Raw genomic sequence first — 113,434 nt, 5'->3', positions numbered from 1 at the left:
TGGAACGCCAGTTTTGAAATTCCGCGCGGGACCGTAACGGCACTTGTCGGTGTGAACGGAGCCGGCAAATCGACGCTCTTCAAGGCGATTATGGGGTTTGTCCCCGCGTCCCAAGGCGAGATCAGCATCCTGGGTATGAGTGTGCGCGATGCGCTGAGCCGCAATCTCGTGGCGTATGTGCCTCAATCCGAAGAGGTCGACTGGGCGTTCCCCGTCCTCGTTGAAGATGTGGTGATGATGGGGCGCTACGGCCATATGGGGTTTCTGCGGCGCCCGCGGTCCGCAGATCGCGCGGCGGTTGACGAGGCACTGGTCCGCGTCAATATGCAGGACTTTCGACATCGCCAAATCGGGGAACTCTCGGGCGGTCAGCGCAAAAGGGTGTTTCTCGCCCGCGCTCTTGCGCAGGATGGGCAGGTCATACTCCTCGATGAACCCTTCACCGGCGTCGACGTCAAGACGGAAGAGCAGATCGTGGCCCTGCTGCGTGATCTGCGTGCAGAAGGACGGGTCATGCTGGTCTCGACACATAACCTCGGGTCCGTGCCGGAGTTTTGTGATCGCACCGTGCTGGTCAAGGGAACCGTGCTGGCCTACGGGCTCACGGAAACGACCTTCACCCGTGAAAACCTCGAACAGGCCTTCGGTGGCGTGCTGCGGCACTTCACACTGGGCGGTACCACCTTGCATGACGACGAAGACGCGCGCGAAGTGACGATCTTCACCGATGATGAACGACCTTTCGTCCAATACGGAGAAAAGACGCAACGTACGGATCAGGGCGAAGGCTCATGATGGACGTGCTGCTCGAGCCCTTCGGTTACACCTACATGACCAACGCGATGTGGGTATCCGCGCTGGTCGGCGGCGTCTGTGCGTTCCTGTCGGCTTACCTGATGCTCAAAGGCTGGTCCCTGATTGGGGACGCACTGTCTCACTCCGTCGTTCCGGGCGTGGCTGGTGCGTATATTCTCGGCCTGCCTTTCGCCCTGGGTGCATTTCTGGCCGGCGGATTGGCCGCAGCGGCAATGCTGTTTCTGTCAGAGCGATCAGGATTGAAGGTGGACGTCATTATCGGTCTGATCTTCACATCCTTTTTTGGCTTGGGCCTTTTCATCGTGTCGATCAACCCGATTTCCGTGTCGATCCAGACGATCACGATGGGCAATATTCTTGCGATCACACCCGAAGATACATTGCAGTTGGCGCTGATCGGCGTGATCTCCCTGACGGTTTTGCTGCTGAAGTGGAAAGACCTCATGGTGACGTTTTTCGATGAAAACCACGCCCGCGCTGTCGGTCTGCGCCCGGGACTGCTGAAAGCAGTTTTCTTTATTCTGCTGTCAGCCTGTGTCGTGGCGGCAATGCAGACAGTCGGCGCCTTTCTGGTGATCGCCATGGTGGTGACGCCTGGCGCGACCGCCTATCTGCTTTGTGACCGCTTCCCGCGATTGATCGCCACCTCGGTCGCCATCGGTGCGCTCAGCAGCTTTACCGGCGCGTACATCAGCTACTATCTGGATGGCGCAACAGGGGGCATCATCGTCACGCTGCAAACGATGATTTTCCTGCTGGCCTTCGTCTTCGCACCCAAGCATGGCCTCCTCGCAGCGCGCCGCCGCGGAAGAGCTGCTGTGTCACGGGCCGAGGAGACCGCCTGATGGACCTTCAAACACTCCTGATGCCGTTTGCCTTTGGCTTCATGCAGAATGCCTTCCTGATTTCCATCATTGTCTCGATTCCGACCGCGCTGCTTTCATGCTTCCTGGTCATGAAGGGCTGGGCGTTGATGGGGGACGCTGTCAGCCACGCGGTCCTACCCGGGATCGTACTCGCGTATATCTTCGGCATTCCCCTGATCATCGGGGCTTTCGCGGCAGGCATGACCTGCGCGGTCGCCACCGGGTATCTCGCAACCAACAGCCGTGTGAAACAGGATACCGTTATGGGCGTCGTTTTCTCCGGCATGTTTGGTGTCGGTCTCGTGCTGTACGTCGCTGTCGAGACCAATGCGCATCTGGACCATATCCTCTTCGGAAATATGCTCGGCGTCGAACCTGATGAGTTGTGGACGGCTGGGCTCATCTCCGCCGTGGTTGGGCTGATGCTTGTTTTGAAATGGAAGGATCTGCTGTTGCACAGTTTTGATCCAGCTCAGGCGCAAGCCTCGGGGCTCTCGGTCAACATGCTGCACTATGGGCTGTTGGCCGCGTTGTCGCTGACCATCGTTGCCACCCTCTCGGCGGCGGGACTGATCCTCGCGATTGGCCTCTTGATCGCGCCGGGGGCAATCGCGTTTCTGTTGGTGCGCAAATTCTCGACAATGCTCTGGGTCTCTGTGCTGGTCTGCATGTCGGCGATGCTGTTGGGCACCTATGCGAGTTTCTTCCTCGACAGCGCGCCGGCGCCAACAATTGTGCTGATCCTGACGGCAATGTTCGTCGCCGCTTTTGGTCGGAGACAGATCCAGACCCGGCGTATGTCTCGACGACGGGTGATGAAGGGCTGACCTGATCGACGAAAAAAGCCCCGCAGTCCGCGGGGCTTTCCTGTTTTTTGGATGGTCGGCTTATTCAGCAGGGCTCGCCGACATGTCGTCGTCGATCTGGTCGAACGTGGTCGGCACGCCGGCGGCCTCACGACGTCCGTCGTTGAAGATCGCCTTGATCAGTGCGATGCACATCAGCGCCATAACGATGGAAAAGGGCAGGGCGCCGATCACCATGGCGGTCTGAATGGCGCCTGTCCCTCCGGATATCAGCAACCCGCCGACCACCAGTGCAAGGGCAGCACCCCAGAACAGGATGTGCGGACGTGCTTTGGGGCCTTCGTCACCCGCTGCGTTGATGGTGTTCACGATCAGAACCGCGGAGTCTGCGGATGTCACCAGGAAGGTCATCAGCAGAACCACGATCACAACCGCCATGCCCCAGGCCAGAGCTTGGGCAATGGGGGCGAGCATGAACTCGGTCATCGCAAAGATCTTGTCGCCGTTGGCGGCATCGAGGATGAGGCCATTGGCTTCGCCGTTGAGCTCCAGGTCAATGGCGGTGCCACCGGCCCATGCGAACCAGACAAAGCACATCAGCGACGGAACGATCATCGCGCCCAGCACGAATTCGCGGATTGTCCGACCTCGCGAGATGCGTGCAAGGAATAGACCCACGAAGGGTGCGAACGCGATCCACCAGGCCCAGTAGAACACGGGCCACCAGCCTTGCCACTGGGTCAGCAGGAAGGCCTCGGACCCTTCGACGCCATCGGATGTATAGACGTTGAAGCTCAGCCACGGCAGTGCGACCAGATAATCCCGGATGCCAACGAAGAACGCCGTTGCCCCGAACCAGGTCGCCCCAAAGAGGATGAAGAAGCCCAGCAGGAAGATCGACAGCACCATATTGATGTTCGACAGCCACTTGATGCCCTTGCCAACGCCGGACAGCGCCGAGAGCGTGGACGCCCCCATGATAACGAGCAGGGCAATCACAATCCCAAGTGTCGTCGCAGAGCCGTCTTCCAGGGCAAGTCCGCCAATACCGATCCGGGTGAGGCCTGCAACAAACTGCTCCACACCAAAGCCCAGGGTTTGCGCAACACCAAGGATCGTCGCCACAACCGCCACAATATCAATGATGTGGCCGACGGTGCCGGACAACGACTTGCCGAACAGAGGCGTGAGGGAGGAGCGGATCGTCAGCGGCAGCCCCCGGCGATAGCTGAAGAAGGCCAGCGCAAGACCTGCAATCGCATAGCACGCCCAGGCGCCCAGACCCCAGTGCAGGTAGGACCAGACATAGGCCGTGCGCACGTTGTCCGCCTCAAGCGCGGTTGTGACGCCTTGGATGACGGAGGGGTTGTTCTTGAAGTGCGCGACAGGCTCCGCCACGGCCCATGTCAGCATGCCGACGCCGATCCCGGCACCGAACATCATGGAAAACCATGAGAAATTCGAGAACTCCGGTTTTTCGCCTTCGACTCCGAGGTTCAAGCGTCCGGCGGTCGGCCAGATTGCCAAGCCAATGCATACGAGCACGAATGCGGTCACGACCCAGATGTACCATGCGGCAAACTGCGCCAGAATGGCTGTGTTCCAGTTGCCCAGAATGGTGCCCGCCTGGGCCGGCCAGACGATACACCATACCACCAGCATGCTGATAATAATCTTACTCACGACTGTGACGTTAACACTGAATCCCCGATAAAAACCGGTGTCGGCGGTCTTGATCGGCAGATCCGATAGTGGGGGTTTTATGGACATTTATTGTCTCCCTGTTCCCTGTTGGCTTGCATCGCAGATGCCCGCGGGTGTCATGGTAGGGGCAAGACTATAACTTGTATAGTGTTTGATAACCGGCAACATTACTAACTATAGTTTGATAATATGGAAACCTTAGATGGCCAAACGTGCACTCTTGCGGTCGCTGAGCGATGTGGACATCCGGTTGATCCGTGTCTTTATCACGGTCACCGAGTGCGGCGGGTTCGCGGCTTCTGAACTTGAGCTGAACATCGGGCGCTCGACCATTTCGAAACATATCTCCGACCTGGAGTTGCGCATTGGCCTGAAGCTCTGCAACAGAGGACCCTCCGGGTTTTCGCTGACCCTTGAAGGTCAGCAGGTGCTTGACGCGGCGCATGAGCTGCTGGCAGCGATTGACGGATTTAAGGCGCATATCGACAACATTCACATACATCTCACGGGCACGCTGAGGCTGGGGTTGTTCGACCAGTCGACGACAAACCCCCACGCACACGTGCACGAGGCTATCCGGTCCTTTGATACGACGGCTCCAGATGTGGCGTTCGAAATAGCATTGGCGCCGCCAAGCGTGCTTGAAGCACGCGTAACCGACGGGACGCTGGATATTGCGATCGTGCCGATCCATCGCCAGTCCAGCGCGTTGCAGTACACGCCGCTCTATGAAGAGCACATGACGCTCTATTGCGGCGAAGGACACCCGCTCTTCGAGGTGGACACGACCATGCGGGCTGAAGACCTCAATCTAGCGCAGTACAAATACGCGGGCTACGGCTTTAACTCACCGAACATGATGGCGGGGCAGAATTTGGGTATCCGACGTGCCGCGCGCGTGCAGGAGGAAGAGGCCCTCTCACTCCTGATCCAGTCCGGACGGTACTTGGGCTATCTTGCCGATCACGTTGCAGAGACCTTTCTGCGCAAAGGCGCCGTTCGGGCGGTGGCACCGGAGGACACAGGCTATACGACAAGATTTGCGGCGATTGTTCGAAAGAAACCCGCGTCCGACCGAAAAACCGAAGAGTTTTTGAGGTGCTTGGTCGAAGCGCACGACGGTCGGTGGTCAGACGTGATGTGACGCTCCGGGCTCGGGCGCCACATGCTTGTCTTCCTCCGGCACGTTCAACGTTGACCATGTGTCATCGCGCGGTGGCTCTGGCGGGGTGTCACAGGCGCGCCGATGGATGTTCACCTTTGCCATGAAGTTGGCCGAGATCGGGGCTGTGACAAAGAGGAACGCCATGATCAGCAGTTCGTGCATTGAGCCTTCGCTGTAGGTAAAAGAGTGCAGCATGGAGGCGAGCAAAAAGGCCCCGATGCCGACCGTGCCCACCTTCGTGGGGGCATGCAATCGCGTCATGGAGTCGTTGAATTTGAGCAGACCGACGGCGCCCACGAGGGCAAAAATAGCGCCGACCAGCAGGCTGATGGCGATGGCGTAGGTCATGATGATGTCACCGCTCATTCGATGATGTCTCCCCGCAGAACGAACCGTGCGTAGGCCACGGTCGACACAAACCCCAGCATCGCAATGATCAGCGACACTTCAAAATAGATGCGGACGCCCTGTGCGATGCCCAGAAGAACGATCAACCCGATCGCGTTCACCACCATGGTGTCGAGCGCCAAGATCCGGTCGCCTGTCGATGGCCCCAGAACCAGGCGGATCATAGACATGATCTGTGCCAGAACAGCGACAATGAAGGCGATGATCAGCGCGGTATCCATCAGTTGCGTTGCAAAACTCATGCGAAAATCTCCTTCAGTCGGCGTTCGTACCGGCTCTTGATCTGGTCCCGCACCCCGTCCGGGTCATCCGTATGCAGAACATGCACCAAGAGGCTGTGCCCCTCATCGGAGAGATCGGCAGAGACTGTGCCCGGGGTCAGCGTGATGGTCCCGGCCAAGATTGTTATCGCCTCAGGCTGCCGCAACTCCAGCGGCACGACGATCCACGCCGGTCGTAGTTTGGAATTGGGCTTGGTCAGAACGATCCATGCAACCTGCACATTCGCGACCATGATGTCCCAAATCACCATGATGCTGTAAGTGATCATCCGCCCCACGTGGAATGATCGGGGTGTATCAGGCCACCAAGCCGATGTAATCCACGGGATCAGCACGCCCAAGATCACGCCGAACACAATCATCCCGGCTGAGATCTGGTTCTGCAGGAGGGTCCAGACAACTGCGAGCAAAAGCGTGAGCAGCGGGTGAGGAAGAAGCCAGCGGAATGCGTTCACGTCAGTATCCCTCCTTGGGTGTGCTCAATTTTCCGGGCGTGTCCAACACGGTCGAGATGTAGGGTTCCGGATTGAAGAGCTGGTCGGAAACGGCCGTCATGTAGCTCGTCGCAGGACCCGCAAAGACGGTATGCGCCACAAGCAGTGTCAAGAGGCCGCCCACGGCGACATACGACAAGGTTGCAGGAGGGCTGGCGGTTTCGTTGGGTTCCTCCTCTGATACCGTCACCGTTTTGGCTTTCCAGAACAGGATGCTGCCAGCCCGTGAAAATCCCACGACGGCAATCAGGCTCGAGATCAGTACAATCGCCCAGATCCACGCGGCTGATGCAGTGTCGAAGGCCGCGTCCAGAACCAGCAGCTTGCCAAGGAAGCCTGAGAGCGGCGGCAGGCCCGCCATGGCAATCGCCGCCGCGAAAAATAACGCGGAGGTCAAGACTGCACCGGGAACAACCGGCTGTGCGATCAGGCGCAGATCCGAGCGCCCGGAGCGAACCAGATCGACGATGAGGAAGAGGGCCGCCGCGGCAAGTGTCGAGTGTACTGTGTAATACAGCGCAGCCGTGATGCTGGTTGGTGTGAAGAGCGAAATCGCAACCATGACCATACCCATTGATCCAATGACCGCAAACGCGACCAGCCGGTCGAAGTGGCGCGCGGCCAGGATGCCGATCATGCCGATCGCCAATGAGGCCAGGGCTGCCGGCAACAGCCATGTGGTATGCAGGCCCGATGTGACCTCGAGGTCAGGCGTGAACACCATCGTGTAGACCCGAATGATCGCGTAGGCACCGACCTTCGTCATGATCGCGAAAAGTGCGGCCACCGGTGCTGGCGCTTCGGCATAGCTTGAGGGCAACCAGAAATGCAGTGGCAGTACCGCCGCCTTGATCGCAAACACCAGAAGCAGCAGCACTGCAGCAAGCCGGATGCCGACGGTCTCGCCCGCATCGATCAGGGTAACCCGCCGCGCAAGATCGGCCATGTTCAGCGTCCCGGTCTCGGCGTAAATCGCGCCGAGCGCAAAGAGAAACAATGTCGAGCCTAGAAGATTGAAAAGCACATATTGTACACCAGCGCGCAACCGTGCATTTCCACCTGCGTGGATCATAAGGCCATAGGACGCGATCAGGAGGACCTCGAAGAAAACGAACAGGTTGAAGAGATCGCCCGTCAGGAAGGCGCCCATGATCCCCATCAGTTGGAACTGGAACAGCGCATGGAAATGCCTGCCTCGGGTGTCCCATTCCGACCCAATGGCGTAGAGCAACACAAAGAGCGCCAATACCGCGGTCAGCATCACCATCATCGTCGAGAGGCGATCCGCGACAATCACGATCCCGAAGGGCGCCGCCCAGTCTCCAAGTTGATACAACGTGATCGTTCCATCGGAGGCTTGCCACATCAGCCCTGCCGCGATTGCGATCAGCGCCACCACACCCGCAACGGAAAACACGCGCTGGATGCCGATGTGATACCTGGCAGCCAGAACGATGAAAGGTGCCAGCAAAGCGGGCAGGATAATCGGCGCAACGATCCAATGGGTCATGTGGCATCTCCCGCGCTTGCATCGACGGGATCGTCCACCCGATCATCATCTGCTCCAAGGTAAGCGCCAAGCGCGATCATCACCACCACCGCGGTCATGCCAAAGGAGATCACGATGGCGGTGAGCACCAAGGCTTGCGGCAGCGGGTCAGCGTAGAAGTCGACGCCATCCCGAAGGATCGGCGGGCCCCCGATGCTGAGTCTGCCGGACGCAAAGAGGAATACGTTCACCGCATAGGTCAGAAGTGAGATGCCAAGGATCACGGGAAAGGTCCGCAGCCGCAGCATCAGGTAGATCCCTCCGGCGGTCAGAATACCGATGGCGGATGCAACAAGCAGTTCCATGTCACACCCCCTCCTTCACAGCAGCAGCTTGGGTTTCGTCGCGGGAGGGATCGATGTCCATGGGGTGTTCCGGGTCCTTCACGTGGGCGCGGCGGGCGAGCCGCGAAAAGCTTTCGAGCGACAGCATCACGGCGCCGACAACTGCAAGGAAGACCCCGAGATCGAAGAGCGCTGCCGTGGCCAGTTCAAACTCCTGGAACGGCGGGATGCGCACATAGGTGAAGTCCGAGGTGAGAAAGGGCTTAGCGACGAACCACGATCCGATCCCGGTAAGGCCCGCAATCAGGACGCCCGCTCCGATGACCCCGTGATAGGGGTAGCGCAGCCGCGCCGACGCCCAGCTGAACCCGCTGGCCATGTACTGCATGACGACGGCGATAGAGACGACCAAACCGGCGATGAATCCGCCACCGGGCTCGTTGTGTCCACGCAGGAAAATGTAGAACCCGACCATCAGCACCACGGGCATGATCACCCGGGTGAGCACGACCATCATTGTGGGGTGCATGTCTCCGGCGCGCGGCTGATCGGGCTTGCGGTTCAGAAGACGCGCCCGGACCGGTCCAGACAGCAGTGTCTCGGTAAGTGCATAGATCAGCAACGCGGCGATACCGAGCACAATGATCTCGCCGTAGGTGTCGAAGCCCCGGAAGTCGACGAGGATCACGTTGACCACGTTGGTGCCGCCACCGCCCTTGTAAGAATTGGCGAGATGGAACTGTGAGATTGGCCCGGTGACCGCGTCGCGCATAAGGAAGTGCCACGCCATGCCCATCGCGGCGAGACCGCCAGCGAGGGCTATCGCTGCGTCGCGCGTGCGGCGCATCACCGTGCTTTCGACCGGTGTCCGGTTGGGCAGGAAGTTCAACGCCAGCAGAAGCAGGATGATGGTGACCACTTCAACGGTAATCTGGGTCATCGCAAGGTCAGGCGCGCTGAAGAAAACGAAGCCGACCGAGACCATCAAACCCGCGATCCCTATCAGGATCAGCGACATCAGCCTGTTGCGGTGCAAAAAGACCATACCGAGCGTCGCTGCCGCCAGCATTAGCCACCCCGCGACTGCCATCGGGGTCATGTCCTGCATCTCGCGGGTTGGCGCGCCAACGGTCCCCGTCGCCCACGCATAATATCCCGCGCCAATAACGGTTGCGGCCATGATCGCTCCATACCGCGAGAATGCCCCGTTGTGCAGGCCATGGATAAGGCGCTCCGCGAGCGCAACGACAGCGGCGATCAGGGCTTCAAAAATCGTCTTGGCTTCCGGACGCGGCGCAGCATCCCACAAGCGCAACGCGGGCTTGAAGACTGCAATCAGCAAGAGCCCACCGACCACCGCGGCGACCGACATGAACAGCGCAGGTACAAGGCCGTGCCAGATCTTGAAGTAAGCCTTGGGAACCTCGGCTGCCTCGCCGAGCACAGACGCAGTCACGAGTTTGACGAACGGTTCTGCAAGGAAAGGTGCCACGCCGATCAGCACGACGAGAACAACAAGAATGGCGGGTGGAAACCACATCCCGGCGCCCGGATCGTGCGGTTTCGTCGGGTAGTCATCGCGGACAGGTCCAAGAAACGTGTGCCCGATCAGGCGGAAGCAGTACGCCGCAGAGAACAGGGAGCCGAAGGTCGCCAGCGCCGGCACCAGCCAATGGGAGCCGAACAGCACCGTGTGGGTCGCCTCCTCCAACATCATCTCCTTGGACAGAAAGCCGTTGAGAAAGGGGATACCCGCCATGGACAGCGCAGCGACTGTCGCAATGACGAACGTAATCGGCATAAGATGCCGCAGGCCACCCAGTCGCCGGATATCGCGGGTATGCGCTTCGTGGTCGACGATCCCCGCGGACATGAAGAGTGCGGCTTTGAAAGTTGCGTGGTTCAGGATGTGAAACATTGCGGCCATCGCGCCGAAGGCGGTCCCGGTGCCCAGCAGCATTGTGATGAGGCCCAGATGGCTGACGGTCGAAAAGGCCAGAAGCGCCTTCAGATCATGTTTGAAAAGCGCGATGACCGCACCGATCACCATCGTGATCAGACCCGCTGTCGTCACGATAACGAACCACTCGGGAGTGCCGGAGAGCACCGGCCACATGCGCGCCATCAGGAAAATACCTGCCTTCACCATGGTGGCGGAGTGCAGATAGGCGGAGACCGGCGTTGGCGCGGCCATCGCGTGGGGAAGCCAGAAGTGGAACGGGAACTGCGCCGATTTGGTGAAGCATCCCAGAAGGATCAGCAGCAGCGCGGGCAGGTAGAGAGGATCCGCCTGGATCAAATCTCGGTTCTGCAGGATCACGCTCAGATCGTAGCTGCCGGCGATCTGGCCGAGGATCAGCATGCCGCCGATCATCGACAGACCGCCCATGCCGGTGACGGTCAGCGCCATCCGCGCTCCTTGCCGCCCTTCTGGCAAGTGCTTCCAATATCCGATTAGAAGGAAGGACGAGAGCGACGTAAGTTCCCAGAAGACCAGCAAAAGCAGGATGTTATCGCTCAGGACAATCCCGACCATAGCCCCCTGAAAGAGCAGCAGATAGGTGAAGAATTCGCCCATGTTGTCGTCGCGAGACAAATAGGATCGCGCATAGGCGATGATCAGCAACCCGATGCCGAGGATCAGCAGCGCGAAGAAGAATCCGAGCCCGTCGAGCATCAGTGTGAAGTTCAGTCCCAGGCTCGGGATCCAATCCACGCGGGCTGTGACCAACTCACCCGCGAGAACCGCCGGCAGGTTGGTAAGCAACCCGATGAAAGCGGCCAGCGAGACGGTGAAGGTGAGACCGGCACAGGCCTGGCGGCCAGCGGAATTCATCAGTCCAGGTAGCAGTGCGCCGAAAAACGGCAATGCGACGATCAGGAAGAGGGACACACGAACTCCTAGTCATTCGGTCTGAAAATTTCACCATTATCTGTGTCAGAACGTGAGTGTTCTCAAGTCAAACCGACAAAAATCGTTAGAAAGGGCAGCGTTGAGGTTTTTGAGCCGCGACCGACCGGCGGCGCTGCCAAGGATGCAGCTCGCTCCCGGATCTGTCGACGGGTTGCTTTCGGTCTCGTGAAGATGGACCGCAAACGCCGGATGGCCTAGAAGCGAAGAGGCGTCCTTCGCATCGAACTTGCTCTACATTCGCAGTGATCCATGAACATCCAGCAAATGCGCATATTGATCGCGGTCATGGACGAAGGGTCTTTTGCTGCCGCCGGGGATCGTTTGGGGCGATCGCACTCCGCCATCAGCCTGCAAATCAAGGCCTTGGAAAACGAGCTGGGTCTGACATTGTTTGATCGCATGGTTCGCCCGCCTGCGCCAACGCCCAAGGCCAAGGCGCTTGTCGATCATGCGCGCAAGGTGGTGCAGCTTTTTGATGCGACGCAGACGGTCGTCACAGGACAGGTCGTACATGGGCGCTTGCGGGTCGGCGCCGTCCCGACAGTTCTTGGCAGTTTCCTGCCCGGCGCTCTGGCGGCCCTTCGGACGCAACATCCCGATCTGTCCATCGATGTGCACAGCGGCGGATCAGACAAGCTAGCCGCACAGTTGCTGGAGGGTGCGCTCGACATCGCGATCTGCACCCGCCCACCGCAGGCGATATCAACTCTTCGGTGGCATCATATTGCGCGCGAACCTCTCGTGGTCATCGCGCCCGATGATGTGCCTGGAGACGAGCGTGCACTGCTCTCGTCGCAACCCTTCATCTGGTTTAACCGCAAGACCTGGGCGGGCAGCGCAATCGAAGCGCACCTCGACGCGCGAGGCATTGATGTCAATGCGACCATGGAGATCGATTCTCTCGACGCGATTGAGACATTGGTGCGGGAAGGCCTTGGCGTGTCGATCATCCCCGTCTGTCGCGGTACCGATGGCAGTTGGCCAGGATTGCGAGCGGTTCCCTTTGGAGATCCGCCTTTTGTCCGCGACGTAGGTGCGCTCCTGATGGCGAATGCGCCGGCGGACCCTCTGATCGGGGCATTTTTGCGCGCCCTCTAGGTGAGGAAAACTCACGATATCCGAAAGAACAACTCATTACCGTAAATCTTTCTAAATATGGTACCCTAAAGTGAGGACTTCAAAAGGTGCCGCGATGTTTGATCATGCTGTTTCGACCGGAAACGCCTTTCTATTGAGTGATGCGGAGGTCGCGCTCAGAGACCGCGCACGCGTCGTTGCCGAAGGTGTAGCACGCCCGCTTTCCGCCGAAACCGACCGATCCGAGACTTACCCAAAAGCAGTGGTCCGTCAGATGACCAAAGCCGGTTTTATGGGCATGTGCGTCCCGCCGTCACTGGGGGGGCTTGGGCTGAGTTGCTTTGATGTCGTTCTCGTTGTCGAAGAATTCGCGCGCTGTTGCGGTGTATCTGGCCGCATCGTGGTTGAGGGGAACATGGGCGCGGTGGGTGCGATATTGGCCTATGGAACGCCGACACAGCGCGCGCTTGCGGCGGACCATGTGCTAGCTGGTGACAAGCCCGCAATTTGTATCACCGAACCCGACGCGGGTAGTGCAGCGACGGAGATGCGGACGACAGCCAGACGCGACGGAGACAGCTGGGTGATCAACGGCACCAAGCACTGGATCACCGGAGGTGGCGTGTCTCGCTTGCACCTGGTCTTTGCGCAGGTGGTCGAGGATGAGGTGTCGAAGGGTATCGGCGGCTTTATTGTGCTGCCCGAGGACGCGGGGTTTGAGGTGGGTGCGCGAGAGCCGACGATGGGGCTAAGGGGGATCCCTGAAACCGCGTTGCACTTCAAAGATATGCGTCTTCCTTCTGACCGTCTCGTGAGGCCACCTGAAGGCATTGCTCGTGGGTTTGCGGGACTGATGAATGCCTATAACGCGCAACGGGTTGGCGCGGCGACCGTCGCGCTCGGTCTCGCGCAGTCCGCCTTTGAACTGGCCTGCGCCCACGTGAAGACACGCGAGCAATTTGGCCGACCTATTGCCGAATTCCAGGGCCTTCAATGGATGCTGGCGGACATGTCGACGCAAATCGATGCCGCCCGGATGCTGATCTGGCGCGCCGCCAAAAGCGCGGAGCAAACACCCGAAAGGTTTCCGGACCCGATGTTGGCCGCCCAGGCCAAGGTGTTCGCTTCGGAAATGGCCGTGAAGGTGACCAATGATGCGTTGCAGCTCCACGGCGCACAAGGCTACTCCCGCAATGCTCCCATTGAACGGATCGTACGGGACGCCCGCATGTTTACGATCGGTGGCGGGACCGCGCAGATGCTGCGCAATCTCATTGCGGGTAAGGTTCTGGATATGAAAACTCCGCAGAGCCGCGGTGGATACCTCAAGCAGTCGACGTCGTAGCACCAAGACCCGCTTGGCTGATCCACGCCGATAGAATTTTCGTGAGATACTCGATCCTTGCGTGATTTGCGATAAGCTGCGCCGATACAGTCCGACGCAGTCACGAGAGGTCTCTGTTTCATGACATCCGATCTTGCCCTGAAATCAGCTTTGCCGTTTTCCGACATCAGAGGCGTGCCGGTGTCCTATCGGGACCGAGGAGCGATCGAGGGCCTCGAACGCGCAATTCTGATGTCGCTCTCTTTCCGGGGGGATGCGATTGCCGAAATCGATGCGGTCCTCGCGGAGCATCCGGATTTCATGATGGGTTGGCTGTTCAAGGCCGGATGGTTGACCCAGGCGATGGAGACCCGGGTGTACGACACCATGTTGGACTGCCTCGCCCAATCCGAACGGCTGCTGGCAGGCTGCAATGACCGTGAGTTGGGCCACTACGAGGCCGTCATGGCCTGGGTGCGTGGTGACTTCTTTGACGCGGTGCAGAAATGGGAAGCGGTCTTGACCCGCTATCCGATGGATTTGCTCGCACTTGAACTGATCCACTACACGATGGTTCTTTTGGGTGATGTTCCGGGACAGCGGGACGTTGTCGCACGGGTCTTCAACCTTTGGGATGAGAGCGTTCCCGGCTATGAATTCGTGCTCGGTTTCTATTCCTTCGGGTTGGAGGAAAATCGCGATTTCGCCCGTGCAGAGGAACTGGCGCGGCAAGCTTTGGCAATCCGGCCCGACAACCCCTATGCCGTGCACACGGTCAGCCATGTGATGGAAATGCGAGGGCGGCAGGCGGGAGGCATACGCTTCATGCGCGACCATGCCGCAACCTGGGGGACATCGAACTTCGCAAACCACCTGTGGTGGCACACCGGTCTCTATCATCTCGACCTCGAACAGTATGATGCCGTCTTCGAGATTTTCGATACCCATCTGGATTCGCGGCACAAGGACGGCCACAAATACGAAGAGCTCGACGCCGCGGCCCTGTTGTGGCGTATGAACCTCGTCGGTCAGGACACGGGGGACCGGTGGACCCATCTCGCGGCCAAGTGGGAGCCGGCTGCTCAGGACACGCTTTATGCCTTCAATGACGTGCATGCCATGCTCACCTTTGTCTCCGATGGCCGGGATGACGCACAAAAGGCATTGCTGTCTGCAAATGAGCGATATCTTCAGGATGCTTCGGACGCCAATGCCGCCATGACCCGCGAGATCGGGCTACCGTTTTGTTTGGCTATGCAGGATTTCAAGAACGAGGATTACAAAGGCTGCGTGAAGCGGTTGTTGCCGATCCGCTACATGACGTACCGCCTCGGCGGCAGCTATGCGCAGCGCGATATCATTGGGTGGACATTGCTGGAAGCCGCGTTGCGCGCGCGGGAGTTCGATCTGGCTCTTGCTCTGGCCAATGAGCGGACGGGCATCAAACCCACCTCTGCGCAGAACTGGCGGGCAGTGGCGCGGGCTTTTGAGGGCTTGGGCGACAAAGGTCAGGCGGATCGCGCGACAGCGAAGGCACAGTCACTGATCGCCGCGTAACGCTGCGCTGCCCGACCTGCATGTGTCGTCGACCCTTGCAATGGCAGATGCTTTCAGGCCTTCTTGGTGGCAACCGCTGCGCGTTCCGTCCGTCAGCGCATGGGAGTGCCTTTGTCCGAACCAAGTACAAAACCCCGGTCGAACGCTCAACGTGCGTTGCACGAACTGCGCGAGATGATCTTTTCGGGGCAATTGGCGGCTGGATCAAATCACCTTGAATCCGAACTGGCCAGTTTGCTGGACATGTCGCGCACGCCCGTGCGGGAGGCCGTGCTGATGCTGGAAGGCCAAGGGCTGTTGGAGCTGAAACCGCGCAAGGGGGTCCGGATCCTGCCGGTTTCTCCGGACGACATGCGCGAAATCTACGATGTCTTGACCGAGCTGGAGAGCCTCGCTGCGGAACAAGCGGCGCAAAGGGGGTACGAGATCGCAGACCTTGCCGAGCTTGGGCAGGCGATTGAGGACATGGAGCGGGCGTTGTCGGCAGAGGATCTTGAGCGATGGGCCGTGGCGGACGACCGGTTCCATGCGGAACTTGTCCGACTGGGGCAGAACCGCCGGATCGGGATGATCGTGAGCATGATGCGGGACCAGGTCCGGCGCGCACGGGCAACGACGCTTTTCATGCGACCGCTTCCACTCAAGTCGAATGAAGCGCACCGCCGCGTGTATCAGGCGATCGAGCAGGGGGACGCGGACATTGCACGGGCCGCTCATCGCGCTCATCGGCAGCAGTCGCGTGAAATGCTGGTCGACCTCTTGGAGCGCCACAGGTTGCGGGCCCTGTGAGCCGTTCGAGCGCGCCGGGGCTCTTGGCCCAAACCCTCATTTTCTGACGGCTTGACTTCCGACCTCGCAAACGGTGTATCTGGCGCGAATTTTGGTCCCGAAGGAATCCGTTCATGCACGCATATCGCAGTCATACCTGCGCCGATCTCACCGCTGACAACGTCGGCGAAAAAGTTCGTTTGTCTGGTTGGGTCCATCGCGTGCGGGATCACGGCGGTGTTCTGTTTATCGATCTGCGAGATCACTATGGGATCACACAGGTTCTTTGTGATCCTGACAGCGCGGCTTTCTCCGCGGTTGAGAGAGTCCGTGCCGAGTGGTGCATTCGCATTGACGGTGAGGTCAAGGCGCGGGACGCGTCTTTGGTGAACCCGAAGATCCCCACCGGGGGCATCGAGGTGTTCATTCGGGAGATCGAGGTTCTCGGCGACGCAGGAGAGCTGCCGCTTCAAGTCTTTGGTGATCAGGAGTACCCGGAGGAAACCCGGTTGCGCTATCGATATCTGGATCTGCGTCGCGAGAAGATGCAGGCCAATATGGTGCTCCGGTCGGATGTGGTGGCGTCGATCCGGCGACGCATGTGGGACAGCGGATTTCGCGAGTACCAAACCCCGATTATCACGGCCTCCAGCCCCGAAGGTGCGCGAGACTTTCTGGTTCCGTCGCGCCTGCATCCCGGAAAGTTCTATGCTCTGCCGCAAGCACCGCAGCAGTTCAAACAGCTGTTAATGGTCTCTGGTTTCGACAAATACTTCCAGATCGCGCCCTGTTTCCGAGATGAAGATCCACGCGCTGATCGGTCGCCGACCGACTTCTATCAGCTTGATCTGGAGATGTCCTTTGTAGAGCAACAGGATGTGTTCGATGCGATCCAGCCGGTGCTGACCGGCGTGTTCGAGGAGTTCGGCGGCGGTAAGGCCGTTGATCAGGACTGGCCGCAGATCTCCTATAAAGATGCCGCGCTTTGGTACGGCACCGACAAACCCGACCTGCGGAACCCTATCAAGATGCAGGTGGTTTCTGAGCATTTTGCAGGCTCTGGCTTTGCTATTTTTGCCAAGCTTCTGGAGCAGGATGGGACGGAAATCCGCGCAATCCCGGCACCCTCAGGCGGCAGCCGAAAATTCTGTGACCGGATGAACGCGTTTGCGCAGAAGGAAGGTCTGCCCGGGATGGGCTATATCTTTTGGCGTGATCAAGGCGACGGCATGGAGGCTGCGGGGCCGCTCGCCAAGAACATCGGACCCGAGCGAACCGAGGCGATCCGCCAGCAGCTTGGCCTGACTGTGGGCGACGCCGCGTTTTTCTTGGGCGGAAAGCCAAAGACCTTCGAGAGCATTGCCGGAAAGGCGCGGAACGTCATCGGCTCGGAGCTAGGGCTGACCGATGAAAACCGCTTTGCTTTCGCCTGGATCGTTGATTTTCCAATCTACGAGAAGGATGAGGAAAGCGGCAAGATCGACTTCGAGCACAACCCTTTCTCCATGCCGCAAGGCGGGATGCAGGCGCTGGAAGGCAATCCGCTGGACGTGCTTGGCTACCAGTACGACTTGGCTTGCAACGGTTATGAACTGGTGTCGGGGGCAATCCGGAACCACAAACCCGAGATCATGTTCAAGGCCTTCGAGATCGCAGGCTACGGCGAGGATGAGGTACGCAAGCGGTTCGGCGGCATGGTCAACGCCTTTCAATATGGCGCGCCACCCCACGGCGGGTGTGCTGCAGGGATTGACCGTATTGTAATGCTGCTGGCCGAAGAGCAGAACATACGCGAGGTCATTCTGTTCCCGATGAATCAGCGGGCAGAAGATCTCATGATGGCGGCGCCATCCGATCCAACGAGCGACCAACTGATGGAATTGGGGCTACGGACCATACCGCAGGAGTAGCAGCGCGGCGCAACAGTCCTATGACCGCAGACGGCCGGGCGAGCGCTCTCGGTCAAGAAGATGGCCCGAGTCGTCTCGTCAGATTGCCAGTTTCCGAGTAAGCCGCTCTTGTATGAGCCCCGCAATTTTGGCGGTTTCATTGCCCGCGGGCTCGCCAGCAGCCCGTTTCCGCGCGAGCGCCTCTGCTGCCTTTTCGAGGACCTGGTCCTGCGCCGAGCGGGCCACCCCACCGAGAAACTGCGCGACATAGTCGAGCGATCGATCATCCGGAGGATCCTCGAGGACATCTGCGATATGCGCCATATCGTCTTGAAACGCCATTCGGTCAGGATGAATGATTTCATCCGGCAATTCGCGCAAGCCGCTGGGTTGCCGATCAGGGGGCAGGTTGGAAAGAACTGCCTGCTGGAATACGGCAAGTGAGTTGATTGGCTTTTCAAGGAACCCGTCAGCCCCGGCCTCCATGGCCAAGTGCTCGCCATTGGTGTCACCGGATGTGCCAAGGACCACATCTACCCGTGGCTCGGACTGGGTCAGTTCCGAGATCAGATCGATCCCATTGCCATCGGGCAGTCCGAGATCAACGATCACGACCGATGGGCGATAGACCTGCAGATGACGTCGAGCGGACCGGATGCAGTCGGCACGCCGAATCCGTGCTCCGCTGCGCAGACACAGAAGCCGCATCGCTTCGCAGGCAAATCGGCTGTCCTCGATCACAAGCACGGTAAGGCCCAATAGAGGCCGGGACGCGGTGGGCGCAGGAATAGTCGCTGCGAAGGGGTCAGTTCTGTCCATGATCGCCTCCTGGGTGACTCGGGTCGCGACTCAACATGACGTATAGATGGCTAACAGCACGTTAATGGCAGATGGCCCGCGGCGTTGCGTCCCTTGCATCTGAAGAACCTCGCCCGCATAAGCATTGCCAACCGTCGATAACCGGAGACAGAAAGATGATCGGTCGCCTCAATCACGTTGCCATTGCCGTTCCGGATCTGGACGCCGCAGCCGACCAATACCGAACGGCGCTCGGCGCCGATGTCGGGGCACCGCAGGACGAGCCTGATCACGGGGTTACGGTGATTTTCATTGAGCTGCCGAACACCAAGATCGAACTTCTATACCCGCTGGGAGACAACAGCCCCATCCAGGGGTTTCTCGACAAGAACCCTTCAGGTGGGATCCATCACGTGTGCTATGAGGTGGATGACATCCTCGCAGCGCGGGATCATTTGATGGAGACGGGCGCGCGGGTGCTGGGGTCGGGGGAGCCCAAGATCGGTGCGCACGGAAAACCGGTCCTGTTTTTGCACCCCAAGGATTTCAACGGCTGTCTCGTTGAACTCGAACAGGTCTGACAAGAGGATATCTGGAGATGGGGATCACATCTGCCCTTGTGCTCTTTGCGGTGATTTGGTCGATGACTTTCCTCATCGCGCTGCCTATTCGCGTGAAAACTCAAGGCGATCTCGGAGAGATCGTGCCAGGTACTCATGCCGGCGCCCCTGAGGTTCATAATCTGCGAAAGAAGGCATGGATCACCACCTGGATCAGCCTGGTGCTCTGGGCCATCATTTCCGCTATCATCATCTTTGAGGTGATCACCGTGCGCGATCTGGACTGGTTCAACCGCGGGAGCCCTGCGGCGCCAGCAAGTGAAACAGGTGGGTAAAGGTCGCGGCACCCAAGATCGGTATCACCAGATTTAGCAACGGGATTGTCAGTGGGACCGCCATCAAGGTTCCCGCCATCCAGATTGTCATCACATTTCGAGAGCGGATCAGTTTCGCTTCCTTGCGTCCCACACGGCGCATTGCGGCCAGCATGAAATACTCTCGGCCGAGCAGAAAGCCGTTCAGTCCCCAGAAGATGAATAGCGCTGCCGGGGCAAAGAAGACATAGAGCAGCAGCGCAGCGATATTGGCGGCGATCAGCACACCGAGGAAGTTGACCGTGTCCCGTATCGCATCGCCCAATGGCACCGACGATGCGGGGGGCAAGTTCGGGTAATGCTCGTCTTCGACGGCCTGGGCCACTGTGTCGAGAAACATGGATGTGATGGCGGAGGCCACGGGGATCATCAGAAATGAAGATAAGACCGCCAGCAGCAGGGCCGATCCCCAGCTGACCAGATCCTTCAACCAGGTGACTTCGCCCACGAACCAGATTGTGGTGCTCTCCCCAACCAGGCCCGTGATCAGCCAGACAAAGACCGCCGATGCAGCGATGAGCAACGCAAGTGTGAGTGCCAGACCCAGCAGCAACACCCGGCGAAATCTCCGGTCCGTCATTTGACCGAGCGCCGCAATAAAGGCCGTGAGGATCATTGGCGCATCCATGTGGTGATCGCCGCGATATCGGGCCGGGGTCGCTCCGGCGGGGCTGAGGTTTCCGTTCCGATGTGGATGAAACCCGCGATGCGTTCATTTTCCGCGAGGGTCAGCGCATCGGCCATGAAAGCGCGGTCGTGGCTTGGCCATCCGCTGAGCCAGTTTGCACCCCAGCCCGCTGCCAGGGCTGCGTTCAGCAGGGCCAGACACACGCAGCCCGCGGAGTAGGTCTGTTCCAGCGCGGGGATTTTTTCGGATGGCCTTTGCACCTCGATCACCGCCACGGCCAGATGCCCCTGATCGAATTGCGCGCGTCCTTTGGTGACTTGCTCCGCCGGCAATCCGAGCACTTCTCCGCGTACCTGTACAATATTGGCGAGACGCTGCATGGCGGGCTTTTCAACAATGATGAAGCGCCAGGGTTCCAGTTTGCCGTGATCCGGACTGCGCGCGGCGGCGGTGAGCAACGGCGCAAGCTCGGCGGCTGTCGGCACAGGTTCCGACAGAGTCTTGGCCGGGCGAGAGCGGCGGGTCGACAGAAACGCCAGAGCAGCAGGGTTGGGTGTCGGCATCACGAAAGCTCCTGTGCAAAGCGATCAATTTCACTCTTTAGAAACGCGTCAAAGCGCGGATTGGGTTGTCGTATGTTCAATGCGTCGGCCAGAGGGTCGGGCGCGGTGATCGCGCTGCCCGACAACGCTTCCAAGGTGGCGTGACCGCAGAATGGCACATAGACCTCCGAATAGCCGCCTTCGTGCACCAGCACGAGGCGACCTTCGCAGAGGCGCGCCGCCGCGTCTTTGACGCGCTCCGTCATCTCCCGGAAAGTCTGGGCCGTGGCCAGCATGCGGGCCAGCGGGTCAATCGCTGCGGCATCAAATCCGCAGGCGATGATAATCAGATCCGGGGCGAAAGCCTCGATTTGCGGCAGAACGATGCGGTCCATCGCATAGAGATACGCAGTGTGACCTGCGCCCGCAGGCAACGGTAGATTGAGATTGAAGCCCGTGCCCGCACCCCTACCGCGATCAGCAAAGGCGCCAGTATCCAGTGGGTAGTTTCCCTCCTGGTGCAGGGATATCGTCAGCACGTCGTCGCGATCATAATAGATTGCTTCGGTTCCGTTACCGTGATGCACATCCCAATCCAGAACCACCACGCGCTTGCCGAAACCCTTTGACTGGGCCTCTTCGATGGCAATGGCGATATTGGCCAGCAGGCAGAACCCATTGGGAAAATCAGGCAGGCAATGATGACCTGGGGGCCGTGAGAGCGCATAGGCGTTGTCCAGCGCGCCCGTCACGACCGCGCCGACCGCTGCAACGGCCAGCCCTGCCGACAGTGCCGCTATGTCATAGCCTCCGTGTGCGAAAGGCGTGCGGCGGCCCAACTCGCCTCCACCAGCGTCGGACATCGCTTTGAATGCGTCGAGATACGCTGCGGGATGCACGCGCTCCAGCATCTCCCGTGTCGCTCGCGGGGCGTGACGCATATCGAGCTCATCCGAGAGACCAGTCACGTCCATGAGGTTTTTCAACCGCCGTTTGGTTTCCGGGCTCTCAGGCAGTCCACCGGCGGCCAGGGGCTGGACATTGCCCCCAATCGGCAATGTGAAGGCGTAGTTGCCGCCCGCATGCCAGAAGCATTTTTCGTCCCAGAAGAAGCCTGTTGCCATGTCAGAACCCACGTCAAAGAGTTTCACGCAAAGTGGCGGAGCCGGCCGGAATTGTCCATGCGGACTGACGGTTGGCCGCGCGTTCCCGATCAGCTCAGCGCGCTTCGGCCAGCAAGGCATCAACGTCGAGGGGGATGTTCACCATCGCAAGATGTCCGTCCTTGTCGCGGGGCCAGTCTTCTGGGGCACGATCACGATATAATTCAACGCCATTGCCGTCAGGATCGCGCAGGTAGACGGCCTCGCTGACCCCATGATCGGCGGCGCCATCCAGCGGAATACCCGCATCCACCACGCGTCGCAGCGCCAACGCAAGCCCGCGCCGATCCGGATAGAGAAAGGCCGCATGGTAGAGGCCTGTGTGACCGTTCGGAGGCGGTGTCCCGCCTCGGCTGTGCCAGGTGTTGAGGCCGACATGGTGATGATAGCCGTCCGCGCCGAGAAACGCGGCGTCGGTGCCGAACCGTTGCATCACTTCGAACCCCAGCACATCGCGATAAAACCCGATAGCGCGCTCGAGGTCGGCGACCTTGAGATGCACATGCCCGACGGCGAGCCCGATTTGATCTGTCATTCGATTGCTCCGATTTACAACTCGCGCCTCAGATCTAAGCGGTGCAAGGCTCGGACGCGACCTGCAGATGCGCGCAGCCGATGTGCGGCGTCCCTTGACGGTCGCTCTTGGTCCCGTCAGTCACAGGCAATTGGGTAACTTAAGGCTGTGTGCTCTCTTGCACCCGCAGTGCCCTCGTCCCGCTCCATACATTGGGCGGGTAAGCAATTGCATCCCTACTCCGAAGAGGCGCCGGGCCTCAGCGGACCATACCGACGATCTCGTAGGTCCGCGCAAGGATCGGAGCGGCAATGGCCCGGGCCTGTTCCGCACCGTCGCTGAGAATCCGGTCTATCTCGCCTGGATCGGCCATCAGCCGCGCCATTTCGGTCGAGATCGGCGAAAGCTTTTCGACAGCCAGCTCTGCGAGCTGCGGTTTGAAGCTCCCGAACTGCTGGCCTCCGACATCGGCGAGCACCTCGTCGACCGTTTGCTCAGCGAGCGCTGCGTAGATGTTGATCAGGTTGCGCGCTTCTGGGCGATCAGCAAGACCAGCAGCCTCCGACGGCAGCGCGTCGGGGTCAGTCTTGGCTTTGCGGATCTTCTTGGCAATCGTATCAGCGTCATCTGTCATGTTGATCCGTGATGCGTCTGACGGATCGGACTTCGACATCTTCTTAGAGCCGTCCCGCAAAGACATCACCCGTGTCGCGGCGCCTTCAATGACCGGCTCGGTCAGCGGAAAGAAGTCGACACCGTAGTCGTGATTGAACTTCGTCGCGATATCGCGCGTCAGTTCGAGGTGCTGTTTCTGGTCCTCCCCCACAGGCACGTGAGTGGCATGGTAGATCAGAATGTCGGCCGCCATCAGAGCAGGATATCCAAACAGCCCCAGTGAAACATTCTGCGTGTTCTTGCCAGCCTTGTCCTTGAACTGGGTCATGCGCTGCATCCAGCCCATGCGCGCCACGCAGGAGAAGATCCACCCCAGCTGCGCGTGCTCGGGCACCTGGCTCTGGTTGATCAGGATCGACTTCTCAGGGCTGATGCCGCTGGCGATGAAACCCGCGGCCAGCTCGCGTGTGTTCCGCGCGAGGTCCGCCGGGTCCTGCCAGACTGTGATCGCATGCAGGTCCACCATGCAGTAGATCGTCTCATAGGCCTCGTCCTGCATCTGCACGAAACGTTTGATCGCGCCGAGGTAATTGCCCAGAGTCAGCCCGCCCGACGGCTGGATGCCGGAAAAGACACGCGGCGTGAAGGCGGGGGTGGTCATGGCGGGCTCCGTTCTTGCTGGAAAAGCAGTTTGCGCTGCCTTACCCATGGGGCAGAGCATCGTCAAGGAAGGGCCCCATGAGCGACCATCACGACCCCTCACCGGTGAACCCGCTGCCGCCCGTTGTGGTGATCCTGTTTCTGGCGATCGCCATCCCGGAGGCGGTGTTCAGCCTTGGTGCGCGGGGCCTGATCGGCGGCAATGAGGCGGTGGGCTGGCGGCTGGCATCTGTGCAGAGCTATGCCTTTTCGGGGGATATCTTTGATTGGATGGTCAGTAACGGGCGCTGGCTGCCCGAACATCTGTTGCGCTTTCTGACCTACTCTTTTGTGCATGCCGGCTTTACGTCTGCGCTCTTTGCCGCGGTACTGCTTTTGGCCTTGGGCAAGCTGGTTGGAGAGACCATGGGGCAGCTAGCGGTGCTGGTGTTGTTCTTTGGCGGCGCCGTGTTTGGCGCGCTGGTCTACGGTGCGCTGCTCAACGATCCGAATTGGCTCATCGGGGGTTTCCCGGCGGTCTATGGGCTCATCGGCGGCTATTCTTTCGTCATGTGGCAAAGCCTTGCTGCACGCGGCGAGGAGCAGCTGCGTGCATTCAGTCTGATCGCCATCCTGATGGGCTTGCAGCTGATCTGGGGCATTTTCTTTGATGTTGGCAACGGGTGGGTTGCGGATCTGGCTGCGTTTTTCTTCGGGTTCGGGGCGTCTGCGGCATTGGTCCCGGGCGGGATGGCGCGGCTTCTGTCCGCACTCAGACGCGACTAGGGAGACCGTCTCAGCGCCCGCCGGACCTCGCCCATCCGAATGGCGCCGATCAGATGCGCGACACCGAAGTAGGTCGCCATTCCGATCATGATCAGCACCGCAAGCGCAAAGGCCCGGATCCACGGCATGCCGAGGAAGGGGCTCAGCAACACGGTACCGAACCAGAGCGCACCCCCCATGATCGCCGAGGCAAGCACCATCCGCCAGATGCGCCCTTGGAACCGGGCGTCGAAGCGCGCGACATCGCCGTAGCTCTTTGCGCCCGCGCGCAGCAGTGCCACCATCAGCCAGGCCGCGACGGTCGTGGCGATGGCAGGCGCAATCCAGCCCACAACTGGGGCCAGCCCAATCGCAAGGGCTGCATTGGCGACCATGGACACCACCGCATAGTGAAACGGCCTGCGGGTGTCTTCTCGTGCGAAGAAAACCGGTTGCAGGATCTTCTGGATCACAAAGGCGGGCAGCCCGAGCCCATAGATCGCGACGGCGACCGCGATGGCCGCCGTATCATCAACAGTGGCTGCGCCGCGTTCAAACAACACGGAGACCAGCGGGAAGGGGATCACGACAAGTGCGACTGCGGATGGAATCGTCAGTGCAAGAGAGATCTCAGCGGCTCGGCTCAGCGCTGTTTTTGCACCGGCGTCGTCTCGTGCCTGCAGCCGCCGCGAGAGATCCGGCAGCAGAACGACACCAACCGCTATCCCGACAACGCCCAACGGCAACTGATAGAGGCGATCCGCGGCGAAAAGCCAGCCCACCGCCTTGTCGAAATAGCTCGCGACCTGCTGGCCCACCAGCAGATTGATCTGTACGACACCTCCCGCAAGTGCCGCGGGGATGGCGATCTTGACGAGCCGGCGCATATCCGGTGTGAGCTGCGGGCGTTTGAGTTTGATCTTGAAGCCGGCGCGCTTCGCAGAAAACCAGAGCAGCGCGAATTGCAGGACACCCGCGACCGGTATGGCCCAGATCAAGGCGCGTGCGATATCTCCACCAAGCCAGGCGGCAGTCGCCATGGCGCCAATCAATAGCACGTTCAGCAGAACCGGAGCCGCCGCCGCCGCCGCAAACCGCCCCGCCGCATTCAGCATGCCCGACAGTAGAGCGGCCAGCGAGATGAAGAGAATATAGGGGAAAGCGATCCGACCGAATTCCACGGATAGATCGAACTGTTCCTGCCCGGCAAACCCCGATGCAAGCCCATAGATCAGCCAGGGCATCACTGCCAGCGCCACGACGGTCAAAGCGATCAGGATCGACGCAAGACCGGCGAAGGCGTCGGAGGCAAAGCCATCCGGGTCCTGTTTGCCCTCCAGCCGTTTGGAGAACATCGGCACAAAGGCCATGTTAAACGCGCCTTCCGCAAAGAACCGGCGGAACATGTTGGGCAGGCGAAAAGCCACCACATAGGCCTGATAGAGCGGGCCGGTGCCGAGATACGCCAGAATCATCGCATCACGGATGAACCCGAGAACACGGCTCATCAACGTCCAGCCGCCAACAGTGAAGAACCCGGACATCAGGCGGATGGGCCTCACTCCCTGGCCCTTTCGACGCCTTCATCGATGGCCTGACGCAGTTTCTTCTCAAGCGTGCGCTGCTTGCTTTCGGCATAGTACTTCAGGCCGAACATGTCCTTGACATAGAAGGTGTCGACCACCTGCTCCCCGTAGGTCGCAATCACCGCATTGGCGATGTAGACATTGGATGCGGCGAGCGTGCGGGCCAGATCATACAGCAGACCCGGTCGGTCACGCGTATCTACCTCGATGATCGTGTAGATCTCCGAGCCCTCATTGTCGAAGGTGATATGGGTGGGCACCTTGAAGGCCCGCTCGCGCTTCTTGACCTTGTCACGGTCTTTCAGCGCCTCGCGGGCCACCACTTCGCCGCGCAGGGTCTTTTCTATCATCTGGCGCAGGCGCGGCAAACGTGCCGCGTCATAGGGGTTTCCGTCCGCGTCCTGGATCCAATAGGCATCCGTGACCATGCCGTCCTTCGTGGTGTAGCTGCGCGCGTCGACGATATTTGCTCCCACCAGTGCGAGAGCGCCCGCCAGGCGCGCAAAGATGCCCGGATGATCGGCCATGACAAAGCAAGCGCGGGTCGCATCACGTTCTTCGTCCGGGTGCAGGTCAATGAGTATTTCATCATCCTGCACGTCACGCAGCATCTTGGCGAAGGTGACATGCGCAGTCACATGCAGGGCTTGCCAATACGGCGCGTAGTGGCGCGCGGTTTCCCGCTGCAGATCCTTGCGCGGCCAGTCGTGCAGTGCGGCCCGCAACGCCCGCTTGGCCTCCGCGCCCCGGTTTTCGCGGTTGAGGTCTTCAAGCCCTGTCTCCAGAGCCCGTTTGGTCTGGCGATAAAGCGCACGGATCAGCACCGCCTTCCAGTTGTTCCAGGTGTCCGGGCCAACCCCTCGGATATCGCAGACCGTCAGGACACAGAGCAGATCCAGCCGCTTGACCGTCTGCACCGCCTTGGCGAAATCGCGCACCGTGCGCGGGTCGGCGATGTCGCGCTTCTGGGCCATGTCCGACATCAGCAGGTGATAGCGCACAAGCCACTCCACGGTGTCCGTATCGGTCTTGTTGAGCCCGAGCCGCGGCGCAATCTTCCGCGCCATCTGCGCTCCGAGGATCGAATGATCTTCCGGCCGCCCCTTGCCGATATCGTGGATGAGCAGAGCGGTGTAGAGGACCTTGCGGTCCACACCCTTCTTCAGGATCGAGGAGGCGACGGGTAGATCCTCTTCAAGCTCACCCTTTTCAATCTGAGCGAGGTGCTTGATGCACTGAATGATGTGCTCATCGACCGTGTAGCTGTGATACATGTTGAACTGCATCATCGCGACGATGGGCTCGAACTCCGGTACGAAAGCGGAGAGCACGCCAAGCTCGTTCATCCGCCGCAACGCGCGCTCCGGGTTGCCGTGTTTGAGCAGAAGATCGAAGAAGATGCGCTGCGATTCGGGCGCGTTGCGCACCTCATCGTCGATCAAATGCAGGTTGGATTTGATCAGCCGCATTGCATCGGGGTGGATCAGCATGCCGGTGCGCAGGGCTTCCTCGAAGAGACGCAGCAGGTTCAGCTTGTCCGAGAGAAAGCTCGCATCGTCTTCAATCGCAATACGGTTGTTGACGACTTGATAGCCTTTCTTCACCTTCGGACGCCGGCGAAAGATTCGCTCCAGGATAGGTTCGGCCTTCACGTGGTCGGCTTCCAGTTTAGTCAGGAAGATACGTGTCAGATCGCCGACTTCTGTTGCATGCAAAAAGTAATCCTGCATGAACACTTCGACTGCGCGGCGCCCCTTCGTGTCCTCGTAGCCCATCGCGTCGGCCACCTGGACCTGCATGTCGAACGTCAGCTGTTCGGAGGCGCGCCGGTTCTCAAGGTGCAGATGACCGCGCACAGCCCAAAGGAAATCTTCGGCTGCGGCAAATCCCTGGAATTCGTCCTCCGTGAAAACACCGATGGGAACAAGGTCTGCCGCGTCACCGACGTTGTGCACGTATTTTGCAATCCAGTAGAGTGACTGCAGATCCCGCAACCCGCCTTTGCCCTCTTTCACGTTCGGTTCGACGACGTAGCGCTGACCCTGCTTGCGATGCCGTGTTTCGCGCTCGGCCAGTTTCGCTTCGACAAAGGCGCGCTCTGAGCCGGAAAACAGATCGCTGCGCAGGCGTTTGGCCAGGGTGGCGGCCAGATCGGTGTCGCCCGCGAGGTGGCGCTGCTCCAGCAAGGCCGTCCGGATCGTGAAGTCCTCGGCACCCAGGCGCAGGCATTCCTTGATCGTGCGGCTGGCGTGGCCGACCTTCAGTTTCAGATCCCACAGGATGTAGAGCATGGATTCGATGACGCTCTCCGCCCAGGCGGTGATCTTGTAAGGTGTGAGGAACAGCAGGTCCACGTCGGAAAACGGCGCCATCTCTCCCCGTCCGTAGCCGCCTACAGCGATGACCGACAGGTGTTCGCTCGACGTCGGGTTGGGCTTGGGATGCAGAATGTCCCGTGCCACATGAAGGGCGGCGGTGACCAATTGATCCGTCAGGTAGGTATAGGACCGTGTCATCGGTCGTGCAGCGAAGGGTGCGGCCGCGAAGGCTCGGGCGATCTCCTCCCGCCCGGCCCGCTGCTGGTCTTTCAAGAGGCGCACCGCCGTGGCGCGTATCTCGCTGGCCGAGGGTGTCTCTTGCAGGGCGCGACTGAGGTCTCGTTCGAAGCCGGCGTTGTCAAAGATCAACTCCGCTGCGCAAATCAAGTCCGCTGCAGGTGCGGCGTCGACCTGCTGTGCCGTCAGGGACATTGTGTTGCCCTAGAAACCTGCACCGCCGAACGACTGGGGCGCCGGGCTGAGGATTGTGACCTGGGAGGCATTTATCGTCGCGACGGCGAGGCCACGTTCATTGGTGCCATCGGGACGCAGCCGGAAGATACCGCTCGCTCCGCGGAAGCCCGCCCCTTGTGTCAGTGCAGCGGCGGTCAGCGCATCCGGGTTTCCCTGACTGACGAGAGCGCCGATGGCGGCGATTCCGTCAAATGCCAGCCCGCCAATGGGATGCGGCAGGCTGCCGTAGGCGTTTTGATACTGGGCACTGAAGGTCGCAGAGGCAGCCGGATCCGGTCCGGCGAACCAACCGCCCTGAACCCCGGGCAAGCTGAGCGTTTGCGGCGGAATGTCCCACCGTGTGAGACCCATGAACTGCGCGGTTTCAGAGGTGATACCCGCCTCCGGCAGAAGCTGAGACAGCAGAGGAAGGGCGCTGGCCGTATCCGTGGTCATGAACAGTGCATCCGCCGCGTTGCCCTCTACCGCGGATTTGATTTGCGGAATTGAGGCAATCACATCCTGCTGCGACAGTGCGTAGCTGACCGTGCCAACGACTGACCCGCCTTGAGCGTTCACCGCGTTGTTGATTGCGCTGCGCCCTTGCGTGCCAGCAGAATCCTGCGCATGCACGATCACAAACCGGGATTTGCCCTGACTTCTGGCATAGCTGACCATGCGGTCCGCTGTATTCTGGAAGGTTTGACCCAGTACAAAGACGTTGCCACCGGCGATGGCAGCGTTATTCGAAAACGAGAGCACCGTGATGTTGTCCGCGGCCACTGCGTTGCCGACTGCATTGGCTGAGGCCGCATAAACCGGTCCGAGAATGATTTTCGCCCCTTCGTCCACAGCCTGCTGGGCTCGTGCCGCTGCCACGCCTGCATCCCCTCCGGTCTGGTAAACCCGCAAGTCGACCCGCGCGCCGTTGAGATCCCGAATTGCCAAGCGTGCCGCGTTTTCAAGGCTTTGTGCCAAAATCTCGTCCGTGGTCTGACCAGAGCCGCTGGGCACCAGCAGCGCGACAGGGACAGCCTCGCCGGTGTCGATGCCGGGGCCGCTGCCAAATCCCGCTCCTGGTAGCGTGTCGCAGGCGGCCAGAGCGAGTGCGACCAACGGCAGGGCAATCAGACGCGCGACCTTGCGGGCGGATGGGAAAACGGCGAACATATGCGGATACTCCAGCAGTCAGAATTCAGGCGCAGATGCGCGCTCGTCGCAATCATAGACGTCACGAAAGGCGGGTCCAGCGTTGAATTTCCAAAAGGTAGCCTTGGACGCAGGCCTTTACTTTGTGGGTGTGCCGATTGGAACGGCGCGCGATATCACCTTGCGCGCCCTCGATGTACTGGCCTCCGCGGACGTCTTGGCGGCAGAGGATACACGCAGCCTGCGGCGCCTGATGGACATTCATGGCGTTCCTGTCTCCCGCCGCCCGCTGGTTGCGCTGCACGATCACAGCAAAGGGTCGGTGATTGCTCGGCTCCTCAGCGACGTGCAAGCGGGCAAATCCGTGGCCTATGCCTCCGAAGCCGGGATGCCACTGATCGCTGACCCCGGCTTTGAGTTGAGTTCTGCTGCCCCGGAGGCGGGTGTGATGCAGACCTGTGCGCCCGGGCCGTCCGCGATCCTGACCGCGCTGGTTCTGGGCGGCTTGCCGACGGATGCCTTTTACTTTGCGGGCTTTCTGCCCAACGCCAAATCTGCGCGCCGGTCGGCGCTCGAGGCCGTTCGGGAGGTGCCGGGAACACTGGTTTTCTACGAATCTCCAAAACGCCTCGCCGCGATGCTGTCTGATGCGAGTGATATCCTCGGGACGGAACGGTTGGCGGCGGTCTGTCGAGAACTGACAAAGAAGTTCGAAGACATACAGCGCGGCACCCTGGAGACCTTGAGCAGAACATATGCGGGAACGACCGTGAAAGGCGAACTTGTCGTCTTGATCGACCGGGGGCGTTCAGCATCCGTTAGCCAAGATACCGTACAGCAGGCATTGGAACAGGCACTGCGACAGATGACGATGCGAGATGCGGTCGATATGGTGGCCAAGGCTTACAATCTGCCGCGGCGTCAGGTCTACCAGCAGGCTCTGGCACTTACGAAGGAGGGCTGAAATGACGGCACGCGGGCAGCAGAGCCAACGGGGCGCCGTGTCCTATCACGCAGGTCGCGCCGCCGAAAACGCCGTTGCCCGACACTACGGCGAACTGGGATATGAGGTGGTTGCCGAACGCTGGCGCGGCGTCGGTGGCGAGATTGATCTGATCGTGCAAGATGCCGAGCGTGTGATCTTCGTCGAGGTGAAGAAAAGCCGAAGTCTTGAGGCCGCTGCGCTTCGGCTCAACCGCGCGCAAATGGATCGCATCTGCGTATCGGCGTCCGAATATCTGGGACAGTTGCCAAACGGCGCGCTGACCGAGGCGCGGTTTGATGTGGCGTTGATGGGTGCAACCGGAGCCGTCAAGATCATCGAAAACGCGTTTGGAGAAGGGTGAGCGTCGGCTCGCACGAGCCATTGCACCTTCCGGGCGGCTGCGCCATGTAAGGGCGGTAAATGCGAGGAACCGCCATGAAAATCGCCTTTCAGATGGACCCGATTGGAGATGTGGACATCAGTGCCGACAGCTCCTTTCGCCTTGCCGAGGAAGCGCAGACGCGAGGTCATGAGTTGTTTTTCTACTCGCCAGATCACCTGGCGTATCAGGAAGGGCGCATCACGGCGCGGGGCCATGATCTGCGCGTTCAGCGGGTGCAGGGCGCGCATGCCCAGCTGGGCGACGCCAGAGACGTGGACCTGGCCCAGTTCGATGTGGTATGGCTGCGCCAGGATCCTCCCTTCGACATGCACTATATCACTTCGACCCATTTGCTGGATCGTCTGACCCCGGAGACGCTGGTGGTGAATGATCCGTTCTGGGTGCGGAATTATCCCGAGAAACTGCTGGTCCTGGACTTTCCTGACCTGACGCCGCCGACCTGCATCGCGAGAGATCTCGCCACCATAAAGTCGTTCAAGGAAAGGCACGGGGACATCATTCTCAAACCGCTCTACGGGAACGGTGGGGCCGGGGTTTTCCGCCTTGATGCAAATGATCGTAACCTGACATCTTTGCACGAGCTCTTCACCGGCTTTTCGCGCGAGCCTCTGATCGTGCAGAAGTTCCTGCCGGATGTCTCGAAAGGCGACAAGCGGGTCATCCTCGTTGATGGAGAGGCGGTCGGCGCGATCAACAGGGTGCCTGCCGCGGGTGAGACGCGGTCGAACCTGCACGTCGGCGGACGTCCGGAGAAGATCGGTTTGACCGAGCGCGACCGGGAGATCTGCGCGGCTATCGGACCTTTGCTGAAGGAGAAGGGTCAGATCTTTGTCGGCATAGACGTGATCGGTGACTATCTGACCGAAATCAACGTAACCTCTCCAACCGGCATACAGGAGTTGGAGCGATTTGATGGGGTCAATATCGCCGCGAAAATCTGGGAGGCGATTGAGGCGCGGCTGTCCTAGGCTTCGGCCGGGCTGACCAGACGAAAGCTGATCGCTTCGGCGATGTGCGGACGGCGGACCTGCGCGGAATGATCCAGATCCGCGATTGTCCGGGCGACGCGTAGTACACGGTGATACCCCCGAGCAGAGAGGTTGAATCGTTCGGCAGCGCGCAGCAGCAGGTCTCGTCCCTCAGCATCCGGGGAGGCGATATCTTCCAAAGCCTCGCCTGCGGCATCGGCATTGCAGCGCATGTCGGACCTGTCCTCAAAGCGGTGCTGTTGCACCGCCTGCGCCGCTGTCACCCGGGCGGCAACGGTGTCGGACGTCTCTCCGTTTGCAGGCAAGTCGAGGTCTGTATAGGCCACGGGCGGCACATCGACCCGGAGATCAAACCGATCCATGAGCGGCCCCGAAATGCGGCCCAGATAGTCGTCTCCGCATTTGGGAACGCGTGCGCAGGCGCGGGCCGGGTCCGAAAGATACCCACAGCGACATGGGTTGGCAGCAGCAACGAGCATGAACCGGCATGGATATCTGACATGCGCGTTGGCCCGCGAAATCATAACCTCACCGGTTTCTATGGGCTGCCGCAAGGTCTCCAGGACATTGCGCTGGTACTCTGGGAACTCATCCATAAAGAGCACGCCATTGTGCGCCAGCGACACCTCACCCGGCTTGGCCAAACGTCCGCCGCCGATGATGGCGGCCATGGAGGACGTGTGATGCGGATCGCGAAAGGGGCGGTCCCGGGTGATGCCCCCTTCATCGAGAAGCCCGGCCACGGAATGGATCATCGAGGTCTCGAGAGCTTCCATCGCGGTCATTGGCGGTAACACGCCCGGCAAGCGCTGAGCCAACATCGACTTCCCGGACCCTGGAGTTCCGATCATGATCATATGATGGCGCCCGGCGGCAGCGATTTCGAGAGCGCGCTTGGCTCGTTCCTGCCCCTTCACCTCCGAGAGGTCTTTCGTCCTTGCAGTCGTCGCTATTTCACCCGGAATCGCCTGCTCAATCGGCACTTGACCCGTGAAGTGGCGCACCACATCGCCCAGTGTCTTGGCGGCGATCACCCGCGCACTACTGACCCATGCGGCTTCCTTTCCACAGGCCTCCGGACAGATCAGCCCGTAACCCTCTGCCGCTGCCGTCATGGCCGCGGGCAATGCGCCGTTCACCGGGATGATCTTGCCATCGAGGGACAACTCCCCCAGGGCGACAACCGATTGGGTGATGTCTTTCGGGATGATCTCCAGCGCGGCGAGCAAGGACACGGCGATGGGCAGATCGAAGTGGCTGCCCTCTTTCGGCAGGTCGGCGGGACTGAGATTGATCGTGACCTTCTTTGACGGAAAGGCGATGGCCATGCAGGACAACGCCGCGCGAACACGCTCCTTCGCTTCCGAAACGGCCTTGTCCGGCAGGCCAACCACACTGAAACCGGGCAGGCCGGGGGAAAGCGAGCACTGCACTTCCACCAGACAAGCTTCGACGCCACGAAACGCGACGGAATGTGCAACGGAAACCACGAGCGCCCCTCCAGACCAACGTGGTTAATCGGTACGTCACCGGTCTTTATGAAAGGTTAATCCTGAACCGGGAGACTCAGGCCGGCCACTCGGTGGTCGGACAGCCCGTCGGATAGGGGAACGGGTCATATCTGGTCTTCAGGCCCATCGCGCGCCAGGACTGAAATGCAGGATCACGAATGGTTTTCAGACAATAGGCGCGGCTTTCATCCGAGACAGGAAGGTCATACCCGATCACCCGCGCTGCCACCGGGGCGAAAAAGACGTCAGCAAGACTATAGTCGCCCATCAGCCAGCCCTGCTCTGTGCCGGACATCAACCGTGCGGCGGTCCAGATGTCCTCCAGCCTGTGCAGGTCCGCCAAAACGGCGCCGGACGGTACAAATTCTTGATTGACGTGCTGCAACTGCATGGGGCAGGCGTCCCGCAGGGCCGTAAATCCACTGGCCATTTCGGCGCAGAGCCACCGTGCACGGGCGCGAAGCCCAGCCAACACCGGCCAAAGGCCGGCATCTGGATGCCGCTCCGCCAAGGTTTCAGCCATGGCCAAGGTCTCGCCGATGATCTCATCATCGGGTGTCTTCAGAACCGGGACCAATCGTGCGGGATGTAGCGGAGCAAAGTCCGCAGCCATCGTCCCGCTGTAGAGGCCGACGAGATGGGTGCGGTAGGGCAGCCCGAATTTCTCCAACATGAGCCAGCCTCTGAGAGACCAGCTGGAGAAGGTGCGATCACCAATGTAGAGATCATACGTCATGAGTGGACGCTAGCGATCCCGACGTCCGCAAATCAAACGATCAATTGTGAAGACGCGGATCACGGACAGTGATTGATCTGCTCGACCGATCCCATGTTTCCGGCCCAGGCAATTCGCGTGCAGGACAGATTGTCGATCTCGTGAGCGAGTGCCTGATAGGGCGAAACGCCCAAAGCGCGCTGCACCTGCGTCAGGATGACACCGATATGAGCTGCCGCGATGATCTGAGCGTCCGGATGGCTTGCGTTGATCGCATCCACGCAGGCGTCGACCCGCTCGGCCGCGGCATTCCAGCTTTCCCCGCCGGGCGGAGCGACGTCCCCAGGTGTCTCCCAGTAGGCCCGGCTCAGATCAGGATCGCGCTCGGCGATCTCGGCGAAAGGGAGGCCGTCCCAAGCTCCGAAATTGAACTCGCGGAGGGCTGCTGTGTCTTCCAGCCGGCGATGATCCGCGCCTTCCAGTGCGTCCGCCGTGGCCGAGGCGCGGCGCAGGTCTGACGCGATGAGCAGAGCGGATGTCGGAAGATGCGCGCGCAGTCTGTCCAATCGGGCGGTGTCCGAGAGATCCGCCGGCACGTCTCGCCATCCCACAAAGGTTTTCTCGTGAGTCGGTCCGTGGCGGACCCAGTGCCAAACCGTCACGGCAACTCACCCTTCAAGACCTGAGGAAGTCCCGCAGTCACCTGGACCGCGAGGTCGGCCCGCTCGGCAAGTGCGATGTTCAAGCGGCCCTGCATGTCGCGGAACCGCCTTGCAAGTGCATTCTCGGGCACAATCCCGTGCCCCACCTCGTTGGAGACGATGACAACGGGAGCGGAGCAGTTTTCCAGAGCTGTCAGCAGATCGACCTGCGCCTGCGCGATATCGATGTCGTCCATCATGATGTTTGTCAGCCACATCGTGGCACAATCAATCAACACCGCTTGAGTCGCATCTAGACTGTCGAGGACCGAACCGAGTTCGATTTGTGCCTCAAAATTGAGCCACTGGTCACTTCTGCGCGATCTATGGGCCTCTACACGCATTTTTATTTCGTCGTCATGGACCCGGGAGGTGGCAAGGTAAACGGGAGCTAAACGACTGCTTAACAAAAGGTTTTCCGCCCAGATTGACTTTCCCGAGGCAGCGCCGCCTAGCACGAAGGTCAGTTTTGGCAACATTTTATAAACCTTTGAAGTGAACCAATCGTCGGTATGGTGCGTATCTGTATCAATTGTACACGGCAAGGTGTGCTTCATCTGACTGGGAGATGTCGCTATGGCTTTGGACACAGCAAGGGATATGTCATTGTCGCGCACCGCTATGAAGGCGGAACTGCTCGACGCGGAAACAGAACTCAAACTGGCCTATGCGTGGCGGGATGAGCGATGTGAAAAGTCTCTCCACAGGCTGATCACAGCCTACATGCGCCTGGCCATTTCCATGGCATCGAAATTCAAACGCTATGGCGCGCCGATGAACGACCTCATCCAGGAAGCGGGCCTCGGGCTGATGAAAGCGGCAGACAAGTTCGACCCTGACCGTGGAGTGCGCTTTTCAACCTACGCGGTCTGGTGGATCAAGGCGTCCATTCAGGACTACGTGATGCGCAATTGGTCGATGGTGCGCACCGGTTCGACATCGTCACAAAAATCGTTGTTTTTCAACATGCGTCGGGTGCAGGCTCGGCTGGAACGAGAAAGTGCTGCTGCCGGCGAAGTGCTTGACCGGCACCAGCTGCGCCAGATGATCTCGACCGAGATCGGTGTGCCGCTGCATGACGTCGAGATGATGGAAGGCCGCCTGTCGGGATCCGATTATTCCTTGAACGCGACGCAGTCGACCGAAGATGAGGGGCGTGAGTGGATTGACGCACTGGAGGATGACAGTGCCCAGGCCGCCGAGACGGTGGAGCACAGCCACGACACCGAACAATTGCGGGAATGGTTGCTCAAGGCGATGAACGATTTGAATGAGCGGGAGCGGTTCATCGTGCGGGAACGCAAGCTGCGTGATCAGCCGCGCACTTTGGAAAGCCTCGGTCAGGAACTATCGCTGAGCAAAGAGCGTGTGCGACAGCTCGAGGCGGCTGCCTTTGCCAAGATGCGCAAGTCTTTGGAAAGTCAGTCGCGCGAAGTGCATCATTTCCTCGTGTGATTGGATCAACTGTCCGAAGCATGATGTCTGTGGGAGCGGTCGTTTTGGCCGCTCCTCTTGCCTTTGCACAGGATATCTTGCCAGGAGCGGCCCGAACAGCAGACGTTGTCTTCCTCGGGGAGCAACATGACAATCCCGGACATCATGCGGTTCAGGCCAAGTGGACAGCGGCCCTTGCGCCCTCTGCATTGGTCTTCGAGATGCTGACACCGCAACAGGCCGCCCGCGTCACTGCGGACGTGCGCCGCTCGCAGGCGGCGTTAGGGTCCGCGCTTGAATGGGACGGATCGGGGTGGCCCGACTTCGCCCTGTATTATCCCATTTTCGAGGCTGCTCCCGCGGCTGAGGTTTACGGTGCCGGAGTCCCGCGTGCCGAAATCCGGGGCGTCATGCAACAGGATATCGCCCAAATCTTCGGACCACAGGATGCGGCGCGCTTTGGCCTCGACGTCCCTCTCGACGCAACCCAGCAGGCCGCGCGCGAGCAGATGCAGGCGGATGCTCATTGCAACGCGTTGCCGGCGGATATGCTGCCGATGATGGTTTCCGTCCAGCGCTTGCGGGATGCCACGCTGGCACGGGCCGCACTTGAGGCTGTGGAGGACACCGGCGGGCCTGTGATCGTCATCACCGGGAACGGGCATGCCCGGACGGATTGGGGCGCGCCACTGTATTTGCAGACCGCAGCACCTGGCCTCAGTGTCTTTGCTCTTGGTCAGGGTGAGAACGGGCGCACACCACCGGGAGGGTTCACCGCGATGGCAGATGGGCCCGCTGTCACGCGTGAGGATCCATGCGACGTCTTCAACTGATGCAGAGGGCTGGAGGTTGCCTGCGTGACGGCCTATGGTCGCCCGGAGGCCCACCCACTGGGGATGCGTGATGCTGACCGGAAAACATATTCTGCTGATCATCGGTGGTGGAATCGCGGCCTTCAAATCATTGGATCTGATCCGACGGCTGCGCGAACGAGGCGCCATTGTGACACCTGTGCTGACCACGGCCGGCGAGGCATTTGTGACACCGCTCTCGGTCTCGGCACTCGCCGGCTCCAAGGTCTACCGCGACCTCTTCGATCTGACAGATGAGGCGGAGATGGGCCATATTCAGCTCAGCCGGGTTGCGGATCTCGTGGTCGTTGCACCGGGAACAGCTGACTTGATGGCGAAAATGGCCACCGGTCTGGCAAATGATCTTGCCAGCACGTTGCTGCTTGCGACTGATACGCCGGTTCTCGTCGCGCCCGCCATGAACGTTCGCATGTGGGATCATGCCGCAACTCAGCGCAATGCGCGCAGACTGGCCGACGATGGCGTGGCACTCGTCGGCCCGAATGAGGGTGATATGGCATGTGGCGAGTACGGGCCTGGTCGAATGGCCGAACCGCTTGAGATCGTTTCGGCGATTGAGAGCCGGCTCGCCGCAGGCCCGCTGTCGGGCAAGCGCATCCTTGTCACATCCGGGCCGACACATGAGCCCATCGACCCGGTGCGCTATATCGCGAACCGGTCGTCCGGGGCGCAGGGCACCGCCATCGGTCACGCGCTTGCCTCCTTGGGGGCTGAGGTTGTCTTCGTGACCGGACCGGCTGAGGTCGCTCCGCCTGAGGGTGTCACGGTGGTGCCGGTTCAAACCGCACAGCAGATGTTGGATGCTGTCGAGTCGGCGCTGCCCGCGGATGCGGCTGTTTTCGCCGCCGCAGTTGCCGACTGGCGGGTTCAGGGGACCAGTGCGCAGAAGCTCAAGAAGTCCAAAGACGGGCTGCCAGATCTCAGCTTTGCGGAAAATCCGGATATCCTGGAGCATGTTGCCCATCTCGAGGAACGGCGTCCTGCACTGGTGATCGGCTTCGCCGCCGAGACCAATGACGTCGTTGAGAACGCGACGGCCAAACGACGCCGCAAGGGATGTGACTGGATTGTCGCGAACGATGTTTCGGAGGCGACGGGCGTCATGGGCGGAAACGACAATACCGTCACCGTGATCGACGACGCGGGGGCAGAGAACTGGCCGACGATGACCAAATCGGAGGTTGCACGGCGGTTGGCCACGCGGATCGCAGAGGCATTGAACTGATTTCATGGCAGGACATCACGAACACGTCCGGATCGCCCTGGAGTGGGCCGATGACGCAGATCGCACCATGGATCTCCCCGCCTATCAGACAGTCGGGGCCGCCGGGGCCGACGTGCGGGCCAATCTGCCCGGCGGCGAAGTCATCATCCAGACCGGTGCGCGCGCGCTGATCCCGACAGGGCTCAGGATGGAGATCCCGGAGGGCTATGAGGTACAGGTGCGCCCGCGCTCCGGTCTGGCGCTGCACCATGGACTGATGCTGGTCAACAGTCCGGGCACGATCGACAGCGATTATCGCGGCCCGCTTGGGATTATCGTCCTGAACGCAGGTGAGGCCCCGTTCAAGGTCACCCACGGCATGCGCATCGCGCAGCTGGTCGTGGCCCCCGTGGTCCAGGCGCGCTTTAGGGTGGTCGGGCAGCTCAGTGACACCGACCGCAACACCGGCGGGTTCGGGTCGACGGGGCGCGGCTGATGTTTCTGGTTTTCGCCATGGCGGGTGTGCTCTGGGGGATCGGAGCGCTGATGGGGGCGCCGCGCTCTACGCGGATCACTATGATTGGTGTGCTGTATCTGGGTGTTATGGTCGTTCAACTGACCCTGCCCGACGGCAGCCCGCTGCGAATGGCGACGGGCGAAAGCCCCGCACTTTGGCTCATCATCGGTGGGTTTGCCGCACTGATCTTTGCCTACCGCCGTGGCTTGCGTCTGCTGCAGGACCGCGCCGATCATGCCCGCGCTGCCGATCAGCCCGACGCCCCCCGAAAAGGGTTCAGCGACAGCGAACTGAACCGATACGCCCGGCATATTGTCCTGCGCGAAATCGGCGGGCCGGGGCAGTCGCTGCTCAAGGAGGCGAAAGTTCTGGTGATTGGCGCTGGCGGTTTAGGCGCCCCGGCGCTCCAGTATCTGGCCGCCGCTGGCGTCGGGACAATCGGGGTCATTGATGATGACCGCGTCGAGAATGCCAATCTTCAAAGGCAGGTGATCCACAAAGACCAGTCCATTGGCACCCCCAAGGTGTTCTCTGCTCAGGCGGAAATGACAGCTCAAAATCCCCATGTCACCGTGCGCCCCTATCATCGGCGACTGACAGAGGAAATCGCGTCGGACCTCTTTGTCGACTATGATCTGATCCTGGATGGCACGGACAATTTTGACACGCGCTATTTGACAAACCGCGTTGCGGCAGAGCAAGGCATACCACTGATCTCCGGCGCGTTGAGCCAGTGGGAGGGGCAGTTGAGCGTCTTTGACCCGGCCCGCGGCGCACCCTGCTACCAGTGCATTTTTCCGCAAGCCCCCGCGGCGGAACTGGCACCGTCCTGTGCCGAGGCGGGGGTTCTGGGGCCGCTGCCGGGCGTTATCGGTGCGATGATGGCCACCGAGGCGATCAAAATCATCACGGACGCTGGAACAGTGCTGCGTGGTCAGATGGTGATCTACGACGCGCTCTATGGGGAAAGCCGGATCATTGCGATTTCACCGCGCCCCGATTGCCCTGTGTGCGGTGGCGCGCGCGGGCATGCGCCCGCCGCCTAGGAGGCTGTGTCTTGTCGGTTGTGGTCGGCGGCTCTAGCTTGTCGCTCAAAGGAGATTTCAATGACCAACCCGCTCTTGCAGGACTGGACCACGCCGTTTCAGATCGCGCCGTTCGACAGGATTTCAGACGATGATTTCGCGCCTGCTTTGGAAGAGGCTCTCGCGACGCATGAGGCCGAGATAGAGGCCATCGCGTCGTCGTCTGAGCCTTCCAGTTTCGCCAATACCGTCGAGGCGCTGGAAGCTGCCGGCAAAGGGCTTAACCAGGTGTTGAGCGTGTTCTTTGCTGTGGCGGGTGCAGACAGCAACCCCGCGCGCGAGGCGTTGCAGCGCGAATTTTCACCCAAGCTGGCCGCACATTTCTCGCAGATCTACAGCAACAAGGCGCTCTTTGCGCGCATCGCTCAGGTGTGGAACAGCCGTGCGGATCAGGAGCTGAGTTCCGAACAGAACCGCGTCTTGATGCTCACCCACCGCGGGTTTGTCCGCGCGGGGGCCGCTCTCCACGGGGCGGAGGATGCGCGGATGAAGGAGATCAAGGAGCGTCTTGCGGTTCTGGGAACGGAGTTTACCCAGAACCTTCTTGCCGATGAAAGGGAGTGGATGCTGCCACTTGCGGAAGAGGATCTCGAAGGTTTGCCAGACTTCGTGATCGCGGCGACCCGGGCCGCCGGAGAAGAGAAAGCGGCGGACGGGCCGGTGGTCACGCTCTCCAGGTCAGTGATCGTGCCCTTTTTGCAGTTCTCGCCACGGCGCGACCTGCGCGAGATCGCGTTCAAGGCGTGGGCCGCGCGGGGAGCGAATGGCGGCAAGACCGACAACCGCGAGATCGCGCGTGAAATCCTCGCCTTGCGCGAAGAGCGTGCGGCGCTTCTCGGCTACGACAGTTTTGCCGCCTATAAACTCGAAACCGAGATGGCCAAAACACCGGGCGCGGTGCGGGATCTTCTGATGGCTGTGTGGGAGCCGGCAGTGGCGCAAGCCAAGGCCGATGCAGAGGTGCTCACCGGGATGATGCAGGCAGATGGGGTCAATGGCCCCCTCGCACCGTGGGACTGGCGGTATTATTCCGAAAAGCGAAGGGTCGCGGAACACGACCTCGATGAGGCGGCACTCAAACCGTACTTTCAGCTGGAGCGCATGATTGAAGCGGCCTTTTCCTGTGCCACCCGGCTGTTCGACCTGTCCTTTGCCCCGCTTGATGTTCCGCTCTATCACGCGGATTGCCGGGCGTGGGAGGTGACGCGGCGGGGCGAGCATGTGGCGGTGTTCATCGGGGACTACTTCGCGCGTGGCTCGAAGCGCTCGGGCGCCTGGTGCTCGGCGATGCGGTCGCAGGCCAAATTCCCAAGTCGCAAGACACCAATTGTTATCAACGTCTGTAACTTCGCAAAGGGCGATCCGGCGCTCTTGTCCTATGACGACGCGCGCACGCTGTTTCATGAGTTCGGTCATGCGCTGCATCAGATGCTTTCAGACGTGACATATGAGAGCCTGTCCGGCACCTCCGTGGCCCGGGATTTTGTCGAACTGCCGAGCCAGCTTTATGAACACTGGCTCGAGGTGCCGGAGGTGCTGGGTGAGTTCGCAACCCATGCAGAAACCGGCGAGACGATGCCGCAGGAGATGCTCGACAAGGTGCTCGCCGCGGCCACCTATGACATGGGGTTCCAGACCGTGGAATATGTGGCCTCGGCACTGGTGGATCTCGCCTTCCACGATGGCCCGGCGCCGTCCGATCCGATGGCGCGGCAGGCAGAGGTGCTGGAGGAGATCGGGATGCCCCATCCGATCACCATGCGCCATGCCACGCCGCATTTTGCCCATGTCTTCGCCGGGGATGGCTATTCCAGCGGCTACTACAGCTACATGTGGTCCGAGGTCATGGATGCAGACGCCTTCGCGTCCTTCGAGGACGCCGGTGGTGCGTTCGACCCGGAGCGCGCGGCGGCGCTGGAAGAGCATATTCTGTCCACCGGGGGCAGCGAGGATGCGGCTGAGCTCTATGTCGCCTTCCGCGGGCGACTGCCCGGTGTCGAGGCGCTGTTGAAGGGGCGCGGTCTGGCAGCGGAATGATCAGTAGCCGCTCGTGCGGTCAACCAGATGCAGGAAGGGCGCGCCCGTCTCACCGCGACGGATGTTGTCTGCGATGACCCTGGCCGCCGTCACCGGGCGCGTTTCAGCGGCGATATGCGGGGTTACGGTGACCTTCGGATGGCTCCAGAACGGGTGATCCGCCGGTAGGGGTTCGGTTCGAAAGACATCGAGGGTGGCGGCGGCGACCTGTCCGCTGTCAAGCGCTTCGATCAGGGCGGTATCATCGATGAGCGGCCCGCGTCCCGGATTGATGACACAGGCACCGCGCGGCAGGTGCGCCAGCGTTTCGGCGTTCAGCGTGTTTTCCGTGGCCGGTGTATCGGGCAGCAGCAGGACCAGTATCTCTGCGTTGGAGAGCGCTGCCGCCAAGCCCGTGGCGCCATGGTGCATGACGACACGGGCAAGATGCCTTTCGCGGCGGCTCCAGCCGTGCACGGTAAAACCCAGCGCTGTCAGGACTTCTGCAACAGCAGAGCCGAGCTCCCCCATGCCCAGGATCGCCACCCGACGCTCGGCGGCCAGAGGTGGTGTATGCGGTTCCCAGCGGTGCTCCGGGTTTTGGATATGGCGGTCCATCCCGAGGTGATAGCGCATCACATGCCCGGCCACCCATTCCGTCATCGACTTGGTCATGCCGGGATCGACCATCCGCGCCAGCGGTATCGTCAGGGTTGGGTTGTCCACGACCGCCTCCACGCCAGCCCAGAGGTTCAGCACAGCCTTTGCGCGGGTGAAGGGGGTGAAATCCTGCAGAGGGGAATTGGGCGCATAGACGATGTAGTCGACCTGGTCCGGCGGCAGATCCTGTGCCAGATGAGCGCTCAGCCCAAACTCGGAGAAGGCCGCACGCAATGGCGCGTCATAGGTGGCCCAGCGATCCGCGTGGGCGGCGAAGAGAACGTTGACCGTCACGCCTACCTCAGCCGGTGCACATGCGCGCTCTGCATCAGGCCAAAGGCCAGCATCAGGACCAGCATCGCCGAGCCGCCGAAGCTGACCAAGGGCAGCGGCACGCCAACAACCGGGGCGAGGCCCATGACCATCGACATGTTCACCGCGAAAAACAGGAAGAAGTTGAGCGCGATCCCCAAGATCAGCAAAGACGAAAACCGGTCCTTGTTGGTCAGCGCCGACCAGATGCAGAAGACGATGATCAGTGCGTAGAGACCCAACAGCGAGATGCTGCCAAGAAAGCCGAATTCCTCTGCCAATGTGGTGAAGATGAAGTCGGTGTGCTTTTCGGGCAGAAAATTGAGCCTCGTCTGAGTGCCCTGCATGAAGCCGCGTCCCGTCCACCCACCGGATCCCAGTGCGATTTTCGACTGTGTGATATGATAGCCTGCGCCCAGTGGGTCGGTACTCGGGTCGAGGAAAGTGTCGATGCGGCGGAACTGATAATCCTTGATCAGCTGCCACTCCGTCCCGCGGGATTGGAAGACCGTGGTCACAAGGCCGATCGCACTGGCCAGAACGGCCGCGAAATAGGCCCAATGCACACCCGCGAGGAACATCAGCCCGCCACCCGCGGCAAGCAGCAGGATCGATGTGCCCAGGTCCGGTTGTTTTAGCACCAGGACGGTCGGGATCATGATGGCGATGACCGGCAGCAGAACCCAGAACGGATGCGAGGTCTTCTTGACCGGTAGCCAGTCGTAATAGGCAGCGAGAAACATCACCAGCGTGATCTTCATGAGTTCGGAGGGTTGCAAGCGCATGAAACCCAGGTCGATCCAGCGCTGTGCTCCCATGCCGACCGTGCCGAAAAACTCGACCGCCACCAGCAGCGCCAAGGTCATGAGATAGCCGACGCCCGCCAGCGATCTCCAGAACCAAATCGGCACCATGGCCACGCCGATCATCAGAACGAAGCCCACTGCAAAGCGCTTCATCTGCGGCTCGGCCCATGGGCTGAACGAGCCCCCCGCGACCGAGTAGAGCATCAAGAAGCCGACACCTGAGACCGAGGCGAGCAGGATCGCAATAGGCCAGTTGAGGTGAAGGATCTTGCGCACGCCCGTGGGCGCGGATTTGACCTGGTACTCGAGATAACTCATGCCTGATCCCGCCCGACGAAGGAGGCCTGCGGCTGTACGCCGCGAAGCCGTTCCTGCAGCTCTTCGATGCGTTCGCGGTCTTTGGACGGATAAGCCTCGAGCGGCGGTTGCCCGCCGTAGAGCGCCTGGAGCGTGATGTCCCGCGCAATGGGTGCGGCCGCCTTGGAGCCGCCTCCACCGTGTTCGACGACCACGGCGACCGCGTACTTCGGTTTGGCAATCGGTGCGAAGTTGACAAAAAGCGCGTGGTCTCGCCGTTCCCACGGCAGGTCTTCGTTGCGGATCACGCCCGCGCGTCGTTCCGCTGCGGTGATATTGCGCACCTGGCTGGTCCCGGTCTTTCCGGCCATGCGCATCTCGTCCTCGATAATTCGGGAGCCATAGGCCGTGCCGCGCCGGTCATTGACCGTCACGTCCATCGCGCGTCGCATCTTGCGCAGGTTGTTCTCGTTCATTCCCAGGCTTTCGCCACCGCGTTCGGGTTGTTCGACACCGTCGATGGATTTGATCAACCGCGGCTCAACCGAACGCCCGGTGGCCAGCCGTGCGGTCATCACCGCAAGCTGCATGGGCGAGGTCAGCATGAAACCCTGACCGATGGAGACGTTCACCGTGTCGCCGACGCGCCAGCTTTGACCATAGGTCTGCCGTTTCCACTCCATATTGGGTGCGAGCCCCTGCGCAACGGCAGACATCGGCACGTCGTGCTTGACGCCGAGACCGAAACGCTTGGCCATCTCTGACACCTTTTCAATGCCGACCTTGATCGCGAGATCGTAGTAGTAGACGTCGCAGGACCGTTTGAGGGATGTCTGGAGATCGACCCAGCCGTGCCCGCCCCGCTTCCAGCAGTGGAAGCGCCGGCCCGACACTTCGAGATGACCGGGGCAATAGACGGTGTCGTCGGGTCCGATCAGCCCGGCCTCCAGGGCAGCCATTGCCGTGACCATCTTGAAGGTCGAGCCGGGCGGGTAGAGACCCTGTACCGTCTTGCTGGCCAGCGGGCGGTATTTGTTGTTGGTCAGCGTGCCATAGTCCTTGACCGAGATCCCCCGGACGAAGAGATTCGGGTCGAAGGTCGGCGCGGAGGCGCAGGCAAGCACGTCGCCGCTGTCACAGTCGAGGATGACGGCGCTGGCGCTCTCCTGATCGAGACGCGCCTGAACATAGCCCTGCAGCTTGGCGTCAATGGTCAGCTGGATGTCGGAGCCCGGGATCCCCTCGCGGCGGTCGAGCTCGCGCATGACCCGGCCTGCGGCGTTGACCTCGACCCGCTTTGCGCCAGCCTTGCCGCGCAGGATGGTTTCCAGCTTCGTTTCCACGCCGACCTTGCCGATCTGGAACCGCGGGATCCGCAGGACCGGCTCCGGATCCTCGATTTTCTCCAGATCATAGTCCGAGACCGGGCCGACATACCCGAGCACATGCGCAAAGTCGGAGCCTTGCGGGTAGACCCGGCTCAGGCCGACCTCGGGCGTTACACCGGGCAGGGCCGGTGCATTGACCGATACCCGGCTGATGTCTTCCCAGCGCACATCCTCGGCAACGGTGATGGGCAGGAAGGACGGCGAGCGTTTCAGCTCCTCCTTGGTCCGGGCGATGTCTTCGGGCTCAAGCGGCATGATGCGCGCGAGCCGGTCGAGGACCGCGTCGGTGTCACCCGCATCCTCGCGCACGATGACGATGCGGTAGGAGGGCGCATTTTGTGCAAGACGCACGCCGTTGCGGTCGAACACTTCGCCGCGAGACGGCGGAATGAGCCGCATATTGATGCGGTTCTCCTCGGCCAACAGGCGGAACTGGTCTGCCTGTTCGACCTGCAGAAAGCGCATCCGCGCAGCGAGCCCGCCGATGAAGAGCAACTGCGCACCACCCAGCAAGGCGGCTCGCCGGGAAATCCGGCGGTGGCTGATATCGGTTTCGGCCCGCGTCTTCTTCATGCCGATGCCTCGCTCCCAGCTGCGGTTCGGATCATAGCCGTGCTCCAGCGCCGTCAAGATCGCCCGGGCTCGCCTTGCGCACGCCCATCAGGCCGTGAGTTGCCGCCACCACCAAGGGGTAGAACAGCATTGTCATGATTGTCTCGAAAACCGTCAAGCCGAACGGGGGCAGATCGACCAGCGTGATGATCAATCCTCCGCGATAGAGGACCGCGACCCCTGCGATGACAATGGAGACACGCAGCCATTCGCTGGCAAACCCGGTGTCCCGAAAGCCGCGCGCCCGTTTTTTGAGGTTTTCACATCCGAGCAGCGCGGCCATGGCCCACAGGCCCGGCGGCCGTTGCAACAGCAGGTCCGCAAGCAGGAACAGGGCGGCCAGAGCGGGCATCGGCACATATTCGGGACGGCGCAGAGACCAGGCGCAGGCAAAGGCCAGCAGAAGATCGGGCCCGACCCAGCGGCGTGGTGTCGTCTCCAGCGGAAGAAGGTGGAAGAACAGGATCACGCAGACAAGCAGCACGAATCCGATCCGCATGGTCCAAAGCCGGGCCTGTGGCATCTCGCTCATTGGCTGAGTTCCTCGCGCGCGATCTGGGGCTGTGGCGGGAGTTGCGGCCCGATGATCTCGGCCGTGTCGGAGACCGGGTCGGTTCCGTGGTGCCGCAGCACCCGCAGGAACTCGAGCCGCTGATAGTCCGCTGACAGCCGCACGCGCAGCTGGCCCCCGGGATCAAGGGCGACCTGCCCGATGAGCAGCCCCGGTGGGAACACGCCGCCATCTCCTGAACTGATCACACGATCGCCGGGGCGCACCTGGTCGCTGTCTTCGAGAAACTCGATGGGCGGGGCGGCGGAGTTGTCGCCGGCGACGATCACCCGCTGACCTGAGGGCTGGATCGTTGCCGGAATGCGGCTCGATGCGTCGGTCAGCAGGATCACCCGAGCGGTGTTTTCGCCAACGCCCGAGATGCGCCCGACGACCCCGATGCCATCCATCGTCGCCCACCCATCGACCACGCCGTCGCGGGCCCCGACATTCAGCAGAACGGACTGCCGGAAGGGTGAGCCGCTGTCCGCCAGCACCACGCCGGTGATATACGTGAGGCGCGGGTCGAGCCGAACCTTGTTCAGATCGAGCAGGCGCGCATTCTCCTGCTCCAATTGCAACGCCGCCTCTTTCCAGGCCTGCATGCGCCGGAGTTCAGACCGCAACTCGCTGTTCTGCTCGGCGAGGCGCTGGTAACTCTGGAAATTCTTCAACAGGTTGATGGCGCCCGTCACCGGTGCCATAGCCCAATCGAGGCTGGGCACGAAGGTGTCCGTCACCTGCGCCCGGAACCGCTCGACCCTCGGGCTGTCGATGCGCCAGACGAGAAAGACCGCCAGCAGACATAAGACCACGATGCTGAGCAGCAACCGGCGGACGGGGCCGGTGTATTCGCTGCTGCTGGGGCGGTCTTTTGCCATCTCTCTGCGGTCTCCTGCCCCCGGTGGAGGCAGGGCAGACCTGCCACTGAGCGGGGGTGCGATCAGATGCGCTTAACTGTCGTAGTCTATCGCGTGGCGCAATTGTTTTTCATATTCCAAGGCCTTACCGGTACCCAGGGCCACGCAGTTCAGCGACTCGTCGGCGATGGAGACGGCGAGGCCAGTCTGTTCGCGCAGCGCCAGGTCAAGATCCCCCAGCAGCGCGCCGCCGCCTGTCAGCATCACACCGCGGTCGACGATGTCGGCGGCCAGATCGGGGGGGGTGGTCTCCAGTGCGGTCATCACCGCCTCGCAGATCTGCTGCACCGGCTCGGCCAGCGCTTCGGCAATCTGGGCCTGGGTGACCTCAATCTCTTTGGGGACACCGTTCAGCAGGTCGCGCCCGCGGATCTGCATGGAGGTGCCGCGCCCGTCGTCGGGCATGCGGGCGGTGCCGATGGAGGTTTTGACCCGCTCCGCCGTCGTTTCGCCGACCAGCAGGTTCTGCTGACGCCGCAAATAGCTGATGATCGCTTCGTCCATGCGGTCTCCACCGACGCGCACGGACCGCGCATAGACAATGTCGCCAAGGCTCAGCACCGCCACTTCGGTCGTCCCACCACCGATGTCGACCACCATGTTGCCGGTGGGGTCCGTGATGGGCATGCCAGCGCCGATGGCTGCCGCAATCGGCTCGGCGATCAGCCCGGCGCGCCGGGCGCCTGCGCTCAGCACCGACTGGCGGATGGCGCGTTTCTCAACCGGTGTGGCGCCATGGGGCACGCAGACGATGATCTTGGGTTTGGAGAAGGTCGACCGCTTATGCACCTTGCGGATGAAGTGCTTGATCATCTCCTCCGCCGTATCGAAATCGGCAATCACGCCCTCGCGCATCGGCCGGATGGCTTCGATGCTGCCAGGTGTGCGGCCCAGCATGAGCTTGGCATCTTCGCCCACCGCCAGCACCTTCTTCACCCCGTCCTTGACGTGATAGGCGACGACCGAGGGTTCGGACAGAATCACGCCGCGGCCCTTCACGTAGACGAGCGTGTTGGCAGTGCCGAGGTCGATGGCCATATCCGATGAAAACAGCCCGCGGATTTTGTCAAACATTCTGTTGATACCTTGCCCGAAATTCTTCGAGCCCGCGCTTTTCCGGAAGGCGGGCTTTCCACTCTTATAGGCTTAGGCGTTAAAGGGTGAAAGAGGCGTTAACGATGATGTAAGCATCATGTTGCTTTCGGCAAAATCATCGTCTAGGGCGCTCCGGGCCGTCAAAGCCCGGAGCCGAGGCTGGTCAGCTCACGTCCTTGTAGCTGATCTCGCGCTTGTCGCTGCCTGCCTTCTCGCGGCGGACAAGCAGGCGGTTCAGTGCATGGATGTAAGCCAGCGCCGAGGCCACGACCGTGTCGGTATTGGCCGACTGGCCCGTCACGATGCGCCCCTCTTCTTCCATGCGCACGGACACGGTTGCCTGTGCGTCGGTGCCTTCGGTGACGGCGTGTACCTGGTACAACTGCAGCCGGGCCGTATGCGGCACCAGCGCCTTGATCGCGTTGAAGGAGGCATCAACGGGGCCATCGCCGGTCTGCGTCGTGGACTTCTCTTCGCCGTCGATTTCCATCACCAGATCAGCCTGTTGCGGGCCATCGGTGCCGCAAACCACCTTGAGCGACTTGAGCTTCAGGCGGTCATTCTCCGGGTCGGTCGAGGTGCGCATCAGCGCAATGAGGTCGTCGTCGTAGATCTCCTTCTTGCGGTCGGCCAGCTCCTTGAACCGCACGAAGACGTCCTTGAGCTGGTTGTCCCCCAGTTCGAACCCGAGGTCCTCCAGTTTCGAGCGCAGCGCGGCACGGCCCGAGTGCTTGCCCATCACGAGGTTGGTTTCGGACAGCCCGACATCCTCGGGACGCATGATCTCGAAGGTCTCGGCGTTTTTCAGCATGCCATCCTGGTGGATGCCGCTCTCATGGGCAAAGGCGTTCTTGCCGACGATGGCCTTGTTAAACTGCACCGGAAAGCCCGAGACGGTGGCGACACGGCGCGAGATGTTCATGATCTTGGTGGCGTCAATGCCGGTCCGGAAGGGCATGATGTCGTTGCGCACTTTCAGCGCCATGACGACCTCTTCCAGCGCGGTGTTGCCGGCGCGCTCGCCCAAGCCGTTGATCGTGCATTCGATTTGCCGCGCACCGGCCTCGACCGCGGCGAGGGAGTTGGCCGTGGCCATCCCCAGATCGTTGTGGCAGTGGGTGGCGAAGGTGATCTCGTCGGCGCCCGGCACGCGATTGATCAGCATGCGGATCAGCTCCGCCGACTCACGCGGGGCGGTGTAGCCCACGGTGTCCGGGATGTTGATCGTTGTTGCCCCGCATTTGATCGCGATCTCGACCACGCGGCAGAGATAGTCCTCCTCCGTGCGCGTCGCATCCATCGGCGACCACTGCACGTTGTCACAGAGGTTGCGGGCATGGGTCACCGTCTGTTCGATGCGTTCGGCCATCTGGTCCTTGTCGAGGTTGGGGATCGCCCGGTGCAGCGGGGACGTGCCGATAAACGTATGAATACGTGGGCGTTTTGCGTGCTGCACCGCTTCCCAGCAGCGGTCGATATCGCCGATCTGGGCGCGGGCCAGCCCGCAGATGACCGAAGTTTGGGTCTGCTTGGCAATCTCGCTCACGGCGGCGAAATCCCCTTCGGAGGCGATGGGGAACCCTGCTTCGATGATGTCCACGCCCATCTCGTCGAGCAGCCCAGCAATCTCGAGCTTCTCGGCATGGGTCATGGTTGCGCCCGGGCTCTGCTCGCCGTCGCGCAGGGTGGTGTCAAAAATCAGGACACGGTCCTGTTTCGCTTTGTCTGTCATGTCTTTGGTCTTTCGTTTCTGCTGTGGTCCTTGGCGCGCGGCACGATCCTCTGAGCGGGCGCGCCGACGGGCACGCTCAGAGGCGGGCTAGCAGCAGCAGAGCGGCGGCTGGGCGCAAGGAATAGCGCAGGCATATGATATGCGACACAGGTGCCATGCGCGTAGTTATACGCAGGCTGACGCAAATGGGAAGGTGGTTTTTGCGCCGGGATCGGTGCGGCGGCTGCGACCTTTGAGCCTTGCGGGGTTGAAGGGACAGAGCGTCCGCCTAGGTGGCCGCGGATGAAAAGAGTATTGATCGTAGGGGCTTCTGGCGGGATCGGACAGGCAATGGTCGCCGCCTGTCAGGCGCGGGGTGATGACGTGACGGCGCTGTCGCGGTCGCAGGACGGGCTTGAGATCACCGACGAGGCCTCGGTTGCGCATCACCTCAGCGGGCTGGAGGGCGCGTTCGATCTGGTGCTGGTGACCACGGGGGCTCTGGAGATCGACGGGGCAGCGCCTGAGAAGTCGATCAAGGCCGTGACAGCCAAGACGATGATGGATCAGTTCGCCGTGAATGCGCTGGGGCCAGCGCTGGTTTTGCGCCATGCGGCGGAGCTGTTACCGCGGGACCGTCAGGCCGTGTTGGCGGTGCTCTCGGCGCGGGTGGGCTCTATTGGCGACAACCGGATCGGCGGGTGGGTCAGCTATCGCAGCGCCAAGGCGGCGGTGAACCAGATCGTGCACACGACGTCGATCGAGCTCAGCCGGACGCACAAGCAGTCGGTCTGTGTGGCGCTGCATCCCGGAACGGTCGCGACGCCTTTTACAGAGAAGTATCTGGGGCGGCATCCCGCCGTGCCACCGGAGGAGGCGGCGGAGAATTTGTTGAACGTGATCAGTGCGTTGACACCGGAGCAGACCGGACAGTTCTTTGACTGGGCCGGGAAGGCGGTGCCCTGGTGAACCGCCTTGTTCTGGTATTGGGTGATCAGCTGAGCGCAGGGTTGAGCGCGCTGCGTGAGGCCGACCGCGACAGCGATGTGGTGGTCATGGCCGAGGTCGCGGACGAGACCGATTATGTGCGGCACCACCCTAAGAAGATCGCGCTGATCTTCGCGGCGATGCGCAAGTTTGCGGCGCGGCTGCGGGACGAGGGCTGGGATGTGCGGTATACGCAGCTGGAAGATACGCAGACCGCAGGCTCCATCGTCGGCGAGCTGCTGCGGCGTGCGGAGGAGACGGGCGCGTCGGAGGTTCTGGCGACGGAGCCCGGAGAGTGGCGCCTGATCGACAAGCTGAAGCACGCGCCGATCACCACGCATATCCTGCCGGACGACCGATTTATTGCGTCACATCAAGAGTTTGAAGATTGGGCCGAGGGGCGCAAGGCGCTGCGGATGGAGTATTTCTATCGCGAGATGCGGCGCAAGACGGGGCTCTTGATGGAGGGCTCTGATCCGGTGGGGGGAAAGTGGAATTTCGACCATGAGAACCGCAAGCCGGCGCCGGGTGAGGTCGACTTCAACGGGCCGATGCAGTTCACGCCGGATGAGACCGTTGAGGAGGTGCTGGCGCTGGTGGAGGCACGGTTTGGCAACCACTTCGGTGAGCTGCGGCCCTTCTGGTTTGCGACCACGGAAGGGGAGGCGCGGCGGGCGCTTTCGCATTTCATTTCAAAGGCTTTGCCGAAGTTCGGCGACTATCAGGATGCGATGTTGGCTGACAACCGGTTTCTCTATCACGCGGTGATCTCGGCCTATATCAACATCGGGCTGCTGGACCCGCTGGAGGTCTGCGAAAAGGTGGCGGAGGCCTATGCAGCAGGGGACGTGCCGATCAACGCCGCCGAAGGGTTTATCCGCCAGATCATCGGCTGGCGCGAGTACATGCGGGGCATATATTTCCTGAAAGGGCCCGAGTATGTGACGGGCAATGCGCTGGGGCATTCCCGTGACCTGCCGGAGCTCTTCTGGGGCGGTGAGACGAAGATGCGGTGTCTCGAAAAAGCGGTGGAGCAGACGGCGACGGAGGCCTATGCGCATCACATCCAACGCCTTATGATCACGGGGAATTTCGCGCTTTTGGCAGGGATTGATCCGCATCAGGTACACGAGTGGTATCTGGCCGTCTATATGGACGCGTTTGAATGGGTCGAGGCGCCCAACACGGTGGGGATGAGCCAGTTTGCCGACGGGGGTGTGATCGCCTCGAAGCCCTATGTGTCGAGCGGGGCGTATATCAACCGGATGTCGGATTACTGCAAGGGCTGCGCCTATTCGGTCAGCAAGAAGACGGGTGACGGGGCTTGCCCCTTCAACCTGCTCTACTGGCATTTCCTTGACCGGCATCGGGAGCGGTTCAAGGACAATGCGCGTATGGGGAACATGTACCGGACCTGGGACCGGATGGATGCGGACCGGCGCGAGATGGTCATCGCGGAGGCGGGGGCGTTTCTGCAGCGGCTGGAGGCGGGCGACAAGGTCTGAAGGGGGCGCGCGGCGGGATTTTGACCGCCGGGCGCCGAATCGGGGGTTAACGCCTGTGTTTCATGGCAAATGCCACGTCGGTATCACGTCGGTATTCTGTCGGTATTGCGTCGGTGCGGATGTCGGTGTCCGCCGGGGTTAACAGGGCGGCCTTTACTTTTGGACGACACTTTTGGCCGACACGTTTGGCCGGTCTGCCGGCGCTCGGCTGCGCCCTCGCCCCGCCCACCGTCCCGTGAGCCGTTGCGCGGGATTTGCCGAGATTTGGATGCAATAACGCAAGTGAATTTTTTTCTTTTGTCGCTAGAGCCGCCGTTGTAGCGGGTGAGAGCATAGGATCCGGAGCACAACCATGGCCAGCGTGAGACATCGAAAGGCATGCCAGCACTGCGCGTCGCGTCCGGGGTCTGCCTTCACTGAAGAGATCACCATGGCCTTCCAGCCCATCTTCGATGTTGAGACGGGGCGTGTTTTTGCGCAGGAGGCGCTGGTGCGCGGCAAGGACGGGCGCAGCGCGGGCGAGATTTTTCAGAAAGTGACGGATGAGAACCGGTACCGGTTCGATCAGCTGTGCCGGACCACTGCAATCGAAGTGGCGACCCGGCTGGGCCTGGAGGACGGGCTGTCGATCAACTTCATGCCGAACGCCGTTTATGAACCGCTGCACTGTATTTCGCACACGCTCTGGACCGCCGACAAATACGATTTCGACGTGAGCCGGATCATTTTCGAGTTTACCGAAACGGAACTGGTCCGGGATGTGTCGCATCTCAAGACCATCATCGAGACCTACAAGGAGATCGGCTTTCGGACCGCCATCGACGATTTTGGCGCGGGGTTTTCCGGGCTGAACCTGCTGGCGGATGTGGTGCCGGACCTGATCAAGCTCGACCGGCATCTGATCACGGGGCTGCACAGGGATGCGGTGCGGCGGGCGATCGTGGCGCGGACCAAGCAGCTCTGCGACGATCTGGGCGTCGTGGTGATTGCCGAGGGGGTCGAAACCGCCGACGAGCTCGACGCGCTCCGGGAGCTTGGCATCACGCTGGTGCAGGGGTATTACCTGTGCCGCCCGCAATTCGAGCAGATCGTCTCGCGCCCCAGCTACCTGCAGCGCTAGCGCGGCGCTGTCCCGGGCGCCGGTGCGGCGGTGGGAGATTTATGGTCGCCGGCGCAGGAGCGCGATGGCGCCGAAGCCCGCCAGCAGCAGCGGCAGGGAAGCGGGCAGCGGCACCGCAGCGGGGGACGGCGGGCTGGAGACCTGCAAGCCGCGGAGCATCGCGAAACTAGCGTTATGTGTCAGCGTGTAGGTTTCGCCTGCCAGAAAAATCGGGATGGTGCCCATGTCGAAGGCGAATGTGCCCCTCGATCCGATGTCGTTGCGACCTGAGGTGCCGTTCGCCCCGCTGAGCTGGAACTCTGCGGAGCTGGTCGCAAGTCCGATGCTGTATGTGTCGATGATCGTATCGACGCCGAAGACCAGATCGACGCTGACAAGTAGTTCCCAACCGATATCGCCAAGGTATATTCCAAAGGCGTCTACCTCGACAGACCCGCCGCGGGTTTGAGTGTTCTGGAAGGTCAGTGAGAAGTCCCCGGCTCTCACCGTATCCCCATTATTGACGGAATTATCCGCAAATGCCGGCGCGTTATCGGTGAAGTCCAGTGTGGCCGTGGCGGATTGTGCGGGCAGGGCTGTGGCGGTGAGGGCGCAGAAGAGCGCGATTTTCAGAAGTGTCATGGGTCAATCCCTTCAGTATGTAAAAAAGTAAAGCCGGGTCGCTCAGGCCCGGCGTTGCCGTAGAACGGCGATGGCGCCGAAACCCGCGAGCAGGAGCGGCAGAGAAGCAGGCAGCGGGACGACGGCGGGGGACGGCGCGGCGGAGAGCCCCAGTCCGCTGAGCAGGGAGTGTTGGCTGAACCCGTTGACGTTGTGGCTAAATGTGTAGGTTTCACCGGCCTTGAAAAACGGGATTGAGCCCATGTCGAATGGATTCGTCCCACGCGACCCGAAGCTGTTCGCACCCGAAGTGCCGTTGACCCCGCTGAGCTGGAACGTTTTGTCCCCTGCGTTCCGGGTAAACCCGATGTCGTAGGTCTCGATGATCGCATCGATGTTGAAGACCAGATTGAGCGTGATGATCGTATTGTCGAAGAAGTTGTTGAAGCTCATGCCGGAGCGGCTCGCAGAACCGGTACTTGTCGATTTTATGTTCACGTCCTGGAACGTCAGCACAAAGCCGCCGGCGCTCACACTGTCACCGTTATTGACATAGCGGTCCCTGAAGTCAGGCACGGCTTCACGTCGTAGATCGAGCGTGACCGTGGTGGCATGGGCGGGCAGTGCGATTGCGGTCAGGGCGCAGAAGAGCGCGATTTTCAGAAGTGTCATACTATCCCCAATTTTTTGAAAGAATGCCCATGCTGTTCAGCATCCTCCGGGGCTTTGGGGAAAGGGGCGCGCGCGATTTTGTCCCGGATGCGCTTACATTTGTCCGAAATGGGGTGGCCGGTGCCGGGGAGGATGGGGCTGGTCGGGCCGGTGGGGCGGCGCTGGGCTGCGCCCTCGCCCCGCCCGCCGTCCCGCTTTTACGTTTTGGACCCGGGTCAGGCCCAGTCTTGCATTTGCGGGTCAGTCGCGCATTATTCGTTCAGAAATTGAATTGATTTTATTAATAGAGACGTTTTTCGCACATGATGAGCTGTCGGCGTCGGGCGATGACGATGTTCTGATCAAGGCGGCTTGGCGGTTTCGGCCAGTATTTTGACAAGACGATTACGGGGGAACGGACATTGTATGAGTTTATAAGGCGCCACATTGGGTGGACTGTCAGTGGCATGCTGGCAATCGCGGCAATCGCCTTCTGGGTCTACGTGAGATATGTCAGCGCTCAGGCGCCAGAGACCGGCATCGATCCGTTGTTCATCGCCTTCGAGACGATCCTATCCGCTTTGGCGGTCGGTCTTGTTCTTGTTTTCATTCAAAAGATCGGTGAGCGATACTCTGTCGAGGAACGCATTCGCGAACTCAAGGATACGATTGAAAGCGAAAGGGAAGAACTGGAGTTCCGCATGGACGATATCCGTCGGCGGACGGAGAACGCTCTGCAACTGAAGTTTGGTCACGGGCTGGACGGTATTGCCGAAGATCCGAATGAACTGGAACACATTCAGCGGCTGAAGGAGGGGCATGTTTATTGGCTGAACACATTGTTTCGTGATGCGGAACGAAACATGGTCGCTATTCTGGAGGCGGTAAAGCAGGGGACGCATGTCAACCTGCTGATGATGTCGCCGTTCAGCGATTACGCCGAGATACGGGGCCGCTATACCGCACCGGATTTCTCCAATCCGGCCTCTGTGGAGAGCAACAAGGAGTCCTATGGCAAGCAGCTTGCTGCGAGTTTCAGTTTCATGCTGACGCACTACGAGCAATATGAGCGCCTCAAGCAAGAGACCCCGGGCATCGGTGAGTTGAACATCCGGTTTTACGACGATCCGGCGGGCTTGCCGATCCTGATCGTCAAGAGCGGCGATGTGATGGAGGCCTATTCCGGGTTCTATCTCAACAGTGTGTCCAGCCAGATGCCCTATATCAAGTGGTCCGAGACAATCGGCGGTGAAGCCTTCATCAAGAACCTCGAGGATTACTTTGAGCGCAAATGGTACTTTGCCGCAGACAACGGTCTGGAAGACATCAGAGAGCGGGTTCGGGCGAAGAAACCCGAACTGCTGGATCAGGAGGTTGTTGCAGATATTGCGCCGACCTGATGTGACCGTGACCGACGGCTTCGAGCCGACCGCTGCAGGTTCCGACATAAGCCCGGCGGCTGGCGGGGCGCGTTATCCGTCCGTCAGCGCGCCGTTTTCCCAGTCGCCCGTGGCTTCTTCGCCGGTGGCATAGCGCATGGTGCCGGTGCCCTGGCGCTTGCCTGCGGCGAACATGCCTTCGTAGACATCGCCGTTGGCGTAGGTGGCCACGCCCATGCCTTCGATCTCGCCCTCGACCCAGGCGCCGTCGTAGGTGAACCCGGAGGGCATGGTGATCTTGCCCTGCCCGTGGCGCTGTCCGTTTTCGAAATTGCCCACATAGACGGTGCCATCGGGGTAGGTGGCGGTGCCCTGGCCCTGGCGCTGTCCGTCGACCCAGGTGCCGTCGTATTTGTAGCCATCGGCATACATCATCACGCCCTGGCCGTGGTTGCGGGCGTTCTTGAAGTCGCCTTCATAGACCACGCCGTTGGTGTAGGTGGCCTTGCCCTTCCCGTCGATCACGCCGGTTTTCCACGCGCCCTCGTAGGTCGAGCCATCGGGGTAGGTGATCAGCCCTTCGCCATCGGCGAGCCCGTCCGAGAAGCTGCCCACATAGACCGAGCCGTCGGGGTAGACCACGCGGCCCTGGCCTTCGATCTCACCCGCAACCCAGGAGCCGGTGTAGGTATAGCCGTCCTGCGCGGTGAAGGTGCCCTGGCCCTCGCGCAGGTCGTTCGCGAACTCACCCTCGTAGGTGTCGCCATTGGCGTAAACCACCTTGCCGATGCCTTCGCGGCGCCCGGCCACCAGCTGGCCTTCGTAGACATCGCCGTTGGCCTGGGTGAGCTTGCCGGTGCCGTCGATCTGGCCGTCGCGCCAGAGCCCCACGTAGACCAGCCCGTCCGGCATGGTGAGCGTGCCCTGGCCCGCGCGCTTGCCGCCCTTGATCTCGCCCTCATAGACCGCCCCATCGGGGTAGGTGATGGTGCCGGTGCCGTCCTTGACGCCATCGACCCAGTCGCCCTTGTATTCATAGCCGCCCGGGCTCTGCATGGTGCCCTTGCCGTGGTGCTTGGCGTTGCGGAACTGGCCCTCGTAGCGCACGCCGTTGGCATAAAGGGCAATGCCGGTGCCCATGATCGCGCCGGACTGCCATTCGCCCTCGTAAGTGCCGCCGTCGGCGAAGGTGATCTTGCCGAAGCCATCGGGTTTGCCCTTGGCGAAGATGCCTTCGTAGACCGAGCCGTTGGGGAAGCGGGCGATGCCCTCGCCCTTGATCTCGCCGTCGACCCACTGGCCGGTGTACTCATACCCGTTGGGCAGCTTGTAGGTGCCGGTGCCATGCTGGACGCCGCCGCGGAAGGTGCCCTCGTAGACGCCGCCGTCGTCATATTGTTTGGTCAGGACCTGTCCGTCCTGGGCGACAAGCGTGCTTGGCAGAAAGGCAAGGCAGATGATCAGTCGGCGAAGAGACATGAGACCCCTTGGGCTTGACGTGGTTCTGTTGAGGGATTTGACCCCCTGGACAATCCCTTGTCGGAATCTAAGCAAAGGCGGCGGTGGGGGCAATCTTCTTTTCTGTGATTGGCGCGCCGGGAGGCTTTTCACGCGCACGCAATCTGCTACATGGCGGTGGACCGGCGAAGAAGGGCAGGGCGCATGGCGGATCGATTTCGGATAACTCTGGGGCAGCTCAACCCCACGGTGGGCGATCTGGCGGGCAATGCGGCGCTGGCGCAGGAGGCCTGGGACGCGGGGCGCGCGGCGGACGCCGATCTCGTGGCGCTGCCCGAGATGTTTCTGACCGGGTACAACGCGCAGGATCTGTGGATGCGCCAGGCGTTCCAGCTGGATGTGGCGCGGCATGTGGAGGCCTTGGCGGAGGCCTGTGCCGAGGGGCCCGCGCTGGCCATCGGCGCGCCCTGGGTCGAGGGGGCCAAGCTCTACAACGGGTATCTGATCCTCAAGGGCGGGCGGATTGCATCTCAGGTGCTGAAGCATCACCTGCCCAATGGCACCGTTTTCGATGAGGTGCGGATTTTCGATGCAGGGCCGTTGGGTGGGCCTTATTCGGTCGGGAATTCCCGCGTGGGCTCGCCCATCTGCGAGGATGCCTGGCACGAGGATGTGGCCGAGACGCTGGCCGAGACGGGCGCGGAGTTCCTGCTGGTGCCCAATGGCTCGCCTTATGATCGCAAGAAGTTCGAGGTGCGGCTCAACCACATGGTGGCGCGGGTCGTGGAGACGGGCCTGCCGCTGGTCTATCTCAACATGGTGGGCGGGCAGGATGATCAGGTGTTCGATGGGGGCTCCTTTGGGCTGAACCCAGGCGGGGCCTTGGCGGTGCAGTTGCCGGTCTTTGAGGAGACGGTCGCCCATGTGGATCTGGAGCGCACCGGCGAGGGCTGGCGTGTGGTCGAGGGCGAGAAGGCGCCGCGCCCGGAGGCCTGGGAGCAGGACTACCGGGTGATGGTGACATCGTTGCGCGACTACTGCCGCAAGACGGGGTTCGGCCGCGTGCTGCTGGGGCTCTCGGGCGGGGTGGATTCCGCGCTGGTGGCGGCGATTGCTGTGGATGCGCTGGGAGCGGAGAACGTGCGCTGTGTGATGCTGCCATCGGAGTATACCAGTGCTGCGTCGCTGGAGGATGCCGAGGCCGTGGCGCAGGCACTGGGCTGCCGCTATGACTATGTGCCGATTTCGGGGCCGCGCGCGGCGGTGACCGAGACGCTGGCGCCGCTCTTCAATGGCACGGAGCCCGATCTCACTGAGGAGAACATCCAGTCGCGGTTGCGGGGGCTCCTGTTGATGGCGCTCAGCAACAAGTTCGGCGAGATGCTGCTGACCACGGGCAACAAGTCCGAGGTGGCCGTGGGTTATGCGACGATCTACGGCGATATGGCGGGCGGCTACAATCCGATCAAGGACCTCTACAAGACGCGCGTGTTCGAGACCTGCCGCTGGCGCAACGCCAATCACCGCGACTGGATGCAGGGGCCGGAGGGCGTGGTAATCCCGCAACGGGTGATCGACAAGCCGCCCTCGGCCGAGCTGCGCGACGATCAGAAGGACAGCGACAGCCTGCCGGACTACCCCGATCTCGATGCGATGCTGGAGATCCTCGTGGACCGGGCGGGCTCGATCGAGGATTGCGTGGCGGCGGGGTTCGCCCGCGATGTGGCCAAGAAGGTCGAACACCTGATTTATATCAGTGAATACAAGCGCTTCCAGTCCGCGCCGGGGGCGCGGCTGACGGAAGGCGCGTTCTGGCTCGACCGGCGCTATCCGATTGTGAACCGGTGGCGCGATCCGTCCTGAGGACGCGGTGGCCCGAAGGCCCACCGTCACCTGCCGGTTCGACGCGCCGGGCAGGCAGGTCAGGTGGGCTTTCAGGCCACCCCGGCGCACAGGCTTGTGACTGGACGCGCGCACCGCGGAGCGCCATCGTCCTGAAAAACACTGGAGAGCCCCTCTATGCGTCCTTTGTCTTTGCTTGCGTCGGCCCTGCTTTTCTGTGGCGGCCCGGCGTTGGCCTGCGGGCCGGATACCAATTGCCCCCTAGGTGACCGGCACTACCGCATCGCCATGCCGAAAGGGCATGACGGCACCACCCCGGTGCCTGCGATTGTCTTTTCGCACGGCTATCGCGGCTCGGCGCAGGGCGTGATGCGCAACGGGTCGCTGCGGCGTATGGCCTCCGAGATGGGCGTGGCGCTGATTGCGGCCAAGTCCGAGGGCGACGACTGGGTCATCCCCAATGCGCCGCGCCATATGGAGACGGATGGCGCGCCGGAGTTCGATTACTTCGCCGCCCTTCTGGACGACGCCATGGCGCACTATCCCATCGACGGCGATAGGATCGTGGCGACAGGGTTCAGTGCGGGCGGCATGATGACCTGGAACCTTGCCTGCTCCATGAGTGACCGCTTTGCGGGCTTCATCCCGATCTCAGGCACCTTCTGGCTGAAGCCGCCCGAGACCTGTGCGGGTCCTGTCGCCAGCATCGTGCACATCCACGGCACCGCCGACCGGACAGTGCCGCTCGACGGGCGGCCCATCGGCCCCACGCATCAGGGCAAGGTGAGCGCGGCGCTGGAGATGTACCGCAGCTATGGTGATTTCGAGCGACGGAGCGAAGCCACCTACGGTGATCTGGAGTGCGTCGAGGAGGCAAGCGCCACGGGCGAGATGCTCAAGTTCTGTCTCTTCGAGGGAGGTCACGCCTTCCGCACCGAATTCGTTCGGTTCGGGTGGGATCAGTTGGCAGAGGCGGGGCGGCTCTGAACCGGCAGGTTCGGCGGGCTTTCAGGCCGCCGCCCCGCATCACCCTATAGCATCAGCTGATAGCTGTGTGGCACATAGGCAAAGCCTTCGCCCGCCGTCTCGACATAGCCGATCCCCGGCCAGGGCATGTGATAGCCCACGAACGCGGTCTTGTCTGCGGCCATCATGTCGAGCAGGCGCCGGCGGGTTGCTGCGGCGGCGGGTTTGTCCATGTCGAATTTCACCTCCCAGTCCGGGTGCGCCAGTGACCAGACATAGTGATTGGCGAAATCCGCGCCGATCACCAGCTGGGTGCCGCCGTCCTCGACCATGTAGACCATATGGCCCGGCGTGTGCCCGAAGGCGGCCATGGCGGTGAGGCCTGAGGTCACGGAGCCGCCGTCGTCGAGGAAGGCGAACTGCTCGGCGAAGGGTTGGATCTTGGCTTTGAAGTTGTCATTGTCCTGCGCGGCCCAGGCATCGAACTCGGCGCGACCGGTGAGGTAGCGGGCGTTCGGATAGGTGAGTGACCCATCCTCGCGGGTCATGCCGCCGATGTGGTCGCCGTGCATATGGGTGATCACCACCGCGTCGATCTGATCGGCGGTGTAGCCCGCCGCTTCCAGCGCGGCGGTGGTGCCCTCGCCCGACAGCCCGGTGTCAAAGATCACCAGCTCCGCGCCCGTGTTCACCACCGTGGGGGTGAAGAAGAATTGCGCGGCATCGGTGGGCAGGTTCGCCTCTGCCGAGACCGAGGCGAAGGTGTCGGCGTCCACGTTCAAACCAAAGATATTGTGCGGGCCCTCCACCGCCCGGCTGCCTGCAAGCAGGGTTGTCACGTCAAAGCCACCGACCTTGACGCGGTGAAACGGCGACATGCTGGGGCCCGTTATCGGGGCGGCAGCGCGGGCCACACCCGAGGCAGCGGCGAGCGGCAGAGCAGCGGCGCCCGCGAGAGCAGCGCGGCGGGAGACAGTGATCCGGTCGGACATGATCATTTTCCTTTTTCCTGTTGGATACCCTTTGAGGTAGTATGGGTCCGCGATGCGCCCATGAAAAACAACAGTGGCGCGATCATATTCCTGCGAGGTGGCCCGATGAGTGCGGCGGTGGATGTGGCGACATTTCTGGCAGCGGTCACACCTGACCGGCGGCAGCGCGAGGCGGGGGTGCTCGACCGGCTTTTCCGAGAGGTGACGGGCTGGGGCCCGCGGCTCTGGTCCGGCGGGATGCTGGGCTATGGCACCTATGACTACACCTATGCCTCCGGTCGGTCGGGGACGTTTTTCGCGACCGGCTTTGCGCCGCGCAAGGCGAAGCTCTCGGTCTACATCATGCCGGGATATGCGGATTTCAGCGCGATCCTCGAGAGGCTGGGCAAGCACAAGACCGGGAAGTCCTGTCTCTATGTCAACAAGCTGGAGGATGTGGATCTGGAGGTGCTGAAGCGGCTCATTCGCGCGGGGCTCGACGATCTGGGCACGCGCTGGCCGGTGCATCCCACATAAGCGCCTTGCTGGACAAATCTGCACGCCTGTGAGAGGACGCGAAGGAACAGGAGACATGCATGACCACCACCCGTTTCGCGCCGTCCCCCACCGGCCATATCCACATCGGCAACCTGCGCACCGCGCTGATGAACTACCTCATCGCGCGCAAAGCGGGCGGCACCTTCATCCTGCGCATTGACGACACCGATCCGGAGCGCAGCAAGGAAGAGTATGTCGACGGGATCAAGCAGGATCTGGAGTGGCTGGGGCTGCACTGGGACCGGGTGGAGCGGCAGTCGGCGCGGCTGGATCGCTATGCGGAGGCTGCGGACCGCCTGCGGGAGATTGACCGGTTTTATGAGGCGTTCGAGACGCCGACGGAGCTGGATCTGAAGCGGAAAAAGCAGCTCAACATGGGCAAGCCGCCGGTTTATGACCGGGCGGCCCTGGCGTTGAGTGAGGCGGAGAAGGAAGCCCTGCGGGCCGAGCGGGGCGCGGGGGTCTGGCGGTTCAAGCTCGATCAGGAGCGGATCGAGTGGGCAGACGGTATTCTGGGCGACATCTCGATTGATGCGGCTTCCGTCTCGGACCCGGTGCTCATTCGCGGGGACGGGCAGGTGCTGTATACGCTGGCCTCCGTGGTCGATGACACCGAGATGGGCGTGACCCATGTGGTACGCGGCTCGGACCATGTGACCAACACGGCGACGCAGATCCAGATCATTCAGACGTTGGGCGGCACGGTGCCCGAGTTTGCGCATCACTCGCTGCTGACCGGGCCACAGGGTGAGGCGCTGAGCAAGCGGCTGGGCACGCTGTCGTTGCGCGATCTGCGGGCGCATGGGGTGCAGCCGATGGCGCTGTTGAGCCTGATGGCACGGTTGGGATCCTCCGATCCGGTGGAACTGCGCAGCGAAATGGCGGAGCTGATCGAGGGGTTCGACATCTCGCGCTTTGGCTCCGCGCCGACGAAATTCGATGAGCAGGATCTGTTTCCGCTCACCGCGCGGTATCTGGCGGGGCTGCCGCTGGCAGAGGTCGCGGGCGCGATTTCCGATGCGGGCGTGCCGGAGGACAAGGCCGCACAGTTCTGGGAGGTGACGCGTGAGAACATCACCACGCTGCACGATCTTGCGGGCTGGTGGGCGATGATGCGCGATGGGGCGGAGCCGGTGATTGACGACGAGGACGCGGCCTTCGTGGCCGAGGCCATGGCGCTCTTGCCGGAGGGGCCGTTTGATGATCAGACCTGGGGGGCCTGGACGGGAGCGGTGAAAGAGGCCACGGGGCGCAAGGGGCGGGGGCTCTTCATGCCGCTGCGCAAGGCGCTGACGGGGCAAGCGCACGGGCCGGATATGTCAGCGCTTATGCCGCTCTTGCAGGTGGTCAAGGCGCGCGGATGAGCGCGCGTCCCGCATATGGGCTGGTGCGGGATTTGAGTATTTTTGGAAGGGTGAAGCTGCGGTGCGGTCGTGGCTGAGGCGCGGGCGAAGTTCCTGACAGGCAATCTTTTTGCCCATATCAGCGTGATGGCGAGCACCTTTTCCATCGGGTTGATGGCGGTCTTTGCGGTCGATTTCATCGACATGATTTTCATCGCCATGTTGGGCAAGGAAGAGCTGGCCGCGGCGGTGGGCTATGCGGCGGCGATCCTGTTTTTCAACACCTCGTTTGGCATTGGCATGGCGATTGCGGCAGGCGCTTTGGTGGCGCGGGCGCTGGGGGAGGGGAATACCGCGCAGGCGGAGGCGCGCAAGACCCATGCGCTGGCCTACGGCGCAATTTTTGGGGTCTGTTTTGCGGCTGTGGTCTGGACGCAGTTGCCATGGCTGGTGACGCTGTTGGGTGCGCGCGGAGAGACGGCGGAGCTGGCGCTGTCCTATCTGCGGATCACGGTGCCTGCGCTGCCGTTTCTGATGATCGGGATCATCGGCGGGGCGATCCTGCGCGCCCATGGGGATGCGCGGCGGGCGATGATGTCGACGATCTGGGGCGGGCTGGTGAATGCGGTGTTGGACCCGATCCTGATCTTTGGGTTCGGGCTGGAGCTGACCGGGGCGGCGCTGGCCTCGGTGGCGGCGAATATCGCGATTGCGGTGACGGCGCTGCGCCCGATCATGCGGTTTTATGGCGGGCTGGGGCGGCCTCAACTGGGGCCGATGCTGCGCGATCTGGGGCCGATTCTGGCGATTGCCGCGCCTGCGATCCTGACCCAGATTGCCACACCCGTGGGGCAGGCGATTGTCACGCGGGCCATGGCGCAGTTCGGCGAGGCGGCGGTGGCGGGGATGGCCATTGTGGGGCGGCTGACGCCGCTGGCCTTTGCGATCATCTTCGCGCTGTCGGGCGCGGTGGGGCCGATCCTGGGGCAGAACTTCGGCGCGCGGGATCATGCGCGGGTGCGGCGGGGGTTCAATGATGCGGTGCTGTTCACGGGGATCGTGATTGCGCTGGTGTCAGCGGTGCTCTTTGCGCTCAGGGGGCCGATTGCGGACCTCTTCGATGCGAGCGGTGTGACGCGGGATCTGGTGTTCCTGTTCTGCGGGCCGCTGTCGCTGCTGTTTTTCTTCAATGGCGTGCTGTTCGTAGGCAATGCGGCCTTCAACAACATGGGGCGGCCGTTTTATTCGACCTTCCTCAACTGGGGGCGGAACACGCTGGGCATGGTGCCGCTGGTGCTGGGGGGCGCGTGGCTTTTGGGGCCTTCGGGTGTGCTGATCGGACAGGCGCTGTCGGGGGTGATCTTCGGCTGCATTGCCTGGGCGCTGGCCCGGCGGGTGATGCGCGAGGCCATGGCCGAGGCGGAGCCGGTTGCGGCTTCAGAATTCGGGCGGCAGGGGCGCCTCGTGTCGCTGTTTCACCTGCGCCGATAGCGCGTCGAGATGGCCGTCGACCAGGGCGGTTTGCCGCTTTGTGAGCTGTTGATGGCGCGGATAGCGGGGGTCGGCGCGGTCGTTCAGGATGGGGGTGTCCCAGCCGTCGGTGGTCTCGAAGAACCGCTGCACGCCCGCCTCGCCGAAGACCTCGTGGAAGCCCTGGACCACCACGTCGAGGTAGCTGAGCAGGATCATCTGATTGCTGCGTTCCAGCATGTGTTCGCGCTGCACGGCGTAGACGGCGATCTCCGGCATGGCGGGGTGGGCGTGGGCGATGGCATCCTGCGCGGGCAGGCGGGCGTAGCCGCTTTCGCGGGCGTCGAGGGCGGCCCAATCGGCATTCGGCACAGCGGCGATGAGCCCGTCGATGCTGTGGCCCGGGGTTGGCACGCCGGTCAGCAGGACCACACCGAAGCGGGGTGTGGCGACCCAGGCGCGGCGCCAGCCGTTCAGCGTGGCGGGGTGCGGGTCGGGGTAGCTGTGGCTTTTGGTGTTCACCAGGCTGCCGTAGCCGAAAAAGTAGGGATCGCTCATGCGGTGTCTTTCGCGGAATTGCGCTGCACTCAAACATTTGATCGCGGCGGGCACAAGATGGCTTGACCATGCGGCATGCCTGCGCATACCGTCGCCACATCCCGCCCGGGAGAACCGGCTGCAAAGCCGGTGCCGAAGGAGCAACCGCCCCGGAAACTCTCAGGCCACCGGACCGTGTGGGACAAAACACTCTGGAGAGAGGTGCCCCACGCGGTGCCCGCCGAAGGGATAACGATCTCAGGCGAAAAGACAGAGGGGGCATCTTGAGCGTGCGGGCGCACGCGAGATGCCGGATGCCATCATGCACACCCGGCTGGAAAGAGAGGCCGGATGAGTGATTTGGCGATCACGCCGCTGTATGATCTGCATGTGGAACTGAGGGCCAAGATGGTGCCCTTTGCCGGCTATTCGATGCCGGTGCAGTACCCGATGGGGGTGCTGAAGGAGCATCTGCACACGCGATCAGCGGCCGGGTTGTTTGATGTGAGCCATATGGGGCAGGTGATGCTGTCGGGTCCGTCCTGGGAGGCGGTGGCTTTGGCGTTTGAGCGGCTTGTGCCGATGGATGTGCTGGGGCTGGCGGACGGGCGGCAGCGCTATGGGCTTTTCACCAATGAGGCGGGCGGGATCGAGGATGATCTGATGTTCGCGCGGCGGGGCGAGGAGCTGTTCGTTGTGGTGAATGCGGCCTGCAAGGCGGCGGATATTGCGCGGATGCGCGCGGGTCTGCCGGAGGAGATCATCGTGACGGAACTGGCGGATCGGGCACTGATCGCGCTGCAGGGCCCAGGGGTGGCGGCCGTGGTCGAAGATCTGGACCCCCGGGCTGCCGAAATGCGCTTCATGGATGTGGCGGATCTGAGCCTCTGCGGTCATGCGGTCTGGGCCTCGCGGTCGGGCTACACGGGCGAGGACGGCTTCGAGATATCAGTGGCCGCCGATGAGGCGGAGACGCTGGTGCGGTCGCTGCTGGAGCAACGCGATGTGGCGCCGATTGGGCTCGGTGCCCGGGACTCGCTGCGGCTGGAGGCGGGGCTGTGTCTTTACGGGCACGACATTGATTCCGAGATTGGGCCGGTGGAGGCCGGGCTGACCTGGGCGATCCAGAAGGTGCGCCGGGCCGGTGGCGCGCGCGCGGGGGGCTATCCGGGGGCGGATGTGATCGACCAGCTGTTTGAGCAGGGCGCGGCGCGGCGGCGCGTTGGGTTGCGGCCTGAGGGGCGCGCACCGATGAGGGAGGGCGTGCAGCTTTATGATGCCGCAGAGGGCGGTGCGCAGATCGGCAACGTCACCTCGGGCGGCTATGGCCCGTCGGTCGAAGGGCCGGTCGCCATGGGTTATGTGACGAGGCCCCAGGCCGAAGTGGGTACGCGGGTCTGGGGCGAGGTGCGGGGCAAGCGGTTGCCGGTGGATGTGGTGCCGCTGCCCTTCGTGCCAGCCAATTTCAAGAGATGAGCAACAGGAGACAGGTATGAAATTCACGGAAGAACATGAGTGGTTGCGCGAGGAAGATGGCGTGATGGTGGTGGGCATCACGACCCATGCGGCGGAGCAATTGGGCGATGTGGTTTTCATCGAGCTGCCCGAGGAGGGCACCACGGTGAGCAAGGACGACGAGGTGGTCGTGATCGAGAGTGTGAAGGCGGCCAGCGACATCCTGGCGCCCGTGGATGGCGAGATCGTCGAGGTGAATAGCGCTTTGGCTGACAATCCGGGTGCGGTGAATGACGACCCGCAGGGCGAGGCGTGGTTTTTCAAGATGAGCGTCAGCGATGCCGGTCAGATGGACGAGTTCATGGATGAAGCGGCGTATCAGCAATTCATCGCCTGAGCGGGTTCGTGAGCTTGGGGATTTTGAGTATTTGGGGAAGAATGAAGCGCAGGTCTGCGCAAGGAGCGAAGTGATGGTCTATAAGCCAACCGAGTATTTGCCGTATGATTTTGCCAACCGGCGCCACATCGGGCCCTCGCCTGCGGAGATGGCGGAGATGCTGGAGGTTGTGGGGGTGTCCTCGCTGGAGGCGCTGATCGACGACACGTTGCCTGCGGGCATTCGGCAGGCGGCGCCGCTCGATTTTGGCAAGGCGATGTCGGAGCGCGAGGTGCTGGAGCATCTGCGCAAGGTGGGGGCAAAGAACCGGGTGCTGACCTCGCTCATCGGGCAGGGCTATCACGGAACGGTCACGCCGCCGGCGATCCAGCGGAATATTCTGGAGAACCCGGCGTGGTACACGGCCTATACGCCCTATCAGCCCGAGATTTCGCAGGGGCGTCTGGAGGCGCTGTTGAATTTCCAGACGATGGTCTGCGATCTGACGGGGTTGGAGATTGCGAACGCGTCCTTGCTCGATGAGGCGACGGCCTGTGCGGAAGCCATGACCATGGCGCAGCGGGTGGCGACGTCGAAGGCCCGCGCGTTCTTTGTGGACCGCGATTGCCATCCGCAGAACATTGCCGTGATGCAGACGCGGGCCGCACCTTTGGGGATCGAGGTGATTGTCGGGAACCCGGCGAAGATGGATGCCTCTGCCGTGTTCGGTGCGATCTTCCAGTATCCGGGCACCTACGGGCATGTGCATGACTTCACCGACCATATGGCCGCGCTGCATGCGCAGGGCGCGATTGGCGTGGTGTCTGCCGATCCTTTGGCGCTGACGCTCTTGAAGGAACCCGGGGCCATGGGCGCGGATATCGCCGTGGGCTCGACCCAGCGGTTTGGGGTGCCGGAGGGCTATGGCGGGCCCCATGCGGCCTATATAGCCTGTCGGGATGCGATGAAGCGCGCGATGCCGGGGCGGATTGTGGGTGTGTCGGTCGATGCAAATGGCAACCGGGCGTATCGGTTGTCGCTCCAGACGCGGGAGCAGCACATCCGGCGGGAGAAGGCGACCTCGAATGTCTGCACCGCGCAGGCTTTGCTGGCGGTGATGGCGTCGATGTATGCGGTGTTTCACGGGCCGGAGGGGCTCAAGGCGATCGCGCAGCGTATTCACCGCAAGACCGTGCGGCTGGCCAAGGGGCTGGAGGCGGCGGGCTTCAAGGTGGACCCGAAGGCCTGTTTCGACACGATCACGGTGGATGTGGGGCCGTTGCAGGCGGCGGTGCTGAAATCGGCGGTGGACGAGGGGATCAACCTGCGGGCTGTGGGCGAGTACCGGGTCGGGATCACGCTGGATGAGCGCTGTAAGCCTGCGACGCTGGAAGCCGTGTGGCGCGCGTTCGGGATTGACCGCAAGGATGCGGATTTCAAGCCGGACTACCGCTTCCCGGAAGAGATGCTGCGGACGTCCGACTACCTGACCCACCCGATCTTTCACATGAACCGGGCCGAGACCGAGATGATGCGCTATATGCGGCGGCTCGCGGATCGGGACCTGGCGCTGGACCGGGCGATGATCCCGCTGGGGTCCTGCACGATGAAGCTGAATTCCGCCGCCGAGATGATGCCGGTGAGCTGGCGCGAGTTCTCGCTGATCCACCCTTATGCGCCCGGCGATCAGGCGGAGGGCTATGCGGAGATGATCGCCGATCTGAGTGCGAAGCTCTGTGACATCACCGGCTATGATGCGATCTCGATGCAGCCGAATTCGGGCGCGCAGGGGGAGTATGCGGGGCTGCTGACGATTGCGGGCTATCACGCGGCGCAGGGTCAGGGGCATCGCAACATCTGTCTCATTCCGATGAGTGCGCATGGCACGAACCCGGCCTCGGCGCAGATGGTGGGGTGGAAGGTCGTCGTCGTCAAATCAGCCGCGAATGGCGATATCGATCTCGATGATTTCCGCGCCAAGGCGGAGCAGCATTCGGAGAACCTGGCGGGCTGCATGATCACCTATCCCTCGACCCATGGCGTGTTCGAGGAGACGGTGACGGAGGTGACGCGCATCACCCACGCCCACGGCGGGCAGGTCTATATCGATGGGGCGAACATGAACGCGATGGTGGGGCTGAGCCGCCCCGGCGATCTGGGTGGGGATGTGAGCCATCTCAATCTGCACAAGACCTTTTGCATTCCGCATGGCGGGGGTGGCCCCGGCATGGGGCCGATCGGGGTGAAGGCGCATCTGGTGCCGCATCTGCCCGGTGAGCCGAATGGCGGGGAGGGGGCCGTGTCGGCGGCGCCCTTTGGCTCGCCGTCGTTGTTGCCGATTTCCTGGGCTTACTGTCTGATGATGGGCGGTGAGGGGCTGACACAGGCGACGCGGGTGGCGATCCTGAATGCGAATTACATCGCCCGGCGCTTGGACGGGGCCTATGACGTGCTTTACAAGGGGCCCACGGGGCGGGTGGCGCATGAGTGCATCCTCGATGTGCGGCCCTTTGCCGAGAGCGCCGGCATCACCGTGGAGGATATCGCCAAACGGCTGATCGATTGTGGCTTCCACGCGCCGACGATGAGCTGGCCGGTGGCGGGGACGCTGATGGTGGAGCCGACGGAGAGTGAGACCAAGGCGGAGCTGGACCGCTTCTGCGATGCGATGCTGGCGATCCGGGCGGAGATCGCGGCGGTGGAAGCGGGCGAGATGGACGCGGAGAACAACCCGCTGAAACATGCGCCGCACACGGTTGAGGACCTGGTGGGGGACTGGGAGCGGCCTTACACGCGCGACGAAGGATGCTTCCCGCCTGGCGCCTTCCGCGTGGACAAATACTGGCCGCCGGTGAACCGGGTCGACAATGTCTATGGCGACCGGCATCTGGTCTGCACCTGCCCGCCGATGGAGGAGTATGCCGAGGCGGCGGAGTAGGGCATCTGAGACAGAGAAACGGGGAGCGGCTCTTCCAACCCCTCCCCGCTTAAGAAGCATTTTGCTCCTCCTGGCGCGGTGACCGGTGCCCCCACCTTCGCCGCAAAATCTCTTTTGCATAGGTGGAGTTAACATCCGGTTTTCAGCGCGGTGACGTCTATTCGCGGGCGCGCAGCACCTGGGCGGGTTTGGCGTTGATCGGGGCCCAGGCAAAGGCAAGGCCCGCCAAGAGCGTGGCCAAGGCGCCGCCGAGGATGATCCCGAGTGCAGAGGACCACATGACCGAGAAGTCGGTGTCCATGATGAAATGGCTGACCGCCCAGCCGCCCGCGATACCGGCGGCCAGCGCCACCACGCCCGCGCAGAGGCCCAGCAGCGCCGAGCGCAGGGCAAAGCTCATCAGGATGCTGCGGCGACTGGCGCCGAGGGTCTTCAGCACGGCGGCCTCGTAGACCCGCGCGTTGGTGCCAGCGGCGGCAGCGCCGATCAGGACGAGGAACCCGGTGAGTAGGGTCGCCGCGGCCCCGTAGGATGTGGCAGCGGCCAGTCCGGCAAGCACATCGGCCACGCGGTCTATGGCGTCGCGCACGCGCACGGCGGTGATGTTGGGGAATTGGCCTGCGAGGTCGCGCAGGATTTGCGCTTCGGCCGCTTCCTCGGCGTAGACGGTCGAGATGAAGCTGTGCGGGGCGCCTGACAGCGCGCCCGGGTTCATGGCGAGGATGAAGCCGATGCCCGCGGTGGAGAAATCGACCTCGCGGAAGCTGGCGATGGTGCCTGTGATGTCGCGCCCGAGGATGTTCACGGTCATCTCATCGCCGATCTGCAGGCCCATTTCGGTGGCTTCCTCAGCAGCGAAGCTGATCAGCGGCGGCCCGGCATAGTCCGGCGCCCACCAGTCACCGGCGGTCAGCCGGGTGTTCTCGGGCATGGCTTGGGAGTAGGTCACACCGCGGTCGCCCTGCAGCACCCAGTGATCACCTGCCACCTCACGCGCGGGCTGGCCGTTGATCTTCGTGATGATGCCGCGCAGCATCGGGGCGGATTGCACGCGCTCGACCGATGGGTCGGTGGTCAGTCGCTGGGTGAAGCCTGCCATTTGATCTTTCTGGATGTCGACGAAGAAATAGGAGGGCGCCACGTCGGGCAGGTTGCCGGTGATCGCGTTGCGCAGGTTGCCGTCGATCTGGCCGACGGCGGCGAGCACGGAGAGGCCGAGGCCCAGGGACAGGACCACCGATGTGGCGCCTTCGCGCGGCCCGGAGATGGCGGCCAGCGCCCACCTGGCGCGGGGCTTGCCCCGCGCCAGGTGGGCGCCCCGGCGCGAGAGGTGACGGATGAGCAGGGCGGCGCCCGCGAGCAGCAGGAGCGCGCCGCAGATGCCGCCCGCGGTCCAGAAGGTCAGCCACCAGGTGCCCGAGAACCAACCCGCGAGACCCAGCAGCAGCGCAAGCGCCAGTGCGGTGGCCGCAAGGTAGCGCGCGGCGGGCAGCGCGCGGGCGGATTGCAGCGCATCACGAAAGAGCGTGGCGGGTTTGATCTCCTCGGCGCGGGCGAGCGGCCAGAGGGTGAAGAGGAAAGCGGTGAGCAGCCCGTAGATCGCGGCCTCGATCAGCGGCGCGGGGTAGAGCGCGAAGGCCGCGGGGATCGGCAGGCGCGCTTCGATGAGCGGCGCGAAGATCAATGGCGCGAGCCCGCCGAGCAACACGCCAATGGCGATGCCGCAGAGCGACAGCGCGCCGATCTGCAGGAAATAGGTTTGGAAGATCACCGCCCGCGTGGCCCCGAGCGTGCGCAGGGTGGCGATCACGTTGGTCTTGCCCGCGAGGTAGGCGCGCACGGCGGAGGATACCCCGACGCCCCCCACCGCGAGGCCGGAGAGGCCCACGAGGATCAGGAAGGCCCCGAGCCGGTCGACGAATTCCGACACACCGGGCGCGCCGTTGCGGGCATCGGTCCACCGCAGGCCGGTGGCCTCAAAGCGGCTGCGCGCCTCTGCGGCCAGGGTGGCCAAGTCCGCCTCGGGCGGTAGGTCGAGACGGTATTTGGTGGAGAAGAGCGTGCCGGGGGCGAGCAGTTGCGAGTTTTCGAGGCTGGGGGTGGTCACGATGGTGCGGGGCCCGAGAGCGAAGCCGCCCGCGGCGCTGTCGGGCTCGCGGGTGAGTTCGGCGCTGAGACGGAAGTCTTGTGTGCCGAGGCGAAAGCGGTCGCCGATGGAGAGGCCGAGCCGGTCGATCAGCACGCGTTCCATCACCGCGCCGGGGAGGCCCTCTTCGATCGCGAGGGCCTGATCGAGCGGGATGTCCGGAGTGAGCTCGACCGCGCCGATCAGCGGATAGGCGGTGTCGATGGCCTTGATCTGGGTGAGACCGCGCTCGGCAGTGTCGCCCTCCCCCACCACGGCCATGGAGCGGAAATCGACGATCTCCGAGACGGCGTCGGCGACGTCTTCCATCCAGGCGCGCTCCTCGTCGGTGGCGAAGCGGTAGGTGAAATCCATCTCGGCATCGCCGCCCAGAAGGGCTGCGCCTTCACGGGCAAGCCCGGCTTCGATGCCGGAGCGGACGGAGCCGACGGCGGCAATGGCGGCGACCCCAAGCGCGAGGCAGGCGAGGAAGATGCGGAAGCCGCGCAGACCGCCGCGCAGCTCGCGCCGGGCAAAGCGGGCGGCCAGCGCAAGGCTCATTCCGCCGCGCGCTCCAGCGGGACCACGCGGCCATCGCCCAAGCGGATGACCCGGTCGCAGCGGGCGGCGAGGCTCTGGCTGTGGGTCACGAGCACCAGTGTCGCGCCATGGCGGTCGCGCAGGCCGAAGAGCAGGTCGATGATCGCCGCGCCATTGGCGCCGTCGAGGTTGCCCGTCGGCTCATCGGCAAGCAGGATGTCCGGGCGCGGGGCGGAGGCGCGGGCAAGTGCCACGCGCTGCTGCTCGCCACCGGACATCTGGCTGGGGTAGTGACCCGTGCGATGCGCCAGACCGACCTCCGCCAGTTCGGCCTCGGCTTTGGCGAAGGCGTCGGCGTCCCCGGCCAGTTCCAGCGGGGTGGCGACGTTCTCCAGCGCCGTCATCGTCGGGATCAGGTGAAAGGACTGGAAGACCACGCCCATGTGGTCGCGCCGGAAGCGGGCCAGCTGGTCTTCGGACATCTGCGTGAGGTCGTACCCCAGAGCGGTGACGGTGCCGGAGGTGGCGCGCTCCAGCCCGCCCATCAGCATCAGCAGCGAGGATTTGCCGGACCCGGAAGGACCGATCAGCCCGAGGCTTTCCCCCGTCTGGACCTCCATCGAGATGCCGTGCAGGATATCGACCCGGCCGGCATTGCCATCGAGCGACAAAGTCGCATCTTGGAGAGAGAAGACGGGGTCGGACATGCGCAAGCTCACCTTTTCGGCGGTATACGTGTGGCATATGGAGGCTGGATCAAGATGCACAAGGTTGTGATGGCTGTGGCCCTGCTGTGGCCCGTGGCGGGCACGGCGGAGGATGTGGTGATTGCGGCCTTGGGCGACAGCCTTACGCAGGGCTACGGGCTGATCGAGGCCGAGGGATTTGTGCCGCAGCTGCAAGGCTGGCTGGAGGATCAGGGCGCAGAGGTGCAGCTGATCAATGCGGGTGTGTCGGGCGACACCACGGCGGGGGGGCTGAGCCGGGCCGCCTGGACGCTGACGCCTGAGGTGGATGCGATGATCGTCGCACTGGGGGGCAATGACCTGCTGCGCGGGATCGACCCGGGGGTGAGCCGGTCCAACCTCGAAGGCATCCTGCAGGCGGCGCAGTCGGCGGAGGTCGACGTGCTGCTGGTGGGGATGCAGGCGCCGGGGAACTATGGCCCTGAGTTCAAGGCGGCGTTTGACGCGATGTATCCGGAGCTGGCGGAGGCCTATGGTGCCGTCTATGCGCCGAGTTTCTTCGAAGGATTGGGCGAGGCGGCCAGTGATCCGGCGGCGGCTGTGCCCTTCATGCAGCCCGATGGCATCCACCCGAGTGCGGAGGGGGTCGAACGGATCGTCGAGGGTCTGGGACCCTATGTGATGGACCTGATTGCGCGGACCGGCGACTAGGATGCCGGGGCGGTTCTTCCTGACCTCGCCCATGGCGGAGCTGGCCTCGGCTGTAGGGCAGGACCCGCAGCCGGTGGTGGATGAGCCGCCGCGCCGCAACGTGGCACCCGGGGAGGCCATCGTGGTTTTGACGGAGGAGGGCCTCACGCGGATGCGCTGGGGCATCATCCCGGTGGGCCGCGTGAACGCGCGAGGCCGTCCGGTGATGGAAACCATCGTGAATGCGCGCAGCGAGACCGTCTTTGACAAATCCGCGTTCACTGGCACGGGGCGGGCGGTGGTGCCGATGAACGGTTGGTACGAATGGACAGGCGAGACACGGCGCAAGACGGCGTGGCGGATTGCGCCGAGGGCGGGCGGCCTGCTGTTCTTCGCGGCGATCACGGATCGGTGGCAGGGGCCGGGGGGCATCGAAGTCGATCAGGTGGCGACGCTGACCTGTGCGCCCTCGGGCGATGTGGTGGACATCCACCACCGCATGGGTGTGATCCTAGAGCCCGAGACCATTCCACTGTGGCTGACCGAAGCGGAGGAGGCGGTGACGCCGCTGCTCACGCCGTGGCCGGACGGCCGGCTCAAGGTCGAACAGGCCGGGGATGTGGATTGGGACGCGCCCTGAGGCCCGGTGCGGGGTTGCATATTTTCGGAACAATGATGAGGCAGGGTGCTCCGCGGTCCCGGGTGCCCTGGTGGGAGGCGGATGCGCCTTGACGGCACAAAAAACGGGCACCGCGGCGCCCGTTTGCAAATTGGTTCGTATGCCTGAGATCAGGCGAGTGCGAGGTTGCCTGCGCTTTCGCGGCCGTCACGGCCCGCTTCCACGTCGAAGGTGACCTTCTGGTTGTCGGCCAGACCTGTCAGGCCTGCGCGTTCAACGGCAGAAATATGCACAAAGATGTCTTTGCCGCCGCCATCGGGGGCGATAAAGCCGTAGCCTTTTGTGGTGTTAAACCATTTCACGGTGCCAGTGGCCATTCCCCGTGTCTCCTATGTAGTGCTGCCCGCAACATGCGGCAGCTTGGCTCGGTCGAAAGCAGATCGAATGACTGGCCGAAAGGAGCAGTGGTCGATAGTTTGTCGCGTCGCTCTTTTCATATCGGGGCTCGGTGGGTCAAAAGCAAGTCATATTCTGATGACAGCGCTTACGTCGAAAAGGTCGGCAGATTCCCGCCAGCCGTGTATTGCACAATAATTCATCACAGCGTTTTGCAGGTCGCACGAAATAATTTTTACCAGTTGATAAAAAAATTATTCCGTGTCAGCGTTTCGGAAATGAAGAAGCCAGAATGGGGTCAAACCATGTCCAGCGACGCATTTACACCCGGCATCGTTCCGGGCCGGATGGCAGACGAGGTCTATGCCGAACGGTTCTCCGACCTGCATCCGCGGCTCGATGATCATGAGGCGCTGGTGGCTGCCGACCGGTGCTATTTCTGCCATGATGCGCCCTGCGTCACGGCCTGCCCGACGGATATCGATATCCCGCTGTTCATCCGGCAGATCGCAACGGGCACGCCGGATGCGGCGGCCAAGACGATCCTGAGCCAGAACATCATGGGCGGCATGTGTGCGCGGGTCTGTCCGACGGAGCAGCTCTGTGAAGAGGCCTGCGTGCGCGAGATGGCCGAGGGCAAGCCGGTGCTGATCGGCCAGCTCCAGCGTTATGCCACGGATCATCTTCAGGAGCAGGGCATCCATCCTTTCTCCCGCGCTGCGGTCACCGGCAAGTCGGTGGCCGTGGTGGGCGCGGGGCCTGCGGGGCTGTCCTGTGCCCATCGGTTGGCGATGCTGGGGCATGACGTGGTGGTCTATGATGCCGCGCCCAAGGCGGGCGGGCTGAACGAATACGGCATTGCGACCTACAAGACCGTGGACGGGTATGCGCAATCTGAGGTGGATTGGCTGTTGAAAATCGGCGGTATCACGATCGAATATGACAAGCCTCTGGGTGGCGATATGACGCTGCAGAGCCTGCGGGACGCCCATGATGCGGTGTTTCTGGCGATTGGCCTGGGCGGCGTGAACGCGCTGGAGGCCGAGGGCGCCGACAAGGACGGCGTGCTGGACGCGGTCGATTTCATCGCCGACCTGCGGCAGGCTGAGGATTTCGCGCAGGTGCCCGTGGGGCGTGATGTGGTGGTGATCGGCGGCGGTATGACGGCGGTGGATGCCGCGGTGCAGGCCAAACTGCTGGGGGCGCTGAATGTGACGCTCGTGTATCGGCGCGGACGTGACCGGATGAATGCGAGTGTGTTCGAGCAGGATCTGGCGGCGAGCAAGGGGGTGCGGATTGTAACCCACGCGGTGCCGAGGGCGGTCATCGGCAATGGAGCGGTGCGCGAGATCGAGTTTGACTATGTGGACGCCGCGATGCAGCCCACCGGGCAGAGCTTGAGGTTGGCGGCGGATCAGGTGTTCCGTGCGATTGGTCAGACCTTGGTGGGCGACGGGCTGCCCGAGCTTGACGGGCGCAAGATCAAGGTCACCGGGGCCGGGCGCACGTCGATGGAGGGCGTCTGGGGCGGGGGCGACTGCGCGGCGGGTGGTGACGACCTGACCGTCACGGCGGTGGCCGAGGGGCGCGATGCGGCGATGGATATTCACGAGGCACTGACAGGGGCGGCCTGAGCCGCATCCGACGGAGGACCCAAAATGGCTGATCTGACAAGTGAGTTTGTGGGCATCAAGAGCCCGAACCCGTTCTGGCTGGCCTCGGCGCCGCCGACGGACAAGGAATACAACGTGCGCCGCGCCTTCGAGGCAGGCTGGGGGGGCGTGGTTTGGAAGACGCTCGGACTCGACCCGCATGTGGTGAACGTGAATGGGCCGCGCTATGGCGCGGTTTATGGAGCCGACCGGCGGCTCCTGGGGCTCAACAACATCGAGTTGATCACCGACCGGCCACTGCAGACCAATCTGGATGAGATCAAGGTCGTGAAGCGCGACTATCCGGACCGGGCGATGATCGTGTCGCTGATGGTGCCCTGCGAAGAGGAGCCCTGGAAGTTCATCCTGCCGCTGGTGGAAGACACCGGCGCGGATGGGGTGGAGCTGAACTTCGGCTGCCCGCACGGGATGAGCGAGCGCGGCATGGGCTCCGCAGTCGGGCAGGTGCCCGAGTACATCGAGATGGTCACGCGCTGGGTCAAGGCCAATACGCGCATGCCGGTGATCGTGAAGCTGACGCCGAACATCACGGACATCCGCAAGCCCGCCGAGGCGGCAATGAAGGGCGGCGCGGATGCGGTCAGCCTGATCAATACGATCAACTCGATCACGTCGGTCGATCTGGATTTGTTCGCTCCCGAGCCGACGATTGATGGAAAGGGCGCGCATGGCGGCTATTGCGGGCCTGCGGTGAAGCCGATTGCGCTGAACATGGTGGCGGAGATCGCGCGCGATCCAGGCTTGGGGCAAATCCCCATCTCAGGGATCGGCGGCATCACCACCTGGCGCGATGCGGCGGAGTTCATGGCGCTGGGTGCGGGGAATGTGCAGGTCTGCACCGCCGCTATGACCTACGGGTTCAAGATTGTGCAGGAGATGATCAGCGGGCTGAGCGACTACATGGACAGCAAGGGGCTGACCTCTGTCGATGAGATTGTGGGCCGTGCGGTGCCGAATGTAACGGACTGGCAGTATCTGAACCTGAATTACGTGGCTAAGGCGAAGATCAACCAGGACCTTTGCATCTCCTGCGGGCGCTGTTTTGCGGCCTGCGAGGACACATCCCACCAGGCGATTGCGATGTCCGAGGACCGCACCTTCACCGTGATTGACGAGGAATGCGTCGCCTGCAATCTCTGCGTCAACGTCTGCCCGGTGGAAGACTGCATCACCATGGAGGCGATGACGCCGGGCGCGGTGGACCCGCGCACGGGCAAAGTGGTCGAGCCGGACTATGCCAACTGGACCACACACCCGAACAACCCGGCGGCCAAGGCTGCGGAGTAGCGGCCTCAGGCGTCGTCACCCTGCAGGATCGGTGCGGTCGGGAGCGGGTTGGGCAGATCGACCTGTGGTTCGGCGGCTTTGGCGGCGGCCTCTGCGGCGGCAGCGGCTCGGTCTGCGGCGCGCTGTGCATCCTGCGCCTCTTGCAGCGCTTTCGACTCGGCGCGGATCTTGGCCTGCTGTTCGAGGAAGGCGTCGGGCACCTTGTTGTCCGCCTGTGCTTCGACCACCGACTTGGGCGACGCATCCACAGGGGGCATCGCCACGCGGCCCCGTTTCAGCAGCGCCGCGAGTTGTGCACCGCCCGTCCCCGTGCCATTGCCAGCGCCCTGGCCCGAGTGGTCCGACGACATGTTCGCGCCGTTGCCCGACGCGGATTTGGCAAGAGGCGCCATGTTGGCCAGCGCCGCGTTTTGCGCGTCGGTTTGGGCCGGGGCCACGGGCTGTGGCGCATATGGGGCGTTAAATGATATCGCACTCATGGTAAGCTCCAATCTTGATCACAGTCTGAAGCCGCCACCCGGGAACTATTAAGCCAATATGAATCCTAACGGGGTCTTAACGGCCTCGGGTTTCTGGCGCCAAGGTTACCGGGAGGTTAAGGGGTCAGCAGACGCGTAAACATCGTCCGCAGATACTGCCCTGCGCTTTCGTGTCCCTGCGGGTCGTCGCGCAGCAGCACACGTACCTGCGCGTCGAAGTCCGCATAATGCTGGGTGGTGGCCCAGATCGAGAAGATCAGGTGCCGGGGATCCACCGCGGCCAGCGCGCCCTGATCCATCCAAGCCTTTATCACTGAACATTTTTCATCGAAGAGCGGCTGTAGATCCGCAACCAGATGCGGCGCCATGCGGGGCGCGCCTTGCAGGATCTCACCGGCGAAAAGCCGGCTCTCGCGGGGCAGGTCGCGGGCCATGTCGAGCTTGCGCTGCACGTAGCCCAGGATCTCCTCCAGCGGGTCGCCTTTGGGATCAAGTGTTACCAGCGGGTCCAGCCAGGTCTCCATCAGCTGGTTCAGCAGCGTCAGGTGGATCTCTTCCTTGCCGTCGAAATAGTAAAGAATGTTCGGCTTGCTGAGCCCTGCGGCCTCGGCGATCTGGTCGAGGGTTGCGCCCCGGTAGCCGTGCTTGGAGAAGACATCGAGGGCGGCATCGAGAATGCGGCGGCGGTTGCGTTGCTGGATCCGGCTGGGCTTCTTCTCTACACCGTCGGGCAAGGGCGGTCTCCGCAAGGGGCTGCTGCAAAATTTGGCATTTCAGACTATGCAGATACACTCCCATGAGACCTGCGCAAAAGGAAGTCTTGACTTGGCATATCCTAGCCGCAATCGTGTCTTTACCAAATGGTAAAAATTGCCATAGGTCAACACCAGCACTGCCAGGAAGGACCCCAGCAATGCCCGCGCCCGGACAGAACCTGAAGATCAACCCCGACCGGCTCTGGGACAGCCTGATGGAGATGGCCAAGATCGGCCCTGGCGTGGCGGGGGGCAACAACCGCCAGACGCTCACGGATGAGGACGCCGAAGGCCGCGCGTTGTTTCAAAGCTGGTGCGAGGCGGCGGGTTGCGAGATGGGGCTCGACCAGATGGGCAATATGTTCGCGCGGCGCGAGGGGACCGACCCTGAGGCGCTGCCTGTCTACGTGGGCAGCCACCTCGACACGCAGCCGACCGGGGGCAAGTATGACGGGGTGCTGGGCGTGCTCGGGGGACTGGAGATCATCCGCACGCTGAACGATCTGGGCGTGAAGACCAGGCACCCGATTGTGGTGACGAATTTCACCAATGAGGAGGGCACGCGCTATGCGCCTGCGATGCTGTCCTCGGGCGTGTTTGCGGGCATTCACACGCAGGACTGGGCCTACGACCGGGTGGACGCGGAGGGCAAGAGCTTTGGCGATGAGCTAAAGCGCATTGGCTGGCGCGGTGAAGAAGAGGTGGGCGCGCGCAAGATGCACGCCTTCTTCGAGTTGCACATTGAGCAGGGGCCCATTCTGGAAGCGGAAAGCAAGGATATTGGTGTGGTCACCCATGGGCAGGGGTTGAGCTGGACCGAGGTGACGATCACCGGCAAGGACAGCCACACCGGGTCGACGCCGATGCCGATGCGCAAGAATGCGGGCCTCGGGATGGCGCGGGTGCTGGAGAAGGTTGACGAGATTGCCTGGTCACACGCGCCCCATGCGGTGGGGGCAGCCGGGCATATCGACGTCTATCCAAACTCGCGCAACGTGATCCCGGGCAAGGTTGTGTTCACCGTCGATTTCCGGTCGCCCGATCTGGCTGTAATCGAGGATATGGAGGCGCGGCTGCGTGTCGAGGGCCAGCGGGTGGCCGATGACATGGGGCTGGAGATTGCCTTTGAGAAGGTGGGCGGGTTCGATCCGGTGGCCTTTGACGAGGGCTGTGTGCGGGCCGTGCGCTCGGCGGCGGAGCGGTTGGGCTATTCCCATATGAACCTGATTTCCGGCGCGGGGCATGACGCCTGCTGGATCAACCGCGTCGCACCCACGGCCATGGTGATGTGTCCTTGCGTGGATGGCTTGAGTCACAACGAGGCGGAAGAGATTTCGAAGGAATGGGCCATGGCGGGGGCAGATGTGCTGCTGCACGCGGTTGTGGAGACAGCGGAGATTGTCGGGTGATCACGCCCGATCTGACTCTTGCGGAGCGGGTCTCGGCGCTGGTCGAGGCGGAGCTGACCGAAGCGATGGACGGCACCGACATGGATCTGCGCAAGACGGCCGAGATGATGCGCGAGGTGCTTTGCCCGCCGCGCAAGATGAAAGTGAACTTCTCCGGCGGAATCACGCAGGACTGCTGGAGCGTGACGCAGGGCGATGGCGATTACCGGGTGATGTATATGCCGGTTGCCGGGTATTTTTCGCTCTGCGTGGAGAGTGATTTTGGGCCTTTGGACATCGGCGTGCACGGGACGGCGCTGGGGTGTTTCGGGTCTGTCTGAGATGGGAGAGATGAGATGACCAAGGTGATCAAGGGCGGTCAGGTCTGCACGGCGGACCGGACCTGGACAGCGGACGTGCTGATCGAAGGGGAGATCATCAAGGAGATTGGTGAGGATCTTTCGGGCGATGAGTATATCGATGCGGAAGGGGCCTATGTGATCCCTGGCGGGATCGACCCGCATACGCATCTGGAGATGCCGTTCATGGGCACGACCGCCGCCGAGACCTTTGAGTCCGGCACCTGGGCGGCGGCGGTGGGTGGCACCACGATGGTGGTGGATTTCTGCCTGCCGGGCGCGGACGGCTCGATCAAGAACGCGATCAACGAATGGCATCGCAAGTCCGCGCCGCAGATCTGCTCTGACGTGGGCTATCACATGGCGATCACGGGCTGGAACGAGAATGTCTTCAACGAGATGAAGGACGCCGTGGAGATGGGCGTGAACTCCTTCAAGCACTTCATGGCCTACAAGGGCGCGCTGATGGTGGAGGATGACGAGATGTTCGCCTCGTTCCAGCGTTGTGCGGAACTGGGCGCGCTGCCTATGGTGCATGCGGAGAACGGGGATGTGGTGGCCGCTCTGCAGGAGAAGTATTTCAACGAGGGGATCACTGGACCGGAGGGGCACGCCTATTCGCGGCCACCCGAGGTGGAAGGTGAGGCTGCGAACCGGGCGATCATGATTGCCGATGCAGCGGGCGTGCCGCTTTATATTGTGCATGTGTCCTGCGAGCAGGCGCATGAGGCGATCCGGCGCGCGCGGCAGAAGGGCATGCGGGTCTATGGTGAGCCGCTGATCCAGTTCCTGACGCTGGATGAGAGCGAGTATTTCAACACCGACTGGGACCACGCGGCGCGGCGGGTGATGTCGCCCCCTTTCCGGTCGAAGGACCATCAGGACTCGCTTTGGGCCGGGCTACAGGCGGGATCGCTGCAGGTGGTGGCGACGGATCATGCGGCCTTCAACACCGAGCAGAAGCGCGCGGGGCGCAATGACTTCCGGATCATTCCCAACGGCTCGAACGGGCTGGAGGAACGCCTCGCCGTGCTCTGGACAGAAGGGGTGGAGACGGGGCGGCTGACGCCGAATGAGTTTGTCGCCTGCACCTCGACCAATGTGGCGAAGATCCTGAACATCTACCCGCGCAAGGGCGCGATTGTGGAAGGGGCGGATGCGGATATCGTGGTCTGGGATCCGAAGATCACCAAGACAATCTCGCCGTCGAACCACCATTCGGTTTTGGATTACAACGTCTTCGAGGGCTTCGAGGTGAAAGCGCAGAGCCGCTATACGCTGAACCGGGGCGAGGTGATTTGGGCCTGGGGGCAGAACTCGCAGCCGAACCCGGGGCGCGGGCGGTTCATCCCGCGGCCCGCCTTCCCGAGCGCGCACACGGCGTTGTCGAAGTGGAAAGCGCTGACCGCGCCGAAGATGATCGAGCGCGATCCGATGAATATTCCGGCGGGGATTTGATCGTTGCAGGCCATCCTGGTTGGCACCTTTCTGTTGATGGCCATGGGTTACTACGGTTGGTCGTTGGCGGCATGAAATTGATTGGGAAATGGTCTCCCAAAGTGGGTGTGGCGCTAGGGGTACTGGCTTCTTCGGCAATGTTGTATTGGGTAATCAATGGACACCTGATTTGCTCTCAAGAACCAGTCTATGTTCCTCCCCCAACAGGCGAGCATGGCGAAGGTATGATGATCTTTCCATGTGACGCTCCGACGGGCGGAATAGATAGGCTATTCATTTACGTGGTTGGTCCTCTGCTGACTGGGTTCTTGGCATTTAGTACATGGAAGCGCCTCAGCGCTCTAAAGAGTTGAAATGAGTTAATGATTCCAGAACGTTCACCAAGTGGCTCGATATTTTCCGAAGCGACTGCTGCGAGTCGCCCTGTGATCGAGGCGCAGAATCTCGATCTGACATTTCAGACGAACGATGGACCGGTGCATGCGCTGAAGGATGTCTCCTTGCAGATCGACAAGGGAGAGTTCGTCAGCTTCATCGGGCCGTCGGGCTGTGGGAAGACCACGTTTTTGCGCTGTATGGCGGATCTGGAGCATCCGACCGGGGGTGAGATCACCGTGAATGGGGTGTCGCCCGAGGCGGCGCGTAAGTCGCGGGCTTACGGCTATGTGTTTCAGGCAGCTGGGCTTTATCCCTGGCGGACGATTGGCGGGAACATCCGGTTGCCGCTGGAGATCATGGGGTATTCCAAAGCAGATCAGTCTGAGCGGGTCGCGCGCGTGCTGGAGCTGGTGGAGCTCTCCGGCTTTGAGAAGAAGTATCCGTGGCAGCTGTCGGGCGGCATGCAGCAGCGCGCGTCGATTGCGCGGGCGCTGGCGTTTGACGCGGATATTCTCTTGATGGACGAGCCCTTTGGGGCGCTCGATGAGATTGTGCGAGATCACCTGAACGAGCAGCTGCTGCACCTTTGGGCGCGGACACAGAAGACCATTGCCTTTGTCACGCATTCGATCCCGGAGGCGGTGTATCTCAGCACGAAGATCGTCGTGATGTCGCCGCGCCCGGGTCGGATTACGGATGTGATCGAGAGCCCGCTGCCGAAGGAACGGCCTTTGGACATCCGGGATAGCCCTGAGTTTCTGGAGGTGGCGCATCGTGTCCGGGAAGGGTTGCGCGCGGGGCATCTGGATGACTGAGTGGCGACCGACTGTTGATCGGCCCTCCGGGGGGAGTATTTGCCGGAGGGTGAAGCGGGAGGGGTGCAAGTGATCGCGCGGCTCATGTCCTTGGTGTTTGCATTGCTTGGTGCATTGGCGGCGCTGGTCTTCTTTGCCGCAGCGAGCGACTATCGCAATCTAGGCTGTTGGAAAATGCCCGCAAACCAATGTTCGGATGCAGTTTGGACCATGCAGTTTTTGGGACTGATACTCGTGCTTGTCATCCCCACAGCTCGCTGGCTTTGGTTGAGAGGTAGGACAGATGCGTAGTGTTGTGCCTGTTCTTACCGTTGTCGCCGCCATATTTGCGATCTGGTATCTCGCGGCGATCTGGCTGAATGCGGCCTGGGCTTATGACAAGGCGACCCGCTCGGGCGAGGAGTTGGGCGTTGTGGCGCTGGTGGCGGACACCTGGAGCCAGGAGAAGCCGAAGTTGCCTGCGCCGCATCAGGTCGGCGTGGAAATCTGGGACACGACGGTTGAGAAGAAGATTACCTCGAAGCGGTCGCTGATTTATCATTCCTGGATTACGTTGAGTGCGACGCTGCTGGGGTTTGCGCTGGGGACGGGGCTCGGGATCGCGCTGGCGGTGGGGATTGTCTACAACCGCACGATGGATATGTCGGTGATGCCCTGGGTGATCGCGAGCCAGACCATCCCGATCCTCGCGATTGCGCCGATGATCATCGTGGTGCTGAATGCGGTGGGGATTTCCGGGCTGCTGCCCAAGGCCATGATTTCGATGTATCTGTCGTTCTTCCCGGTCGTCGTGGGCATGGTCAAGGGGCTGCGCAGCCCGGATGCGATGCAGCTGGATCAGATGCGGACGTGGAATGCCTCGCCCAGCCAGATGTTCTGGCGGCTGCGGTTGCCGTCCTCGATGCCCTATCTCTTTACCTCGCTGAAGATCGGGATGGCGGCCTCGCTGGTGGGGGCCATCGTGGGTGAATTGCCGACGGGCGCGGTGGCGGGGCTGGGCGCGCGGCTGCTGGCGGGGAGCTATTACGGGCAGACGATCCAGATCTGGTCGGCGCTGATCATGGCGGCTGTGCTTGCGGCGGCGCTGGTAGCAATCATCGGGCTCCTGCAGCGGGTGACGCTCAGGCGGATGGGCATGGCATGAGTTGGCTTGCCTTTGCATTTGGCGCCTGGGCGCTGGGGTGGTGGCTGAACGCGCGCCTGGCGGCGCGGCCCCGGACGCAAGGAACCCGGCTGGCGGTGCCGCTCATCTTCGGGATCACGCTGATTGCCATCTGGGAGGGTCTGGTGCGCGGGCTGGAGATCAGCCCCGTCCTGCTGCCCGCGCCGTCGATGATTGCCGTGCGCTTCGTGGCCTCGACCGATATCCTCTGGGAGGATTTCGTGCAGACGGTGATCAAGGGCGCGCTGAGTGGCTATGCGATTGGCTGCGGGTCGGCCTTCCTCATGGCGATCCTGGTGGACCGGTTCGACTTCCTGCGCCGGGGGCTTTTGCCGGTGGGCAACTTCGTGGCCGCCCTACCGGTGATCGGCATGGCGCCCATCCTCGTGATGTGGTTTGGGTTTGACTGGCAGTCAAAGGCCGCCGTCGTCGTGGTGATGGTGTTCTTTCCGATGCTGGTGAACACGGTACAGGGACTGGCCGACAGCTCGGCCATGCAGCGGGACCTGATGCGCACCTATGCCGCCGGGTATTGGGCGACGCTCTTGAAGCTGCGGCTGCCCGCGGCGATGCCCTTCATCTTCAACGGGCTGAAGATTGCCAGTACACTGGCCCTCATCGGGGCGATTGTTGCGGAATTTTTCGGCTCTCCCATCCGCGGGATGGGGTTTCGGATATCCACCTCCGTCGGACAGCTTGCGCTTGATCTGGTCTGGGCGGAAATTGTTGTCGCGGCGGTGGCGGGATCGGCGTTCTACGGGCTCGTGGCGCTGATCGAACGGGCGGTGACCTTCTGGCACCCGTCTCAAAGACACACATAAAAAGACCAAACAAGGAGAGTATGATGAAACTGATGACAACACTGGCCGCAGGCGCGGCGTTAGGCGTCTGGAGCGTCGCGGCGCAGGCCGCCGACGAGGTCACGCTGCAGCTGAAATGGGTCACGCAGGCTCAGTTCGCGGGCTACTATGTGGCGCTCGACAAGGGGTTCTACGAGGAGGAAGACCTCGATGTGACCATCAACCCGGGCGGGCCGGATATCGCACCCACGCAGGTGCTGGCGGGCGGCGGTGCGGATGTGACCGTGGAGTGGATGCCCGCGGCGCTGGCCGCACGTGAAAAGGGCCTGGGCATGGTGAACATCGCGCAGCCGTTCAAGTCGTCCGGCATGATGCTGACCTGCCGCAAGGATGCGGGTGTGACCAGCACGGAGGACTTTGCGGGCAAGACGCTCGGTGTCTGGTTCTTTGGCAATGAGTTCCCCTTCCTGAGCTGGATGAGCAAGCTCGACATCCCGACCGATGGCTCGGACACTGGCGTGACCGTGCTCAAGCAGGGGTTCAACGTCGACCCGCTTTTGCAGGGGCAGGCGGCCTGTGTCTCGACCATGACCTACAACGAGTATTGGCAGGTGATCGATGCGGGGCTCACGCCCGATGATCTGACGGTGTTCAAGTATGAGGACCAGGGGGTCGCAACGCTGGAAGATGGGCTCTATGTGCTGGAGGAGAACCTCGAGGATCCGGCCTTCAAGGACAAGATGGTGCGCTTTGTGCGGGCCTCGATGAAGGGCTGGAAGTATGCCGAGGAGAACCCGGATGAGGCCGCGGAGATCGTGCTCGACAATGATGCCAGCGGGGCACAGACCGAAGAGCATCAAAAGCGCATGATGGGTGAGATCGCCAAGCTGACCGCGGGCAGCAACGGCGCGCTGGACCCGGCGGACTATGAGCGCACGGTGGCCTCGCTGCTGTCCGGTGGGTCGGACCCGGTGATCACCAAGGAGCCGGAAGGCGCCTGGACCCATGACATCACCGATGCGGCGCTGAACTGAGGCAGTCGCCCGGCGCGGGGTGGCTGGGGCCCTCCCGCGCAGAGGTCGGGCGGAGCAAACCCGCCGAGGCTCGGCGGTTTTTCACAAATGTGACTAAAGGCCGGTCTTTTTGCCGGCCTTTTTCCTTGGACCGGGCTGGATTTTTTCCCGTGCGGCCCCATTTGGGAGGGCAGGCCAAGGGAGCACGGATCACATGAGCAATATGGAAAATCTGGACTTGCAGCTGAGTGAACACGAGCGTCAGTCACGTGTGAATGAACGTGCGGTATCCTCCATCAAGTCACGGCAGCGTCGGCGTGAGGCGCGCGGCTATGCGGTGATGGCGGGCTTCCTGGGATATGGTAAAGGCGCGCTCGGCGAGGGCAAGTTCGGCAAGATCAGCCACGCGGCCAAGCTGTTCTGCATTGGCTTTGCCTTCCTGGTGCCGAGCCTGCTGGTCTGGCGCGTTCTTCTGTAAGAAGCAGCGGTCGGTCAGGCCGGTCATCTCTGCAGGCGATCAGGGGCGATTGCGCTCGCGCAAATTCCTATTTTCAGGGATGATTTGAAGACGACATCGGTTGACAGCGGGCCAGGAATTACGCTGCCGCGCGACCGGATGCGGTGCTGTCGTTCGGTGCTAACCGCCGCGCTTGGCCAGCCCGGCTTGGGCCGAAGATCTGTAGGTCTGCGCAGATGAGGAGACAGTGGCAACGCCGCTCAGCCAGCGCAGGGTGACGCCTGCCATCATCAGCAGAACAGTCAGGCCGAGGCCCACGAGGACATAGAGCCCCAACGCGGTCAGAAAGCCGACGTTAAGAAACACCAGGGCGGTCAGGAACGTGATAAAGCCGCAAAAGCCGCCGATCAGCGTAGAGATAATCGCCATTTCGCCTCCTCATCTCCCACTTTATCTGGCATCGCGTTGACCAAATGTTAAGGCGATGGCGAAAATGCGGCGGAGATCGGCGCTTTTTATGCAGGACCACGCCGATTTTCGTCGAAATTTACGAATTTAAGCGGTTTTGAGCGCATCGCGGGTGCTGCAGCCGGCCTGCCTTGACGCGCTGGACCAGTCCAGCACGCGCCGGTCAGGGCCGGACCTGCAGCCGTGCCACCTCCGGCGTGCGGCCGGGGCGCAGGGTGAGGACGCCAATCTCGCCATACTCCTGCGGGGCCATCCCCGGTGCGCCGAGCTCCGCCCAGATCGTACGCAGATTGCCCTTGTTGCCGACCCAGACGACGGTGCCCTCGGGCCTGTCCCGGGTCATCCGGGCACCGGCCCGTTCCTTGGGGATGATGGTGATGGGGAGCCCGCGCGCCTGCGACAGCGGCTCCGCTGTCTGCAGGTTGCGCGCGATGTCGGGGCTGTAGATCGCGTCGAGACTGTAATCGCCCAGGGCAAGGGACAGGTTGGCTGCGCGCGCTTCCCCCTGGGCGTTCAGGATCTCGCCCGCACGGTCGGCATGGCGCAACAGGATGACCGTTGTGCGGGCGGCGGGGTCGACCTCGCGCGGTGCGCAGGCGGCCAGTGCGCTCAGCGCCAGCAGCCCCAGCGCGAAAGTGCGGCGGTGCATGTCTCTGCGGTCCCCAATCATGTTGTCATTTTCGGCCCCGTGGACGCCGCCGCCAGGAAAAAGTTAAGAATTCGAGAAAAACTTGGGCGCAGTGTGAACCGGATCACATACCTGCGTCGGAAATTGCCGCTAAATGAAGACGTGAGCCGGGGAGATGTACCTCCTCGGAAGTGGAGTAAAGATTGTGACCAGAGTACCAACATTTGATGAAGACTGCCGGGATATTTCCCCGGATGTCTCCCCGGTTCCGCGCACCTCTTCCTGGCGTGCAACGGAGCGCAGCCCAGTCAGCCGTCGTCCCGGCCCGAAATGCCCCTCTTCCTGGCGTTTCACAGACTGGGCTGCCCTCTGACTTCAGGGAGCGCAGCCTCTCCCCCTGCGTCTCTCTCTTTCTCTGGCGGGTCGGTGTTTCACCGGCCCGCTTTTTTGCGTCGGTCCCGCATCTGTATCGCGTCGGTATAACGTCGGTATCACGTCGGTGCGCAGCGCGCGGCGTGCTCAGCCGCTCTTAACTCCCGCGTGGCAGGCTGGCCCCCGCAAAGGAGACCGCCCATGCCGATGACCAAGACCGAACGGCTCGCCCGCCGCCGCCTGATGTATCACCTCTGGCTGCAGGATGAAGCGACGCTCCCGCTCGATGAGATGCGGGCCGAGATGCCCGACGCCTGGCACACCGTCGAGGCGGATATCGACTGTTATGAGCCCAAGGCAAAGCTGACGCTCTATCTCGACCAGTCGGTGGCCAAGCTCTTCCAGGGCATGGGCAAGGGCTATCAGGCGCGCATCAACCGCATCCTGCAACTGTGGCTGCAGATGAAGATGGCGGGGCTGATGGAAGAGGGCACCAGCCTGATCGAACGGCGCCAGGCGCTGCTCGCCGCGGAAAAGGCGACGGGCACCCACCCCGGCTGGGGTCCGATGATCGACTGAGCCTCAGGCCGCGCGGCGCGGCCCGGTCATCGTGTGATCAGAGACCCGCCGCCGCTCCAGCTGGCCCGCGTGGGCGTTGTTGTAGGCGTGGCGCATGCCCGCGCGCGGGATGAAGAGGAAGAGGAACGCGAGCGGGAAGAAGACCGCCGCGATTTCGAAATCTTCCGGGATCGTATTGCCGGTGACAACGGCGACAACAAAGGCCACCGCGACGATCGAGATCAGGAGCAGCACGAAGTAATAGAAGATGCCGCAGACCCAGCTGAGCGCGCTCTTGGTGAAGGGGGGCAGGAGGTAGCGCTTCCACAGCGCCAGTTCGGACCATTTGGTCGAGGCGTGCTGTTTCGCGAGGCGCTCCTGCAGCGGCACGGCGTCATCGGTGCTGCCGCCGTATTCGGAGATGATATCGGCGGTGATGTCGTTCATCTGGGCGCGCAACTGGGCGCGGATGTCGTCGTCGATGTCGGATTTGGAGAGCAGCGAGGTGATGACCTCGATCCGCTTCTCCGCCAGCTCCAGCCGCCGGATGCGCCCGGTGACGCCAAGCCGCGCGGTGATGATGGCGATGATACTGGCGATGATGGGCGCCACGACGGCGATGCCCACAAAATCGAGAAAACTCTTGTCGAAAAAGATCCCCGCGGCAGAGGAAACCTCAGCTGACTCCATATCGTTCGCCCCCCGGTCGAAAATGTCTTTGCTTTAAATGCGGTGGAGCCTAGCAGCGCAGGTGAGTCGAAACAACTCTGCCGTGAAAGGTTTGGGTGCGGTGCCTCTACGCGCGGGTCTTACGGGTCGCGCGTCACGTCGTAGACCCAGGCCTCGTAGTCCGCATTGGCCTCGACGGCGGTGCGGAGGATGGGTGGCACCTCATAGGGGTGCAGGGCGCGGATGGCGTCTTCGACCTGTTGCGCGAGGTCGGCGCGGGTTTTGAGGAGCAGCGGGTGCTCCTCGTCCTGCTCAAGCTTGCCTTGCCAGGTGTAGGCGCTCTGGATCGGCGGGTAGCGGTTCGAGCAGGCGACGAGGCGCTGCGCGATCAGCGCGGCGCTGATGGTGTCGGCGGTTTCGACGGTGGGGCAGTTCACGAGGATGTCGATGATGGGCATCCCTGCCCCTCCCTTTCCGCTACCATGAGTTTACGCCGAGCTTCTGATCGCCCTTGTACACATCAACCGACCGAGGCGAGGTGGATATCCACGTCTCGCACACCTCTTTGCCCTCATCCAGGTCTTTCCATGTGCGGCAGAACTGGTCTCCTTTGACCGCCCATGTCCCGTCGATATTTATGGTGCGACCACTATCCGTTTTGGCGCTGCCCGTGCCACGACCATCCTTGGTCAGTTTCAGGCTGCCGACATATCCGTGGCCTTCGCCACCAAGTTTGAGCGTAATTCCGTTTTCAATCAGCATTGTCAGATGCTTGTTCTTCAACGCGCCCTTGGTTTCGGCCACCGCCACAGTCGTCGAGATGAGCGCAGCGATTATCGTAGTGACAGCAATAGCTTTCATTTCAATGTCTCCGATTGGTCATTCAATACGGGTCAGTATACACGAAATCATCGAAACGCCCAAAAAATGCTTTTGCCCGCGCACCTTTGGTGCGACGGCGGCGGCGACTCCACAGGGGCTATTGCCCTCTCCGGCATCAGTCGCTTTCCGGGAACGACTATAAGACTGTTTCCCAACACCCGCAGGGCGCCAGGGTCAAATAGTCCAGTTGGGCACTGCCGTTAAGCTTTTGTTAACCCAAACAACCCAAGGTAGATTCGCCGCCGTAAATCAAAAAGGCTCGCGAGTTAACCAGACTTGACTGACCTTACAAATACATACAACATAATTGATATTTCTGATTTCAAACGGTCGGGCGTATTTGTGGCTGAACAAAAAAAAAATAGTTCAAGATCAACAAGAAGTCGACCTACACATTTTGCATCAATCGATATTGGATCTTTCGTCAAGATTGGATCGCATCGAGACTACTGCGCCGAATAAGTCCTATGAGATCCAGAAGAACACGCTTTTGGGATACTTTGGCGTTGTTAGTAGTTTAGCGGGACTTATCGCAGTCCTTCTAGGTAGTGTTGGAGCCGTTTGGGCGATATACGCTTACTATCAAGACCGGACAAATCAGCTAGAAGATATGGTTTTGCGAAGCCAGGTCTTGGAAATTGTAAGGTCTGAGCAGGCCGACCAAGCTATTGAGTTGATTGATAGTTTGAAATCTTTAGACAATCTCTCTCTTGGCAAGCAGCTGAATTTTGATGGGACCGCTCTGCCTGAGTAGCCTAGTGCGGCGCTTATGGTGGAACCACAGGTCTGATATGACTAGAGGTATGCGTACATAGGTGCGTAGTGCCATTTGGTTTTTGCGTCAGTAATATTCAGCGTCAACGCACAAACTTTTTGTGCTTCAACCGCTTGGGCTCCTTATAAAAGCGCTCAAATTGCAACGGGTGCGCACGCAGGTGCTTCGCACCCGCTGCCGCTCACTCCTCGAACCCAAACGTAAACACAAAAACTCCGTTCTACCGAACGAATTTTTTGTGTTTTAGTCGTTTGGGTTCGAGGGCATCTGCTCCCAATCTCCGCTTCTTGTCCTCCTCGTAGTCCTCGAAGTTGCCTTCGAACCATTCCACGTGGGCTTCGCCTTCGAAGGCGAGGATGTGGGTGCAGATGCGGTCGAGGAAGAACCGGTCGTGGCTGATGACCACGGCGCAGCCGGCGAAATCGACGAGTGCGTCCTCCAGGGCGCGCAGGGTTTCGACGTCGAGGTCGTTGGTGGGCTCGTCGAGCAGCAGCACGTTGCCACCGGATTTCAAAAGGCGCGCCATGTGCACGCGGTTGCGCTCGCCGCCTGAGAGCAGGCCCACCTTCTTCTGCTGATCGCCGCCCTTGAAGTTGAAGGACGAGCAATAGGCGCGGGAGTTCACCTCGGCGTCGCCCAGCTGGATGAGTTCGGCGCCGCCTGAGATGGCCTCCCAGACGGTCTCATCGGCGCCGAGGTCGTCGCGGGACTGGTCGACGTAGGCCAGATCGACCGTGTCGCCGATCTCGATGGCGCCGGCGTCGGGCTGTTCCTGCCCGGTGAGCATCTTGAAGAGCGTGGATTTGCCCGCACCGTTGGGGCCGATCACGCCGACGATGCCACCGGGGGGCAGGGAGAAGTCGAGGCCTTCGACCAGGAGCTTGTCGCCCATGGCCTTTTGCAGACCGGTGACGTCGATCACCTTGGAGCCGAGGCGCTGGCCGGTGGGGATGACGATCTGCGCGCGGGCGAGCTTTTCGCGCTCGGATTGGTCGGCGAGTTCGTTGTAGGCGTTGATCCGGGCCTTGGACTTGGCCTGCCGGGCCTTGGCGCCCTGGCGCATCCATTCGAGCTCGCGTTCGAGGGTCTTCTGGCGGGACTTGTCCTCGCGCGCTTCCTGCTCGAGGCGCTTGGCCTTCTGTTCGAGCCAGGCGGAGTAGTTGCCCTCGTAGGGGATGCCGCGGCCGCGGTCGAGTTCAAGGATCCAGCCGGTGATGTCGTCGAGGAAATAGCGGTCGTGGGTGACGATCAGGATCGTGCCCTTGTAGTCGATGAGGTGCTGTTGCAGCCAGGCGATGGTTTCGGCGTCGAGGTGGTTGGTGGGCTCGTCGAGCAGCAGCATGTCGGGCGCTTCGAGCAGGAGCTTGCAGAGCGCGACGCGCCGGGCTTCACCGCCCGAGAGCTTGGTCACGTCGGCGTCGTCGGGCGGGCAGCGCAGCGCCTCCATGGAGACGTCGATCTGGGCATCCAGATCCCAGAGGTTCTGGGCGTCGATGTCGTCTTGCAGCCTGGCCATCTCATCCGCGGTCTCGTCGGAGTAATTCATGGCAAGCTCGTTGTAGCGGTCGAGGATGGCCTTCTTGTCGGCGACGGCGAGCATCACGTTCTCGCGCACGGTGAGGTTCGGGTCGAGTTTCGGCTCCTGCGGCAAGTAGCCGACGGTGGCGCCCTCGGCGGACCAGGCCTCGCCCTGAAACTCGGTGTCGAGACCGGCCATGATCTTCATCAGCGTGGATTTACCGGCGCCGTTCACGCCGACGACACCGATCTTCACGCCGGGCAGGAAGTTCAGGTGAATGTTCTCGAAACACTTCTTGCCGCCCGGGTAGGTCTTGGAGACGCCGGACATGTGATAGACGTATTGATAGGCGGCCATGGGATGCTCCGAGTATCTGTTGTGGAGAGTTGTTTCCGGAGTGATAGCGAAGCGGCCCGGCAGGAGCAATGCGGGATGCGGTGCAGGGGCCGTGGGTGTTACGTGGTGGGCGCGCCATGGGGCTTTGCGCAGGAAGCCGACATTGCAAAGTTGCAAAGTCCGACCGCCTCAATGACTGCCGCAGCTGTCGTTCACACGCGCCAGAAGGTTCATTATGTTGTTTTTGTAGCTCTTTAGTGGGCGTGATACATTTACCAGAAACTATCTTCTTCAATTGTTACTTCAAATCCCGGAGCCACAATTTCAGCGAGCACATTTTGGGTTTCTAAACACGTTTCAACGGCAACCAAAAAAACTTCGGTCGATAGATCAATTACTGACGCGGCCAACGCAGGAACCCCTGCAGCAACAAGGCCCGCAGTTAAGCAAGCATCCGCAATGTCTTTGAGTTGTTCTTCAGGGTTTGAGATACTATCTGGACCATACAGGTATGCTACGACCCTATGCTGTTTGAATTCTGTCGCGGTGCCGACGCACGTTTTCCATTCCTTTCTTTCGCACCGAAGCCCATCGCATTTGAACCCATTTGTCTTTGCTTCCTTCACGCACCGAGTCCGCGTTTCATGTCCTCCCCACTGCGCAACCGTCTTGGATGCCAGTAAAGGGCCTTGCGCATAAGCCAACTGAGAAAATACAACGGTGAGAGCCAAACCTGCCGATGAACGAACTATACTTTTGAAAACCATTATTTTTCTCCTTTGGCCGTAATGCGGCGCGGAAAATACCATCAAACTACGTTTTTTCGCAGATCAATAAGCTAAGAAACGGAGGCATGTTGGGATGCGCGCCGCTTCCTCCGTAGCTTGAATTGGTCCCTGTGGGGGTATAGTTTCCATGACCTGCGCCATCTCCGACCGCCAACACTCTCCCAACACCATGGTTGCCGCCTTTGGTTACGGAACCACCTGTGAATATATGGGTGTGGATAGGCATCTCATTCTCGGTAAGTATGTGGCTTTCGACACCACCTACATCTCCAAGGGCACGGCTTGTCAAAAGTTTGTCTTTTTCATCGCGATTTCCTTCGCCAACGCCAACAATGACCCTACCATGCGCTTGACTTAGCGGCAGCCATCCGGTTGGGCAGCCTTCTAAATTGAAGGCCATAACAGCCCCCTTGGGGACGATTGCCGCTGCACGTTCAGCCGCATCGGCTGCTCGCTGCGCCGCATCCAAAACGGTTACCTGTGCTGACGCCAGATTGGCCGACCCAAACAAGCTCAACAACGACACAGCAACAACAAAATTTCTCATTGTCTTTTCCTCTAATCGACGATCAAAAAATTAACCTACTCCATACCTTTGATCTGCGTCTGTATTCCATTTGTACAAGAAAAATACGGGTCCACGATGTGCCGTTTTCACGATAGAAACATCTGGCAATCTCGGATTCCCGATCAATCTCATCCATTATCCCAGCGGCTTTAAACATATCGCCATTCTCGCCAATTTCGGCTAGTATTTCTTCATATGCCCGCACCATTTCTTCCCAGCCTTCTATCGGGCTTGCGATGTTACTTGCTTGAATCTCGACCTCAGCAACGACAAACCCAAATATCGTGAGGCTTGGTTCCCGCTTGCCAAGGTCATTTAGGACGTCCGCGATTGACTGTTTCACGGTTTGTGCGGACTCTGCAACGGAACAGCGAACGAGTTCGCGCGTGTCCGCAACAAACTCCGCTTCCAGCTTAGCCAGATCGTTAAGCCGATCCGAGAGCACTTGGTCAACCTCCAACACTAGGTCATCAATTTCTTCGCTGACATAAACCTTCAGATCAGCGACTTGTGACTCCAATCGTGCTATATACCCCAAGACTTTTTCATCGGCATTGGCGATCAATACATCGGCGTGATAACGTGCGCGCTCAAGTATTTGAGCCGCCATCCGCATTGCGTCTTCCGCTCCAATTGGATCTTCAAGACGGTGTCCAATAGTGTCCAAAACAGATGCTTGGGCTGGACTTCCAATTGAGACGCAAATAACTCCAAGTAGCGCTGCAACATGCAATAAGCGTAAAAGTTTGTTTGGCCTTCTCATCGGTACGACTGCCAGTTGGCTTATATAAAATTAGTAGATGAAAACGTTTCTATGCTCGCACAAATAAGATGACTCGGTCAAGCTCGAGCATTTGCTAATTGCCCTGCGGGTTACGTCGTCTTTAAAACGGTCCATTGCGCATCATAGCGCAGTTTGCGGCTAAGCTCATAATTATGTTGCAGAATTCGGGTTTTGGGCAACAAGTTTGCGCAACACGCGCGTGGCCCTACTCATACCCACGCTTGGCCTTCTGCATGTGCAGATCAAACCTTGCATCTTTTGCGGCTATTTCTGTCTCGAACCAGTCGGTCCGCACCTGGCCAGAGCTGCCGATGCGACCCCAGTTCCGGACAAGACCCCAGTCACCGAACAAACCACGCACGATCTCCATGCGGTAGAAACGAAATACGTTTCCCTGTGGTTCCGTCTTGGTCAGATGCATAGCCCCTACCCCCACATCCTGGCTGCGATGTCTTGCTCTTCTTTGCCAACCGCGTCGGCATAGACCACTGTTGTTGAGAGCTGCGCATGCCCCATCCACTTTTGCAGCATGTGCAAAGGAATGCCGTTCACCGTTGCATTGATGCCGAACCCATGGCGCAAGCCCTTGGGACTGCGCTGCGGCGCATCGGGTATCCCGGCCTCGATCATGATGGCTTTTACAATCTGCCAAACACGCACGCGACTGATCGGCCAGATTGGCGCGTTGGCTTGTTTCTTTGAGTGCTGCGCCTCGCGAATGCCATGAGCGGTGTTGAGTGTGTCCAAGTACTCAGCAGGCACCGGGACAGTCCGGTAGATGATCCTTGGCGCACCCGAGGCATCTTTGCGCTTCTTCAGACTGCGCAGCGCGATAGTACCGCCTGGCAAATCAACCCGCGCAGGCGTGATTTCCAACAGCTCAGACGCGCGGCACCCGGTAAAGTGCAAAGTTTCGCAAATGGTCCGGTCCCGAGCGGGTTGTTTGCGTGCGACATCAAGGAACGCCGCGCGCTCTTCGGCGTTCAGATAGAGACGGTTCCCGGCAGTATCGTAGAGGCGCATTTCACTCATGTTTAACAGTATGTATGAAAGCTGTTAAATAGCGAAGCAGAAACAAGCCCCCTTCCCTATCGATCCACAGGGCGGAGGTCTAAGTCATTTAACACTATTACGCATAGTGTTAAATTGTGCTGATTGGGAAAAATTGGCCTTTTGTTGTGCAGCCAAGACGCGCCACAGTCGGTCCAGCCAAGCCAGTTTTCCTGCAGTCAATTTCCATGATATGCTCACAGAGACTTTCTGTTCTTTATAGTAAGGAGATTTTACTTGAAGTGCTTTTTAAAACTTCCGATCTTAGGTATAACACTCTTGATTGGCTCATCGCCACTTCTAGCACAACAGCCTCTGATCGAACGAATTTCAAACGCCATTTCCGTTTGTGAAACCTCCGAACGATGTGAGGGGATAATTTCTGCCAAACCTTCTGACAACGGGACACAAACCTATTCTATTGATCCCACTTTCTGTGAAGATGGTGGAAAAGGGGAGCTTATGACGATTTGTAGCGGTAATGCGCAGCCGTCACTAGCTTGTTTGGTTTCTGGCACTGGATGTGGAAGTGTTGGGGCCACTCGACTAGATAACAGTTGCTACATCAAACCCGACCTAACGGGTTGGTGCTGCTTTGAATCTCCTACCGGAACAACTGTTTGCGGTGCTTGGGACTAACCTGCTTTCCACCTGTACCAGATTTGTGCACCGCCCTATCGCTTTGATTTTACTAGCTTCAGCGGTGCGCCCAAAATGTCATGACAGACGCACCAAGCGGGTCTGCATTGTCAGCATCTCGCAATTCAACAATAGGATTGCTTGCTCGAAGAACAGCGGTGTACTTATGGGGAAAACTAAAGGTTGAGCAGTGCCGGATTTTGAGGACTTACTTTCACGCTTCGGCATTGAAGCGCAGCGCCGCCTTTCGTCGGTTGTTTCTGGCAATCCCGAAGAGCAACTTCGTAGCCCTCTGGAAATCTTGTTTCCGGGGTTGGCCGAACAGTGTGGCCTTGGCCCATCCGACATCTTTCTTGTTCCAGAAACGCCTATGCCTGATTTGGCTATCCGGCCAGACTATGCTGTTATGAGACAGCGTGGCTCAGGTTCTGACCTCATAGGTTTCGTCGAAATCAAAGCCCCCGGAAAGGGGGCCGACCCCCGCCGCTTTACTGACGCACACGACAAGAAGCAGTGGGAGAAACTAAAAGCCCTCCCTAATCTCATCTACACGGACGGCAACGAGTTTTCTGTCTGGCACGATGGCGAACTCCAAGAGGCACCAAGCGGCTCTGGCATAGTACGCCTCAACGGCGATATAAGGACCGCTGGGGGCGGTCTAGGTGGTTCAGCGGACCTTGTGTCCATATTCAACAACTTCCTCACCTGGACGCCCACCAGCCCGCGCAACGCTCGTGAACTGGCCCGCATATCTGCCCGGCTGTGCCGCCTGCTCCGCGATGAGACAATGGAAAGGCTGGAAGCCGACGACTCCGAGGTCGCCGCGCTACGGGCCGATTGGCGGCAAATCCTGTTCCCAGAGGCCGACGACAAACAATTCGCAGACGGCTACGCTCAAGCGGTCGTTTTCGGCCTCCTGATGGCCCGTGCGAGGGGCGTATCGCTGGCCGATGGCATCGACCACGCGGCCCGCGATTTGAGATCAACGGATTCATTGATCGGTACCGCCCTTGGTTTTTTGACCTCCAATCCTGACACCCTTGCGACCTCTCTCAAATCGCTCACCCGCGTTCTAGACGCGGTAGATTGGGCGACCGTGTCGCGCGGCGATGACGACGCTTGGCTCTATTTTTACGAGTTCTTTCTCGAAACCTACGACAACAAACTTCGCAAGCAGACAGGTTCATATTACACCCCGCCCGAAGTGGTCCGGGCGATGGTGCGCCTGACCGATGACATTCTGCGCCACCCCTCCCGCTTTGCTCTGCCGGGTGGTTACCGAGCCGACGAAGTGACGGTCATTGACCCAGCCGTGGGCACGGGCACCTATCTGCTGGGTATCCTGCGCCACATCGCAAGGCAGGTTGAGGCTGACCTTGGCGCGGGCGCGGTTCCCGGCGTGATGGAGGCGATGGCCCGCCGCCTTATTGGTTTCGAGTTACAGTTCGGCCCCTTTGTCGTAGCCCAACTTCGTCTGTTGAGCGAATTGGTGGAACTCACCGAAAGCACCCAAATTCACCCCCGTCTGTTTGTTACGGATACGCTCTCCGACCCCGAAGAAGCCCGAGCCCGTTTGCCATCTCTCTTTGCCCCCTTGACCACCAGTTATGAGGAGGCCAACCGCATCAAAGGAGAAGAGCCGATAACCGTTGTAATCGGCAACCCACCTTATAAGGACAAAGCAAGGGGAAGAGGAGGATGGGTCGAAAACGGTCGCACAGGTGAAACAGGTCCGTTAGCAGACTGGAATACTCCACAGGAATGGAGGGCGGGCCCGCATCTAAAACACTTAAAAAACCTCTATGTTTACTTTTGGCGGTGGGCGACTTGGAAAGTCTTCGGAATTCCACCTGAGGCCGACGAGGCTCTACGAACTGACCGTAGAGGGGTCGTCTGCTTTATTACAGCGGCGGGTTTCTTGAATGGTCCCGGTTTTCAGAAGATGAGAGCAGACTTACGAAGGGACGCGGATGAGATATGGGTTGTCGACGCCACGCCTGAAGGTCACCAGCCACCGGTCAACAGCAGAATATTTCAGGGCGTCCAACAACCCGTTTGTATTGTAATTGCTTCGAGGAATAGCAACGAAGGTTCTGACGGACCTGCCCAAGTCAGATATCGCCGTTTACCCGCCGCACATCGGGAGCAGAAATTTGAAGCCTTGGCGGCAATAACTTTGGATGACTCAAGTTGGGACATATGCCCCAATCAAATTCGAGCGCCGTTCTTGCCTGCTGGACAAGGTGTTTGGGGTGCCGGGGCACCAATTGAAGACATTTTCTTGTGGGACGGATCTGGCGTTATGCCCGGTCGGACTTGGGTAATCTCTCCAGATGCCCAGTCTCTGAATGACAGGTGGGATTCATTAAAATCGGTCAGAGACGTGAACGAGCAGGCTGAACTATTTTTTCCCCATATGAGAAATGGAAGACCCGGCGACAAACACATTGATAAGGAACTGCGTAGCGGATTGGCTGGCCATACTTTTAGAAGCCAATCTGTGCGCGCAGATACCCAAACGGCAATAAGGCCAACACGTTTCGCAATGCGGACTTTGGACCGTCAGTGGATTATTCCCGACGGTCGCTTAATCAATCAGGCGAACCCCACGCTTTGGGAAACGAACAGCAGTGATCAGATTTTCCTCACTGCGACAAGGGATGTTACGCCAATCAATGGACCAGCATGCTCGTTCTCAAAAGATATCCCAGACTTAAATCATTACCACGGTAGAGGCGGTCGTGTGTTTCCTCTTTGGGCAGATAGTGCCGCCAGCCAGCCCAACATCCGCCCCGCATTTCTGGCAGCGCTCACGCGCGGCCTCTCTAACCCGGTAGCGGCCCCCGATATGCTGTCCTACATCGCCGCAGTTGCCGCCAATCCGGCCTACACCGAACGGTTCCAGCCCGACCTTATCCAACCCGGTTTGCGTATTCCCCTGACCGCCCGCTACGACCTGTTCCAAGAGGCTGTCGAAATCGGCAAGCGAGTGGTCTGGCTTCACACCTACGGCGAACGCTTCACCGACCCCGCGAACGACCGCCCAGCAGGTGCGCCACGGGCCGCAGATGGACCCACCGTCCCAAGAGGTGGAGCCATCCCAGCGGACGCTGACAAGTTCCCCAACGAGTTGCGTTATGACGACACGGCGCGCCGCCTTTATGTGGGCGAAGGATTCATCGACAATGTGACCCCCGAGGTGAGGGCCTACGAGGTATCCGGCAAAAACATCATTGAGCAGTGGTTCAGTTACCGCCGCCTAGACCGCAGCCGTCCCGTAATTGGCGACCGTCGCCCTCCATCACCGCTGGAACAAATCCGACCCGACCGCTGGCCCGCGTCTTACACCGAAGACCTTATCAACCTGCTTCACGTTTTGACGCTGTTGACCACCTTGGAGGCCGACCAAGCTGACCTCTTGGAGCGTATCTGTTCCGGCCCCCTCATTGACGCCGAGTTGCTGCGGGCCGACGGCGTTTTTGATGATGATAGCGCCGCCACGACCCGCGCAGGGGATGACCGTCAGGATGAACTCGCGTTTTGATTAGAGCGAACGCCACGACGGATTTAGGCGCATAAGCCCCTTATATGTGGTGGCCGTGCCTTTCAGCAATGTCCGCTTCGGGGCTGCCTGCCGACAACCGACCAAAACAGTCAGATGACGGCTCAGAGCCCCTTGTTTCATGCACTCAGCGGATCTTCTCTGAGCATCAGACGTACTTTATCAACGATTTCTTTTTGGTTCACCTTAGTATCGGTGCGCACCTTTAATACTGGGCCAATCCCAAGAGGATATCCACTCTCCAAGCCCCTCAATCGTTGAGCCAACTTAATCGGGTCGCGCTGTTTATCAAAGTGACTAGGATGCCTCTTACGCGTCAAAAATCTACTTAACGCAATATCAGATGGGCAAATGCAATTGACTTCAATTAATGGCGCATACGTACCCTTGAGCCAGTCTGTCGCGGTGCCGCTATCACCGCCGCCCGTAAGAGGTTTCCAATGCGAAACCAGTACTGCAGAACCTAACTTTTTCCCTGCGTCTTGGAACAGAGCATCGCTTTGCCGACTAAGGTCTTTACGGTCTTCCCAAGTACGGACGTCATTCTGTTCGTACAAACCTTCAAGGAAGTCATCCTTGTCTATCAAATCGAATGAAAGGGCATTTGCTATAACGCGAGCGATGGTCGTTTTACCGCTTGCGGGCAGTCCGGTCACGATGACACCTATTTTCACAGTTCACCCACCAATGTCAGCCAAATTTAATTCTGTTGTCACTCTTCTTAAGCAATTCCAATGGATAGTCGAGCAACGTCGCTAAGTCCCGCCGACCCGCCAGACGCGCCATCAAACGAATGTCTCCTTAGGGCTGATAGCGGTCGACCGTCGGTCTTTTTGGGGACGGCGCCTTGCTGTCATGAGAACGTGCGGCGACCCCGGGGCCTGTGAGACGGGAGCTTTGCGACGGCGGGCCGCTTTCGGCCAAGCGGTGGTTTGACGTTTGCTTCACGCAGGTCAGCGCTGAACGGGCAATGGGGGCGGGTGGCGGAGGATCATCACGGGCTGGGCGGCGTTGGCCTTCGTGCTGGGGGTGCGGTGCGGGAGGTGATGCTGGCGCCGCCGCCAAACCTCTCTCTGGACAGTTGCACTCATCCCGTCCATGCGGCGTCTCAGGTGATCACCATATCCATGGCGCGGACGCCGCGCGCGAGCTGGTCGAAGACGATCCGGATGCGGCGGCTGGTCTGCAGCTCGCGGTGGGTGACCAGCCAGATCGGGAACTGGAAGGGCGGAAGCTCCGGCAGCACCCGTTCCAGCGCCGGGTCGGCCGCGCAGAGCGCTTCGGGCAGCACGGTGATGCCGAGGTGGGCGCGCATCAGCTCCCAGACCACCACGCCGTTTTCGCTTGTCATCACGAAGTTCTCCGGGCGCAGCGGAATGCCGAGGTTGTGCATCGGCGCCATCAGACGCACCGGGTCGGGGTTGCCGATGAAGGCATGGTCGGCCACCTCGCGCGGGGTCTGCGGGCGGCCCGCCCGGTCGAGATAGGTGCGGGACGCGTAGAGCCCGGCGCGAAAATCGCCGACGTGGCGGGCGATCAGCTCGGGCTGGTCCGGGCGCACGTGGCGGATGGCGATATCGGCCTCGCGCTTGAGGATGTTCTGCAGGTCGTTGGAGGCGAGGATGTTCACGCGCAGGCCCGGCGTGCTGTCGCGCAGCGGGGCGAGCAGCCCCGGCAGCGCCCGGGCGGACATCAGGTCGGTCGCGGTGACCGTCACCACGCCGGAGACCGCTTCGGAATGCGCGGTGGCGGACATGGAGATCAGCGAGGCCGCATCCCCCATGGCGCGCACGTGGTCCAGCAGGTCGCGCCCGGCTTCGGTCAGCGTGGGGCGGCGGGTGCTGCGCTCGACCAGGGTGACGCCGAGGGTCTGCTCGAGCTCGGAGATCTGACGCCCGATGGTGGGTTGGCTGGTCTTCAGCACCCGGGCCGCGCCGCTGAACGAGCCTTCCTCGGCGGTGGCGAGGAAGGCCCGCACCTGGTTCCAGTCAAAGGAGATCGCCGCCCAGTTCATGCGTGGATGTATAGCTGATGTCCGAATTTAGGCAATTACCCGGGGATCAGCGCAGAGCTAAGACCCCCCGGACATTGCGAGGCCGCCCGGTGTGGTCTCGCGGCGGGGTTGGGGCGGTGAGCTCCGATGACCATGTTCAGGAAAGGCCGACCCATGAGACAGATCGACAGACACAGCAGGCTTTCGGCCCTTTGGCTTTTCATCCTCCTCAACATCCTGTTCCGCGACATCCACCAGTTCGTGATGCCGGGCTTTCTGGAGTCGTTTCAGGACGGATCGTTCAACGGGGTGGCGATCACCGAGGAGCTGATGCTGCTTGGCGGGATTGTGGTGTCGGTGCCGATTGGCATGGTGCTCGCGTCGCTGGTGTTGGTGCGCAGGGTGCTGCGGCCGCTGACCGGCCTGGCGGCGGCGCTGACGACGGTGACGATGGTGCCGCTGGCGCCGCGGGATCTGGACGATCTCTATCATCTGGCGCTGCAGCTGGGCGCCATGGCGGCCATCGTCTGGAGCGCCTGGCGCTGGCCCGCCGATGCGGCGACCGCGGAGGCGGTGCGATGACGGTGCTGGAGGCGGGGCGGGCCGATCTGGTGCCGCTCTATGATCGTCTGGCGCCGGTTTACGACCGGTTGCATCATCGCTGGCTGCGCCGGGCGGGCGGGGAGGCGCAGGCGGCTCTGGAGGCAGCGGTGCGGGCGGCCCTGGGGCCGGGGCAGGCGCTGCTCGATGCGGGCTGCGGCACCGGGGCCTTTGCCCGCCGGCTTCTGGCCGACGGCTGCGCGGCGGATCTGACGCTGCTCGACCCGTCGCGCGAGATGCTGCGGCGCTGCGCCGATATTCCCTGCGAGCGGGTGCATGGCCGGTTGGAGGCGCTGCCGTTTGGCGCGGAGACGTTCGATATCGTAACCTGCGCCTGGGCACTGGAGACGGTGGCGGAGCCTGCGGCGGCGATCGTGGAGATGGCGCGGGTGCTGCGTGGCGGCGGGCTGCTCTGTGTTGCCTTCTGCGCGCAGAGGCCGGACCGGGGCGTGGCGGACTGGATGATCCGGCGCAGCCTGACCCGTCGCGGCACGGGGCGGTTCCTGAGCGTGCGGGGCGTCGCCCGGACGATCGCGGCGCAGGGGAGCTTCGAGGTCAGATCGGTGCCGCTGGCCGGGCCTGCCGCGATGGTCGTGGCGCGCCGGGTGCCGGGCTCACCGCGGTGAGCTTTGCGGCGGGCGGGCCTGCAGACGGTGCCGCTCGGCCGCCATGGCGGCGCGCCAGTCGGCCTTCAGCAGGTCCATGCGGCGGGGGATCCTGTCGTCGAGCACCTCGGCGCGGCCGATGCGCTCGGTGCGAAAGTAGCGAAACGCCTGCCGCAACTCGCACCAGGCGGCCACGATCCGCCCCGCGTCGCGGTAGCCGAGCAGGATCGGCCAGATCACCCGCTCGGTCGCCGCACCGTGGCTGTCGCGATAGGTCAGCCGGATCTTGTGGCGGCGTCGGATGGCGCGTCGGATCGCGGCGGCGTCCAGCGCCTCTTCTTGCGGGTCGACGGGCGCGACGCTGACCGCGGGATCGACGAAGGACGTCTGGAACCTGCTGGGGGCGACCGCCTCGATCTTGGCGATCAGCGCCCGCGCGGCGCGGGCCAGCTCCGGCTCTCCCCGGGTCTCGACCCACTGCGCGCCGAGCACGGCGGCTTCGATTTCATCCGACGTCAGCATCAGCGGCGGCATGTGGAACCCGGCCTCGAGCACGTAGCCGACGCCCGCCTCGCCCTGGATCGGGACGCCCTGCGCCATCAGGGCCGCCATGTCGCGGTAGACGGTGCGCTTGGTGACCGCCAGTTCGGCGCCGATCAGCTCGGCGGAGAGGGGCCCGCGGGCGCGCCGCAGGATTTCGATGATCTCGAACAGCCGGTCGCCCCGTCGCATGATGCCCTCCGCTGGTGCAAGGGTAGTCGTACTGACACCATGCTGACAACACGCTGTCAGCAGTAGAGCGGTAAGACGGTGCAACACAGGCCAGGCAAGGAGATCATCATGGAGATCAGGGGAAGCTGCCTCTGCGGTGCGGTCCGCTTTGTGATCGAAGGCGCGCCCGCGCTCATGGGGCGCTGTCATTGCACCCGATGCCGGAAGCTGGGGACCTCCGATATCGTGTTCGTGACGCAGGCGCAGTTCAGGCTGCTGAGCGGTGCGGAGGAGATCGACACGGTGGCGCCGGTGCCGCCCTATACCTTCGCGCGTTCGTTCTGCGGCAGGTGCGGGACGTCTCTTGGCGAGCCGCTGTCGTCGGAGACCTCGTTTCCGATCAATGCGCAGTGTCTCGACGATGATCCGGGCATCCGCATCGGGTTCGAGGAATTCACGGCGGAGGCCCCGGCCTGGGCGACGGCGCCGGACACGGCCCCGCGGTTCGAGGGGGCGCCCGATCTGGCGCAGGTGCTGCCGGACTGAGGCGGGTGCGTTTGGAGGGGCGCGCCGGATGGTACGCGCCGTGAGGGGGGGCCGGATTTGCCTGCCGTGACGGTCGCGCTGTTACGCGGTCAGTTGCCCGGTTTGGCCGACGGCGAGTGTGCCGCCGGTCACGACCTCCGCGTAGACGCCCATATCCATATGGCCGAGATCCCGGCGCAGCTGATAGGGCAGCTTGAGGTCCCGCTCCGCCGTCTCTGGGTTCACCTCGGTGGCGGCGCAGCGTTTGGTGCGGGACAGCAGGCGCAGCTCGGCATCGCCGAAGCGCAGCGTGGCGCCGATGCTGTCGAGTTCGGCGAAGGCAGGCAGCCCGTCGATCTCGATGTTGGCGCGGAACCGGGCGGGGTGCACCGGCGTCTCCCAGCGCTCCTCTAGCGCGCGGACCGAGGCGAGGTTGAGCACGGAAACGGCATTCATCATCTGCGGTGAGACCACGGAGACATCCGTGAAGCGGTGCGGTGCGGCGGAGACGAAAACGGGGGGCTCCGGGTCGGCAAGATCGAGCAGGCGGTGCAGCGTCGCGGCGGCCTCGGCCCGGCCCTCGGCTGTGGCCATGTCGAAGGTCGCGCGGTGGCCGCCGGTGACCCATGTGAGCGTCAGGGTCTGCGGATCGAAGCGGGTCTGCAGCCCGGCCAGCGCTGCCTGGGTCAGCAGGACGACGAAGCGGTCCTTGGGCAGGGGCCGGGGGGCGGTGGGGTCGAAGCCGGCGTTATAGCGGGCAAAGCCGTAGAGCCGGTCGCCCGGAAGACCGTCGCCGGGGTGGAGCGTCACGGTTTGCAGCGCCTCGGCGCTGAGGCCCTTGACCGGATAGCGGCTGAGGCGGGTGAGGGTGCATGCGGGCATGGCGGGGGCTCCTGTCTGCTCGGTGGATCTTCCTATAGCCTGCGGGCGCGGGTTCTGTCAGCCGTGCCGCGCGCCGGATGGGCCGTGGGGGCCGAAGGTTTCGAAGTGGATCTGCGCGGCGGGAACGCCCGCGGCCTCGAGCCCGCTGCGGATGTCGGCGAGGAAGCCTGCGGGGCCGCAGAGCATGTAGTGCGCCTCAGGTCCGGCCTCGAGGGCGCGCAGGTGATCGGCGGTCAGGCGGCCCGGGGCGTCGTAGTCCGTCCCGAGGATATCGGAGGCGTCCGGGCGGCTGTAGACCCTGTAGCGCTGCAGCGTGTCATGGCGCGCCAAGAGGTGGTCGACCTCCGCCCGCAGCGCATGGGCGCGTCCATTGCGGGCGCCGTGCACGAACCAGACCGGGCGGTCCTGCCCGGCGGTGGCGTGCAGCATGGAGACCATGGGTGTGAGGCCGACCCCCGCGCTGACGAGCACCAGGGGGCAGTGGCTGCAGGGGATCACGAAGTCGCCCGCCGGGGGGTGCGCGTCGATCACGTCGCCCAATTGCAGCCGGTCGTGCAGGAGGCGGGAGACCTGGCCCTTTGCCTCGCGTTTGACGCTGAGGCGGTACTGGCCGGTGTCGCCCGGTGCGCCGGAGAGCGAATAGCTGCGCTTGGCGGGGGTGCTCTGACTGGGGATCTGCACCTCGACGGGCAGGTGTTGGCCGGCCTTGAAGGGGGCGAGGGGGCGGCCGTCCAGCGGTTCGAAGACGAAGGAGGTGATCTCGTCGGTCTCAATCCTGCGTCCGGCCAGCCGCAGGCGGCGGGTGAGGTGATCCTGCCGCGCCCACCGCAGGCCGACGGCACCGGGGCGGTCGATCACCGCGTCGATCTCCACGTCGATGGCGCGCCAGGCGTCCGGGTCCTTGGCGTTGCGCGGGTCCCAGTCGATGCGGGCGCGGCCCGAGAGGTGTAGCAGGCCGCCGGTGTCGAAATCCACGAAAACGAGGCCGATGCGGGGATTGCAGAGGATGTTGCCGATGGTGTTGAAGAAGTTGTTGCCCGCATAGTCGGGGATCTGCAGGCGGGTCGGGCTGGCTACATGCACGAAGCCGGGCGCGCCGCCGCGGTGGGAGGCATCGTATCCGGTGGAGGCGGCCTGCGCGTCGCCCGGATGGCCGGAGCCGATGAACATTGTGTCCGCCGCACGGATGCGGGCGATCTGCGCGGGGGACAGCGCGGTGCCGTGTGTCGCGGGGCGGGGGGTGCCGCGCGGCACACGGGCCCAGGCGCGCGCGTGGATGTATTGCGGGCAGTTGCCGAAGCTCTGGCGGATGGCGATGGCGAGGCCTGTGGCAGTGCGGGCCATGTGGCCGCTGAAGCGGTTGCGGCGCCGGGTGGCGAGGTCGATCCCCAGCGCGCCGATGTCGGTACCGGCGGTGAGGGCGGCGGCCAGAGGATCCGCCGGATCCAGTGTCGTGTTCAGGGTGATCTGGCGCGGGTCGGGTGCGGTGATGAAGCCGTCGGGCCCGTCGAGCAGGGTGACCCAGGTGCGGCCATCCGCATCGCCGCCGGAGATCACGAGGAAGGGCAGGGCGCTGTGAAAGCTGCGGTGCTGCTCGGGCAGGTGGTCGCGGATGAACCCGCCGGCCCATTGCGCCACATCGCCGACACCCGCGCGCGCCTGCGCTTGCAGTTCACCGTCGTGAAAGGGCATGGTCGGGTCCATCTTTGACATCTGTCGGTCCTCTCGAAAGGGCGGGCCGGGGGAGGAGACCGCCCGGCCCGCGGGGCGGCTCAGGCCAGCGCAGGAATGGGGGACGGGGCCATGGCGACAAAGCCCGGCTGTGCTTCGATCCGCTGCAGCCAGGCGCGCAGGTTGGGATAGCGGGTCAGGTCGACGCCGCCTTCGGGGGCATGGGCGATGTAGCTGTAGCCTGCCACATCCGCGATGGTGATGCTCTGCGTGGCGAGCCAGTCGCGCCCGTCGAGATGTGCCTCCATCACCGCAAAGAGGGCGTGGGCCCTGGCGATGGCGCCGGCGTGATCCAGCGGCGCACCGAAGAGCGTGACCAGCCGCGCGGCGCAGGGACCGGAATAGATGTTGTCGGCGGCCACCGTCAGCCAGCGCTGCACCTCGGCGGCGTCTGTCGGGGCGGCGGGCATCCAGTGGCTGCCGGGCGCATAGGTCTGCACCAGATAGACGAGGATCGCGGTGCTGTCGGCCAGCGTGTGACCGTCATCGTCGATGGCGGGGACGAGGCCGAACGGGCTGATCCGGAGGAAGTCGGGCGCCTTGTGCGCGCCCCCTGCCATGTCGAGGTCGACGGTCTCGTAAGGCAGGCCGAGGAGGGACAGCATCAGTTCGGCCCGGTGGCAGTGGCCGGATTTCGGGGTGCGGTAGAGTTTGATCGGAGGGGTCATTGGGCGTGTCCTGGGTTCAGTGGCAAAGGGTCAGGCGCCGGGCCGGGGAGGGCGTCGGGCTGCGGCGGGCTGCCGTGAGGTGGGTGCTTTGGGGGCCGAGGCGGAGCGGGCTGTGCTTGACATCGTCTGGTGACCTTTGGGTCCGAGGTGGGGCGCTGTGCATGGTCTGGGTCCTGTTGAAGTGGTCGGCGGGGCGGGGCGCCTGGGGATGCGACAGATCTATTGCGTTTTGTCGAAAGGGGTAATAGTGGAAAGTGGAAAGTCATTATTTTGAAATACGGAATAATTATGATAAGCTGGCGGGCGGACCCGACCCCCGGGCGGTGTGGGATCGGCGCCCATGGTCGTGGGTGGTCCGGCCCTGCCCCCGGGTTGGGGGGTGCGGGGTCTTTCCGGCGACATCGCTGCGTGGATCTGAACACCACGCCGCTTTCAAAGGCGATTATTCTGCGTTTTGGTGGCAATCGGAGGTGGGCTCATGGATCGCATTCAATCGCTGGAGGTCTTCGTGGCGGTGGCCGAAGCGGAGAGCTTTGCCGGGGGCGCGCGCAGCGTCGGTCTGAGCGCGCCCTCGGTGACGCGCGGGATCAGCGGCCTGGAAGAGCGGCTCGGCGCGCGTCTCTTCACCCGGACCACCCGCACGGTGCGCCTCACCGAAGTGGGCGCGGCCTATCTGGACGACGCGCGCAGCATCCTCTCCCATTTCCGGGCGGCCAATGATGCGGCCGCGGGGGCGGCTGCCAACCCGGTGGGCAGGCTGCGGATCACCTGCTCGCATGAGTTCGGACGGATCTATGTCACGCCGATCCTGACCGCCTATCTCGACACCTATCCGGATGTGACGGTGGAGGTGGTGGTCGTCGACCGGATTGTGAACATGGTCGAGGAGGGGTTCGATATTGCGGTGCGCATCGGCGCCTTGCCGTCCTCGGGGCTGTCGGCGGTGCGGGTGGGGTCGGTCCGCCGGGTGATCTGCGGGGCGCCCGCCTATCTGGCGCGGCATGGCGCCCCGACACGCCTGGAGGACCTGCGGGAGCATCAACTCGTTTCAGCCTCGCCCAACACGCCGGATCGGGATTGGCGGTTCGGGCGTGAGGGGACCCGCGCGGTGCGCATCCGGCCCCGGCTGGTGCTGGGCAGCGTGGCCGCGGGGATCGAGGTGGCGCGGCAGGGCTGGGGGCTCTGCCAGGTACTGTCCTATCAGATCGGGCCGGACCTTGAGGCCGGGACGCTGCGGACCGTGCTGGATGCCCATGCGCCAGCGCCGCTGCCTGTCCATCTGGTGCATGTGGAGGGGCGGCGCGCGGCGGCGAAGGTGCGCAGCTTCATCGACTTTGCGGCGGAGCGTTTGCGGGCGATGCCGGCGTTGCAGGCCGCGCGCGCCGACCCCTGAGCGCGGCGGCGGCGATCGGCCTTTGGGCGCAGGCTGTGATTTGACTTTTCACCGGCCCGTGTTAGCGCTGGAGGGACAGGAAGCAGCAGCGGGGCGGGCAGGGTGCGGATCATCATGGTGTTGGCGGGGCTGGTCCTGCTGCTGGCGGGCTGCGCGGTGCGGGAGGTGATGCTGGCACCGCCGCCCAATCTGTATCTGGAGGGGCGCAACTATCCGGTCGATCAGGTGCCGGAGGTGCTGCGCAACGTCTCGCCGCTGATGTTCTATGTGACCGACCGGGCGCCGGAGGAGACCGCGGGCAAGCTGGTCTATGGCACGGAACGGTCGAATTCCATGGCGCTGGGCGCGGTGCGTGTGCAGTTCGGGGCGCAGGATTGGGACGATCTGGTGGCGCGCACCTCGATTGACGGCGGGCGGCGGATCTCGGAGCTGGCGGTGCAGGAGGCGGGCGAGCTGGTGCGCTTCACCGACGTGCCGCTGCGCACGCGGCGCGAGGCGGGCGCGCTGATCTTCGAGCCGGGTGCTTTGAGTGCATACGAGGCGGGCGGGCGCGCGTTTCAGGACGCCATCCGCGCCGAGATCGCGCGCACCGGCAACCGCCGGGTGCTGATCTTCACCCATGGGGTGCGCAATGATTTCGACCGCGCCATGGCGACTCTGGCCAACCTCTGGCATTACGAGGGGCGCAGCAGCATTCCCATCGCCTTCACCTGGCCTGCGGGCAATTCCGGGCTGCTGAGCTATTTCCGCGACCGGGAGGCGGGGGATTTCAGCGTCTATCACGCCAAGGAGTTCCTGCGGCTGCTGGCCGAGATCCCGGAGCTGGAGGACATCGACATCGTGGCGCATTCGCGCGGCACGGATGTGATGTCGACCGCGCTGCGCGAGCTGGTGATCTATCATCGCGGGCGCGGGGTGCATCCGAAGACGGCAATGAAGGGCGGCACGCTCATTCTGGCGGCGGCGGATCTGGACATCGGCGTGGTGGAGCAGCGGCTGCAGACCGAGCGGGTGTCGGAGGCCTTCGAGCAGATCAATGTCTATGTGAACCCCAGCGACGGCGCGTTGCGGCTTTCCTCGATCCTGACCAATGTGCCGCGGCTGGGCTCGATCACGCCCGACGAGGTGCTGGTGGAGGAGATCGAGCAGCTCCGCAAGTCGGAGCTTGTGCATTTCATTCGCGTGGAGCAGGTGCGCGGGCGGGGGCATTCCTATTTCCGGGACAACCCGGCGGTGCTGTCGGACATCGTGCTGGCGCTGAGGACGCGCGCGTTCCCGGGCGGCACGCTGCGCCCGCTGGAGCTGGGCGAGGACGGGTTCTGGCAGTTGCATCCGAATTATCCGCTGGAGCGGCTGCCGGATCTGTTGCGGGTTGAGGGCAGTGATCGCTGAGGGAGGGCTGAAGGCGCTGCCGTGAGACCGCGGGCCTATTGATTTTTCCGTCACGACATTGATCTAAATGCAAAACCAGCCGTTCGTGGATGACGTGACGAATATATGCAACGAGGCCGGAGCGACCAACGCGGCGCTCAGCGCTAACGTCGGCTTTGTTGAGAATTGAGCTAGAGTCTATTTGGGCACGCATTCGCCATACACTGGGGCGTCATTTCATCTGTCATATCTCGATGCTTTCAAAGCTATATCGAGCCTGGCAATCAAAGAAGGTGTTTGAGATAAGGTCTTAAGTATGGGTACTTTGTGCGAGCTTCTTCGAGGTAGTCTTGGTAACGCGGCATAGCGTTGGTCACTAGACACGTTGCATTTTTTTGCATTTCTATAAGTTGTTCAAACAACTCATCGTCCATTGGTTCCAATGACCAATATGGTGAATGTCTAAACAAGGGGCCTTTATTGTCCATCATGAACCTTATCAAATCCCCAAACATGTGTTCAGCGCTATCCGGCTTAGGTTCATCATCTGGAACCAAAATTGCAAATGCAGCAATAGGCAATTCCTCGGGTGCATTTTCCTGTTCAGGCCAATGGATAAAATCATTAAAGTGCGAATGGAGGATCAAGCCACTTACAGGTGATCGAACATCTACCGACTTTTCCTTTTTGCCCATGAAGTGGCGGAAGTAATCTTCATTCGAGTTCGGAATCGTCATATGATATCGTCCGATCACCTGTCCTCTCTTGATCCAAGAATACTCCTTGCCCCACCAAATCTCCTCATCAGGACGACCGGCGTGAGTGAATAGCCTTTGCTGAAATCCCGGCACGATGACCACTTTGTCTCCGAGAGTGACGCCGACCGGTATTGGTGTAACTGGACTTTCTGACGCAAAATCTAGCTCGCCTACGTCTTGAGGTGGAACATCACTACCTACCGTAGTACGACCCTCTGCATCAATTGGTTCCGCTTTGGGGGTTTTGGAAGCTCGAAAACTAAGGAACGCTATCGCAAATGAACCAATAGTCGCAAAGCCTACTAGAAGTTCAAAGGTTGTCATATGGTTTCCGGAAATTACTGGATGAACTACCACGTGGATACGTTGAAGTTTTACAGTTCTTCCAGACAATCTACAATGATCAATGCGACTGTCTCTGACGTTCATAAGTTTTGTTCGGCCTGTAATTCCGTCTTGTGAAAGCGGCCGTTTGCCATCTCGAAGCTAAAGCTGACCTGGTCTTCCCCCACTTGAGTGGTCCTCCGCTATGTTTAGGAAAGCGGAGGAAAGACATGGCCAACAAGCGACCAAA

Annotated in this window: 108 protein-coding genes and 1 riboswitch (1 of these 109 cut by a window edge); of the genes, 53 read left to right on the top strand and 55 right to left on the bottom strand. The window is 61.9% G+C overall.

The genetic code is table 11. The features are described from left to right. The 3 genes in view from Q1A71_RS14200 to Q1A71_RS14190 are tightly spaced (each overlapping or abutting the next) and all read left to right on the top strand, a layout consistent with a single transcriptional unit that may run on beyond the window. A protein-coding gene (locus tag Q1A71_RS14200; protein ID WP_299677376.1) for a manganese/iron ABC transporter ATP-binding protein crosses the window boundary here: on the top strand, window positions 1-795 show its 3' portion. It extends 111 nt beyond the left edge of the window; only the last 795 of its 906 coding nucleotides appear in the window; the start codon falls outside the window, past its left edge; it ends in the stop codon at window positions 793-795. After that, window positions 795-1,661 carry a metal ABC transporter permease gene (locus Q1A71_RS14195; RefSeq protein WP_299678090.1) on the top strand — a complete coding sequence of 289 codons (867 nt, stop codon included), beginning with the start codon at window positions 795-797 and terminating at the stop codon, window positions 1,659-1,661. The genes Q1A71_RS14200 and Q1A71_RS14195 overlap by 1 nt, the downstream gene beginning before the upstream one ends. Further along, on the top strand, window positions 1,661-2,509 hold the full coding sequence (locus Q1A71_RS14190) for a metal ABC transporter permease (RefSeq protein WP_299677374.1): 849 nt from the start codon (window positions 1,661-1,663) through the stop codon (window positions 2,507-2,509). The genes Q1A71_RS14195 and Q1A71_RS14190 overlap by 1 nt, the downstream gene beginning before the upstream one ends. A 60-nt stretch (window positions 2,510-2,569) precedes the next feature. On the opposite strand, the gene Q1A71_RS14185 is transcribed toward Q1A71_RS14190, so the two are convergent. Further along, entirely contained in the window at window positions 2,570-4,258 is a 1,689-nt protein-coding gene (locus Q1A71_RS14185; RefSeq protein ID WP_299677372.1) for a BCCT family transporter, read from the bottom strand. A 136-nt stretch (window positions 4,259-4,394) separates the two neighbouring features. Here Q1A71_RS14185 and Q1A71_RS14180 point away from each other — a divergent pair, with 136 nt between their 5' ends. Next, window positions 4,395-5,336: a LysR family transcriptional regulator gene (locus Q1A71_RS14180; protein WP_299677370.1), complete on the top strand. Its 942-nt coding sequence runs from the start codon at window positions 4,395-4,397 to the stop codon at window positions 5,334-5,336. Here the strand turns inward: Q1A71_RS14180 and Q1A71_RS14175 are convergent. From Q1A71_RS14175 to Q1A71_RS14150, 6 genes are read right to left on the bottom strand one after another with little or no spacing between them, the layout of a single operon-like run. After that, the gene (locus Q1A71_RS14175) at window positions 5,322-5,723 is read right to left on the bottom strand and encodes a Na+/H+ antiporter subunit G (protein ID WP_299677368.1); all 402 of its coding nucleotides are present in this window, start codon (window positions 5,721-5,723) and stop codon (window positions 5,322-5,324) included. The two genes, Q1A71_RS14180 and Q1A71_RS14175, sit on opposite strands and share 15 nt — an antisense overlap. After that, a complete protein-coding gene (locus Q1A71_RS14170; RefSeq protein WP_299677366.1) occupies window positions 5,720-6,007 on the bottom strand; it encodes a K+/H+ antiporter subunit F in 288 nt (95 codons plus the stop codon). Before Q1A71_RS14170 ends, Q1A71_RS14175 begins: the two co-directional genes overlap by 4 nt. After that, window positions 6,004-6,501, bottom strand: coding sequence for a Na+/H+ antiporter subunit E (locus Q1A71_RS14165; RefSeq protein ID WP_299677363.1), 498 nt, complete (start codon window positions 6,499-6,501; stop codon window positions 6,004-6,006). The genes Q1A71_RS14170 and Q1A71_RS14165 overlap by 4 nt, the downstream gene beginning before the upstream one ends. Before the next feature lies 1 nt (window position 6,502). Beyond that, the gene (locus Q1A71_RS14160; protein WP_299677360.1) at window positions 6,503-8,050 is read right to left on the bottom strand and encodes a monovalent cation/H+ antiporter subunit D; all 1,548 of its coding nucleotides are present in this window, start codon (window positions 8,048-8,050) and stop codon (window positions 6,503-6,505) included. Then, the gene (locus Q1A71_RS14155) at window positions 8,047-8,394 is read right to left on the bottom strand and encodes a Na+/H+ antiporter subunit C (protein ID WP_299677357.1); all 348 of its coding nucleotides are present in this window, start codon (window positions 8,392-8,394) and stop codon (window positions 8,047-8,049) included. Before Q1A71_RS14155 ends, Q1A71_RS14160 begins: the two co-directional genes overlap by 4 nt. A 1-nt stretch (window position 8,395) precedes the next feature. Continuing rightward, on the bottom strand, window positions 8,396-11,266 hold the full coding sequence (locus tag Q1A71_RS14150; protein WP_299677354.1) for a monovalent cation/H+ antiporter subunit A: 2,871 nt from the start codon (window positions 11,264-11,266) through the stop codon (window positions 8,396-8,398). Between the two features lie 270 nt (window positions 11,267-11,536). On the opposite strand from Q1A71_RS14150, the gene Q1A71_RS14145 reads away from it, so the two are divergent. From Q1A71_RS14145 to aspS, 5 genes are all read left to right on the top strand, one after another. Further along, window positions 11,537-12,385: a LysR family transcriptional regulator gene (locus Q1A71_RS14145; RefSeq protein WP_299677351.1), complete on the top strand. Its 849-nt coding sequence runs from the start codon at window positions 11,537-11,539 to the stop codon at window positions 12,383-12,385. A gap of 94 nt (window positions 12,386-12,479) precedes the next feature. Then, entirely contained in the window at window positions 12,480-13,709 is a 1,230-nt protein-coding gene (gene acdA / locus Q1A71_RS14140; RefSeq protein ID WP_299677348.1) for a 3-sulfinopropanoyl-CoA desulfinase, read from the top strand. 120 nt (window positions 13,710-13,829) lie between these two features. Next, window positions 13,830-15,245, top strand: a complete 1,416-nt coding sequence (locus tag Q1A71_RS14135; RefSeq protein WP_299677345.1) for a tetratricopeptide repeat protein — start codon at window positions 13,830-13,832, stop codon at window positions 15,243-15,245. Window positions 15,246-15,350: 105 nt separating this feature from the next. Next, on the top strand, window positions 15,351-16,034 hold the full coding sequence (locus Q1A71_RS14130) for a GntR family transcriptional regulator (RefSeq protein WP_299677342.1): 684 nt from the start codon (window positions 15,351-15,353) through the stop codon (window positions 16,032-16,034). Window positions 16,035-16,147: 113 nt separating this feature from the next. Next, the gene (gene aspS / locus Q1A71_RS14125; RefSeq protein ID WP_299677339.1) at window positions 16,148-17,923 is read left to right on the top strand and encodes an aspartate--tRNA ligase; all 1,776 of its coding nucleotides are present in this window, start codon (window positions 16,148-16,150) and stop codon (window positions 17,921-17,923) included. Window positions 17,924-18,001: 78 nt separating this feature from the next. On the opposite strand, the gene Q1A71_RS14120 is transcribed toward aspS, so the two are convergent. Then, window positions 18,002-18,721 carry a response regulator gene (locus Q1A71_RS14120; RefSeq protein ID WP_299677336.1) on the bottom strand — a complete coding sequence of 240 codons (720 nt, stop codon included), beginning with the start codon at window positions 18,719-18,721 and terminating at the stop codon, window positions 18,002-18,004. 155 nt (window positions 18,722-18,876) lie between these two features. On the opposite strand from Q1A71_RS14120, the gene mce reads away from it, so the two are divergent. Next, window positions 18,877-19,281: a methylmalonyl-CoA epimerase gene (gene mce, locus Q1A71_RS14115; protein WP_299677333.1), complete on the top strand. Its 405-nt coding sequence runs from the start codon at window positions 18,877-18,879 to the stop codon at window positions 19,279-19,281. 17 nt (window positions 19,282-19,298) lie between these two features. Further along, complete coding sequence (locus tag Q1A71_RS14110; protein WP_299677329.1) at window positions 19,299-19,595, top strand: DUF1467 family protein; 297 nt, start codon at window positions 19,299-19,301, stop codon at window positions 19,593-19,595. Here the strand turns inward: Q1A71_RS14110 and Q1A71_RS14105 are convergent. From Q1A71_RS14105 to trpS, 5 genes are all read right to left on the bottom strand, one after another. Continuing rightward, on the bottom strand, window positions 19,549-20,250 hold the full coding sequence (locus tag Q1A71_RS14105) for an EI24 domain-containing protein (protein ID WP_299677326.1): 702 nt from the start codon (window positions 20,248-20,250) through the stop codon (window positions 19,549-19,551). The two genes, Q1A71_RS14110 and Q1A71_RS14105, sit on opposite strands and share 47 nt — an antisense overlap. Continuing rightward, window positions 20,247-20,825: a nitroreductase family protein gene (locus Q1A71_RS14100; protein WP_299677323.1), complete on the bottom strand. Its 579-nt coding sequence runs from the start codon at window positions 20,823-20,825 to the stop codon at window positions 20,247-20,249. Before Q1A71_RS14100 ends, Q1A71_RS14105 begins: the two co-directional genes overlap by 4 nt. Further along, on the bottom strand, window positions 20,825-21,928 hold the full coding sequence (locus tag Q1A71_RS14095; protein ID WP_299677320.1) for a class II histone deacetylase: 1,104 nt from the start codon (window positions 21,926-21,928) through the stop codon (window positions 20,825-20,827). Before Q1A71_RS14095 ends, Q1A71_RS14100 begins: the two co-directional genes overlap by 1 nt. Before the next feature lie 94 nt (window positions 21,929-22,022). Further along, window positions 22,023-22,502: a VOC family protein gene (locus Q1A71_RS14090; protein ID WP_299677317.1), complete on the bottom strand. Its 480-nt coding sequence runs from the start codon at window positions 22,500-22,502 to the stop codon at window positions 22,023-22,025. A 238-nt stretch (window positions 22,503-22,740) separates the two neighbouring features. Further along, the gene (gene trpS, locus Q1A71_RS14085) at window positions 22,741-23,757 is read right to left on the bottom strand and encodes a tryptophan--tRNA ligase (protein ID WP_299677314.1); all 1,017 of its coding nucleotides are present in this window, start codon (window positions 23,755-23,757) and stop codon (window positions 22,741-22,743) included. A gap of 77 nt (window positions 23,758-23,834) precedes the next feature. Between trpS and Q1A71_RS14080 the strand changes: the two genes are divergently transcribed. Further along, window positions 23,835-24,521 carry a rhomboid family intramembrane serine protease gene (locus Q1A71_RS14080; RefSeq protein WP_299677311.1) on the top strand — a complete coding sequence of 229 codons (687 nt, stop codon included), beginning with the start codon at window positions 23,835-23,837 and terminating at the stop codon, window positions 24,519-24,521. Here Q1A71_RS14080 and murJ read toward each other — a convergent pair. The 3 genes from murJ to Q1A71_RS14065 are packed head-to-tail and all read right to left on the bottom strand — an operon-like array spanning window position 24,518 to window position 30,027. Then, window positions 24,518-26,062, bottom strand: a complete 1,545-nt coding sequence (gene murJ / locus Q1A71_RS14075; RefSeq protein WP_299677308.1) for a murein biosynthesis integral membrane protein MurJ — start codon at window positions 26,060-26,062, stop codon at window positions 24,518-24,520. The two genes, Q1A71_RS14080 and murJ, sit on opposite strands and share 4 nt — an antisense overlap. Then, a complete protein-coding gene (locus Q1A71_RS14070) occupies window positions 26,059-28,836 on the bottom strand; it encodes a [protein-PII] uridylyltransferase (RefSeq protein WP_299677305.1) in 2,778 nt (925 codons plus the stop codon). The genes murJ and Q1A71_RS14070 overlap by 4 nt, the downstream gene beginning before the upstream one ends. Before the next feature lie 9 nt (window positions 28,837-28,845). Next, window positions 28,846-30,027, bottom strand: coding sequence for a penicillin-binding protein activator (locus Q1A71_RS14065; RefSeq protein ID WP_299677302.1), 1,182 nt, complete (start codon window positions 30,025-30,027; stop codon window positions 28,846-28,848). An 82-nt stretch (window positions 30,028-30,109) separates the two neighbouring features. On the opposite strand from Q1A71_RS14065, the gene rsmI reads away from it, so the two are divergent. From rsmI to gshB, 3 genes are all read left to right on the top strand, one after another. Beyond that, complete coding sequence (gene rsmI, locus Q1A71_RS14060; RefSeq protein WP_299677299.1) at window positions 30,110-30,970, top strand: 16S rRNA (cytidine(1402)-2'-O)-methyltransferase; 861 nt, start codon at window positions 30,110-30,112, stop codon at window positions 30,968-30,970. 1 nt (window position 30,971) lies between these two features. Then, the gene (locus Q1A71_RS14055; protein WP_299677296.1) at window positions 30,972-31,352 is read left to right on the top strand and encodes a YraN family protein; all 381 of its coding nucleotides are present in this window, start codon (window positions 30,972-30,974) and stop codon (window positions 31,350-31,352) included. 74 nt (window positions 31,353-31,426) lie between these two features. Further along, entirely contained in the window at window positions 31,427-32,362 is a 936-nt protein-coding gene (gene gshB, locus Q1A71_RS14050) for a glutathione synthase (protein WP_299677293.1), read from the top strand. Here gshB and Q1A71_RS14045 read toward each other — a convergent pair. The 4 genes from Q1A71_RS14045 to cobU all read right to left on the bottom strand — a co-directional run bounded on the left by Q1A71_RS14045 (window position 32,359) and on the right by cobU (window position 35,789). After that, a complete protein-coding gene (locus tag Q1A71_RS14045) occupies window positions 32,359-33,873 on the bottom strand; it encodes a YifB family Mg chelatase-like AAA ATPase (RefSeq protein WP_299677290.1) in 1,515 nt (504 codons plus the stop codon). The genes gshB and Q1A71_RS14045 overlap by 4 nt on opposite strands. Before the next feature lie 76 nt (window positions 33,874-33,949). Beyond that, window positions 33,950-34,630 (bottom strand): glutathione S-transferase, encoded by a 681-nt coding sequence (locus tag Q1A71_RS14040; protein ID WP_299677287.1) that lies wholly within the window; start codon window positions 34,628-34,630, stop codon window positions 33,950-33,952. A 59-nt stretch (window positions 34,631-34,689) separates the two neighbouring features. Further along, a complete protein-coding gene (locus Q1A71_RS14035; protein WP_299677284.1) occupies window positions 34,690-35,271 on the bottom strand; it encodes a histidine phosphatase family protein in 582 nt (193 codons plus the stop codon). Continuing rightward, window positions 35,268-35,789 (bottom strand): bifunctional adenosylcobinamide kinase/adenosylcobinamide-phosphate guanylyltransferase, encoded by a 522-nt coding sequence (gene cobU, locus Q1A71_RS14030; protein ID WP_299677281.1) that lies wholly within the window; start codon window positions 35,787-35,789, stop codon window positions 35,268-35,270. Before cobU ends, Q1A71_RS14035 begins: the two co-directional genes overlap by 4 nt. Window positions 35,790-35,886: 97 nt before the next feature. Between cobU and Q1A71_RS14025 the strand changes: the two genes are divergently transcribed. From Q1A71_RS14025 to Q1A71_RS14000, 6 genes are all read left to right on the top strand, one after another. After that, window positions 35,887-36,765 (top strand): RNA polymerase factor sigma-32, encoded by an 879-nt coding sequence (locus tag Q1A71_RS14025; RefSeq protein ID WP_299677278.1) that lies wholly within the window; start codon window positions 35,887-35,889, stop codon window positions 36,763-36,765. Window positions 36,766-36,809: 44 nt separating this feature from the next. Continuing rightward, window positions 36,810-37,577, top strand: coding sequence for a ChaN family lipoprotein (locus Q1A71_RS14020; protein WP_299677275.1), 768 nt, complete (start codon window positions 36,810-36,812; stop codon window positions 37,575-37,577). 70 nt (window positions 37,578-37,647) lie between these two features. Next, window positions 37,648-38,841 (top strand): bifunctional phosphopantothenoylcysteine decarboxylase/phosphopantothenate--cysteine ligase CoaBC, encoded by a 1,194-nt coding sequence (gene coaBC / locus Q1A71_RS14015; RefSeq protein WP_299677271.1) that lies wholly within the window; start codon window positions 37,648-37,650, stop codon window positions 38,839-38,841. Window positions 38,842-38,845: 4 nt separating this feature from the next. Then, window positions 38,846-39,316 (top strand): dUTP diphosphatase, encoded by a 471-nt coding sequence (gene dut / locus Q1A71_RS14010; RefSeq protein ID WP_299677268.1) that lies wholly within the window; start codon window positions 38,846-38,848, stop codon window positions 39,314-39,316. Further along, entirely contained in the window at window positions 39,316-40,383 is a 1,068-nt protein-coding gene (gene moeB / locus Q1A71_RS14005) for a molybdopterin-synthase adenylyltransferase MoeB (RefSeq protein ID WP_299677265.1), read from the top strand. Before dut ends, moeB begins: the two co-directional genes overlap by 1 nt. Before the next feature lie 60 nt (window positions 40,384-40,443). Further along, window positions 40,444-42,459, top strand: a complete 2,016-nt coding sequence (locus Q1A71_RS14000) for a M3 family metallopeptidase (RefSeq protein WP_299677262.1) — start codon at window positions 40,444-40,446, stop codon at window positions 42,457-42,459. Here the strand turns inward: Q1A71_RS14000 and Q1A71_RS13995 are convergent, their stop codons facing one another. The 7 genes from Q1A71_RS13995 to Q1A71_RS13965 all read right to left on the bottom strand — a co-directional run bounded on the left by Q1A71_RS13995 (window position 42,460) and on the right by Q1A71_RS13965 (window position 50,810). Continuing rightward, window positions 42,460-43,392 carry a glyoxylate/hydroxypyruvate reductase A gene (locus Q1A71_RS13995; RefSeq protein ID WP_299677259.1) on the bottom strand — a complete coding sequence of 311 codons (933 nt, stop codon included), beginning with the start codon at window positions 43,390-43,392 and terminating at the stop codon, window positions 42,460-42,462. A gap of 2 nt (window positions 43,393-43,394) precedes the next feature. Continuing rightward, a complete protein-coding gene (rodA, locus tag Q1A71_RS13990; protein ID WP_299677256.1) occupies window positions 43,395-44,534 on the bottom strand; it encodes a rod shape-determining protein RodA in 1,140 nt (379 codons plus the stop codon). Continuing rightward, window positions 44,531-46,474 (bottom strand): penicillin-binding protein 2, encoded by a 1,944-nt coding sequence (gene mrdA / locus Q1A71_RS13985; protein ID WP_299678087.1) that lies wholly within the window; start codon window positions 46,472-46,474, stop codon window positions 44,531-44,533. The genes rodA and mrdA overlap by 4 nt, the downstream gene beginning before the upstream one ends. Window positions 46,475-46,505: 31 nt before the next feature. Then, entirely contained in the window at window positions 46,506-47,045 is a 540-nt protein-coding gene (locus Q1A71_RS13980) for a rod shape-determining protein MreD (protein WP_299677253.1), read from the bottom strand. After that, on the bottom strand, window positions 47,042-47,944 hold the full coding sequence (gene mreC, locus Q1A71_RS13975) for a rod shape-determining protein MreC (RefSeq protein WP_299677250.1): 903 nt from the start codon (window positions 47,942-47,944) through the stop codon (window positions 47,042-47,044). The genes Q1A71_RS13980 and mreC overlap by 4 nt, the downstream gene beginning before the upstream one ends. A 72-nt stretch (window positions 47,945-48,016) precedes the next feature. Then, entirely contained in the window at window positions 48,017-49,057 is a 1,041-nt protein-coding gene (locus Q1A71_RS13970) for a rod shape-determining protein (protein ID WP_195819615.1), read from the bottom strand. A gap of 184 nt (window positions 49,058-49,241) precedes the next feature. Further along, window positions 49,242-50,810, bottom strand: a complete 1,569-nt coding sequence (locus tag Q1A71_RS13965; protein WP_299677245.1) for a 2-isopropylmalate synthase — start codon at window positions 50,808-50,810, stop codon at window positions 49,242-49,244. Between the two features lie 282 nt (window positions 50,811-51,092). On the opposite strand from Q1A71_RS13965, the gene Q1A71_RS13960 reads away from it, so the two are divergent. The 3 genes from Q1A71_RS13960 to Q1A71_RS13950 all read left to right on the top strand — a co-directional run bounded on the left by Q1A71_RS13960 (window position 51,093) and on the right by Q1A71_RS13950 (window position 54,401). After that, complete coding sequence (locus Q1A71_RS13960) at window positions 51,093-51,758, top strand: SDR family NAD(P)-dependent oxidoreductase (RefSeq protein WP_299677242.1); 666 nt, start codon at window positions 51,093-51,095, stop codon at window positions 51,756-51,758. Then, window positions 51,755-53,281 carry a cryptochrome/photolyase family protein gene (locus tag Q1A71_RS13955; protein ID WP_299677239.1) on the top strand — a complete coding sequence of 509 codons (1,527 nt, stop codon included), beginning with the start codon at window positions 51,755-51,757 and terminating at the stop codon, window positions 53,279-53,281. Before Q1A71_RS13960 ends, Q1A71_RS13955 begins: the two co-directional genes overlap by 4 nt. Window positions 53,282-53,711: 430 nt before the next feature. Further along, window positions 53,712-54,401, top strand: a complete 690-nt coding sequence (locus Q1A71_RS13950; protein ID WP_299677236.1) for an EAL domain-containing protein — start codon at window positions 53,712-53,714, stop codon at window positions 54,399-54,401. A gap of 39 nt (window positions 54,402-54,440) precedes the next feature. Here the strand turns inward: Q1A71_RS13950 and Q1A71_RS13945 are convergent, their stop codons facing one another. Both Q1A71_RS13945 and Q1A71_RS13940 read right to left on the bottom strand, forming a co-directional pair. After that, complete coding sequence (locus Q1A71_RS13945; protein ID WP_299677233.1) at window positions 54,441-55,022, bottom strand: VPLPA-CTERM sorting domain-containing protein; 582 nt, start codon at window positions 55,020-55,022, stop codon at window positions 54,441-54,443. 42 nt (window positions 55,023-55,064) lie between these two features. Beyond that, on the bottom strand, window positions 55,065-55,673 hold the full coding sequence (locus tag Q1A71_RS13940) for a VPLPA-CTERM sorting domain-containing protein (RefSeq protein WP_299677230.1): 609 nt from the start codon (window positions 55,671-55,673) through the stop codon (window positions 55,065-55,067). 446 nt (window positions 55,674-56,119) lie between these two features. Here Q1A71_RS13940 and Q1A71_RS13935 point away from each other — a divergent pair, with 446 nt between their 5' ends. After that, window positions 56,120-57,052 carry a hypothetical protein gene (locus tag Q1A71_RS13935; RefSeq protein WP_299677227.1) on the top strand — a complete coding sequence of 311 codons (933 nt, stop codon included), beginning with the start codon at window positions 56,120-56,122 and terminating at the stop codon, window positions 57,050-57,052. A gap of 72 nt (window positions 57,053-57,124) precedes the next feature. On the opposite strand, the gene Q1A71_RS13930 is transcribed toward Q1A71_RS13935, so the two are convergent. Next, window positions 57,125-58,510 (bottom strand): 2-isopropylmalate synthase, encoded by a 1,386-nt coding sequence (locus Q1A71_RS13930; protein WP_299677224.1) that lies wholly within the window; start codon window positions 58,508-58,510, stop codon window positions 57,125-57,127. Window positions 58,511-58,693: 183 nt separating this feature from the next. Here Q1A71_RS13930 and Q1A71_RS13925 point away from each other — a divergent pair, with 183 nt between their 5' ends. Beyond that, window positions 58,694-60,352: an NAD+ synthase gene (locus Q1A71_RS13925; protein ID WP_299677220.1), complete on the top strand. Its 1,659-nt coding sequence runs from the start codon at window positions 58,694-58,696 to the stop codon at window positions 60,350-60,352. A gap of 156 nt (window positions 60,353-60,508) precedes the next feature. After that, on the top strand, window positions 60,509-61,318 hold the full coding sequence (locus tag Q1A71_RS13920) for a prolyl oligopeptidase family serine peptidase (protein WP_299677217.1): 810 nt from the start codon (window positions 60,509-60,511) through the stop codon (window positions 61,316-61,318). Between the two features lie 44 nt (window positions 61,319-61,362). On the opposite strand, the gene Q1A71_RS13915 is transcribed toward Q1A71_RS13920, so the two are convergent. Continuing rightward, window positions 61,363-62,289, bottom strand: coding sequence for an MBL fold metallo-hydrolase (locus Q1A71_RS13915; protein WP_299677214.1), 927 nt, complete (start codon window positions 62,287-62,289; stop codon window positions 61,363-61,365). 105 nt (window positions 62,290-62,394) lie between these two features. Here Q1A71_RS13915 and Q1A71_RS13910 point away from each other — a divergent pair, with 105 nt between their 5' ends. The 3 genes from Q1A71_RS13910 (at window position 62,395) to Q1A71_RS13900 (ending at window position 65,660) form a co-directional block, all read left to right on the top strand. After that, on the top strand, window positions 62,395-62,805 hold the full coding sequence (locus tag Q1A71_RS13910; RefSeq protein ID WP_299678084.1) for a DUF1801 domain-containing protein: 411 nt from the start codon (window positions 62,395-62,397) through the stop codon (window positions 62,803-62,805). A 59-nt stretch (window positions 62,806-62,864) separates the two neighbouring features. Beyond that, the gene (gene gltX, locus Q1A71_RS13905) at window positions 62,865-64,190 is read left to right on the top strand and encodes a glutamate--tRNA ligase (protein WP_299677211.1); all 1,326 of its coding nucleotides are present in this window, start codon (window positions 62,865-62,867) and stop codon (window positions 64,188-64,190) included. 69 nt (window positions 64,191-64,259) lie between these two features. Then, window positions 64,260-65,660, top strand: coding sequence for an MATE family efflux transporter (locus Q1A71_RS13900; RefSeq protein WP_299677208.1), 1,401 nt, complete (start codon window positions 64,260-64,262; stop codon window positions 65,658-65,660). Here Q1A71_RS13900 and Q1A71_RS13895 read toward each other — a convergent pair. After that, window positions 65,607-66,197 (bottom strand): gamma-glutamylcyclotransferase family protein, encoded by a 591-nt coding sequence (locus Q1A71_RS13895; protein ID WP_299677205.1) that lies wholly within the window; start codon window positions 66,195-66,197, stop codon window positions 65,607-65,609. The genes Q1A71_RS13900 and Q1A71_RS13895 overlap by 54 nt on opposite strands. Window positions 66,198-66,293: 96 nt before the next feature. Beyond that, a riboswitch (glycine riboswitch) is annotated at window positions 66,294-66,382 on the top strand. A 145-nt stretch (window positions 66,383-66,527) separates the two neighbouring features. Here Q1A71_RS13895 and gcvT point away from each other — a divergent pair. From gcvT to gcvP, 3 genes are all read left to right on the top strand, one after another. After that, window positions 66,528-67,652, top strand: a complete 1,125-nt coding sequence (gene gcvT / locus Q1A71_RS13890) for a glycine cleavage system aminomethyltransferase GcvT (RefSeq protein ID WP_299677202.1) — start codon at window positions 66,528-66,530, stop codon at window positions 67,650-67,652. Window positions 67,653-67,668: 16 nt separating this feature from the next. Next, entirely contained in the window at window positions 67,669-68,028 is a 360-nt protein-coding gene (gene gcvH, locus Q1A71_RS13885; protein ID WP_299677199.1) for a glycine cleavage system protein GcvH, read from the top strand. 73 nt (window positions 68,029-68,101) lie between these two features. Then, window positions 68,102-70,945, top strand: coding sequence for an aminomethyl-transferring glycine dehydrogenase (gene gcvP / locus Q1A71_RS13880; RefSeq protein ID WP_299677196.1), 2,844 nt, complete (start codon window positions 68,102-68,104; stop codon window positions 70,943-70,945). Window positions 70,946-71,102: 157 nt separating this feature from the next. On the opposite strand, the gene Q1A71_RS13875 is transcribed toward gcvP, so the two are convergent. Both Q1A71_RS13875 and Q1A71_RS13870 read right to left on the bottom strand, forming a co-directional pair. Further along, window positions 71,103-73,631 carry an FtsX-like permease family protein gene (locus Q1A71_RS13875; RefSeq protein WP_299677193.1) on the bottom strand — a complete coding sequence of 843 codons (2,529 nt, stop codon included), beginning with the start codon at window positions 73,629-73,631 and terminating at the stop codon, window positions 71,103-71,105. Next, complete coding sequence (locus Q1A71_RS13870) at window positions 73,628-74,317, bottom strand: ATP-binding cassette domain-containing protein (RefSeq protein WP_299677190.1); 690 nt, start codon at window positions 74,315-74,317, stop codon at window positions 73,628-73,630. Before Q1A71_RS13870 ends, Q1A71_RS13875 begins: the two co-directional genes overlap by 4 nt. 54 nt (window positions 74,318-74,371) lie before the next feature. Here Q1A71_RS13870 and Q1A71_RS13865 point away from each other — a divergent pair, with 54 nt between their 5' ends. Together Q1A71_RS13865 and Q1A71_RS13860 are read left to right on the top strand one after the other, a co-directional pair. Beyond that, window positions 74,372-75,007, top strand: coding sequence for an arylesterase (locus Q1A71_RS13865; protein ID WP_299677187.1), 636 nt, complete (start codon window positions 74,372-74,374; stop codon window positions 75,005-75,007). A gap of 1 nt (window position 75,008) precedes the next feature. Continuing rightward, the gene (locus tag Q1A71_RS13860; RefSeq protein ID WP_299677184.1) at window positions 75,009-75,626 is read left to right on the top strand and encodes an SOS response-associated peptidase; all 618 of its coding nucleotides are present in this window, start codon (window positions 75,009-75,011) and stop codon (window positions 75,624-75,626) included. Between the two features lie 149 nt (window positions 75,627-75,775). Here the strand turns inward: Q1A71_RS13860 and Q1A71_RS13855 are convergent, their stop codons facing one another. Continuing rightward, window positions 75,776-75,982 carry a cold-shock protein gene (locus tag Q1A71_RS13855; protein WP_159977586.1) on the bottom strand — a complete coding sequence of 69 codons (207 nt, stop codon included), beginning with the start codon at window positions 75,980-75,982 and terminating at the stop codon, window positions 75,776-75,778. 324 nt (window positions 75,983-76,306) lie between these two features. Here Q1A71_RS13855 and Q1A71_RS13850 point away from each other — a divergent pair, with 324 nt between their 5' ends. Together Q1A71_RS13850 and preA are read left to right on the top strand one after the other, a co-directional pair. Then, a complete protein-coding gene (locus tag Q1A71_RS13850) occupies window positions 76,307-77,635 on the top strand; it encodes an NAD(P)-dependent oxidoreductase (RefSeq protein ID WP_299677181.1) in 1,329 nt (442 codons plus the stop codon). A 24-nt stretch (window positions 77,636-77,659) separates the two neighbouring features. After that, entirely contained in the window at window positions 77,660-78,961 is a 1,302-nt protein-coding gene (gene preA, locus Q1A71_RS13845; protein ID WP_299677178.1) for an NAD-dependent dihydropyrimidine dehydrogenase subunit PreA, read from the top strand. 5 nt (window positions 78,962-78,966) lie between these two features. Here preA and Q1A71_RS13840 read toward each other — a convergent pair whose 3' ends face one another. Together Q1A71_RS13840 and Q1A71_RS13835 are read right to left on the bottom strand one after the other, a co-directional pair. Then, window positions 78,967-79,440, bottom strand: a complete 474-nt coding sequence (locus Q1A71_RS13840) for a hypothetical protein (protein WP_299677175.1) — start codon at window positions 79,438-79,440, stop codon at window positions 78,967-78,969. A 116-nt stretch (window positions 79,441-79,556) separates the two neighbouring features. Continuing rightward, window positions 79,557-80,174, bottom strand: coding sequence for a TetR family transcriptional regulator C-terminal domain-containing protein (locus Q1A71_RS13835; RefSeq protein WP_299677172.1), 618 nt, complete (start codon window positions 80,172-80,174; stop codon window positions 79,557-79,559). A gap of 179 nt (window positions 80,175-80,353) precedes the next feature. Between Q1A71_RS13835 and Q1A71_RS13830 the strand changes: the two genes are divergently transcribed. The 8 genes from Q1A71_RS13830 to Q1A71_RS13795 all read left to right on the top strand — a co-directional run bounded on the left by Q1A71_RS13830 (window position 80,354) and on the right by Q1A71_RS13795 (window position 88,046). Continuing rightward, window positions 80,354-81,604 (top strand): Zn-dependent hydrolase, encoded by a 1,251-nt coding sequence (locus tag Q1A71_RS13830; protein WP_299677170.1) that lies wholly within the window; start codon window positions 80,354-80,356, stop codon window positions 81,602-81,604. Further along, on the top strand, window positions 81,601-81,924 hold the full coding sequence (locus Q1A71_RS13825; protein WP_299677168.1) for a hypothetical protein: 324 nt from the start codon (window positions 81,601-81,603) through the stop codon (window positions 81,922-81,924). The genes Q1A71_RS13830 and Q1A71_RS13825 overlap by 4 nt, the downstream gene beginning before the upstream one ends. Window positions 81,925-81,939: 15 nt before the next feature. Further along, complete coding sequence (hydA, locus tag Q1A71_RS13820) at window positions 81,940-83,400, top strand: dihydropyrimidinase (protein WP_299677166.1); 1,461 nt, start codon at window positions 81,940-81,942, stop codon at window positions 83,398-83,400. A gap of 362 nt (window positions 83,401-83,762) precedes the next feature. Then, entirely contained in the window at window positions 83,763-84,593 is an 831-nt protein-coding gene (locus tag Q1A71_RS13815) for an ABC transporter ATP-binding protein (protein WP_299677163.1), read from the top strand. 283 nt (window positions 84,594-84,876) lie between these two features. Beyond that, complete coding sequence (locus Q1A71_RS13810; protein ID WP_299677160.1) at window positions 84,877-85,737, top strand: ABC transporter permease; 861 nt, start codon at window positions 84,877-84,879, stop codon at window positions 85,735-85,737. After that, window positions 85,734-86,576: an ABC transporter permease gene (locus tag Q1A71_RS13805; protein ID WP_299677157.1), complete on the top strand. Its 843-nt coding sequence runs from the start codon at window positions 85,734-85,736 to the stop codon at window positions 86,574-86,576. The genes Q1A71_RS13810 and Q1A71_RS13805 overlap by 4 nt, the downstream gene beginning before the upstream one ends. Window positions 86,577-86,599: 23 nt before the next feature. Then, window positions 86,600-87,589: an ABC transporter substrate-binding protein gene (locus Q1A71_RS13800; protein WP_299677154.1), complete on the top strand. Its 990-nt coding sequence runs from the start codon at window positions 86,600-86,602 to the stop codon at window positions 87,587-87,589. A gap of 193 nt (window positions 87,590-87,782) precedes the next feature. Next, window positions 87,783-88,046, top strand: a complete 264-nt coding sequence (locus Q1A71_RS13795) for a hypothetical protein (protein ID WP_299677151.1) — start codon at window positions 87,783-87,785, stop codon at window positions 88,044-88,046. Window positions 88,047-88,205: 159 nt separating this feature from the next. On the opposite strand, the gene Q1A71_RS13790 is transcribed toward Q1A71_RS13795, so the two are convergent. Beyond that, window positions 88,206-88,454, bottom strand: coding sequence for a hypothetical protein (locus Q1A71_RS13790; protein WP_299677148.1), 249 nt, complete (start codon window positions 88,452-88,454; stop codon window positions 88,206-88,208). A gap of 202 nt (window positions 88,455-88,656) precedes the next feature. Then, a complete protein-coding gene (locus tag Q1A71_RS13785; protein ID WP_299677145.1) occupies window positions 88,657-89,142 on the bottom strand; it encodes a histidine phosphatase family protein in 486 nt (161 codons plus the stop codon). Between the two features lie 552 nt (window positions 89,143-89,694). Between Q1A71_RS13785 and Q1A71_RS13780 the strand changes: the two genes are divergently transcribed. Then, window positions 89,695-90,072 (top strand): BrnA antitoxin family protein, encoded by a 378-nt coding sequence (locus tag Q1A71_RS13780; protein ID WP_299677142.1) that lies wholly within the window; start codon window positions 89,695-89,697, stop codon window positions 90,070-90,072. A 3-nt stretch (window positions 90,073-90,075) separates the two neighbouring features. Here Q1A71_RS13780 and Q1A71_RS13775 read toward each other — a convergent pair whose 3' ends face one another. From Q1A71_RS13775 to Q1A71_RS13765, 3 genes are all read right to left on the bottom strand, one after another. Further along, entirely contained in the window at window positions 90,076-90,741 is a 666-nt protein-coding gene (locus Q1A71_RS13775; protein ID WP_299677140.1) for a hypothetical protein, read from the bottom strand. Window positions 90,742-90,860: 119 nt separating this feature from the next. After that, the gene (gene cutA, locus Q1A71_RS13770) at window positions 90,861-91,178 is read right to left on the bottom strand and encodes a divalent-cation tolerance protein CutA (protein WP_299677137.1); all 318 of its coding nucleotides are present in this window, start codon (window positions 91,176-91,178) and stop codon (window positions 90,861-90,863) included. Between the two features lie 19 nt (window positions 91,179-91,197). Next, entirely contained in the window at window positions 91,198-91,581 is a 384-nt protein-coding gene (locus Q1A71_RS13765; RefSeq protein WP_299677134.1) for a hypothetical protein, read from the bottom strand. A gap of 361 nt (window positions 91,582-91,942) precedes the next feature. On the opposite strand from Q1A71_RS13765, the gene Q1A71_RS13760 reads away from it, so the two are divergent. Further along, window positions 91,943-92,356, top strand: a complete 414-nt coding sequence (locus tag Q1A71_RS13760) for a hypothetical protein (protein ID WP_299677131.1) — start codon at window positions 91,943-91,945, stop codon at window positions 92,354-92,356. 241 nt (window positions 92,357-92,597) lie between these two features. On the opposite strand, the gene ettA is transcribed toward Q1A71_RS13760, so the two are convergent. The 6 genes from ettA to Q1A71_RS13730 form a co-directional block, all read right to left on the bottom strand. Then, the gene (gene ettA, locus Q1A71_RS13755) at window positions 92,598-94,253 is read right to left on the bottom strand and encodes an energy-dependent translational throttle protein EttA (protein ID WP_299677128.1); all 1,656 of its coding nucleotides are present in this window, start codon (window positions 94,251-94,253) and stop codon (window positions 92,598-92,600) included. 251 nt (window positions 94,254-94,504) lie between these two features. After that, window positions 94,505-94,999 (bottom strand): hypothetical protein, encoded by a 495-nt coding sequence (locus tag Q1A71_RS13750; protein ID WP_299677125.1) that lies wholly within the window; start codon window positions 94,997-94,999, stop codon window positions 94,505-94,507. A 46-nt stretch (window positions 95,000-95,045) separates the two neighbouring features. Further along, window positions 95,046-95,567 (bottom strand): hypothetical protein, encoded by a 522-nt coding sequence (locus tag Q1A71_RS13745; protein ID WP_299677122.1) that lies wholly within the window; start codon window positions 95,565-95,567, stop codon window positions 95,046-95,048. A gap of 22 nt (window positions 95,568-95,589) precedes the next feature. Beyond that, window positions 95,590-96,255 carry a hypothetical protein gene (locus Q1A71_RS13740; RefSeq protein WP_299677119.1) on the bottom strand — a complete coding sequence of 222 codons (666 nt, stop codon included), beginning with the start codon at window positions 96,253-96,255 and terminating at the stop codon, window positions 95,590-95,592. 322 nt (window positions 96,256-96,577) lie between these two features. Next, window positions 96,578-96,793, bottom strand: coding sequence for a WGR domain-containing protein (locus Q1A71_RS13735; RefSeq protein ID WP_299677116.1), 216 nt, complete (start codon window positions 96,791-96,793; stop codon window positions 96,578-96,580). A 5-nt stretch (window positions 96,794-96,798) separates the two neighbouring features. Then, on the bottom strand, window positions 96,799-97,404 hold the full coding sequence (locus Q1A71_RS13730) for a tyrosine-type recombinase/integrase (protein ID WP_299677113.1): 606 nt from the start codon (window positions 97,402-97,404) through the stop codon (window positions 96,799-96,801). Window positions 97,405-98,251: 847 nt separating this feature from the next. On the opposite strand from Q1A71_RS13730, the gene Q1A71_RS13725 reads away from it, so the two are divergent. After that, entirely contained in the window at window positions 98,252-101,605 is a 3,354-nt protein-coding gene (locus Q1A71_RS13725) for a type ISP restriction/modification enzyme (RefSeq protein WP_299677110.1), read from the top strand. A gap of 137 nt (window positions 101,606-101,742) precedes the next feature. Here Q1A71_RS13725 and Q1A71_RS13720 read toward each other — a convergent pair whose 3' ends face one another. Together Q1A71_RS13720 and Q1A71_RS13715 are read right to left on the bottom strand one after the other, a co-directional pair. Continuing rightward, on the bottom strand, window positions 101,743-102,279 hold the full coding sequence (locus Q1A71_RS13720; protein ID WP_299677107.1) for a shikimate kinase: 537 nt from the start codon (window positions 102,277-102,279) through the stop codon (window positions 101,743-101,745). Window positions 102,280-102,731: 452 nt separating this feature from the next. Further along, window positions 102,732-103,637 (bottom strand): LysR family transcriptional regulator, encoded by a 906-nt coding sequence (locus Q1A71_RS13715; RefSeq protein WP_299677104.1) that lies wholly within the window; start codon window positions 103,635-103,637, stop codon window positions 102,732-102,734. A 153-nt stretch (window positions 103,638-103,790) separates the two neighbouring features. Between Q1A71_RS13715 and Q1A71_RS13710 the strand changes: the two genes are divergently transcribed. Beyond that, entirely contained in the window at window positions 103,791-104,198 is a 408-nt protein-coding gene (locus tag Q1A71_RS13710; RefSeq protein WP_299677101.1) for a DUF6326 family protein, read from the top strand. After that, window positions 104,195-104,842 carry a methyltransferase domain-containing protein gene (locus Q1A71_RS13705; protein ID WP_299677098.1) on the top strand — a complete coding sequence of 216 codons (648 nt, stop codon included), beginning with the start codon at window positions 104,195-104,197 and terminating at the stop codon, window positions 104,840-104,842. Before Q1A71_RS13710 ends, Q1A71_RS13705 begins: the two co-directional genes overlap by 4 nt. On the opposite strand, the gene Q1A71_RS13700 is transcribed toward Q1A71_RS13705, so the two are convergent. Then, on the bottom strand, window positions 104,831-105,553 hold the full coding sequence (locus tag Q1A71_RS13700) for a YafY family protein (protein ID WP_299677095.1): 723 nt from the start codon (window positions 105,551-105,553) through the stop codon (window positions 104,831-104,833). The two genes, Q1A71_RS13705 and Q1A71_RS13700, sit on opposite strands and share 12 nt — an antisense overlap. Window positions 105,554-105,661: 108 nt before the next feature. Here Q1A71_RS13700 and Q1A71_RS13695 point away from each other — a divergent pair, with 108 nt between their 5' ends. Then, window positions 105,662-106,078 carry a GFA family protein gene (locus Q1A71_RS13695; RefSeq protein ID WP_299677092.1) on the top strand — a complete coding sequence of 139 codons (417 nt, stop codon included), beginning with the start codon at window positions 105,662-105,664 and terminating at the stop codon, window positions 106,076-106,078. Window positions 106,079-106,159: 81 nt separating this feature from the next. On the opposite strand, the gene Q1A71_RS13690 is transcribed toward Q1A71_RS13695, so the two are convergent. The 3 genes from Q1A71_RS13690 to Q1A71_RS13680 are packed head-to-tail and all read right to left on the bottom strand — an operon-like array spanning window position 106,160 to window position 109,338. Further along, window positions 106,160-106,939 (bottom strand): MOSC domain-containing protein, encoded by a 780-nt coding sequence (locus tag Q1A71_RS13690; protein ID WP_299677089.1) that lies wholly within the window; start codon window positions 106,937-106,939, stop codon window positions 106,160-106,162. A 57-nt stretch (window positions 106,940-106,996) separates the two neighbouring features. Then, entirely contained in the window at window positions 106,997-108,652 is a 1,656-nt protein-coding gene (locus tag Q1A71_RS13685) for a pyridoxamine 5'-phosphate oxidase family protein (RefSeq protein ID WP_299677086.1), read from the bottom strand. Window positions 108,653-108,711: 59 nt separating this feature from the next. Beyond that, window positions 108,712-109,338: a glutathione S-transferase family protein gene (locus Q1A71_RS13680; RefSeq protein ID WP_299677083.1), complete on the bottom strand. Its 627-nt coding sequence runs from the start codon at window positions 109,336-109,338 to the stop codon at window positions 108,712-108,714. A 478-nt stretch (window positions 109,339-109,816) separates the two neighbouring features. Here Q1A71_RS13680 and Q1A71_RS13675 point away from each other — a divergent pair, with 478 nt between their 5' ends. Together Q1A71_RS13675 and Q1A71_RS13670 are read left to right on the top strand one after the other, a co-directional pair. Then, the gene (locus tag Q1A71_RS13675; protein ID WP_299677080.1) at window positions 109,817-110,731 is read left to right on the top strand and encodes a LysR family transcriptional regulator; all 915 of its coding nucleotides are present in this window, start codon (window positions 109,817-109,819) and stop codon (window positions 110,729-110,731) included. Window positions 110,732-110,833: 102 nt separating this feature from the next. Next, complete coding sequence (locus Q1A71_RS13670) at window positions 110,834-112,123, top strand: alpha/beta hydrolase (protein WP_299677076.1); 1,290 nt, start codon at window positions 110,834-110,836, stop codon at window positions 112,121-112,123. Window positions 112,124-112,386: 263 nt separating this feature from the next. Here Q1A71_RS13670 and Q1A71_RS13665 read toward each other — a convergent pair whose 3' ends face one another. Continuing rightward, window positions 112,387-113,184, bottom strand: a complete 798-nt coding sequence (locus tag Q1A71_RS13665; protein WP_299677073.1) for a hypothetical protein — start codon at window positions 113,182-113,184, stop codon at window positions 112,387-112,389. Window positions 113,185-113,434 lie beyond the last annotated feature (250 nt).

Source organism: uncultured Roseobacter sp. (genome assembly GCF_947493125.1).
Taxonomy (GTDB): domain Bacteria; phylum Pseudomonadota; class Alphaproteobacteria; order Rhodobacterales; family Rhodobacteraceae; genus Roseobacter.
This window is presented reverse-complemented; position numbering and strand designations above follow the sequence as displayed.

Coding starts and splice junctions, on each gene's coding strand:
- Q1A71_RS13915 (WP_299677214.1), bottom strand. CDS start 62,289: ATGTCCGACCGGATCACTGTCTCCCGCCGCGCTGCTCTCGCGGGCGCC.
- Q1A71_RS13950 (WP_299677236.1), top strand. CDS start 53,712: ATGGCCTTCCAGCCCATCTTCGATGTTGAGACGGGGCGTGTTTTTGCG.
- Q1A71_RS13750 (WP_299677125.1), bottom strand. CDS start 94,999: ATGGTTTTCAAAAGTATAGTTCGTTCATCGGCAGGTTTGGCTCTCACC.
- Q1A71_RS14080 (WP_299677311.1), top strand. CDS start 23,835: ATGAGCGACCATCACGACCCCTCACCGGTGAACCCGCTGCCGCCCGTT.
- Q1A71_RS13805 (WP_299677157.1), top strand. CDS start 85,734: ATGAGTTGGCTTGCCTTTGCATTTGGCGCCTGGGCGCTGGGGTGGTGG.
- Q1A71_RS14065 (WP_299677302.1), bottom strand. CDS start 30,027: ATGTTCGCCGTTTTCCCATCCGCCCGCAAGGTCGCGCGTCTGATTGCC.
- dut (WP_299677268.1), top strand. CDS start 38,846: ATGGCAGGACATCACGAACACGTCCGGATCGCCCTGGAGTGGGCCGAT.
- Q1A71_RS14155 (WP_299677357.1), bottom strand. CDS start 8,394: ATGGAACTGCTTGTTGCATCCGCCATCGGTATTCTGACCGCCGGAGGG.
- Q1A71_RS14145 (WP_299677351.1), top strand. CDS start 11,537: ATGAACATCCAGCAAATGCGCATATTGATCGCGGTCATGGACGAAGGG.
- Q1A71_RS14095 (WP_299677320.1), bottom strand. CDS start 21,928: ATGGCAACAGGCTTCTTCTGGGACGAAAAATGCTTCTGGCATGCGGGC.
- Q1A71_RS14025 (WP_299677278.1), top strand. CDS start 35,887: ATGGCTTTGGACACAGCAAGGGATATGTCATTGTCGCGCACCGCTATG.
- Q1A71_RS14190 (WP_299677374.1), top strand. CDS start 1,661: ATGGACCTTCAAACACTCCTGATGCCGTTTGCCTTTGGCTTCATGCAG.
- Q1A71_RS14135 (WP_299677345.1), top strand. CDS start 13,830: ATGACATCCGATCTTGCCCTGAAATCAGCTTTGCCGTTTTCCGACATC.
- trpS (WP_299677314.1), bottom strand. CDS start 23,757: ATGACCACCCCCGCCTTCACGCCGCGTGTCTTTTCCGGCATCCAGCCG.
- Q1A71_RS14180 (WP_299677370.1), top strand. CDS start 4,395: ATGGCCAAACGTGCACTCTTGCGGTCGCTGAGCGATGTGGACATCCGG.
- Q1A71_RS14170 (WP_299677366.1), bottom strand. CDS start 6,007: ATGAGTTTTGCAACGCAACTGATGGATACCGCGCTGATCATCGCCTTC.
- Q1A71_RS13665 (WP_299677073.1), bottom strand. CDS start 113,184: ATGACAACCTTTGAACTTCTAGTAGGCTTTGCGACTATTGGTTCATTT.
- cobU (WP_299677281.1), bottom strand. CDS start 35,789: ATGTTGCCAAAACTGACCTTCGTGCTAGGCGGCGCTGCCTCGGGAAAG.
- Q1A71_RS13695 (WP_299677092.1), top strand. CDS start 105,662: ATGGAGATCAGGGGAAGCTGCCTCTGCGGTGCGGTCCGCTTTGTGATC.
- cutA (WP_299677137.1), bottom strand. CDS start 91,178: ATGCCCATCATCGACATCCTCGTGAACTGCCCCACCGTCGAAACCGCC.
- Q1A71_RS13945 (WP_299677233.1), bottom strand. CDS start 55,022: ATGACACTTCTGAAAATCGCGCTCTTCTGCGCCCTCACCGCCACAGCC.
- Q1A71_RS14195 (WP_299678090.1), top strand. CDS start 795: ATGGACGTGCTGCTCGAGCCCTTCGGTTACACCTACATGACCAACGCG.
- Q1A71_RS13715 (WP_299677104.1), bottom strand. CDS start 103,637: ATGAACTGGGCGGCGATCTCCTTTGACTGGAACCAGGTGCGGGCCTTC.
- ettA (WP_299677128.1), bottom strand. CDS start 94,253: ATGGCCGCCTATCAATACGTCTATCACATGTCCGGCGTCTCCAAGACC.
- Q1A71_RS13685 (WP_299677086.1), bottom strand. CDS start 108,652: ATGTCAAAGATGGACCCGACCATGCCCTTTCACGACGGTGAACTGCAA.
- Q1A71_RS13830 (WP_299677170.1), top strand. CDS start 80,354: ATGCCCGCGCCCGGACAGAACCTGAAGATCAACCCCGACCGGCTCTGG.
- Q1A71_RS14090 (WP_299677317.1), bottom strand. CDS start 22,502: ATGACAGATCAAATCGGGCTCGCCGTCGGGCATGTGCATCTCAAGGTC.
- Q1A71_RS13700 (WP_299677095.1), bottom strand. CDS start 105,553: ATGCGACGGGGCGACCGGCTGTTCGAGATCATCGAAATCCTGCGGCGC.
- gltX (WP_299677211.1), top strand. CDS start 62,865: ATGACCACCACCCGTTTCGCGCCGTCCCCCACCGGCCATATCCACATC.
- mreC (WP_299677250.1), bottom strand. CDS start 47,944: ATGGCAAAAGACCGCCCCAGCAGCAGCGAATACACCGGCCCCGTCCGC.
- Q1A71_RS13910 (WP_299678084.1), top strand. CDS start 62,395: ATGAGTGCGGCGGTGGATGTGGCGACATTTCTGGCAGCGGTCACACCT.
- mce (WP_299677333.1), top strand. CDS start 18,877: ATGATCGGTCGCCTCAATCACGTTGCCATTGCCGTTCCGGATCTGGAC.
- Q1A71_RS13680 (WP_299677083.1), bottom strand. CDS start 109,338: ATGACCCCTCCGATCAAACTCTACCGCACCCCGAAATCCGGCCACTGC.
- Q1A71_RS13840 (WP_299677175.1), bottom strand. CDS start 79,440: ATGAGTGCGATATCATTTAACGCCCCATATGCGCCACAGCCCGTGGCC.
- gcvT (WP_299677202.1), top strand. CDS start 66,528: ATGAGTGATTTGGCGATCACGCCGCTGTATGATCTGCATGTGGAACTG.
- coaBC (WP_299677271.1), top strand. CDS start 37,648: ATGCTGACCGGAAAACATATTCTGCTGATCATCGGTGGTGGAATCGCG.
- Q1A71_RS13920 (WP_299677217.1), top strand. CDS start 60,509: ATGCGTCCTTTGTCTTTGCTTGCGTCGGCCCTGCTTTTCTGTGGCGGC.
- Q1A71_RS14000 (WP_299677262.1), top strand. CDS start 40,444: ATGACCAACCCGCTCTTGCAGGACTGGACCACGCCGTTTCAGATCGCG.
- Q1A71_RS13855 (WP_159977586.1), bottom strand. CDS start 75,982: ATGGCCACTGGCACCGTGAAATGGTTTAACACCACAAAAGGCTACGGC.
- Q1A71_RS13925 (WP_299677220.1), top strand. CDS start 58,694: ATGGCGGATCGATTTCGGATAACTCTGGGGCAGCTCAACCCCACGGTG.
- Q1A71_RS13860 (WP_299677184.1), top strand. CDS start 75,009: ATGCCGGGGCGGTTCTTCCTGACCTCGCCCATGGCGGAGCTGGCCTCG.
- Q1A71_RS13730 (WP_299677113.1), bottom strand. CDS start 97,404: ATGAGTGAAATGCGCCTCTACGATACTGCCGGGAACCGTCTCTATCTG.
- Q1A71_RS14110 (WP_299677329.1), top strand. CDS start 19,299: ATGGGGATCACATCTGCCCTTGTGCTCTTTGCGGTGATTTGGTCGATG.
- acdA (WP_299677348.1), top strand. CDS start 12,480: ATGTTTGATCATGCTGTTTCGACCGGAAACGCCTTTCTATTGAGTGAT.
- Q1A71_RS13690 (WP_299677089.1), bottom strand. CDS start 106,939: ATGCCCGCATGCACCCTCACCCGCCTCAGCCGCTATCCGGTCAAGGGC.
- mrdA (WP_299678087.1), bottom strand. CDS start 46,474: ATGAAGAAGACGCGGGCCGAAACCGATATCAGCCACCGCCGGATTTCC.
- Q1A71_RS13850 (WP_299677181.1), top strand. CDS start 76,307: ATGTCCAGCGACGCATTTACACCCGGCATCGTTCCGGGCCGGATGGCA.
- hydA (WP_299677166.1), top strand. CDS start 81,940: ATGACCAAGGTGATCAAGGGCGGTCAGGTCTGCACGGCGGACCGGACC.
- Q1A71_RS14105 (WP_299677326.1), bottom strand. CDS start 20,250: ATGATCCTCACGGCCTTTATTGCGGCGCTCGGTCAAATGACGGACCGG.
- Q1A71_RS14185 (WP_299677372.1), bottom strand. CDS start 4,258: ATGTCCATAAAACCCCCACTATCGGATCTGCCGATCAAGACCGCCGAC.
- Q1A71_RS14100 (WP_299677323.1), bottom strand. CDS start 20,825: ATGCCGACACCCAACCCTGCTGCTCTGGCGTTTCTGTCGACCCGCCGC.
- Q1A71_RS14120 (WP_299677336.1), bottom strand. CDS start 18,721: ATGGACAGAACTGACCCCTTCGCAGCGACTATTCCTGCGCCCACCGCG.
- Q1A71_RS13745 (WP_299677122.1), bottom strand. CDS start 95,567: ATGAGAAATTTTGTTGTTGCTGTGTCGTTGTTGAGCTTGTTTGGGTCG.
- Q1A71_RS13815 (WP_299677163.1), top strand. CDS start 83,763: ATGATTCCAGAACGTTCACCAAGTGGCTCGATATTTTCCGAAGCGACT.
- Q1A71_RS13790 (WP_299677148.1), bottom strand. CDS start 88,454: ATGGCGATTATCTCTACGCTGATCGGCGGCTTTTGCGGCTTTATCACG.
- Q1A71_RS13800 (WP_299677154.1), top strand. CDS start 86,600: ATGAAACTGATGACAACACTGGCCGCAGGCGCGGCGTTAGGCGTCTGG.
- Q1A71_RS13970 (WP_195819615.1), bottom strand. CDS start 49,057: ATGTTTGACAAAATCCGCGGGCTGTTTTCATCGGATATGGCCATCGAC.
- Q1A71_RS13865 (WP_299677187.1), top strand. CDS start 74,372: ATGCACAAGGTTGTGATGGCTGTGGCCCTGCTGTGGCCCGTGGCGGGC.
- aspS (WP_299677339.1), top strand. CDS start 16,148: ATGCACGCATATCGCAGTCATACCTGCGCCGATCTCACCGCTGACAAC.
- Q1A71_RS13765 (WP_299677134.1), bottom strand. CDS start 91,581: ATGAAAGCTATTGCTGTCACTACGATAATCGCTGCGCTCATCTCGACG.
- Q1A71_RS13965 (WP_299677245.1), bottom strand. CDS start 50,810: ATGACAGACAAAGCGAAACAGGACCGTGTCCTGATTTTTGACACCACC.
- Q1A71_RS13895 (WP_299677205.1), bottom strand. CDS start 66,197: ATGAGCGATCCCTACTTTTTCGGCTACGGCAGCCTGGTGAACACCAAA.
- Q1A71_RS14055 (WP_299677296.1), top strand. CDS start 30,972: ATGACGGCACGCGGGCAGCAGAGCCAACGGGGCGCCGTGTCCTATCAC.
- Q1A71_RS13705 (WP_299677098.1), top strand. CDS start 104,195: ATGACGGTGCTGGAGGCGGGGCGGGCCGATCTGGTGCCGCTCTATGAT.
- Q1A71_RS13675 (WP_299677080.1), top strand. CDS start 109,817: ATGGATCGCATTCAATCGCTGGAGGTCTTCGTGGCGGTGGCCGAAGCG.
- Q1A71_RS13775 (WP_299677140.1), bottom strand. CDS start 90,741: ATGGAGTCAGCTGAGGTTTCCTCTGCCGCGGGGATCTTTTTCGACAAG.
- Q1A71_RS13980 (WP_299677253.1), bottom strand. CDS start 47,045: ATGAGCGAGATGCCACAGGCCCGGCTTTGGACCATGCGGATCGGATTC.
- Q1A71_RS14175 (WP_299677368.1), bottom strand. CDS start 5,723: ATGAGCGGTGACATCATCATGACCTACGCCATCGCCATCAGCCTGCTG.
- Q1A71_RS13875 (WP_299677193.1), bottom strand. CDS start 73,631: ATGAGCCTTGCGCTGGCCGCCCGCTTTGCCCGGCGCGAGCTGCGCGGC.
- Q1A71_RS14040 (WP_299677287.1), bottom strand. CDS start 34,630: ATGACGTATGATCTCTACATTGGTGATCGCACCTTCTCCAGCTGGTCT.
- moeB (WP_299677265.1), top strand. CDS start 39,316: ATGTTTCTGGTTTTCGCCATGGCGGGTGTGCTCTGGGGGATCGGAGCG.
- gcvP (WP_299677196.1), top strand. CDS start 68,102: ATGGTCTATAAGCCAACCGAGTATTTGCCGTATGATTTTGCCAACCGG.
- Q1A71_RS14160 (WP_299677360.1), bottom strand. CDS start 8,050: ATGACCCATTGGATCGTTGCGCCGATTATCCTGCCCGCTTTGCTGGCA.
- Q1A71_RS14070 (WP_299677305.1), bottom strand. CDS start 28,836: ATGTCCCTGACGGCACAGCAGGTCGACGCCGCACCTGCAGCGGACTTG.
- Q1A71_RS13935 (WP_299677227.1), top strand. CDS start 56,120: ATGCTGGCAATCGCGGCAATCGCCTTCTGGGTCTACGTGAGATATGTC.
- Q1A71_RS13735 (WP_299677116.1), bottom strand. CDS start 96,793: ATGCATCTGACCAAGACGGAACCACAGGGAAACGTATTTCGTTTCTAC.
- Q1A71_RS13960 (WP_299677242.1), top strand. CDS start 51,093: ATGAAAAGAGTATTGATCGTAGGGGCTTCTGGCGGGATCGGACAGGCA.
- Q1A71_RS13710 (WP_299677101.1), top strand. CDS start 103,791: ATGAGACAGATCGACAGACACAGCAGGCTTTCGGCCCTTTGGCTTTTC.
- preA (WP_299677178.1), top strand. CDS start 77,660: ATGGCTGATCTGACAAGTGAGTTTGTGGGCATCAAGAGCCCGAACCCG.
- gshB (WP_299677293.1), top strand. CDS start 31,427: ATGAAAATCGCCTTTCAGATGGACCCGATTGGAGATGTGGACATCAGT.
- rodA (WP_299677256.1), bottom strand. CDS start 44,534: ATGAGTTATCTCGAGTACCAGGTCAAATCCGCGCCCACGGGCGTGCGC.
- Q1A71_RS13780 (WP_299677142.1), top strand. CDS start 89,695: ATGCCGATGACCAAGACCGAACGGCTCGCCCGCCGCCGCCTGATGTAT.
- Q1A71_RS13810 (WP_299677160.1), top strand. CDS start 84,877: ATGCGTAGTGTTGTGCCTGTTCTTACCGTTGTCGCCGCCATATTTGCG.
- Q1A71_RS13795 (WP_299677151.1), top strand. CDS start 87,783: ATGAGCAATATGGAAAATCTGGACTTGCAGCTGAGTGAACACGAGCGT.
- gcvH (WP_299677199.1), top strand. CDS start 67,669: ATGAAATTCACGGAAGAACATGAGTGGTTGCGCGAGGAAGATGGCGTG.
- Q1A71_RS13940 (WP_299677230.1), bottom strand. CDS start 55,673: ATGACACTTCTGAAAATCGCGCTCTTCTGCGCCCTGACCGCAATCGCA.
- Q1A71_RS13870 (WP_299677190.1), bottom strand. CDS start 74,317: ATGTCCGACCCCGTCTTCTCTCTCCAAGATGCGACTTTGTCGCTCGAT.
- Q1A71_RS13930 (WP_299677224.1), bottom strand. CDS start 58,510: ATGTCTCTTCGCCGACTGATCATCTGCCTTGCCTTTCTGCCAAGCACG.
- Q1A71_RS13785 (WP_299677145.1), bottom strand. CDS start 89,142: ATGCACCGCCGCACTTTCGCGCTGGGGCTGCTGGCGCTGAGCGCACTG.